Raw genomic sequence first — 87,642 nt, 5'->3', positions numbered from 1 at the left:
TGGAGGGGGAGGGTCGATCGCGCGTAGCGCGAGCGGGGTGGGGTGATCTCTCCACTCGGACACTGTTGGACGGGGAGGGGCCTTACACCCCACCCCGTCACGCAATCTCGCTTTGCTCGATCGCGTGCCGACGCTCCCCTTCAGGGGAGGGTGAAGAAAAAGCTCACACCTTCTTCGCTTCGACCGCCATCCGCACCGCGAGCCCGGCCAGCACCGTGCCCATCAGCCAGCGCTGCACCAGCATCCAGCTCGGCCGGCTCGCCAGGAACAGCGCGATCGAGCCTGCCGCGAGCGCGATCATCGCATTCACGCTGACGCTGATCGCGATCTGGATTGCCCCTAACACCACCGACTGCGCCAGCACGCTGCCGGCGGCGGGATCGATGAACTGCGGCAGCAGCGCGAGATAAAGCATCGCGATCTTCGGGTTGAGCAGGTTGGTGACGAAGCCCATCGCGAACAATTTGCGCGGGCTGTCAATCACGAGCTTTCTCACCTGGAACGGCGAACGCCCGCCCGGCTTCACCGCCTGCCAGGCGAGCCAGAGCAGGTAGCCGGCGCCGGCAAAGCGCAGCGCGTCATAGGCAAAGGGAATGGCGAGCAGGAGCGCCGTGATGCCGAACGCCGCGCACAGCATGTAGAACACGAAACCGAGCGCGACACCGCCGAGCGAGACGATGCCCGCCGCCGGCCCTTGCGTGATCGAGCGCGAGATCAGGTAGATCATGTTCGGGCCCGGCGTGAGCACGAGGCCGAGGCAGACGAGGGCGAAGCCGAGCAGGGCGGGAGTGTGGGGCATGGGTGAACCGGTGCGGGAGATGGCACGGTTCTAATATGCGGGGCGTGGTGGTGCCATGACGCAATTGCTCGGAGGACAATTGAGGTCCCCGCATCAATCAAACGAGGCGGGGTGCGAGATCCCGACGGTCGAGAAGACCTCCCATAAGTCTCGCAACGCCCGCCTTGACCCCACAATACGCGAGGCACCCAGACTTACGACCCATAGCCTGAGGGAGAAGTTTGACGCGAGATCGTCATGGGCAATCGTCGCCAAACCCGATCCTGTGGTTATGGGTCCGGCGTTCGCCGGGACGACACCGTGCTGGTGGAGAGATCAATGCGCCTCGTCCCAATTGTTGGCCGCGCGCGCGTCGACATGCAGCGGCACCGAGAGCAGCACGGCCGGGAACGGCGCGTCCTGCATCACGTGCTGCACGACGGGGAGGGTCGCATCGACCTCGGCGTCCGGCACCTCGAAGATCAGTTCGTCGTGCACCTGGAGCAGCATCTGCGCCGACAGCTTCCTTGCCGCCAGCGCATCCTCCACCCGGGCCATCGCGCGGCGGATGATGTCGGCTGCGGTGCCCTGGAGCCGGGCGTTGATCGCGGCGCGTTCATTGAAGGCGCGCACCGAGGCGTTGGAGGCCTTGATGTCGGGGTAGTGGCACTTGCGGCCGAACAGCGTGGTGACGTAGCCATGGCTGCGGCAGAAGTCGCGCGTCTCGTCCATATAGGCGCGGATGCCGGGAAAGCGCTCGAAATATTTCTTGATGTAGGCGGAAGCCTCCTCGCGCGCGATGCCGAGCTGGTTGGCGAGGCCGAACGCGGAAATGCCGTAGATGATGCCGAAATTGATCGCCTTGGCGCGGCGGCGGATTTCGCCCGGCATGCCCTTGATCGGCACGCCGAACATTTCGGATGCCGTCATGGCGTGAATGTCGAGCCCGTCGCGGAACGCCTGCTTCAGCACGGGAATGTCGGCGATCTCGGCGAGCAGCCTGAGCTCGATCTGCGAATAGTCGGCGGAGACCAGCTTGTGCCCGGGCGTCGCGATGAAGGCGCGGCGGATCTTTCGGCCATCCTCGGTGCGCACCGGAATGTTCTGAAGGTTCGGCTCGTTGGACGACAGCCGCCCTGTCGTGGTCGCCGCCAGCGCGTAGGTCGTGTGCACGCGATGGGTTTGCGGGTTGACATAGGTCGGCAGCGCGTCGGTGTAGGTCGATTTCAGCTTCGAAACCTGGCGCCACTCCAGAATCTTCTTCGGGAAGTCGTGGCCCTGTTCGGCGAGCTCGTCCAGCACCTGCGCAGTGGTCGACCACGCGCCTGTCTTGGTCTTGGTGCCGCCTGATAGTCCCATCTTGCCGAACAGGATGTCGCCGATCTGCTTCGGGCTGCCGACATTGACCGGCTCGCCCGCGATCTGCTGGATCTCGGCTTCGACGCGGGCGGCAGTCTGGGCAAAGTCGCCGGACAGCCGCGACAGCACCTGACGGTCGATCGAGATGCCGCGCCGTTCCATCCGTGCGAGCACCGCGACCAGCGGCCGCTCCAGGGTCTCGTAGACCGCGCTCATGTGTTCGGCGACGAGGCGCGGCTTCAGCACGCGCCAGACGCGCAAGGCGATGTCGGCGCCTTCCGCCGACAGTGGCGCGGCCTTGTCGATCGGCACCTGGTCGAAGGTGATCTTGCCCTTGCCGCTGCCGAGCAGCTCGCTTTCCTTCAGCATGGCATGGCCGAACCAGCGCTCGGACAGCGATTCCAGCGCATGCGAGCCACGGCCGGCGTCGAGCACGTAGGAGATCAGGAGCGCATCGTCGATGTTGCGCAGGGTGATGCCGTGCTGCGCCAGCATGACGGCGGTGAACTTGACGTCGAAGCCGATCTTCAGGATGCCGGTCGATTCCAGCACCGGCCGCAGCGCTTCGATCGCCTCGTTGTGCTTGACCTGGTCGGGCGCGAGGCCGGCGTCGAACAGGCCGGCACCACCGCCGGACTGCTTGTGCGCCAGCGGCACGTAGCATGCCTCGTTCGGCGCCAGCGCCAGCGCAATGCCGCAGAGATCGGCCTGCATCGGATCGATGGAGTTGGCTTTGATCTCGATCGCGACATGGCCGGCATCGTGGATGCGCGCGACGAAGGCGTCGAGCTCTTTCGGCGTCTTGACGGTCTGGTATTTGCTGCGATCGACCGGCAGCTTGCGCAGCGCTTCTTCGCGCGCCGCGGCGAGCGAGATCGGCGCGCCCTTCGGGCTCGCGGCCTTGTCCTCCTTGCCCGCCGACTTGTTGCGTTCGCCCGGCGCGGTTCGCGCCGGTGTGCCCGTCCCTGGTGCGGGCACGACGTCCGAGGGCGGCAGAGGCGAGAATACACTCGCGCCCTTCGCGTAGCCGGGATCGGCGTCGACGTTGGCCGGATCGATCTGTGAATATTCGGCGACGCGCCGCGTCAGCGTCGTGAATTCCATCGCCTTCAGGAAGGCGATCAGCTTGCGCGCGTCGGGCTCGTGGACGGCGAGGTCGTCCAGCGGCACCTCCAGATCGACCTTGTCGTCGAGCAGCACGAGCTGGCGCGAGATCCGCGCCTTCTCGGCATTCTCGATCAGCGCCTCGCGCCGCTTCGGCTGCTTGATCTCGGTGGCGCGGAACAGGAGCTGCTCGAGGTCGCCATATTCGACGATCAACTGCGCGGCGGTCTTGATGCCGATGCCGGGGACCCCGGGCACGTTGTCGGTGGAATCGCCGGCCAGCGCCTGCACCTCGACCACCTTCTCCGGCGGCACACCGAACTTCTCGATCACCTCGGGGATGCCGATGCGGCGGTCCTTCATGGTGTCGTACATGACGATCCTGTCGTTCACGAGCTGCATCAGGTCCTTGTCGGAGGACACGATGGTCGTGGTGGCGCCGCGCTCGCTCGCCTGCCGTGCATAGGTCGCGATGAGATCGTCGGCCTCGAAGCCGCCTTGCTCGAGGCAGGGCAGGTCGAACGCGCGCACGGCCTCGCGGATCAGCGCGAATTGCGGGATCAGATCATCCGGGGCCGGCGGCCGGTGCGCCTTGTAGTCCGGATAGATCCTGTTGCGGAAGGTGATTTCCGACTTGTCGAAGATGATCGCCAGATGTGTCGGCCGGTTGTCCTCGGGCATGTCGCGCAAGAGCTTCCACAGCATGTTGCAGAAGCCGAGCACGGCGTTGACCTGGAGGCCGTCGGATTTGCGGTTCAGCGGCGGCAGCGCGTGATAGGCGCGGAAGATGTAGGAGGAACCGTCGACCAGGAAGACGTGGTCGCCCTTGCCAGCCGCCTTCGTTGCGACCGGTTTGGCAGCAGCTGTCGCAGCAGCGGCCTTGGCAGCGGGCTTGGTGTCGGCAGCTTTCGGCGCGGCCTTGGTGTCAGCTTTGGCGGTGGTCTTCGGGGAGGTTTTGGGCATGGCCGCAATGTATGGATTTTTGCGGCCTTTGACAGCCTTTGGAGGCGGATTTTTGAGCCACTATCCCCACTGTCATTCCCCGCGAAGGCGGGGAATCCAGTACGTCGCGGCCTATCGGTCGACAACAACTGTCTCTGGAATACCGGATGCCCCGCCTTCGCGTGGCATGACGAGTCACTCCGCCGCCTGCAACACCGGCGCCGCCTTCTTCGGCGCAATCCAGAATGCATTGGGCCGCTCGAACAGGAAGTGCGCGTTGAGTCGCAGCGCTACCCGCCAGATCGCGAGCGCGCCGAGCACGCCGGCGATGGCGACCATCAGCGACATCGTTCCGATGTCGGGAATGATACCCGTGCGCAGCAGCAGCGTCCGCGTTGCCGCCATCGGCAGGAAGAAGGCGAGGTAGATCACGATCGAATGCTCGCCGCAGAAGCGGAGGAAATTCATCCACCGGGCGCGCGCGAGCAGCGTGCCCGTCGTGATGATGGCGCAGGCGCCGGCAAAGCCGAGCACGAGCGAGACGAGCTTCCATTCGCTGGCCCCATGCGCGACCAGGCGGGCATTGATCAATGCCCAGGCCGCGAGCACTGCGAGCGCCAGCGCGGGATGGTTGCGCGCGCGATCCGAAAGGGCGAACACGTAAGGCGCGAACAAATAGCCCGAATAGAAATAGACGAAGCGCGCACAGAACTCGTCGATGACGGTCCAGCCGGTCGTGATCCGCGCCGTCTCCAGGGCAGCAGCAAGGAGCCAGATTGCGAGCGGCGGGAGTTTGCGTGTCAGTTTTGTGACGACGAAGAAGATCGGCAGCAGATAGATGAACCACAGCGTGCCGAACGGCTCGATGAAGGATTCCAGGTACAGGAGCCCAACCTCGCGCCAGCTCGTCTCGGCCGCGAAGGCGGGCGCCTTGAAGCCGAACTGGATTGTCACCCAGACGACATAGAAATAGGCGAAATGCACCACCTTGCGGTCGAGATAGGTTCGCCAGTCCCGATCGATCACCAGAGACAGGAACAGGCCCGAAATCAGGAAGAAATCCGGCATCCGGAACGGCTTTGCGAAGGCCACGACGACATGCATGAAACCGGTCTGCCCAGCGGCGAGCTCGACCCCCAGCACCGAATGCATCATCACGACCATGACGATGCAGATGCCCTTGGCATAATCGACCCAGTCGACACGCGCGGCAGAAGGGGCCCTGAGAGGCCCGGCCGCCGCGATTGTGCCTGATCGTGCCATGATGTCCCCTTTCGAGGCGTGTTCCGCCCGTCCCTGTATGGGTGCGGGGCAGTTTGGAGCCCAGTGGTTTCCGACTTCTTTACCGGTTCAAATCGCGGGCCGGTTTTTGCGTGCGGACTGTTCCATGACCTCGGGAAAATGCTAAACCGCCGCGAATTGGGCTTCCGTTAACCACGCTGGAACAGGATTTTTCATGCGCATCGCGATGATCGGCACGGGTTATGTGGGACTGGTTTCCGGAGCCTGCTTTGCGGATTTCGGCCACGACGTCACCTGTGTCGACAAGGACGAGAGGAAGATCGCGGCGCTTCATCGGGGCGAGATCCCGATCTACGAGCCCGGTCTCGACGAACTGGTTGCGACCAACGTCAAGGCCAGGCGGCTGGAATTCACCACCGATTTGACCAGGCCGGTTGCCGACGCAGATGCCGTGTTCATCGCGGTCGGCACGCCCTCGCGCCGCGGCGATGGCCACGCCGATCTGTCCTACGTCTACGCCGCCGCCCGCGAGATCGCGCAAGCGCTCACCGGCTTCACCGTCGTAGTAACCAAGTCGACCGTGCCGGTCGGCACCGGCGACGAGGTCGAGCGCATCATCCGCGAAACGAACCCTGCGGCCGACGTCGTCGTCGCCTCGAACCCCGAGTTCCTGCGCGAGGGCGCGGCGATCCGCGACTTCAAGTTTCCAGACCGCATCGTGGTCGGCACCTCCGACGAGCGCGGCCGCAAGGTGATGGGCGACATCTACCGCCCGCTGTCGCTGAACCAGGCGCCGCTGATGTTCACCGCGCGCCGCACCGCCGAGATGATCAAATACGCCGCCAACGCGTTCCTCGCGACCAAGATCACCTTCATCAACGAGATCGCCGATCTCTCCGAAAAAGCCGGCGCCAACGTCCAGGAGGTCGCGCGCGGCATTGGCCTCGACAACCGCATCGGCACCAAGTTCCTGCACGCCGGGCCCGGCTTCGGCGGCTCGTGCTTCCCGAAGGACACCAAGGCGCTGATCAAGATCGCGCAGGACTACGACGTCTCCCTGCGCATTGTCGAATCCGTACTGGCGGTCAACGAGAACCGCAAGCGCGCAATGGCGCGGAAAGTGAGCCAGGCGCTCGGCGGCAATTTGCGCGGCAAGACCATCGCCGTGCTCGGCCTCACCTTCAAGCCCGACACCGACGACATGCGCGATGCGCCGTCGATCCCGCTGGTGACTGGCCTGATCGACATGGGCGCGACGGTGAAGGCGTTCGATCCCGTCGGCATGGAGCAGGCCAAGGGCGAGCTGCCCAGCATCACCTATTGCGAGGATGCCTATTCCTGCGCGCAAGGCGCCGATGCGCTCGTCATCGTCACCGAATGGGTGCAGTTCCGCGCGCTCGATCTCGACCGGCTGAAGAGCGTCATGGCGCGGCCCGTCGTCGTCGATCTCCGCAACATCTATCGCCCCGAAGACATGGAAGCCGCCGGCTTCACCTACGAGAGCGTCGGCCGGCCCCCTGTGCAGGGCTGATAGCTGCATTTCTCGTTGAAGGAAGCCGTCATGGCCGGGCTTGCCGTCTTCGCCTAAGCTTCGCCGGCCCAATACCTGTAAGCCCGGCGAAGCGTTCGCGGAGCCGGGTCCCGGCCATCCACGTCTTGTTCACTCTCGCCTGAAAGAACGTGGATACCCGGCACGAAGACCGGGCATGACGAGTGGATTGACCTTGCCTCGCAGCTTCGACACGCCCCTCCCGATCGATGCCGTGCTCGACGATTTGTCGCGCACGCTGGAGACCCATAACGCGGCCGTGCTGGTTGCGCCGCCTGGCGCCGGCAAGACCACGCGGGTGCCTCTTGCGCTGCTCGATGCGCCCTGGGCGAGGAACAGGAAGATCATCGTGCTGGAGCCGCGCCGCATCGCCGCACGCGCCAGTGCCGATCGCATGGCCAAATCGCTCGGCGAGCGCACCGGGGAGACCGTCGGCTATCGCGTCCGCTTCGGCTCGAAGATCTCGCGAGCGACGCGCATCGAGGTGGTGACCGAAGGCATCTTCACCCGCCAGATCCTCGACGATCCCGAACTCTCCGGCGTTGCCGCCATCCTGTTCGACGAATTCCACGAGCGCTCGCTCGACGCCGACATGGGCCTGGCACTGGCGCGCGATGCGCAAACCGGCCTGCGCGAGGATCTGCGCATCCTCGTGATGTCGGCCACGCTCGACGGCGCGCGCGTGGCAAGATTGCTCGGCGACGCGGCCGTCGTCGAAAGCGAGGGCCGTGCCTTTCCGGTCGAGACCCGCTATCTCGGCCGCAAGGCGGATGCGCCGGTCGAACGGCAGATGGCGGATGCGATCGCGTCCGCGCTCCGCGCCGATAGCGGCTCGGTGCTGGCGTTCCTGCCGGGCGCCGCCGAGATCCGCCGCACCCAGAATTTTCTCGGCGAGCGCGTGCACGACGCCTCTATCGAGATCGTGCCGCTGTTCGGCGCGCTCGATGCCGCCGTGCAGGACCGCGCCATCGCGCCCGCGCCGAAGGGCACGCGCAAGGTGGTGCTGGCGACCTCGATCGCCGAGACCTCGCTCACCATCGAGGGCGTGCGCATCGTCGTCGATTCCGGTCTCGCCCGCGTGCCGCGCTATGAGCCCGACATCGGCCTGACGCGGCTCGAGACCGTGCGCGCCTCGCGCGCGGCGGTGGACCAGCGGCGCGGCCGCGCCGGTCGCACCGAGCCCGGTGTCTGCTACCGGCTCTGGGACGAACCGCAGACGGCCTCGCTTGCGCCCTACACCCAGCCGGAGATCCTCAGCGCCGATCTGTCCTCGCTGGTGCTCGATCTCGCGCAATGGGGTGTCAGCGATCCCGCCGCACTGTCGTTCCTCGATCCGCCGCCCCAGCCGGCCTGGAAGGAAGCGAAGAGCCTGCTGACGGAGCTCAACGCGCTCGATGGCGACGGCCGCATCACGGCAGAGGGCAAGAGCCTGCGTTCGCTGGCGCTGCCGCCGCGGCTGGCGCGCATGATCGTGGATTCGCATCGCGCAGGCAGCGGCGAGGCCGCCGCCGAGATCGCGGCCATCATCACCGAGCGCGGGTTAGGGGGCGACGGCGTCGATCTCGAGCACCGGCGCGACCAGCTTCGCCGCGACCGCTCGCCGCGCGCGGCGGGCGCGCGCGATCTCGCGCGGCGCTGGGCCTCGCAGGTCGCCGCTTCGGAGAAGGCAGGGCAGCAGGAGGATCTCTCGACCGGTCTGATGCTCGCCTATGCCTTTCCGGACCGTGTCGCGCGCAACCGCGGCAATGGCAGTTTCGTGCTGGCCAACGGCCGTGGCGCTTCCGTCGAGCAGACTTCCTCGCTCGCCCGCGCGCCCTACATCGCGATCGGCGAGATGACGGGGACGGCGGCGAGCGGACGCATCCTGCTCGCCGCGCAAATCACCCAGGACGAGATCGAGCGGCATTTCGCCGAGCACATCGAGACCGCGGACGAGATCTCCTTCGATCGCGGCGCGATGGCGCTGCGGGCGCGGCGCAGGCGCGCGCTGCACGCGATCACGCTGTCCGAGGCGACACTTGCCGTCTCGCCCTCGGAGGACACCGCGCGCATCTTCGCGGACGGGCTGATCGCGGCCGGCCTCGACCGGCTGCCCTGGTCGAAGGCGGCCAAGCAGTGGCGCGACCGCGTGATGTTCCTGCGCAAGGCCGAGGGCGGGAGCTGGCCCGATCTGTCGGACGATGGGCTGATCGCGCGGCGCGACGACTGGCTGGTGCCGGCGCTCTACGACAAGATCGCGCTCAAGGACATCTCCCCCGGCGATCTCTCCGATGCGTTGATGGCGCTGCTGCCGTGGGAGATGCGCGCGCGGCTCGATCGCGAGGCGCCGACGCATTTCGAGGCGCCGACCGGCAGCGCGCTCGCGATCGATTACGAGGCCGAGCAGGGGCCGACCATCGCGGTGCGGCTTCAGGAATTGTTCGGCCTCGACACCCATCCCTCGATTGCCGCCGGCAAGGTGCCGCTGGTGCTGGAATTGCTCTCGCCGGCGCAGCGCCCGGTGCAGGTGACGCGCGATCTCCCCGGCTTCTGGCGCGGCAGCTACGCCGCGGTCCGCTCCGACCTGCGCGGCCGCTACCCGCGCCACCCCTGGCCGGACGATCCGGCGAACGCAGTGCCGACGCGGCGGGCGAAGCCGCGCGGGACGTGAGGTTTGTAGGCCGGCATTAACCGTCCGCTCATCCTTTTCGCCAAAATGGCGAAGCCCTGGCCGCCGCAGCGCTCGCGGGTGGAGCGGTTGCGTGGTGAAATCGGGCTTTACGGCTCGGAAGTGATGTGATGCGTAACATTATGATCTTCGCGGCCGTCATGATCGGCCTCGGCACCTTCATGGCGCAGATGGCGGACAGGATGAGTTCGGCGTCCGCCACGTCCGCGCCGCGTGCGACGGTCGCGGTTGCGACCACGGCGCCGGCCGGCGGCCGCAGCCTCGCCATTTCCCGCGATGGCCGCGGTCACTTCCAGACCGAGGGCCGGATTGACGGCCAGCGCATCGGCTTCATGGTCGATACCGGCGCCTCCGTCGTCGCGCTGAACGAGACCTCGGCTGCTCGCTTCGGCCTGCGTCCCTCGCGCAGCGAATACAACGCCACCGTCTCCACCGCCAACGGCACCATCAAGGCCGCGCGCACCCGCATTGCCATGCTGGATGTCGGCGGTCTCATCGTGCGCGACGTCGACGCCATGGTCCTGCCCGACGAGGCATTGTCGGAGAACCTGCTCGGCCTTTCCTTCCTGTCCCGCCTGAAGCGTTTCGAATACGCCAACGGTCAGATGGTGCTGGAGCAGTAGGTCCCGCTCCAATTGGCCCAGCTGGGCCTACCTCAAGACCGGACGGGGTGCTATATTCCGTCCATGAACGGACCCGACGCGATCGCCATCCTGCGACAGTCCGAGCCCGCCCTGCGCGAACGGGGCATTTTGCATGCCGCCTTGTTCGGTTCGGTCGCGAGGGGTGAAAATCATCGCGGGAGCGACGTCGATATCATGGTCGAGATCGATCCGGACGCGCGGATCACGGTCTTCGACTACGTCGAGCTCAAGGAATATATCGCCACTCTTTTTGACGGGCCGGTCGATGTCGTCAATCGCGACGCTCTGAAATCATACGTCGCGCCTGCCGCGACGGCCGATGTCGTCTATGCCTTCTGATCGCATCGACGGGACCCTGCGGGACATCTTGCATCACATCGATTTGGCGGCTGAGTTCGCCGCAGGTCTCGACCGCGAGGCATTCGCGGCGGACCTGCGGGCGGTCTATGCTGTTACGCGGTGTTTGGAGATCATTTCAGAGGCATCTCGGCGTCCGCCAGAGGAGCTGAAGGCGAGGCACCCGGCGATCGCATGGAGGCAGATGGCGGCGGGCAATGTTTATCGCCACAACTATGAGGATGTCGCTGCCCGTCTTGTATGGGAGACCGTTCAACAGGCCCTGCCACCTCTCAGGGCGGTCATCGAAGATGAGATGGCACGTCCATAGCCGATTTGGCCGGAAATGCAGGTCTCTCCCGGCGCACCATTTCCCGTTACCAAACTGCCGCAATTATCGGCCATAAGCCTTCATTCCCGCCTTCCGCCGTGGCCCGGCATTCGCTAAGGCTGCATCAATTCCTGCCTTTTCACGAGACCGTCTCAATGTTTCCGAAGCCGAAACCCGTCCTGCTGCCCAACACCTATGCCTTCGAATCCGAGCCGATGGTGAAGCCCACCGGTTTTCGGGAGTACGACGCGCGCTGGTTGTTCCAGAAGGAAATCAACCTGATGGGTGTGCAGGCGCTTGGCATGGGGCTGGGCGCGTTGATCGCCGAGCTCGGCGTCAAGCAGGAGATCGTCACCGGCCACGATTTCCGGGGCTATTCGGCCTCGATCAAATATGCGCTGATCTCCGGCCTGATGGCGGCGGGTTGCAAGGTGCACGACATCGGGCTTGCGGTGACGCCGATGGCCTATTTCGCGCAGTTCGATCTCGACGTGCCCTGCGTCGCCATGGTCACGGCCTCGCACAACGACAACGGCTGGACCGGCGTGAAGATGGGCGCCAACCGCCCGCTCACTTTCGGTCCCGACGAGATGACGCGGCTGAAGGAAATCGTGCTCAATGCCGAGTTCGGGAACAAGGCCGGCGGCTCCTACCGGTTCCACGAGAACTATCCGGCGCGATACATCGCTGATCTCACCTCTCGTCCGAAGCTGACGCGCAAGCTGAAGGTCGTCGCGGCCTGCGGCAACGGCACCGCCGGCGCGTTCGCGCCGCAGGTGCTGGAGGCGATCGGCTGCGAAGTGATCCCGCTCGACACCGAGCTCGATCATACCTTCCCGAAATACAATCCGAACCCCGAGGACATGGAGATGCTGCACGCGATCCGCGACGCCGTGCTGCATCACAAGGCCGATGTCGGTCTCGGCTTCGACGGTGACGGCGACCGCTGCGGCGTCGTCGACAACACCGGCGAGGAGATCTTCGCCGACAAGGTCGGCGTGATGCTGGCGCGCGACATGTCGGCGATTCACAAGGACGCGCATTTCATCGTCGACGTGAAGTCGACCGGTCTGTTCGTCACCGATCCCGTGCTGCAGAAGCAGGGTGCCAAGACCGCCTATTGGAAGACCGGCCATTCCTACATGAAGCGCCGCACCAATGAGACGGGCGCGCTGGCGGGCTTCGAGAAGTCCGGCCACTTCTTCTTCAACAAGCCGTATGGCCGCGGCTATGACGACGGCCTGGTCTCGGCGCTCGCGATCTGCGACATGCTCGACCGCGCCCCCGGCAAGTCGATGGCCGATCTGAAGAACGCGCTGCCGAAGACCTGGTCGTCGCCGACCATGTCGCCACATTGCGCCGACGAGGTCAAATACGGCGTCATCGACGCCGTGGTGAAGCATTTCGAAGGCCTTCAGGCGAAGGGCGCCAGGATCGGCGGCCAGGCGATCCGCGATCTCGTCACCGTCAACGGCGTGCGCGTCACGGTGGAAGATGGCAGCTGGGGCCTGGTCCGTGCCTCTTCCAACAAGCCCGAACTCGTCGTGGTGGTCGAGAGCCCGGTTTCCGAGCAGCGCATGCATGACATGTTCGAGATGGTGAATAGCGTGCTGCGCACGCATCCCGAAGTCGGCGAGTACAATCAGAAGATCTGAGCGCCTGCGTGCGCTCAACCCCCGGGCGGGCCGAACAGGGCGCGGAGTTTCGCGCCCGCGCCCCGTGCCTTCCAGGCGTCTCCCAGCATCGCAATCCATTCGCCGAGCGCGATCCGGATCGGGTTGAACGATGGTGTGCCGCCGACGAGGCCGAAGCGGAGCGGCTGGTCGGAGGGCCGTTCGGCAAAGGTCCCGAACAGGCGGTCGAACACGATCAGGATGCCGCCATAGTTCCTGTCGAGGCACGGCTCGTTGCAGGCATGATGCACGCGATGGTGGCTCGGCGTGTTGAGCACCCATTCGAGCGCGCCGAGCTTCGGCGCGAAGTCGCTGTGGATGAAGAACTGGTAGAGCAGATTGATCCCGAGCATCGCGACGATCGCAAGGGGATGGAAGCCGACCAGCGCGAGCGGCAGGAAGAACAGGAAATTGCCCGAAATGTTACCGGTCCAGCCGAGCCGGATCGCCGCAGTCAAGTTCAGTCGCGTCGTCGAGTGATGCACTGCATGCGTCGCCCACATCCAGCGAATGCGATGCGAGGCGCGATGCTGCCAATAGTACAGGAACTCGCTCCCCAGGAACAATCCGGCGAGCGCGAGCGGACCGGTCTGCGCGAAGTCGAACAGGCGGTGCTCGTACAGGAACGCGAACGGTATCGCGAGAATGCCTGCCTCGACCGCGCGCAGCAGGTTCTGTCCGAGGGCCACGCCGAAAGAGGCAACGCTCTCGCGCCAGTCGTGGGTGTCGCGATGGGCGAGCCGGCCGATGCCGTATTCGAGCAGCATCAGGCAGATCGCCGTCGCCAGGATCACGCGCCTGAGCGTCGGATCGAGCAGAAGTGAGGCGTAGCCCACGGCATCCTCCTATTTCGACGCGACGCCGGCACTGGCGGCACTGTCCCGCAGTGCCTGGGCGCGCGGCAGCGCCTTCGCGCAGGATGGCGTGAGCCGGCCGGCATGGGATTGCAGGCAGGCGAGTATGCGTCCGCCGCCCGGGCTGACATTGGTGCAAAGGCTGTCATAGTCGCTGCGGCAGGCCTGCATCACGGCTTGCGCCTCGCTGCGCATCTGCGACGTGATCTGCGTATGAGTCTGGGCGAGCGCGGATGTCGAAGCCGCAACGCCAACGGCGGCGATGGTTGCGGCCTGCGCGAACGAACTGAGGCGGAGAATCGTTTGCACGGCAATTGTCCTTTCCGTTCTGGGGCAATGAGCCGCCGCCGCCCGGGGCAAATGCGGCGACGGCCCGGCCCGCTCAGCGAGAGATGGTGCCGGTGCGGGTGTAGGTGTTGCCGGCCGGGCCGGTGCGGGTGACGTTGCGCGTGCAGCTGCCGTTGGCGCAGCTTCCCGTCGCGGTGACGTGGGAGGTGCCGCGGGGCCCGGTCGCCATCGCCGACCTCGTCCAGGCATTGGCGTCGGCCGCCGCTGCGACCGACAGGGTGCCGATGACGAGGGAGGTGAGGAAGAGCTTGGTCATGGTCGTCGTCTCCTTCTGGGGGCTGCCGTGAGCGGGAGCCGTGCGCAGGAGACTGGAGCCGCGGCGTCTGCGCCGCATTGCCGGGAGGAAACGATTGTTAGGGCCTTGTCGGCTCCATGTAACACTATGTAACAACGGCGCCGCTGCCCTTGCGCGGCACGCGCGGTCGTCCACAATGCGGGCGATGAACGCGCATTCGGCCACGATCCTCATGGTGGAGGACGATCCCGAGATCAGCCGCCTCGTTGCCGACTTCATGCGGCGCGAGGGGTTCGAGGTTGCTTGCGTCGCCGACGGCAAGGCGATGGATTCGACGCTCCAGCGCCTGCGGCCCGACCTCGTCATCCTCGACTTGATGCTGCCGGGCGAGGATGGGCTTTCGATCTGCCGTCGCTTGCGCGCCGACGACTCCCTCCCGATCCTGATGCTCACCGCCAAGAGCGACGAGATCGATCGCGTGGTCGGTCTCGAGATGGGTGCGGACGACTATCTCACTAAGCCGTTCGGGCCGCGCGAGCTGCTGGCGCGCGTTCGCGCCATCCTGCGCCGCGCCAACGGGGCTCCGGCAAAGCCGCTGGTCCGGCGTTTTGCCTTCGACCGCTTCGTAATCGATCTCGATGCCCGCAGTGTCGAGACGGTCGAGGCCAACACGCCGGTGCTGCAATTGACCAGCGCCGAGTTCGACCTGCTCGGCTGCTTCGTGCAGCGCCCGCGCCGGGTTCTGACGCGCGACCAGATCCTCGACTGGACGCGTGGTCGTTCGGCGGAGCCGTTCGACCGCACCGTGGACATGCTGATTTCGCGGCTGCGCCGCAAGCTCGACGGTGCAAGTCCCGGCTCCAACCTGATCACGACGGTGCGCAACGGCGGCTATCTGTTCACCGCGACCGTCAAGCAGGTGTCCTGATGCTGCGCGTGACGCTTGCCGCCCGGCTGGCGCTGATCGGACTGGTTGGCTTCACGGTGGTCGTCACCGTCGTCCTGGCGATCTTCTACCGGACCACGGTGCACGAGAACGAGCTCACGCGGCCATCGCCCGCGCGCCTCGATGCGCTTGCGACGCTGCTCGAGCGCACGGCCGGCGACGCGCGGCAGGCCGTCCTCGACGCGGTGTCGTCGCCCCAATTCGTTGCGCGAATCGTGCCGTCGGGCGCACCGGTCAACGGCGAGACGCCGGAGCAGCAGCGACAATTGCGCGAGACCTATGCGGCCGGCCTCGCGGGCCGCCCGGTCGAGATCGTGTCGCCGCCGAACCGTCGCGCCGGTCGATTGTTTCCCCGCCTCGCGCGGCTGATGGCCAATGCGATCGAATTCCGCATTGGCCTGCGCAGCGGCGATCTGCTGGTCATCGACGCCTATACCCGGCTGCCGGTGACCCCGTTCGGCCTGCCCGTCGGCTTCGGTGCCGGCCTGTTCGGCTCGATCGTGGCGCTACTTGCGCTGCTGGTCATGCAGCGCGAGACGCGGCCGCTGGCGCAGCTCGCCGCCGCCGTCGATCGCGTCGATCTGTCGGCCGATCCGCCGCCGCTGCCGGATGCGCGACGCAGCGCGCCGGAGATCCGCGCCGTCATCGCCGCGTTCAACCGCCTGCAGCGGCGGCTTGCCGAGATGCTGCGTGCGCGCATGACGCTGGTCGGCGGCATCGCCCATGACGTCAGGACTTTTGCGACACGGCTGCGGCTGCGCGTCGAGCACATTCCCGACGATGTCGAGCGGCAGCGGGCGGTAGCCGATATCGACGACATGATCCGGCTGCTCGATGACGCGCTGCTGTCAACGCGGGCGGGTGCCGGCGGACTGTCACAGGAGATGGTCGAGCTCGCCGAGCTGGTTGCCGTCGAGGTGCACGACCGGCACGTTCAGGGCGCAGCGGTCGATCTGGTCGCGGACGAACGTGCGCGCAACGTCGTCGTCCTCGGCGACCGGCTCGCCCTGCGACGGGTCTTCGCCAACATCATCGACAACGCGCTCGCCTATGGCCGTGCCGCGCATGTGCGCACGGCCCTGAAGGACGGTGCGGTCGTCGTGTCGATCGGCGACGAGGGGCCCGGGATTCCCGCCGATCAGCGTCAGACCGTGCTGGAGCCGTTCCACCGGCTGGAGAAGTCGCGCAATCGCGCGACCGGCGGCGCCGGCCTTGGTCTCGCCGTTGTTCGCAGCCTGGTCGAAGCCCATGGCGGGACGATCGCGATCGGCGCGGCCCCGGGCGGAGGCACGCGCGTCAGCGTCACCCTGCCGGTGTTTCAGCCGGCGTGAAGCGTTTTCGAGCGAAGTGGATACCGGTTCGCGTGAAGAAAACGCGTCAAAATGAGAATCGGCGTCAGGCCGCCACCACCGCGGGAATCGGCAGCGCGGTGACCGACTTGATCTTCTCCATCGCGAAGCGCGAGGTGACGTTCTTCAGCGGCACGGCGCTGATCAGCTTCTTGTAGAACACGTCATAGCTCTGCATGTCCGCGACCACGACGCGCAGCATGTAGTCGACGTCGCCGGCCATGCGATAGAACTCCATCACCTCCGGCATGGCGCTGACGGCGTCGGCGAACCGCTTCAGCCAGGCGTCGGAATGATCGGCGCTCTCCACCGACACGAACACGGAGATGCCGAGTCCGATCTTGTTCTGGTCGACGAGGGCCACGCGCTTGGTGATCACGCCGTCGGCCTCCAGGCGCTGGATGCGCTTCCAGCAGGGGGTCGAGGACAGGCCGACACGGTCGCCGATCTCGGCGACGGAAAGGGAAGCATCCTCCTGGAGGACCATCAGGATCTTGCGGTCGATGGCATCGAGGCGGCGGCTGGTCTCGGGAACCTGGACGGTGGAATCAGTCATTTGAAGAACTTTGTTTCATTTATGTGGCCGGTTTCCCTGATATATAGAATATCCTTCCACGGCAAGCCTATATTCTTCGCGCAGCAGTGTAGCCGCACTAGGGCCGGGTACGTAAAAGCTCTTCAACTTCAACGCGTTGCGGGGCAGCCAGGCCGCCGCCATGGCGGGTGCATTTCAGCGCTGCGGCGGCCGCGGCGAATCGCAGCGCCTCCCGCACCCCCTCGCCCTCGGCGAGTCGGAGCGTGAACGCACCATGGAAGACGTCGCCGGCGCCGAGCGTATCGACCGCCTGGACCGGGAAGGCCGGTGTCTCCTCCAGCTGATCCTTTTCGTTCAGCCAGATCGTGCCATGCGGGCCGTCTGTGGCCGCGATGAAGGCCGGCGTCAGCCCGGCCAGAAGCTTCAGTGCCTCGCCGTCGCCGTCGACGCCGGCCGTCTCCTGCAGCTGCGCACTGGCGAACAGCAGATGCGAGGCCGTCGCGAGCAGGCCATCCTGCAACGCCATCATCCGGTCGACGCCGACGACGACGGGAATGCCGCGCTGCCGCGCCTCGGCGCAGAGGGAGCGCGCGAACGCAGCGCAGCGGCTTTCGACGAGGACCGCTCGGCAATCGACGAGCAATGCGTCGGCGTCGGGCAGCTTCACGCGCCACAGGCCGGGATCGCGATAGATGGTGAGTGTCCGTTCGCCGGAGGGCTCGATCATGATCGCCGAGACCGGCGTGGTCATATCAGGCATGCGCACGACGTGCGTGATGTCGACGCCCTCCCGCGCCATCCGTTCGAGGATGAAGCCGCTCGACGTCTCGCCGGCATCGCCCATCGGCCCCGTGAAGGCGACGCGGCCGCCGAGCCGCGCGATGGCGATCGCCGCATTGAGCGCGTTGCCGCCACAGATCTCGGCGAGATCGCTGGCGTTGGCCTTGCTGCCGCGTTCGGGCACGGCGTCGACACGAAAGATCAGGTCCCGCACCGGCATGCCGATGCAGAGGACGCGCGGCGCGATCCCGGCCATCGACGGCCTCAGCTCAGGCGCTGCTCTTGTCGTGCACCCAGCGGCCGAGCAGATGATGGGCGATCGCAAACGGATGCGGGCCGGCGAGCCCGTCGGGATGCGTCCGCGTCAGCATCAGGGCTGCCTCCTCGCGCGTGAACCAGCGCGCGTCTTCCAGCTCCATGCGATCGACGACGATATCCTCGCTTACGGCCCGCGCGCTGCAGCCGATCATCAGCGATGACGGATAGGGCCAGGGCTGGGTCATGTAATACTGCACGTCGGTGCAGCGAATGCCGGATTCTTCCAGGATCTCGCGGCGCACCGCGTCCTCGATGGTCTCGGCCGCCTCGACGAAGCCGGCGAGGCACGAATACATGCCCGGCGGAAACTGCTTCTGGCGGCCGAGCAGGCACTTGTCGCCGGAGGCCACCAGCATGATCACGACCGGATCGGTGCGCGGAAAATGCTCGGCCTTGCAGGCAGGGCAGTCGCGCTTCCAGCCGCCTTCCTTCATCGCACTGCGGGTGCCGCAATTGGCGCAATAGCCGTGGCGCTGATGCCAGCTCACCATCGACTTCGCCATCGCGATTGCCGACAGCTCCTGTGGCGGAAGCGCGCCCTGCATCGCCATGCCGCGCAGCTCGGTCACGGTGTAGTCCTCGCGGCCGACCAGTTTCTCGGCAGCGGCCTGCGACAGGCCCATGCCGAACATGGCGGCCCCGTCGCGCAATCCCAAAAAGATCGTGCCGGGATTGGCGCCGCATTTCAGTGCCTCGTCGATCGAGAGCAGCGCGCGCGCCGTTTCGCCCTCGCGCTTCACCAGCAGCGAGTCGCGATAGACCACATAGGCGCGCGAGGACGGCTTCTGCTCCAGCGCGAAAAGCTTTTCGTCGTCGCGGCGCAGATGCGCGGCGCGGTCGAGAATGTTGGTGACGAAGGCCGGCTGCCCCAGCGGAAACGCGTCGAATGCTGACATGTCTTGTTCTTTCAACCCAACCAGATCTTGCGGCGGAGCGCGCTGATGAAATTCTGCACCTCAGTGGCATCGTGCGCCAATGGCGGCATCACGCCCCAGACCGGCCGTGGCCAGGCTGCGTCACCGGTGCGGCGGGCGATGATGTGGACGTGAAGCTGCGGCACGAGGTTGCCGAGCGCGGCGATGTTGAGCTTGTCGCATCTGGTGATCTCCTTCAGCGCGCGCGAGACGCGGGAGATCTCCGTCATCAGCTGCGCCTGCTGCACCTCGTCCAGGTCGATGATCTCGACCGCATCGGGGCGCCGCGGCACCAGCAGCAGCCAGGGATAATGCGCGTCCTTGATGACCAGCACCTTCGACAGCGGCAAATCGCCGATGTCGATGGTGTCCTCTTTCAGGCGGGAGTGCAGCGACCAGGCGGGTTCGGGCATGAAGACTTCTCTGGATTGATTCTTACCGTCGCAGAGACCACGCCCCCAGACAACATCCGTATGCGCCGTGGTCCGTATGCGCCGGGTTGGGCAAGCCATGCGCTTCTGTCGATTGGAAACGGGTTCTGGGACGCGAAACGGAGCGGTTCGGGCCTGAGCGGACGCAACGGCCGTGGGAACAGCCATATACCCCGCTTGCTTTCCGGCCCTTTTAGCCCCAAATAGGGACCGGGAGATTGGCGGTGGACGAGCCACTCGCCAACCGGGTCAGGTCCGGAAGGAAGCAGCCCTAACGAGGTCCGGATCGGGTCGCTCGTCAGTCTCCTACCTGTTTTTCCGAGCGAATTGCGCCGGTGGTCGTCCCGCCAGCGCGCTCCTTTCCGCAAAAGCCGGCCACGAGACATTTCATTGCGGATCGACCGATGACCGACGCTGGCGCCCCTCCCAATCCCGACAGCGCCGGCAACACGCCTTACCGGGTGCTGGCGCGTAAATACCGCCCTTCCTCTTTTGACGACCTGATCGGCCAGGAGGCCGTGGTCCGCACCGTCTCCAATGCGTTCGAGACCGGGCGCATTCCGCAGGCCTGGATCCTCACCGGCGTCCGCGGCGTCGGCAAGACCACCACCGCGCGCATCCTCGCCCGCGCGCTCAACTACGAGATGCCTGATGGTTCGGTGAAGGGCCCGACCATCCACATGCCGACCCTCGGCGTGCACTGCCAGGCGATCATGGAAAGCCGGCACATGGACGTGCTGGAGATGGACGCCGCCTCGCACACCGGCGTCGACGACGTCCGCCAGATCAATGACAGCGTGCGCTATGCCCCCGCCAGCGCCCGCTACAAGGTCTACATCATCGACGAAGTCCACATGCTGTCGACGGCAGCCTTCAACGCCTTCCTGAAGACGCTGGAGGAGCCGCCGGAGCACGCCAAGTTCGTGTTCGCGACGACGGAGATCCGCAAGGTTCCAGTCACCGTGTTGTCGCGCTGCCAGCGCTTCGACCTGCGCCGCGTCGAGGCCGACGTGCTGATGAAGCACCTCGCCAATATCGCGGCGAAGGAAAGCGTCGAGATCGAGCCCGAGGCGCTCGGCATCATCGCGCGCGCCGCCGAAGGCTCGGTGCGCGATTCGCTGTCGCTGCTCGACCAGGCGATCGCGCATGCGGCAGGCCAGGTGAAGGCCGATGCGGTCAGGCAGATGCTGGGGCTCGCCGACCGCACCCGCGTCATCGATCTCTTCGATTCGCTGGCGCGCGGCGACATCGCGGCCGCCTTCAGGGAGTTCCGCGACCAGTACGACGTCGGCGCGGACCCGATCGTCGTGCTCTCCGACCTCGCCGAGTTCGTCAATTTCGTCACCCGTGTGAAGGTCGTGCCGGCGACCGCCGACAATGTCGCCTATGGCGAGACCGAGCGGGTTCGTGCGCGGGACTTCGCGTCCAGGATTTCCATGCGCGTGCTGTCGCGGATGTGGCAGATGCTGCTCAAGGGCATCACCGAGGTGCAGGCCGCGACGCGCCCCGCGGCGGCGGCCGAGATGGTGCTGGTGCGCATTGCCTATGTCGCCGACCTGCCGACGCCGGATGAAGCCATCAGGATGCTGGAGCAGAACGGCGGCGCCTCGCCGGTCGTGAGCGGCAGCAGTGCGGCGCGGAGCGGCGCGCCGGCCGCACCGATGGCCTCGGCGGCGCCGGTTGCTTCAGCCGCACCCGTTCGTATGCCGACGTCGTCGCCGACTGCGTTCGGCGGCGCTGCCCGTCCGCAGATGGCGGCGCCCGCGCCGGATCCGCAAGGCGCGGCGCCGCAGCTGCGCATCACCAGCTTCACCCAGCTCGTCGCGCTCGCCGGGCAGAAGCGCGACCTCATGACCAAGGGTGCGCTCGAAGGCGACATGCGCCTCATTCGTTTCGAGGAGGGCCGGCTCGAGGTCGCGCTCGAGCCCAACGCCTCCAAGACCATGATCTCGGAGCTTGCGAAGAAATTCGAGCTGTGGACCGGCCGGCGCTGGACCGTGATCGTCTCCAACGAGCAGGGCCAGCCGACGCTGCGCTCGGTGAACCAGGCCGCCAAGCAGGAGCATGCGCGTACCGCCGAAGCCGACCCGCGCGTGCAGGAGGTGCTGTCGCGCTTCCCCGGTGCGAAGGTCGTCGAGGTCCGCAGGCTTGCCCCCGAGGCGCCGGAATCCAATATTAACGCGGACTATGGCAGTGACGATCCGCCCGACGGTTCCGACGGCGACGATCTCTGAGCCATTCTTTCCAAGGACAGGCACCGATGGCTGATTTTCTCGGCATGATGAAGCAGGCGGCGCAACTGCAATCCAAGATGCAGGAGATGCAGGAGCAACTCGCCAATGTGGAGGTTGAAGGCATCTCCGGCGGTGGTCTCGTCGCCGTGCGCATGACCGCCAAGATGGACGTCAAGGGCATCAAGATCGATCCCTCGCTGATGAAGCCGGAGGAGCGCGAGGTGCTGGAAGACCTGCTCGTTACCGCGCTCGCCGATGCCCGCCGCAAGGCGGAAACGGCGGTGCAGGACAAGATGCAGTCGCTCACCGGCGGGCTCGGCCTGCCGCCGGGGCTGTTCGGCCAGTAACATGGGCGCGGTTGCAGGTCCCGAGATCGAGCGGCTGGTCCAGCTTCTTGCGCGGCTGCCGGGCCTCGGTCCGCGCTCGGCGCGGCGCGCGGCCTTGCATCTGATCAAGAAGCGCGAAGCGCTGATGATGCCGCTGTCGTCCGCCTTGCAGGTCGCGCTGGACAAGGTCCAGGTCTGCAAGACCTGCGGCAACATCGACACGCAGAATCCCTGCACGGTCTGCACCGATCCGAAGCGCGATCCCTCCATCATCGTCGTCGTTGCCGACGTTGCCGATCTCTGGGCGCTGGAGCGGGCCAATGCGACCCAGGGGCGCTATCATGTGCTCGGCGCGACATTGTCGCCGCTCGATGGTGTCGGCCCGCAGGACCTCACCATCGACACGCTGGTGGCGCGCGCGCATGATCCGCAGGTGCACGAAATCATCCTGGCGCTGAATGCGACGGTCGACGGCCAGACCACGGCGCATTACATCACCGACCTGCTTCAGGATGCCAATGTGAAGGTGACGCGGCTCGCTCACGGCGTTCCCGTCGGCGGCGAGCTTGATTATCTCGATGAAGGTACGCTATCGGCTGCGATGCGGCAGCGCACCCTGTTCTAGCCATCCAGACTTTACGGAACGGACGACATGACGAAACCTTTCGCCACACGATTTGCCTTGGTCGCGATGATGACGCTGCTGGTGAGCCCGGCCATCTCCGCGCAGCAGGGCGACGAGGCACCGCCGTCCAAGCCCGGCAAGCCGATCAACACCGGCGACGTGCTCTCCGGCGAACTGAACGCGATGAAGGTCCGCGACGTCAGGAACGGCAGGCGTGTCGCGACCTACCAGATCACCTCCGAGCCGCGCCGCCTGCCGCCGCCGAACGGGCTGTGCAATCTCGAGACCGGGCCAGAGACGTTCCAGCTCGTCACCTCCACCGATGCGCAGGCTACGCAGCTGAAATCGTTCGTCGGCAAGGAGATCTCCGTGAAGGTCGACGAGATCGCCTGCGCCAGCGATGCCGGCCAGATGAGCGAGGCCGTGATCACCAAGTGGAGCCTGATCAGGAAGCAGTAGGGGGCGGGCGACGCTCTCTCCGTCGTCATTGCGAGCGAAGCGAAGCAATCCAGGAATCGTTCCGCGGAAAAAAGTCTGGATTGCTTCGTCGCAAGAGCTCCTCGCAATGACGAGGAGAGATGTGAGCGTCAAACCCTCACCGGCCCCAGCGTCTCGAAATGCCCGCGCTTTTGCAAGTACGCCAGCAGCATCAGGCTCGGGATCGCCACCAGCACGCAGATCACGAAGAACAGCGGCCAGCCCGTGCTATCCGCCACGAAGCCGGCACCGGATGAGAGATAGGTCCGCCCCACCGCCGCAAGCGCGGTGAGCAGCGCGTATTGCGTCGCCGTGTGCAGCGGGTTCTGGCACAGCGCAGAGAGATAGGCGACGAAGATCACGGTGCCGATCGCGCTGGTGAAGTTCTCGGCCGTGATGGCGAAGGCGAGCGCCCATTGGCTGGTGCCGACGATCGCCAGCCAGGAGAAGGAGAGGTTGGCGAGTGCCTGCAGAACGCCGCCGATCCACAGGCTGGTCGCGAGCGAATAGCGCCGCGCGACGAAGCCACCGGCAAAGCCGCCGATCAGCGTCGCGGCGAGTCCAACGCCCTTCACGATCGCCGCATAGTCGTTGCGGGAGAAGCCGAGGTCGATCACGAACGGCGCCGTCATCGTGCCGGAGAAGGCATCCGTGAACTTGAACAGCACCACGAAAGCGAGTGCGGCGAGCGCGTCCTTCCGCGACAGGAATTCCGAGAAGGCCCCGATCGCGGCGTGCAGCACGCGCGCAAACGCGGTCTCGGCCTGTGTCGCGGCTTCGGCCCGCACCGATTGCTCGGGCTCGGTCGCAACCATTGCCGTGATCGTCCCGATCAGCACCATCGCCGCCATCACCACGTAGCCCCACGTCCAGGCCGATTGTCGCGCAATGCCGGTGCTTTCGAAGCCCGAGACGATGAACAGCGCGCCCGCGGTCGAGACCAGCATGCCGATGCGATAGGCCGCGACGTATGACGCCATGCCGGCGGCCTGCTCGCTCTCCGGCAGGCTCTCGACACGGAACGCATCGACCACGATGTCCTGCGTCGACGATGTCGTCGCCACCAGCAGCGCGCCGAGCGCGACGTAGAACGGCGACCGCGCCGGATCTGTCATCGCCAGCAGCACGATCGCGATGATCAGCAGCAGCTGCGAGAACACCAGCCAGCCGCGCCGCCGCCCGAAGGCGCGGGTGAACAGCGGCACATGCATCGCGTCCACCAGCGGCGCCCACAGGAATTTCAGCGTGTAGGGCGTGCCGACCAGCGCAAACAGCCCGATGGTCTTGAGATCGACCCCGGCTTCCCGCATCCACACCAACAGCGTCGAGCCCGACAACGCCAGCGGCAGGCCGGAGGAGAAGCCGAGAAACAGCACGATCAGCACCCGCGGCTGCAGGTAAACGGCAAGGCTGTCGCGCCAGGAGGTCGCAGGGGCGGAGGTCGCGGCAGGGGAGGTCGCGTCGGGTGCGGTCATGGGGCGGTGTTAGCAGATTCTGGGGGCCACAAGTGAGGTGTCATCGCCCTCTCCGCTGTCATCGTCCGCGAAGGCGGACGATCCAGTAATCACCAGTGTCTCGGTTCAATTGCACCCGCCGCGGCGTGCTGGATGTCCCGCCTTTGCGGGGCACTACAGCGTGGAGGAGTATGGCGGTGTCATGGTGGGCCGGCAATCTCGTGATACAGATCATCCCAATTCGGGTTGTGCTGTTCGATCAATCGGACCTTCCAGGCCCTGTTCCACTTCTTCAGTCGCTTCTCCCGCTTGATCGCGTTATCAGGGTCGTCGAACTGCTCGAAGTAGACGAGCCTCGCGACATCGTATTTTTCCGTGAAGCTTTCGATCAGCTTTGACTTGTGCTCGGCTACCCGGCGGATGAGATCATTGGTCACGCCAATGTATAGCGTGCCGCCGATCTTGCTGGAGAGAATGTAGACGTAGTAGTGGCGTCCGCCCATCTGCCGCCTTCCCCTTCGCTGTCATCGTCCGCGAATGCGGACGATCCAGTAATCACCAGCGTCCCGGTTCAATCACCAACGCCGCGGCGTACTGGATGCCCCGCCTGCGCGGGGCATGACAGCGTGCTACAAACTCACTCCCCCGCCTGGAGTTTCCTCGGAAACAGCTCGCCCGCGGCCGTCGCCACCAGCCGCGGTGCCTCCGGCGCATCGCTCTTGCTGAAATCGAGCTCCTCGATGCGCCCTGCACGCTTCTCGATCTTGTCGGCGGAGATCAGGATCTGGCGGACGTCCTCGTTCGCATCGGAAAAATGCTTCTGCAATTTGACCACTCGGTCCCTGAGGCGGCCGAGATCGTCGCCGAGCTTGATCACTTCAGTCTGGATCTGGTCGGCGGCATCGCGCATGCGCGCGTCCTTCATGATCTGCTGCATCACCTGGATCGCGAGCATCAGGAGCGAGGGCGACACCAGCACGATTCGGGCGCGATAGGCCTTCTGGATCACGTCGTCGAAGCCATCATGGATCTCGGCATAGACCGATTCCGACGGCACGAACATCAGCGCCATCTCCTGGGTCTCGCCGGTGACGAGATATTTTTCGGCGATGTCGCTGACATGCTTCATCACGTCGCCGCGCAGCCGCTGCGTGGCAATGCGCCGCTCCTCGTCGGTACGGGCGTCGTGCAGCGCCGTCATCGCCTCAAGCGGAAATTTTGCGTCGATGCAGAGCGGGCGCTGGTCGGGCAGGAACACGACACAGTCGGGCCGCTTGCCGGTGGAGAGCGTGAACTGGAACTCGTAGGAGCCCTTCGGCAGCCCGTCCTGGACGATCGCCTCCATCCGCGCCTGCCCGAAGGCGCCGCGCGACTGCTTGTTGGCGAGCACGTCGCGCAAGGTGGTCACCTGGGTGGTGAGGTCGGTGAGGTTCTTGTGCGCGCTGTCGATGATGCCGAGCCGCTCGTGCAGGGCGCGCAGGCTCTCCATGGTGTTGCGGGTGGAATGTTCCATGGACTGGCCGACACGGTGGGTCACCGAATCCAGCCGCTCGTTGACCGCGCGCGCCATCTCGGCCTGGCGGCCGGCCAGCGCCTGGGTCATGGCGTCGACCCGGCCCGAGGCCTCGCTCTGGGCGCGCAGCACTTGGGCGAGGCGCTCCTCGAGCTCGTCGGCCCGGATCGCGTGCGCCATGGCGAGTTCCGCGCCACGCCGCCCCGAGCGCGCGATCACCACCGCAATCACCACCAGCAGGATGAGGACGAGGGCACCGAAGCCGATCAGCGCATCGATGATGCGCACCGGCCAGTCGCCGGCCATGAAAATGATCTCGTTCATGCCTGCCCTTCTACCCGATTCGCCGGAGTACGCGAACGAAGAGGGAACATCGGTGGTTGACAACCCCCTAATTTTTACGGTTAACGAAACCTGAAGTTTTATGGTTAGCGGAAGGTTAACGGCGTTCCTGGCCGCATTGACCGCATCCGGCGCGCGGCTTAAATCGCGGCCATGGCCCTACGAGAAATCATCATCCTGCCGGACAAGCAGCTGCGTCTGGTCTCCAAGCCGATCGAGAAGGTCACGCCGGAGATTCGTAAGCTTGCCGACGACATGTTCGAGACCATGTACGACGCGCCCGGCATCGGCCTCGCTGCGATCCAGGTCGCGCAGCCCTTGCGCCTGATCACCATGGATCTCGCCAAACGCGACGAGAGCGGCGAGACCAAGCGCGAGCCGCGCGTCTTCATCAACCCTGAAATCCTCGCCTCGTCCGAAGAACTTTCGGTCTACGAGGAAGGCTGCCTGTCGATCCCCGAATATTACGAGGAGGTCGAACGGCCCGCGAAGGTGCGCGTGCGCTTCACCGATCTCGACGGCAAGGTGCACGAGGAGGACGCCGAGGGCCTCTACGCCACCTGCATCCAGCACGAGATCGACCATCTCAACGGCGTCCTGTTCGTCGACTATCTGTCGAAGCTCAAGCGCGACCGCGTGATCAAGAAGTTCGAGAAGGCCGCCAAGCGCGCGGAGTAGCCAAGTCCTCCGCCGTCATGCCCGGCCTTGTGCCGGGCATCCACGTTCTTTGCCGCCGCGAGCAGGAAGAACGTGGATGGCCGGGACAAGCCCGGCCATGACGAGTACCTTGCTCGCTTCCGAGGATTGTCGCAGTCACATGCCCCTCCGCCTCATCTTCATGGGCACGCCCGATTTCGCCGTGCCGACGCTGCTCGAGCTGGTCTCCCACGGCCACGAGATCGTGGCCGTCTACAGCCGCGCGCCGAAGCCGGGCGGGCGGCGCGGCCTGCAATTGCAGCCGACCCCGGTCGAGGAAGCCGCGCGAAAACTCGGCGTGCCCGTGCTGACGCCGAAGACGCTGAAGACGTCGGAGGCGCTGGAAGAGTTTCGCGCATTTGACGCTGATGCCGCAGTCGTCGTTGCCTACGGCATGATCCTGCCGCAGGCGATCCTCGATGCGCCGAAGCTCGGCTGCTACAATCTGCACGCTTCGCTGCTGCCGCGCTGGCGCGGCGCCGCGCCCATCAACCGCGCCATCATGGAAGGCGATGCCGAGAGCGGCGTGATGGTGATGAAGATGGATGTCGGCCTCGACACCGGCGACGTCGCCATGGCCGAGCGCATCGCGATATCGGACACCATGACCGCGCTCGATCTGCACGATCGCCTGTCCCGACTGGGCGCCGACCTGATGGTGCGCGCGATGGCCGCGCTCGAACGCGGCGGGCTCCAGCTCAAAAAGCAGAGCGAGGACGGCGTCACCTATGCCGCCAAGATCGACAAGGCCGAGGCGCGCATCGACTGGACAAGGCCCGCGCGTGCCGTGCTGCGCCACATCCACGGCTTGTCGCCGTTTCCCGGCGCCTGGAGCGAGCTTGAGGATGCGCGCGTCAAGATCCTGCGCTGCGAGCTCGCGAAGGGTTCCGGCACGCCGGGCGAGGTGCTCGACGACCTCCTCACCATCGCCTGCGGCGAGGGCGCGATCCGCATCATCGAGCTCCAGCGCGAGGGCAAGGCCCGCATGCAGGCCACGGACTTCCTCCGCGGCGTGCCCGTCAAGCCGCCGACGCGGTTTGCTTGATGCCCCGCTACAAGCTCACCATCGAATATGACGGCGCGCCGTTCTTCGGCTGGCAGGTGCAGGAGACGCTGCCATCGGTGCAGGGCGCGCTGCAGGCTGCGGTGAAGGCGATGACCGGGGCGGATCTGCGCGTCCACGGCGCCGGCCGCACCGATGCCGGCGTGCATGCGCGCGGACAGGTCGCGCATGTCGACGTCGAGAAGCAGTTCCCGCCGGGGCGTTTTCGCGACGGGCTCAACGCGCATCTGCGACCGCATCCGATCGCGGTGCTCGAGGCCGAGATCGTGCCTGATACGTTCGAAGCGCGCTTCTCGGCCGTGAAGCGCCACTACCGCTACCGCGTCATCAACACCCGCGCCAATCTCGCGCTCGACCTCGGCCACGCCTGGCGCGTGCCGCGCCGCCTCGATGCCGATGCGATGCACGCGGCGGCGCAGCGCCTGCTCGGCAAGCACGATTTCACCACGTTCCGCGACACCGAATGCCAGGCCAAGTCGCCGGAGAAGACGCTCGACCAGCTCGACGTGCAGCGCGATGGCCGCGAGATCACCATTGTCAGCTCGGCGCGCTCGTTCCTGCACAGCCAGGTGCGCTCGATGGTGGGATCGCTGGTCTGGGTCGGCGAGGGGCGCTGGACCGCCGATGATCTCTCCGCCGCACTCGCAGCCCGCAACCGCGCAGCCTGCGGCATCGTCGCCCCGCCGGAGGGGCTGTATCTGATGAAGGTGGATTACTAGCGTCTGATGCTGCCACGGGCGTCATGGCCGGGCTTGTCCCGGCCATCCACGTTCTTTCTTGTCAGCGGGCGGCAAAGAACGTGGATGCCCGGGACAAGCCCGGGCATGACGGCGGTGGGTTTGGCGAGACCTAGCCCTTACCCAAAATACCGCGTCAAAATCCCGCGATACACTTGCGTCAATTTCTCCAGATCCGCCACCGGCACCCGCTCGTCGACCTGGTGCATGGTCTGGCCGACCAGGCCGAACTCGATCACGGGGCAATAGCTGGAGATGAAGCGCGCATCCGAAGTCCCGCCGCTCGTCGACAGCTCCGGCTTGCGGCCCGTCACCTCCTCGATCGCGGCCACCGCGAGATCGGTGAACGCACCCGGCTTGGTCACGAACACGTTGGAGTTGGACGGCTCCCAGACGATGCGGGCCTTGATGCGGTTGCCGCAGGCTTTTGCGAGGCGCTGTTCGATCAGCTCGCGCAGGGATGGCTGGGTGTGGTTGTCGTTGTAGCGGATGTTGAATTTTGCGCGGGCCTGGCCGGGAATGACGTTGTAGGCGCTGTTGCCGACGTCGACCGAGGTGAATTCGAGATTGGAGGCCTGGAACTGTGCGCTGCCATGATCGAGCGGCTCGTCGGAGATCGCCACGATCAGCCGCGAAATGTCAGGCACCGGATTGGACGCGCGATGCGGATAGGCGACATGACCCTGCACGCCGTCCACGTACAGTGTGCCGGATTGCGAGCCGCGGCGGCCGACCTTGATGGTGTCGCCGAGCACTTCGACGTTGGAGGGTTCGCCGAGCACGCAATGATCGAATGTCTCGCCGCGCTCGGCGGCCCATTTCAACAGCTTGATGGTGCCGTTGATCGAGACGTCTTCCTCGTCGCCCGTGATCAGAAACGAGATCGAACCTGTTCCGTCCGCACGCGGCTTGCCGCCATTGGCAGCGAGATGCCCCAGCACCGCGGCGACGGAGCAGGCGATGCCGCCCTTCATGTCGACCGCACCGCGGCCGTGCAGGACGCCGTCCTTCACTTCGCCCGAGAACGCGCCGACGCTCCAGGCACTCTCGTCGCCCGGCGGCACCACGTCGGTGTGACCGGCAAAGGTGATGTGCGGCCCTTCGGTGCCGATCCGCGCATAGAGATTGTCGACATCGGCAGTGCCGGGCTCGCTGAAGGTCACGCGGTGGCAGGTGAAGCCGGCCTCGTTCAGGGCTTTCTCAAGCACCCCGAGCGCGCCGGCATCGGTCGGGGTTACCGAGGGGCAGCGGATGAGGCCGCGGGCAATGGAGAGAGCATCGGTCATGCGCGTCGGATCAATCCCGCAGCAGCTCGTTGATGCTGGTCTTGGACCGCGTGCGTTCGTCGACGCGCTTGACGATCACGGCGCATGCGGTGCTCGGGCCGATCTGGCCGTTCTTCATCGGCTTGCCGGGCAGCGCGCCGGGCACCACCACCGAATACTCCGGCACTTCGCCCATGAAGATTTCGCCGGTCTCGCGATCGACGATCTTGGTCGAGGCGCCCAGGAACACGCCCATCGCCAGCACCGCGCCCTTGCGCACGATCACGCCTTCGGCGACCTCCGAGCGCGCGCCGATGAAGCAGTCGTCCTCGATGATGACGGGCTCGGCCTGCAGCGGCTCGAGCACGCCGCCGATGCCGGCGCCGCCGGAGATGTGCACGCGCTTGCCGATCTGCGCGCAGGATCCGACGGTAGCCCAGGTGTCGACCATCGTGCTCTCATCGACGTAAGCGCCGAGATTGACGAAGGACGGCATCAGGACGACGTTCTTGGCAATGAAGGCCGAGCGGCGGACGATGGCGCCCGGCACCGCGCGGAAGCCGGCGTCGCGAAAACGGTTCTCGCCCCAGCCCTCGAACTTCGAGGGCACCTTGTCCCACCAGGTCGCCTTGCCGGGGCCGCCGGGAATGACGCCCATGTCGTTGAGGCGGAACGAGAGCAGCACGGCCTTCTTCAGCCACTGATTGACCTTCCACTTGCCGTCAGCGCCGCGCTCGGCAACGCGCGCCTCGCCCTTGTCCAGGATCTCCAGCGACTGGTCCACGGCCTCGCGCACCTCGCCCTTGGTCGTGGTCGAGACGCCGTCGCGCGCGTCGAAGGCGCCGTTGATGGTGGATTCGAGGGCTGCAAGGGACATCGGGATTTCCTCTAGGGAGCGGGAATTTTGATGGATTGGGGCGCTTTTTCGGGATTTGGAAAGGTCAAGTCAAGCGCACATTCGTGGTTGCCGGGTTTGTCTCGGCCATCCTCCACGGTCATTCCGGGGCGATGCGGAGCATCGAACCCGGAATCTCGAGATTCTCCGGTGCGCAATCGCGCACCGTAGTTTGCCCTTCGGGCGCCCCGGAATGACGGTGGCCGCTACGGCCTCACCGCAGCGCCGCCAAGAACCGCGTCAGATCATCCGTGACGTGGTCGACATGGGCGGCGTCCCGGCCCTCCAGTTCCCAATCCTCGCGCACCACCTCTTTCGTCCCGTCAGGCACCACCAGCACCGTGGTCATGCCGAGCTGGTGCGGGACGGTGAGGTTGCGGGCGAGGTCCTCGAACATGGCGGCGCGGGTCGGATCGACCGCATGCTGGCTGAGGAATTTCCGGTAGGTCTGCGGCGCCGGCTTGGGCTCGAATTCGGCGGCGATGATGTCGAACACGCCGTCGAAATGCGAGGCGAAGCCGAGCCGCGCCAGCACGGCGTCGACATGATCGACCGAGCCGTTGGTGAGGATCAGTTTTCGCCCGGGCAGCTTTGCGATGGCGGCGCCGAGCGCCGGGTTCGGCTCCAGCGGCGAGTGGTCGATCTTGTGGACGTAGGCGAGATAGTCGTCGGCGGAGACGCCGTGCAGGGTCATCATGCCGCGCATCGTGGTGCCGAAGCGGCGGTAATAGTCCTTCTGGATCGTCCGCGCGTCCTCCGGGCCGACGTTCAGCCAGTTGCAAACGAACTCCCCGATCCGCGCATCGACCTGCTGCCACAGATTGACGTGATGCGGATAGAGCGTGTTGTCGAGGTCGAACACCCAGGTGTCGACATGGTTGAAGGTGCGGGGGGAGGTCATACCAAATCTCTATCTATCGATCGCAAGGGCTGCCCCACTCCCTGCTGTCGTCCCGGACAGGCGAAGCGCAGATCCGGGACCCATATCCCCAGGGAGGAATTTGGCGTAGAAGCGTAGCTGGCATCTCGCGCCATAACCAAAGCCTGTGGTTATGGGTCTCTGCGTTCGCATGCGTTCGCAGGGACGACAGCGGAGATTGTGGCGCATGCGCGCTCATCGAACCAACACCATCACGGCACGGCAAACCGCAGCGTCTTGCCGCCGCTCGACATGTCCACCGCGCCAAAACCCGTTGCCGAAAATCCGCGCGCGCCGCAATCGGTCTGCTGATTGGTCTCGAACTTGGTTTCGCGCGTGCAGAGCTGCCTGTCGCCGCCCCAGTTCAGCGGCCGGTCCTTCAGCTTGATGACCCGGTTGTCGGCGTCCACCGCTTCCGCGAAGCTGAAGATCTGCTTCGGCTGGCCGGTCACATCGGGGTGCAGGCAGGTCTTGGGATCGATGCGATACCAGCCGCGGCTGGTCACGGACTTGCCGTCGTCGGTCGCGATCGCCGCCATCACCTTGTGCGGCGTGTCGTTGCACCAGGTCAGGCCGGTCGCAGACGGCGTCTGCACGGCGTCGACCATGGCCTTGAAGAAGTTCGGCGAGGCCAGGATGTCCGACGATAGTCCGCGGCTTTTCAGGAAGGCGGCCAGCGCGGCCTGCGTCTTCGGCCCATCGACGCCATCGATCGGCGCTGCATCGTAGCCTGCGATCACCAGCAGCCGCTGGATGCCGGCAAGGCGCGCCTGCTCGTCGTCATATTCGGAGTCCTCGGCGAGATAGGCAATGAGGTTGCCGTCCGCCCCTTGCGTCGGAGTCACTTGCGTGAACGGGGCCTGGGTCTGGCCGCTGCGGCATTGCCGCGCCGCGGCGATGACGAAATTGTCTTGCGCGACGCACAGCATGTCGCTGCCGCTTTGCGGGATCGGGGAAGCGCCGTAGACGCCGAGTGCGCGGGCATTGAGCAGGATGCGGTCGGCGGTCAGCGTACCCTGCACCACCACGCGGCAACTGGCGGGATCGATCCTGAACCAGCCGCGCGTCGCGGTCGCCGCCTTGTCGTCGATGCCGATGGCGGCCTCCACGACATAGGACATGCGGTTGCAGATCTTGAGGTCGGCGAAAGCCGGCGCGGAGGAGAAGAAGAGCGAGACGATCGCCGCCGGCAGCGTCATGAGGAAGTGCGTCAGGAGCGAGCGGCGGTGTCCCACCCCCGTCATTCCGGGGCGATGCGAAGCATCGAACCCGGAATCTCGAGATTTCCGCCGCTCGCGTTCGCTCATCACTTGTGGATCAGCGTTCCCGTGCCCTGGTTGGTGAAGAGCTCGAGCAGCACCGCGTGCTGCATCTTGCCGTCGATGATGACGACGCCCTGCACGCCCTGCTCCAGCGCGTAGATGCAGGTCTCGACCTTCGGGATCATGCCGCCCGAAATGGTGCCGTCGGCGATCAGCTTGCGCGCGTCCTTGACCGAAAGCTGCGGGATCAGCTTCTTCGACTTGTCGAGCACGCCCGGCACGTCGGTGAGCAGCAGGAGGCGCTTGGCCTTCAGCGCGCCCGCGACGGCGCCGGCAAAGGTGTCGGCGTTGACGTTCAGCGTCTGGCCCTCCTTGGAGGTGGCGAGCGGCGCCAGCACCGGGATCAGCTCGTAGCCGATCAGCTGGTTGAGCAGCGTGAGGTCGACCTTCTCGGGATCGCCGACGAAGCCGAGATCGATCGCCTTCTCGATGTTCGAGCCCGGATCGACGATGGTGCGCGTCGTCTTCGACGCCTTCACCATGTTGCCGTCCTTGCCGGATAGCCCGACCGCCTTGCCGCCGGCCTCGTTGATATAGCCGACGATCTGCTTGTTGACGGAGCCGGCCAGCACCATCTCGACGATCTCGATGGTCGCAGCGTCGGTGATGCGCAGGCCGGCGGCGAATTCCGAGGCGATGCCGAGACGCTTGAGCATGGTCGCGATCTGCGGCCCGCCGCCGTGCACCACGACAGGATTGATCGCGGTCTGCTCGAGCAGCACGATGTCGCGGGCGAAGTTCTTCGCGGTCTCCTCGTCGCCCATGGCATGGCCGCCATATTTGATGACGATGGTTTCCTCGTCATACTGCTGCATGTGCGGCAGCGCTTCGGACAGGATGCGGGCCTGGTCGAGCGGAGAGATGTCGGTCATGTCGGATCTCGCTGGCGGGACTGTCGGTGCGCGTTCTATCCGATTGGCGGAGGCAGCGCAAAGCGCTCTTACCCTCCCCTGGAGGGGGAGGGTCGATCGCGCGCAGCGCGAGCGGGGTGGGGTGATCTCTCCACACGGGCACTGCTTCTGTGGAGAGACTGTCACCCCACGCCGCTACGCATTTCGCTTCGCTGCATGCGTAGCGACCCTCCCCCTCCAGGGGAGGGTAAGAAAGAGCCTTACTTCCTCGCCGCCACCGCGGCCACACTCACGGCCAGCCAGCTCAGAATCATCACCGTTCCACCCGTCGGCGCAGCATATGGAAACAGCGCGTGCCCGGCATATTGCCGCAAGGTGAGGTCGCCCGCGAACAGCGCGGCTCCGATCACGAAGCCGAACGCCGCCACGAGTCCAATTCCGCCGTGCAGAAGGCCGCGTGCGAGCAAGGCGACAGTCGCGAGCATGGCCGTTGCATGAAACAGCAGCATGGCGCTGGCGGAGGCAAGCCGGCTGGCGTCCGCCCCATGGGCGGAGGCGGCGGCCAGCGCGACGCCGGCGGCGCCCATCAATCCGGCAAGCCCGATCAGCACGCGACACGCCACCATTACGAGGCCCGCTCTTCAAGCAGCTTTGCCATCGCGGCACGAAGGCTCTCCATGCCGGTCGAGCTGCGTGACGAGGTCGCGAGCACGGTCGGGAACGCGGCCGGATGCTTGGCCAGCGCGGCCTCGGTCTCGGCGATGCGCGCCTGCAGCTCGGAGGCCTTCACCTGGTCGGCCTTGGTCAGCACGATCTGGTAGCTGACGGCGGAACGGTCGAGCGTCCCAAGCACTTCGAGGTCGACATCCTTGAGGCCGTGCCGCGCGTCGATCAGCACGTAGACGCGCGCCAGCGAGGCGCGGCCGAGCAGGAATTTGTGGATCAGCTCGGTCCAGGACGCGACCTGGCTCTTGGGCGCCTTGGCATAGCCGTAGCCGGGCATGTCGACGAGCCGCAGGTCGGTCTTGCCGGGCACCTCGAAGAAGATGAGCTCCTGGGTGCGGCCCGGCGTATGCGAGGTGCGCGCCAGCGCGTTGCGCCCCGTGAGCGCATTGATCAGGCTGGACTTGCCGACATTCGAGCGGCCGGCAAAGGCGATCTCCAGCCCCGCCATCGGCGGCAGCGTTTCGATCGAAGGCGAAGCCCAGATGAACTGCCAGTCACGGGCGAACAGTTTTCGTCCGGCTTCGATCAGCTTCGCATCTTTGTCGTCCGTCATGCGAAGGCTTTCGGTTGTTTGCCGCGTCATTGCGAGCGAAGCGAAGCAATCCAGAATGCCTCCGCGGAAACAGTCTGGATTGCTTCGTCGCGTCGCTCCTCGCAATGACGGGGAGTTACGTTGCTTCAGTCGTCACTTTTTTTTTGAACAAGCTGCGAATGTTGTCGAGCAGCTCCACCTTCACGCCGTTGCGGCGCATGATGTAGCTCTGCTGGACCACCGAGAGCGTGTTGTTCCACGCCCAGTAGATCACGAGGCCTGCCGGGAAGCCCGCCAGCATGAAGGTGAAGATCAGCGGCATCCAGTTGAAGATGAGCTGCTGCGTCGGATCGGGCGGCGTCGGGTTCAGCTTCATCTGGAACCACATCGTGATGCCCATGATGATCGGCCAGATGCCGAGATGCAGATAATGGCCGAACACCGGAAGCGTGGTCGGATCGACCGGGATCAAGCCGAACAGGTTGAAGAGATTGGTCGGGTCCGGCGCGGAGAGGTCCTTGATCCAGCCGAAGAAATGCGCGTGCCGCATCTCGATGGTGACGAACAGCACCTTGTAGAGCGAGAAGAACACGGGGATCTGGATCACCACGGGAAGACAGCCGGCGACCGGATTGATCTTCTCCTTGCGGTAGATCTCCATCATCTCCTGCTGCTGCTTCACCTTGTCGTCGGGGTAGCGCTCCTTCAGCGCCTGAAGCTGCGGCTGGATCGACTTCATCTTCGCCATCGAGGCATAGGACTTGTTCGCCAGCGGGAAGAACAGGAGCTTCACGATCACCGTCACGAGGAGGATCGAGATGCCGAAATTGCCGAAGAAACGGTAGAAGAAGTCGAGGCCGAGGAACATCGGCTTGGTGATGAAGTAGAACCAGCCCCAGTCGATCAAGAGATCGAAATGGTTGAGGCCGAGCGCCTTGTTGTAGCCGCCAAGGCCGGCGAACGGAAACACGCCGACGACGCCGGCTTCCTTGGCGCCCGCGAACAGCCGCGCGTTCGCGGTCGCGGTGCCGCCGATCGCGACGGTGACGGGGTCGAGCAGATAGTCGGTCTGGTAGGTGTGGACGTTGCCGACCGGGTTCGACGAGAAGCGCGCCTGGAGCGGGGCATTGGTGTCGGGCAGAAGCGCCGAGGCCCAGTACTTGTCGGTCATGCCGAGCCAGCCATTGGTGGCCTTGAAGGTGACGGACTTGGCTTCGTCGATCTTCTTGTAGGCGTATTCCTGCAAGCCATCGAGATAGCCGATCAGGCCTTCATGCAGGATGTAGTAGCCGGAGACCTGCGGCGCGCCGTGGCGCGAGATCAGCGCGAACGGATAGAGCGTGACAGGCGCGTTGCCGACATTGCTCACCTCGTCCTTGATGGTGAAGAGATAGTGGTCGTCGACAGCAATGGTGCGGCGGAAGGTGAGGCCCTCGCCATTGTCCCATTTCAGCACCACCGGCGTCGTCGGCGTCAGGCTGCCACTGCCGTCCTGCTGCCAGACAGTCTGCGCGTCCGGCAGCTTGGCCGTCACGCCCGTTGCCGGCACCCAGCCGAACTCGGCGTAGTAGGGCTCCGCCGTGCCCGAGGGCGAATAGAGGATGATCGGCGGCGACTTCGGGTCGACCGTTTCGCGGAACTGCACCAGCGCGATGTCGTCGATGCGGCCGCCTTTCAGCGAGATGCTGCCGGCAATCCGCGGTGTGTCGATCTTCACGCGCGGGCTGGCTGCGATCGCGGCATCGCGGGCGATGACCGGCTGGGCCTGCTGGCTCGCGGCCGGCGTTGCCGGCTGAGCCGCGCTGCCCGTCTGCGGCGCGGCACCGGGTGTCGCGGAGGCGGTCGGCTGCGGCGTGGTCTTCTGGAGCTCGGCCTGCACCTGCTGCTGGGCGCGCTGCTTCTCCATCTGCGGCACGTTGTAGAAATACTGCCAGGCGATCAGGACGAGGCCCGACAGAATGACGGCGAGGATGGTGTTGCGATTGTCGGTCATCTCGAATGTCTCGTCATCAATCCGGTTTGCGGCTGGCAGCGGGAGCGGGGCCGGGCCTCTGGCCGCGCGTCTTGGCCGTATGCCGCGCGGGCTTCGTGAACGCTATGCGCAGATCGTCGAGCATGGTGCCGAAGTCGCGCGAGAGCGCGCCCCTTCGCCCGACCAGGACATAATCATGATGGGGCTGCATCGACACCGGATCGAGCCGCTTCACCAATTCGCGAAGCCGGCGCCGGATGCGATTGCGTTCGGGGGCGTTGCCGTTCTTTTTGGTGACGGTGAAGCCGATCCGGATTGGGCCAGAATCATCGCGGCGGCGGCTTTGCAGGACAAACGCGGGGCTATTCACCCGCGCGCCATTGGCAACGGCGAGGAAATCCGCCCGCTGCCTCAGCCGATCCATGATGAAATCCCAAAAAGGGGGTCCGGCTCAGGCGCTCAGACGCTTGCGGCCGCGGGCGCGGCGGGCGGCGAGAACCTTGCGGCCGCCGGCAGTGGCGAGGCGGGCGCGGAAGCCGTGACGGCGCTTGCGCACCAGTTTGCTGGGTTGATAAGTCCGCTTCACGGGTTTTTCTCCGCTGACCGGGCAATTTGCCTGTAGAATTGATGGTAAAGTCCGGAAGATGCGGCCCAAAATGGGCCCTTTCCGGCCCCAAGAGAGCCGCTCCCGGTGTCTCACCGGGTCATCGCGGACAATTCGCGCGGCTTATAAGGGAGCGCCTTGTTTTCGTCAACGCCGCACAAGGGCGCGATTTTCGTGAATATCGCTGTTTGTGCGGGGTTTTTAACCCCGGAGGTGGCGACTCGCGCTATCAGCGCTTACATACCACCTCGGCAGATTAGCGATCCGTAATTTGACCGGGCCCGGGGCGGATCGCATCCTCCATCAGCCAAGGCCAACAGGGGCGAATTTCGTGGCAGCCACAGATCGCCAGCCGATCCAGGATCTGGATCAGCCGGACCAGCCGGCGATGCGGCCGCGCGGGTCGCGCGGGCTCGGGCTGTCTGGCAAGCTGCTGCTGCTCACCATTCCCCTGGTGATGATCGCCGCCGTGCTGCTCTACGTGCCGGCCATCGCCAATTTCTGGGTCAACCGGCTGAACGACCGCGTTGCGGCGGCCAACACGGCGGCGCTGGTGCTGGATGCGGCCCCGCTCGGCATGGTCCCCGATTCGCTGTCGCGCCAGATTCTCAAGAGCATCAATGCCCGTGCGGTCGCGATCAAGATGGGCCAGCAGCGCCGGCTGCTCGCCAGCGACAATCTGCCGACTGCCATCGAGCACGATATCGACCTGCGCGACATGACGGCCTGGGAGGCGATCACCGGCTCGTTCCGGATGATGCTGGAAACCGGCAACCAGGCCATCCGCATCGTCGGGCCGGGTGTCGGCAATGCCCAGTTCATGGAGATCGTCACCGACGAGTTGCCGCTGCGGCAGCAGATGTACCGCTTCTCCCGCAACCTCGTGGTGGTGGCGCTGATCATCGCGGTGCTGACCGCGGGCCTCGTCTATCTCGCGCTCCATTATCTCTTCGTGCGGCCGATGCGCCGGCTGACCGCGAGCCTGGTCGGCTTCCATGAGAACCCGGAGAGTTCGGCCGGGATCATCGTGCCGAGCCAGCGCAGCGACGAGATCGGGGTGGCCGAGCGCGAATTGTCGGACATGCAGCGCGACCTGATGTCGATGCTGCATCAGAAGAGCCGGCTCGCCGCCCTCGGCCTCGCCGTCTCCAAGATCAATCACGATCTGCGCAATCTGCTCGCCTCGGCGCAGCTCCTGTCGGACCAGCTCGCCAGCGTGCCGGATCCGCGGGTGCAGCGCTTTGCGCCCAAGCTCGTGCGCTCGCTCGAGCGCGCCATCGCGTTCTGCCAGTCGACCTTGTCCTATGGCCGCGCCCAGGAAGCCGCGCCCGACCGCCGCATGATCCTGATCGAGCCGGTCGTGCTGGAGGTGCGCGAGACCGCGGGGCTCGCCAACGACGCATCGATCGCCTGGGTCGCCGCGATCGAACGCGGGCTCGCGATCGATGCCGATCCCGACCAGCTGTTCCGCGTATTGCTCAATCTCGTCCGCAACGCCGCCCAGGCGCTCGAAAGCCATGCGTCGGGTGAGGGCCGCGTGCAGCAGATCCGGATCACCGGAAAGCGCGAAGGTGCCGTCGCCATCATCGAGGTCTCCGACACCGGCCCCGGCGTCCCCCAGAAGACCCGGGAGCACCTGTTCGAGGCGTTCCAGACCTCCGGCCGCCCCGGCGGCAGCGGCCTCGGCCTTGCCATCGCCGCCGAGCTGGTCCGCGCCCATGGTGGCGACATCCACCTGGTCGAAGGCACCATCGGCGCCACCTTCCGCATCGTCATCCCCGACCGTCCCGTGGAACTGCTCTCCATCCGCAACGAGCGGGCGAGGGCGTAGTCGGCCAAAGGCCGCGATCTCCATCACTTCCGTCATTCCGGGGCGGCGCAGAGCGCCGAACCCGGAATCCCGAGGTTTTGAGCACGAGATTCCGGGTTCTCGCTTCGCGAGCCCCGGAATGACCGGGTGGAGATCGTCGTTTCCCCGTAAAATCTCTCCATCCCGGACCTTGCCAACGCCGGCAAGAGCGGTTAGTCAAAGCGCTCTTTCGCACCCCTCCCGGCCCTCCGGGAGATGCGTCGCGGGTCATGCCCGCCATCGCTTTTGCGAAAACGCGCCCGTAGCTCAGCTGGATAGAGCATCAGACTACGAATCTGAGGGTCGGACGTTCGAATCGTTCCGGGCGCGCCATTCTTCGACGGAAGGTCAGGACAAGGCAGCATCTGGTCGCCAGACGGGCCGAGACCGGATGGCCGCGCCGTGTGAGGAGCTTGGATGAGGATATCGCAGGCGTTCAAGTTCGAGGCGGCGCATCGGCTGCCAAACGTGCCCGAGACTCACCGGTGCAGCCGGCTGCATGGCCACTCCTATCGGGTCGAGGTCCAGCTGGACGGTCCGGTGGACCCGCACACCGGCTTCGTCGCAGACTTCTTCGATATCGAAAAAAGCTTCGCCGACATCATGGGCGCGCTGGACCACCATTGCCTGAACGAGGTCGAAGGCCTCGAGAACCCGACCGCCGAGAATATCGCGGTCTGGATCTGGGACCGGTTGAAGCCGAGCCTTCGCCAGCTAGCGGCCGTCCGGGTCTATGAAACGGCGGACTGCTGGGCCGAATATCAGGGGCGGTGACGACAGCTCTTGTTTCAACGTCCCGCCAGCACCTCCTTGCACTTGGCCGCGAAGGCATTGAGGTAGGAGCCGAGTTCGCTCGCCAGCGCATCGGACCGGTCGACGTTCTGCAGGCTCATGTTGAGCGCGTAGACCGGAAGCCCGTCGAGCGCGATCGGCGTTGCAACGGCGAGAACTGCGGGCTGCCACGACACGGCGCAATAGCCGTCGCGTTCGACGGAGCTGATCGATCTCCTGACCTCCGCGAGCAGGGCCTTGGTGGCCGCAGCGCTGCGCCGCTTGAACTGCTTCAGCAACCGCTCGCGCTCGGTCTCGGCAATGCCGGCGAGGTAAGCGCGCCCCAGCGACGTCAGTTCCATCGGGACCTGCTGCCCGGCGACCACGTTGCGCAGCGCCGCGCGCGGGCTGTAGCGGATCGACTCCAGATAAACCATCATGGTTCGATCCGCGGTAGCCAACCCGACGTTCAGCCGGCGCTTCGCCGATTCCGCCCGCATCATCGGTCCGATCGCGTTGAGCACCGGTGATCCCGTCCGCATCGCGTGACCGATGCTGATGACGGACGCGGCAAGGCGGTAGCTCCGCTCGCTGCGGACCTCGTCGAGCATCCCGGAATTGACCAGCGTTCGCGTCAGCCGGCTGACCGTCGATCGCGGCAAGCCTGTTCGCTCCGCGATCTCGCCGTTGCCCAGCGTGTCGACGCCGGGCCGGAACGCCCGGAGGATCTCGATGCCCCGTTCGAGCGACCGGTTGCCGTCAACCCCGCCCGCAAATCTGCGCGCCTGCGTCACATCCAGCCTCCGCGGCATTTCCACTCAGTGGAATTAAGGGGATGTTCCGGCGGGTGCAAGCCGCTAACAGCATGGGCAAAAGAATGCCCGGCCGCGCTGGGGCTCGACGAGGAACGGCACGGCCCGAACAGGCATTCGATATCCGCAATGCGTCGCGGTGATCGATCCGACTCCAACCACGGAGCCTGCCATGTCCTATCAGCTCATCGAATTCTCCGTCGGGGCCGGCGTCGCGACGATCGCCTTCAACCGGCCGGAACGGCGCAACGCGATGAGCGATGAGATGCGCGCCGAATTCCTCGATGCGCTCGAAACCGTGGCTCGCGACAGGGCGATCAAGGCCATGGTGCTGACCGGGCGCGGCAACGCCTTCTGTGCCGGCGGCGACATCAGCGGAATGAAGCGCCGACTCGAGGCGCCGCAGGGCGAAGTCGCATTCAACGGATGGAGCCGTCAGCAGGGCGTGCACCACGTGCAGTCGCTGCTGCTGGGCCTGCCGAAGCCGACCATCGCCGCCGTCAACGGCGCCGCGGCGGGCCTCGGTGCCGACACCGCGCTGGCCTGCGACTTCGTCATGGGCACGGAACGCTCGAAATTCACATGGTCCTACATCAAGCGCGGTTTGATACCCGACGGCGGCGGCCTGTATTTCCTGCCGCGCCGGGTCGGCCTTCCCAAGGCCAAGGAGCTGATCTTCACCGGCCGCCTCGTCGAGGCTGACGAAGCGCTCGCGCTCGGCATCGTCGATCGCAAGGTGGCGGCGGCCGAGTTGCTTCCGGCCGCGCGGGCCTGGGCGGCCGAGCTGGCTCAGGGGTCTCCCACGGCGCTGGCGCTCGGCAAGAAGATCCTGAACGCGACGTTCGAGCATTCCGCGCCCGACATTTTCGATCTCGGCAGCCAGGCGCAGGCGATCTGCTACACCAGCGCGGAGCATCGCGACGCAGTGGCGGCCTTCCTCGCGCAATCCTCGTCGAAGGCTTGAGCGATGGATGCGATCGAACGCCTGATCCGGCCGCGCAGCATCGCCGTCATCGGTGCTTCCGCAGATCCGGGCAAGACCTCGGGGCGGCCGGTGTCTTATCTCCAGAAGCATGGCTTCGCGGGTGCGATCTATCCCGTCAATCCCAAGGTCGAAGAGATCGGCGGTCTGGCCTGCTACCCCGACATCGCCTCGCTGCCCGATGTGCCTGACGTCGGCCTCGTCCTGCTCGGCGCCGAGCGCGCGCACATCGCGGTGCGCGAATTGTCCGAGCGCGGGGCCACTGCTGCGATCGTTCTTGCCAGCGGCTTCACCGAAACCGGGGCCGAAGGCGCCGCGCGCCAGCTGCAGCTCATGCAAGCCGCCGGCTCGATGCGGATCCTCGGGCCGAACACGATCGGCCTCGTCAATCTCACCGACAACATCGTGTTGTCGGCGTCGGGCGCGCTGGCGATGGATGATTTCCCGGCGGGATCCATCGGATTAGTTTCGCAAAGCGGGGGCATTCTCGGCGCCGTGCTGTCACGCGCCGCGGCGCGCGGGATCGGGCTGTCCAAGCTGGTGTCGACCAGCAACGAGGCCGATCTCGAGCTCTCCGACTTCATCGACTTTCTCGCCGGAGACGCTGCGACCGGCGTCATTGCGCTTTATATCGAGGCGATCCGCAATCCGCTTCGCTTTCGCGAGTCGGTCCTTCGGGCGCGCCGTGCCGGCAAGCCCATCGTCGCCTTCAAGATCGGGCGATCGGAGGCGGGCGCACGGGCGGCCGTCTCGCATACCGGCGCGCTGGCCGGCTCCGACCGGATGTACGACGCCCTGTTCAGGCAGCTCGGCGTGATCCGCGCCAGGACGTTCGAGGACCTGCTCGACATTCCCGCAGCCCTTGGCGCGGGGCGCAAGCTTTCCGGCCGGCGTGTTGCGATCCTCACCTCGACCGGCGGCGCCGGCACGATCGTGTCCGACAGTCTCGGCGTTGCCGGCTTTGCAACGCCGGCTCCCGACACTGAGACGGCCGCGCAATTGCGCAGCCTCCAGTCCGGCTCGCACGCCAATCTCGATCGCAACCCGATCGACGTGACCCTGGCCGGTTTGCAGCCGGATCTGCTGCGCGCCGCGATCCGCATCCTGCTCGCAAGTCCCTCCTACGATGCGCTTGCCGTCATTGCCGGCTCGTCGGCCGTGGGATCGCCGGCCCTGATGGCCGATGCCATCCACGACTGCCTGCCGCTGAGCGACAAGCCCGTCATTGCCTATGTCAGTCCCCATGCGCCCGAGGTGGTGTCCGTCCTCACCCGGCGCGGTGTCCCCGCCTACACGTCCGCCGAGAGCTGTGCTGCGGCGCTCGACGGGCTTTTGCGTGCCGGAATGCCGGAACAGGTCCGGACATCCACCTCGCCCCTGACGACGGCCGATGCCAGCGACGTCGCGGCTGGAGCGCTCGACGAAGCGCAGGCCAAGGCGCTGTTCGCCCGCTTTGGGATTTCTGTCGCGGCAGAGAAGGTGGTCGCAACGGCGAGCGAAGCGGAACAGGCAGCGCGCGACCTCGGTGGCCGGGTCGTGCTCAAGATTCTCTCGCGCGAGATCGCGCACAAGAGCGATGTCGGCGGCGTCGCGGTCAACCTGACCACTGAAACGATCGGCGGCCGGCTGACGGCGATGGCAGATGAGGTCGAGGCCAGGACCGGAACGCGGCCCGACCAGTTCCTGGTTCAGGAGATGATTTCAGGCGGCGTCGAAATCATTCTCGGAATGCACCGCGATGCCCTGGGAACGGCGATCCTCCTCGGAATGGGCGGCGTCGCGGCCGAACTGTTCAAGGACACGACGATGCGCCTGCTGCCGCCGCAGGGTGGCCTCGATCTGTCGGAGGCGAAGGCGATGGCGCGCGATCTCGTCGCCTGGCCGCTGCTGGACGGCTTTCGGGGCCGGCCGAAATGCGATGTCGAAGCGCTCGCAGAAGCGGTCGTTGCGTTCTCGCGCATGGTCGCGCAGCTCGGTGATCGTCTCGCGGAGGCCGAGATCAATCCGGTGTTCGTGCTCCCGGCGGGCCAGGGCGTGAGGGCGGCAGACGGATTGGTTGTTCTCAATGTCTGAACAAAGTGGGATGGAGCTCCAGATGGCGAGTAGCGGAATCATCAATCACGACGGCACGCGCGGAAAGGATGTCGCCGTGCGGCGATGGCTCGATCTCGGCATCCTCGCCTGTGCGGTCGTCGCGGCGCTCGCAGTGACGCCGGCGCGCGCCGAATATCCGGAGAAAATCGTCAAGATCGTTGTGCCTTTCGCGGCTGGCGGCGGGACCGACATCATCGCACGAACGACCGCGCAGGAAATCCAGACGGATCTCGGCAAGTCCGTCATCATCGAGAACAAGCCGGGCGCCGGGACCATCATCGGAACCCAGACGGTGGCGACGAGCGAGCCGGACGGCTATTCGCTGCTGATGGCGACTTTCGCGCACGCGGTCAATCCGAGCCTGTACAACAAGCTGCCGTTCGATCCGCACAAGGATTTCGCGGCGGTCTCGCTGATCGCGCGATCCTTCAACATCGTCGTCGTCAACCCGGCCTCCAGGATCAACTCGATCTCCGACTTGATCACCGAAGCGAAGGCCAATCCCGGCAAGCTCAATTTCGGGACGTTCGGCACCGGTACCTCGGCCCATCTCGCGGGCGAGCTGTTCAATGCGATGGCGAAGGTCAAGATGACGGCGGTGCCCTACAAGGGCGCGGCGCCTGCGATCAGCGATCTCCTGGGCGGACAGATCGACGTGATGTTCACCACCGTGGCGAGCGCAGCCTCGCTGGTGGCCGCGGGTCAGCTCCGGGCGCTGGCCGTCACGTCTGCCGAGCGTTCGGCGGCGTTTCCGCAATTGCCCACCGTCGCTGAGGCCGGGGTGCCCGGCTATGCCGCCGAGTCCTGGTACGGCTTGTACGCTCCCGCCAGGACGCCCGCTCCGGTGATTGCGCGTCTCAATCAGGCGATCGCCAAGGCGGTTCAGTCCGGTGCTTTCAAGAAACTGGAGGCGAACGAAGGCCTCATCATGGTCGGCAGCGCTCCGGAAGAGCTCGATCGCTATGTCGGCCGGGAGGAGGAACGCTGGCGCAAGCTGATCAAGGACGCGAACATCGAGGTGCAATAAGCTTGGCGAATCCAGCAAACATCCGGGACCGCTCAGCGGCCCCGGATGCTGTCCGACTATAACGTTAGCCCGCAAGCCTGCCGGATCGCGATCTGAACCGGCGAAGGGGGTAGCGCCGGATCGAACTCACCCCTCGGCAGCAGCGGAGGCTGGGCCATGAAGCGCGGCCGTTTCCCGCGGTGAGGCTGCGCGGCATGAACCAGGAACGGGTGGCACAAATAGACGCTGCCTGCCGCGCCGGTCGCCAGTTCAACCTCGCAATCTTTCGTCGATGCCCAGTTCTCGGAAGCCAGCTCCCGGAGCGTCGCGCCTGCCTCGCCGTAGGGCAGCAGCTCCCGCGCGATTGCGGCATGCGAGCCTTTCCGGATCCGCGTGGGCGCATCGTCCGGGCCGACATCCGAGAACAGGAAGAGCATCAGCAATGCGCGTCCGCTGCTCTTCACATTGGCACGCCACTTCATGAAATCCGGATCGGGGGTGCCGAAGCTCATGTCCACGTGCCAGCCGTCATCACCAGGGGATTCCGCCGAGGGGAAGCGGATCGGAAAGGTCCCGAGGCCCCTGGGCGCAAGCCAGCGCCCTTCGCCCACGAGTTGATCGTAGGCTCTGTGCAGGGGTGGCGCATTCGCGGCTTCGATGAATGGGGGCGAAGCCTTGGACCCCACCCGGACGACGGGCTGAGTCCAGTTGTCGGGTTGGTCCGGCGACAGACCAATATCCGCCCACAGCTCGTCCCTGCATTGCTTTGCAAGCTGGGTGCTGAAGGCATTCTCGATCTTGACGAAACCGTCGTTGATGAAGTTCTGGACCTGACGGGGCGTCAGGCCAGGCTGTTCGGTCCTGGGCATTGCACATTCTCCGTTCGGCTGCCGCATCAAGCGCAGCCGGTTTGATCCGATCGGCGCATACGCGCCGGAACGACTTTCTGCCGTTCAGATCAGCGGGAAGAATGTGGGCGTGAACATCATGGTGGGAACGTATAGCGCGGCGGAGCGCGGAATCAAGACACGTCCGCCGCTCGGCGAGTGCATGCCGCAGCTTCACGCGCGCGTCATGGGCAGGGGTGGCGTAGACCGTCGTAGCCCAAATAGGTCCCTGAGCCGGGATCGTAGGATCGATAGCGCTGCGCGCAATAGGACGCCGCGTTGGCTTGAGCCTGGCTACTGGCGATTGCGCCGCCGATGATCGCGCCCGCCGCGAGGCCGCCGAGTACGGCTGCGCCAGTGCCGTAATGGCCGTGATAGTGCCTGTGGCCGTAACCATACCCATGTCGGTATCCATGTCCGTACCCATGCCGGTACTGGACCTGCTGCACGCCTGAGTCGGGACCGGGATCGCCGATCGGCAGCGGCGCCGCGAGCACCGGCGAGGCAGCCGTCGAGAGCATTGCTCCGGCGGCCGCGAGGACGACGAAAGTTTTACGCATTGTCATGTCGCGCTCCATTTTTGGTGAGGATGCAACGGCGGCCTGCCCGCTAGGTTCCGTCGACGCGGGGCCAGCAAGGTGCTCGCTGCGAATTTCGGAACACCCTGCAGAACGACGCGGCTATCTGTCCTCGTCCACTTGCATATATCTCTCATTCGGAGACGGAGAGAACGGTCAGCCCCCTGGTGCGCTTGTCGGGCGTCTCGAAATTGATCCGCTGTCCCGCCGAGAGGCCGATCAGGGCCGCTCCGACAGGCGTCAGGATCGAGATCCGACTGAGTTCGATGTTGGCTTCATGCGGATAGACCAGCACGATCTTCCGGCTCGCCCCCGTCTCGTCATCGCGATAGGTCACCTTGGAGCCCATCCTGACCACGCCGCGCAAATCGTTCTCTTTTGTGACCGTCGCGCGTTCCAGTTCACGAGCCAGAAACTGGGCGACGTGGGGAAACAGATCCATGGTCGAATTCGCCAGCGAGCTGAGACGCCGCGAGTCGTCTTCTGCAATCTTGATCGGCGGCAACGCCGGCTGTTCTGGCCGAATCTCGGCTTCGAAGTTGCGCATTTGATTTCTCCTATGCTGCAGTTGGTCCGGGATCGTCATCGAGCGGCCCGCTGCGCCGACGCGCCTGGAGGAAAGGGACGACGTTGGGACCTTGCTGGGTGACGTTCTGAACCCTGACGACGTTCAGATTGCCGGCGACGAAGTATGGCATTTGATCTCCGACCTGCAGTCCGATCAAAGCCGCTCCCAACGGCATCAGGACCGAAATGCGGGCGGGATCAGACCAACATTCCTCGGGCCAGACCAATTGCACGGTGCGAAGCGGAGCGCGCCCATTCGTGAAATAGGTGACCCATGATCCCATGGTCACGAGCGAACGGACATCGTCGCAGTCGTCCGGCAGGATGTCGGCGCGATTAATCTCACCCAGGAGGAGGATCCCGTCCACATCACCGTTTTGGGCGGCAATGCGAGCAAGCTGTTCGAGCCGCGGATAGTCCGATGCGATGAGCGTGATTTTTGGAAGAGGCAGCACGGCACACTCCTTCTGCTTCAATACGATCTCTCAGGTGGAGATCACGAAAGCTGGAAAAGAGCCCGGACGGCGCGAACACCGTCCGGCTAGCCGCCTGCTTGGAGGCGGCCGGCGTGAAGACCAAAACGCGCTGTGCGCGCATCTATGTCGACGACATATGCCATGGCACACTGACTATAGTGATTCATTCCGCCGGAAACATTGCGGCGAAACCGCACAGCTGCGAACGATGAACCGTCGCAGCAGGCCGTCGTTTGACGGCGACCTGTGCTTCAGTTTCTATAGCTCAGGCTTCACCGCAGGCCCCGTTCGTCGATCAGAATGCGGTGGATTTCGATGCGTTCCGGCAGCTCGACCAGGAATTCGGCGTCGCGCGCGAGATGATGGACCTTGGTCGGCTCGCCCTTGGTGAAAGCCGTCATGGCCTCGACGTTCGCCCAATAGGAGATGGTCGTGAACCATGTCTCCCCGTCACGGTCCTCGCGTAATTGCTGCACGCCGAGCGCGGTCTTGAGCAGCGGCGGAATACCCTCGGCTTGCAGATAGGCCTGGTAGGCGTCGGCGACGTCGCGGCGGGTACGGCCGCGCCAGATGCGGGCGATGGTCGGCTTGGTCGGCATGATGACTTCCCTTGCGGCGACGACAAATGACCTCGAGTGCGGGATCAGAACCCTCCTTGCATTCTCTGTCACTGCCGCCTACAGCCGCAGGTGGAACCCGATGCCGCTTGCCTCGACGTGTCGCAGCGTCTCCGTGCTCGGCGGCGCGTTGGTGACGGTGCCGCCGCACGGTCATTGATCTGAAACAATGATGGTCTTCCGTACGAATGCTAGGGCGAGTCGCAGTTCACGGCGCAAGGCCCCCCAGGCCGGTCAAGACAATCTCAGCGCGTGATGGAATCCGAGGGCTCGATGGGACGACTACTGAATATTGTGACGCCGCTGCATACGGCGACCAAGCGCGACTACATGGCCCGCATGAACGACGACAAGATCGGCTGCTCGCTGAAGGCGCGGGAATACGAAGCCGATTATTGGGACGGCGACCGCCGCTTCGGCTATGGCGGCTACCGCTTCATCGAAGGGCGCTGGGCGCCGGTCGCAAAGGCACTGATCGAGACCTATGGTTTGAAGGATGGGTCCAGCGTGCTCGACGTCGGCTGCGGCAAGGGCTTTCTGCTCTACGAGATGCAGAAGATCCTGCCGGGCTTGAAGGTCGTCGGCTTCGACATCTCCAGGCACGGCCTCGAACATTCGCACGAGCAGGTGAAACCGTACCTCTTCAACTATCGTGCCCAGGACGTCTATCCTTATGGCGACGACAGCTTCGATCTCGTCATCTCGCTCGGCACCCTGCACAATCTCAGGCTGTATGAGCTCGAGGCGGCGGTCAAGGAGATCGAGCGGGTCGGCAAGAACAAATACATCATGGTCGAGGGCTACCGGACCGTCGCCGAAATGCACAACCTCGAATGCTGGGCGCTGACGGCGGAGTCCATCCTGCACACATCGGAATGGATCTGGCTGTACGGCAAGCTCGGTTACACCGGCGACTACGAATTCATCTATTTCGAGTGACCGGGCGCTGCTGATGGATATCAAGACTGCCAAGGCGGCCATTCTCGTCGAATCCGGCAAGCCGCTGATCGTCGATGAGTTCACCTTGCCTGATACACTCGAACACGGGCAGGTGCTTGCCCACGTGCACACCTCGAGCATCTGCGGCGCGCAGATCAACGAGATCGACGCCGTCAAGGGGGTCGACAAGTTCCTGCCGCACCTTCTGGGGCACGAAGCGCTGGCAACCATCGTCGAGACCGGACCCGGCGTCGTCTCCTGCAAGCAGGGCGACACCGTCGTCATGCATTGGCGGCCGGGCAAGGGCATCCAGTCCAACACGCCGGTCTATTCCTGGCGCGGCAAGCGCCTCAATGCGGGCTGGGTCACCACCTTCAATGAATATGCCGTGGTGTCGGAGAACCGCGTCACGCCCGTTCCTGAAACGATCGATCGCACCAGCGCGCCGCTGCTCGGCTGCGCCGTGACGACCGCGCTCGGCGTCGTCAACAACGACGCGCAGATCGCCATCGGCGAAGCGGTCGTCGTGTTCGGCGTCGGCGGCGTCGGATTGAACATCGTGCAATTCGCCGCGATGGTCGGCGCCTGGCCGGTCATCGCGATCGACCGCCTCGACAACAAGCTCGAAATGGCCCGGCAGTTCGGGGCCACCCACACCATCAACTCCGAAGCGCTCAAGGATGTGGCCGCCGAGGTGCGGTCCATCACCGGCGCCGACGGACCCGACAAGGTCGTCGAGACCACCGGCGTCAAGAATCTGATCGAGCTCGCCTACGAGATCACGGCGAAGAAAGGCCGCTGCATCCTGGTCGGCGTCCCCCGCGAGAAGGCCGAGATCTATACGCTGCCGCTGCACTTCGAGAAGGTGCTGAAGGGCTCGGAAGGCGGGCAATGCCAGCCCGCGCGCGACATCCCGCGCCTGGTCCGCCTCAGCGATGCCGGCAAGGTGAGCTACCGCGGCATCGTGACCCACGAGTTCGCGCTCGACGACATCAACGACGCACTCGATTTGATGCGCAGCGGCACGTCGGGACGGATCCTGCTGAACATCAGCTGAGCGCGGCGCTCGCCGCGCAGACGCGGACGGTACGCTGGCGCTGGCGCCGCAGCAGCCAGGCTGCGATCGTCATGTTCGCGATATTCCAGGCGATGCCATTGATCAGCGCCGGAGCGTAGGAGCCGGTCCGGTCGTAGATCGCGCCGGCCATCCAGCTTCCCAGCGCCATGCCGGCGAGGGTGACCGAGATGGCGAGGCTGACGCGAAAGCCGGCCTCTTGTGCCGGGAACAGCTCACGGATGATCACTGCATAGCTCGGCACGATGCCACCCTGCGCCAGACCGAAAACAGCGGAAACGACATAGAGTGAGACCAGCCCGTTGAACGGCAGATAAAGCGCGAGGGCAATGGCCTGCATTGCCGAGCCCAGCAGCAAGGTCGGCAGACCGCCGATGAGGTTCAACACCCAGCCGAAGATCAGGCGGCTCGCCACGCCAAAGCCGAGCATGATCGCCAGCATCTCGGCGCCGCGCGCAGCGCCGTAGCCAAGGTCGCCGCAATAGACGACCAGGTGCACCTGCGGCATCGACATGGCGACGCAGCAGCACATCCCGGCGAGGGCGAGCAGGCCCTGGGTGGCGCCGGGAGACAGGCCTATGGCTCGCATCGTGTCACCGGGGCTCGCTGCTGCGGGCGTCGCCTTCTGCAAGATTGGCCGGCGCAGCAGAGCCAGGGAGAGCGGCAGCATCGTTGCGAGGCAGAGCAGGCCGATGCCGACATGGGTCTGCCGCCAGCCGTGTGCGGCGATGGCGTGCTGGACGATGGGCGGCCAGACCACACCGGCCAGGGAGCTGCCGGCCGTCGCCAGGGAAACGGCGAGGCCGCGGTGCCTGTCGAACCACAGTGAGGTGTCGGCCACCAGGGGCGCGAAGCTCGCTGCGCCGCCGAGGCCGATCGTGACGCCGCAGATGATCGCGAAGACGAACAGGTTCGGAGCGGAGGCGGAAAGGATGTAGCCGAGGCTCATCAGGATCGTGCCGCCGGCCAGGGGCGGCAGGATGCCGAAGCGATCCGCCAGGCGGCCGACGATGATGCCGCCGATCATGAAGCCGATGATGGCGAGCGTGTAGGGCAAGGTCGCCTCGGCGCGAGGCGCATCGAAGTCGGCCTGCACCGCCGGCAAGGCCACGACCAGTGACCACATCCCGACGCAGCCCAGTGTGCTGAGGATGATAGAGACGAAAAGACGAATCCAGGAATAGGGAGTCTCGATCGACGGCATGTCAGGTGGCACTGCGGCAGGTTTCCTCGGGCTGCATTGAGATCGGCCCCGGGGTCGCCCGCCGTCACCGGCGACAAAGCAGGATTTCTCTTTTGTCCAGCGAACGAAACTCATGCATCTTCCCGAGCGTCCCGCATCGCCTGGAGCCGGCCATGACGTATCTGCTGCCGCCACTCAATGCCCTGCGCGCCTTCGAGGCCGCCGCGCGCCATCTCAGCTTCAAGCAGGCCGCCCACGAGCTGCACGTCACGGCCGGTGCCGTCAGCCAGCAAGTCCGCCTGCTGGAGGAGCGGCTGGGCGTGCAGCTGTTCGAGCGACGGACACGGCAGGTCATTCTGACATCTGGCGGCGAAACCTATCTGGCCCGCGTGCGTCAGGCGTTTCGTTGCCTCGCCGAGGCCACTGCCGAGCTGAAGCCTGAGGGAATCACGAGCCTGCTGCATATCGGGCTTCATGCGAGCTTTGCCGTCGATGGGTTGCGGGCGCGCCTTTCATGGTTCCGCCGGGCCCAGCCACAACTCGCCATTCGCATCAGCCAGCCGGCCGGACTGCACGAGCTGCTCGAAGGCAAGGTCGATGTCGTGATCGCGGACCGGGTGCAGCGTTGCCCGGGCTACAGGTGCGAGCCTCTGGACAGCGGCTTCCTGATCGGCCCGCTGGGCACCGCCGATTGTCCGGAGATCGAGACCCTGCGGTCCTGCCTGCTTGGCCATGTCGAGCTCGAGCCTCCGGCCAAAGCCAAGGCGCCGTCGCCGCCGGCATGGCCGAGCCGCGTGCCATGATGGTTTCGCGCGGTGCGCCGTAACCGCCGGTTAACCATGGATATTTACGGTGCAGCAAGCCTCTGAGCTATGACAGTCAGTTGATTTCGAGTCCAACCCATGGCGTTCGGCAGCCGCGCATCTCCGCGAAGCATCGCCCCGACGGAGCAAGCGGCTTCGTGGGAAGCGCCGCGGGCTGCGAGAGTGAAGCCTGACGGCACCGGGCCGGCCCTGATCGGGGGATCGCTGACGGTCTCCGGTTCGCTTTCTTTCCTGCGCGAGAACGGCCGGCGCATTCTGACGCTGGCGCTGGCGCTGTTCGCCCTCGGTATCATCGCTCTGATGGTGCTGCCGGTCCGGTATGCCGCGACGGCCCTGGTCGTGCTCGATCCCCGGGAGCTGCGCGTCACCACGGAGCAGGACGTCTTGCCGGGCATCGGCCAGGACGCCGCGGCGCTGCAGAGCCAGATCGAGATCGCCAAATCCGACGGCTTTCTCCGCCCCCTGATCGAGCAGCTCAAGATCGCGGACGACGAGGACATCTCGGGCGGGTATACCGACATGACGCGCCTGCTCGAAAGATTCCGCAACCGCCTCGAGATCACCCGCCGCGGGCTCACCTACGTCATTGCGATGTCCTTCACCTCGAACCGCCCCGAGCGGGCCGCTTACTACGCCAATGCCATCGCCGAGGCGTTCGTTGCGAGCCAGGGCCGCGTTCGTACCGAGGCGACGGACGAGGCCGCCGACTGGCTCAAGGACCGGCTGAAGACGTTGAACGAGCGCCTGCGCGCGTCGGAAGACGCCGTCGCGGCCTTCCGGCTCGAGCACAAGATCCTCAATGCCGGCAAGGATTCGACCACCCAGCAATTGCGGGTGACCGATCTCAATCAGCAGGTCTCCGCCGCACGTCTTCGCACCGAGGAAGCCAAGGCGCGCTACGAGCAGGTGCAACGCGATCTCAAGGCCAATGTCGAAGGGCCGGTGAAGCAGGATCTCCTGAGCATGCTGCGCGCGCAGCGCTCGGCCCTGAACGACCAGATTGCGCAGAAGAAGGCGGTGTATGGCGACCGCCATCCCGACCTCGCGATCTCCTACAGCCAGCTGGCGGACATCAACCGGCAGATCGAGATCGAGCGGAAGAAGAACATCGACACCGCCAAGTCCGAATACGAGGCCCAGCTGGAGCAGCAGAACGCACTGGAAAAGCAGCTCAAGGCGGTCGAGACCAAGATGCTGGTCGACGGCCAGGCGCTGGTGAAGCTGCAGGAGCTGCAGCGCGATGCCGACGCCAACAGGAACATCTACGAGCAGTTCCTGTCGAGGTTCAAGACGACCAACGAGCAGCGCCAGCTGCAGGCGTCCCAGACCAAGATCGCCTCGATCGCCATTCCGCCGCTGCGCTCGACGCGTCCGCCGCTCGCCTTGCTGCTCGCGGCGCTGGCGATCGGCTCGCTGTTGACGTCGACCGCCGCCGTTGCGGTGACGACGAGCGCGTCCGCCGACAAGCCCGGGTCCGTTCAGGCGCCAGCATCTGTGAACGCGGAAGAGGCGCCCAACCGGCAAGTCCAGCCACCGCCCGCCGCCCCTCGGGCCGAGTCGATGCCCAGCCTTCCTGTCTGGGCCCGCATCCCCGAGCTTGCATCCGGAGCCGGGCCCAGCACCGTCTGGCAAAAACCGGTTGCCACCTCGGCCGAGCTCGATCTCGGCACCCATTTGCGGCCGCTGCTCGAACACATCGACGGTGTGCCGGTGCGCGGCTGCAAGGTCGCGCTGGTGCTGTCGGTCGGCAAGAGTGCCGGCGGCAACACGATTGCGCGCTCCCTCAATCGCGCCGCCGTGAATCGGGGCCTGATGAGCGTGCTGATCCGGCTCCAGCCGGAATTCGCAAGTCACCAGCCGCCGGTGACCGAATGGCGCGACGGCTCGACCACGGCGGGACTTCAGTCGATCGACGAGCTCCTCAGTGCCGGCCGAAAGGCCGATGCGAGGCCCGAGGATGATATTCGTTCGGAGTTCGATCTGATCATCGTCCACGCCGGCAATCTCGCCTTGCAGCCCGACGCCATCGCCCTGGCCGCGCATGCGGATCTGATCGTCCTGGTGGCGCGCGCCGGCGAGCTCGGTTCGGCGGCGATGCGCCGGGTGACCGCGGCGCTGTCGGCATATGCGGCCGTGCCGACCGGCCTCGTCGTCAATCATGTGCCCGCCGGTTCGGTGGCGCCTCGCCCCGAGGGGGACGCACTGGGTCTTGCGGTTTAACCGCGCCACGCCTGGGCCGTCGTCGGCCGGCCGCGCGATGTTGCTATCGGTCTCATTGGGCCCGCCAGTCGACTTGGACAATTGCGCCGGGCCTCGCACCTTCAAAGGAACTTCCATTTTTTCCCGGCGTTGAGCCAATGGTCCGCATCCAGCGGACGGCGCACACGATGAAGAACTTTTCCAACGCCGAATTTTCCCCCGAGGTGATCGACATCATGACGAGCGCCCTGGAGGCAGCGGTTGCCAGCTTGCCGGAGCCGGTGCATGCATCTCATGTCAACGTGCTCGCCGAGTCCATTCTGCGGACCGCCGGCGCGGGCGAACGCAACGTCGCGGATCTGCAACGGATCGCCCTGATGGAGCTGCAATTGGCTCCGCGCAAGTGATGAGACCGACATGAAGATACTGGTTGCCGCCATCATCGCGCTCTGCGCGACATCTTCGGCTGCCTTGGCAAGCGGCTGGAGGACCTACCGCATCCCGGACTCCGGGACTTCAGTCGACATTCCCGCCTCGATCTTTACAGAGCCCGCCGGCAAGCCCGACGGGTATGGACAGCAGTTTCGCAGCTACGACGGCAGTGCCGACCTCACTGTGCAGGCCGTCGAGAACCAGCAAGGTCTCTCGCCGGCCGAATTCCTCGCCGAGAAGAATCCACCTCAAGGAATCATTTACAAACGTGTCACGCCGACCTTCTTCGTTGTGTCGAGCACCAAGCGCGACAAGATCTGGTATAACCGCTGCAATTTCTTGCAGCGGTTCGTGCACTGCGTTCTGATCAATTATCCAGCCAGCCAAAAGCAGCGGTGGGACGCCGTCGTCACCCGGATCAGCCGCAGCCTGCATGGTGGCTGAAGCAGTCATGAGACCGAAAAGCTGCCCAGGCAGGCCGGCTATCTCGTACGACTTGTGGCGGCCTGCCTGCACGCCTCGTCCTTCGAGACGGTGCTGACGCGCCTCCTCAGGATGAGGCCAATAGCGCAGTGCCCGTTAATACTGCTGTCGCGCACTCCGCCCTCATCCTGAGGAGCCCGCCAAAGCGGGCGTCTCGAAGGATGGCATGAGGCCCTAGCGCGCCGTCGTTGTCGTCTTCGACATGGTCGGCTTCGACCCGGGCACATGCGACATCGTCTTGGTGGTCGAGCCGACCTCTTCACCGGCTTTGACCTTGGTACGCGTGTGCGAACGGCTGAACGTGCCGCCGTCATGAGCTTGCGCCCGAGCGTTGGAGTTCATGACCGGCCCGTTGCCCTTGTTCATGCTGACGCCGGTCTGTGCCTTGCCGCTGGCCGCTGCAGCGCTGCCGCCGGCCGCGATCGACGAACCGGTGCTTCCGGACGGCGAGGAGGACGTGCCACCCGTGCCGACAGTCGAAGCCGAAGTGCCGCCGGCTGCTGCCGAGCCGCCGCTGCCGCCGGTTATGTTCTTTTGCGCAAGAGCGGGTGAAGCGGCGGCGACGAGAAGCGCGACCGCCGCGGTCGTGAGCAGAGTTCTCATGTCCAATCCTCCACGAAGCTAGGGTGACGAGGTCGAAATCGTGCAGCCGTTGACGGTGATGGTGCTGGCGCTGGTGGAACCGGGCCCACCCGCCGTCGACGAGGAGCTCGATACGCTGCCGCCGCCTGCCTGCACATTCACCGATGATCCGCCAGCCGAGCTCGAGCTCGACAGGGCGCCGCTCGACGAGGTGGATCCGGTTGTGCCCGAATGCGACGAGCCGGCCGCGGTGATGCTGCCGTCTGCATGCTTCTCGACCGTGACCTTGCAGGTTTCGCCGGATGCGGTCTTGCCGGTCCTTTCCATGGTTGCTCCCTGAGCCGCGCTGCCCAGCAGGGCCAGCGCTGCGATCGCAATGATCGATCTGTTCATGCGCGTTCTCCTCCAACAAAGACGAAGGAGCGGCATCGCTGCCGCTCCTGGTCCAGGCATTAGTCCTTGCTCTTCTTCATCTCGTCCTTGTTATGGCCCTTGCCCTTCTCCATGCCTCTGTCGCTGGCATGACCGGCGGATGAGCCGGCGGCGCCGACGGTTGAGCCGCTCTTGTCGTCACCCGCCGACGAGCCGCCGGTGCCCACCGTCGACGCGGAGTTCGAGCCGGAGCCCGCCGCAGAGCCGCCGGTGCCGACGCTGGACGAGCTCTTGCCGTCGCCGGCCGAGGATCCACCGGTGCCGAGTGTCGAAGCCGAGCCGCTGCCGGATCCGCTATCCGCTGCGGAGCCTCCGGTGCCGACCGTCGAACTGCTGGTGCCGCCGCCGGCCGACGAGCCGCCGGTGCCGAGCGTCGAGGCAGAGCCTGAGCCACTGCCGCCAGCCGAGGAGCCGCCGGTGCCGACGGTCGAGTTGCTGGTGCCGCCGCCGGCCGACGAACCGCCGGTGCCGACCGTCGAGCTCGATTGCGCAACGGCGAGTGCCGTGCCGGCCAACAGCGCGGCCGCAGCCGCAGAAAGCTTCAGGATTCTCATATCGGTTTCCTCCAGTGGGTTTCCAAAAACAAAGCGCCAATCAGGCTTGGGATAAAGTGGCGATCGCGGAAACGTTCCTCTTCACCGACGTGTTGATGCGCGACTGCTGCTTCATGCAATTCCGCAACGCGCAACGCGGCGGCGCTCGTGTCGATCGTTCATTGAGCGTTCATTTGCTGCGCGCCCTGGCGGCTGCCCGCCTATGGTGTTCCGGCCATCGCCAATGCATCGCGCGCGGAACGGTGGGGCGCCTCGCCGGCGATCAGCGGCGACGCTGTCGCAGCGGCGATGCTGGTGGACGTGTCCAGGACGATCTTCTCGGGCAGGGTGCGTGCGGAGCGGATACGAATGACCGTTCGGTCGACACCTGGTCCCGCCGACGGCGTCGCAAGCGGCGGAAGAGTTCGATCGAGCGCAAACAGCAGGGCCACGGCGAACGCGCCTGCAAACACGAAATATCGAATGATGGGCATCAGAGGTTACCGCGAAGTGGACCGAAAGCCGTTGCGCAGACGGGCCGCAATGAACGGCCCGCCCTGGCATGGAGTCAGTCCACCTCTTGGACGACCATGCGGGTCTGGGGATCGACCAGCATCACGCGGTCGCCCGAATAGACATAGCGGTACTTGGTGAGCGAGGGCCCCCAGTCGCTCGGAACGGTCGCAAGCTCGACCTCGCGCGGCACGGCTGAGCCGACGACGATCTTCTCGCGCGTTTCGACCGGGCGGATCTTGCGCTCGGTGACGTAGGTCCGGATCTTGGTGCGATACTCCGGTTCGATCTGCACGGCAGCGCCGTGCCCCGCACCGGTCGTCGTGGTCACGGTGGTTTGCGCCATCGCGCTCGTCGAGACGAGCAGAGCGGCGGTTGAAATCAGCATGAGCTTCTTCATCGCATTTCCCTCGCCGCTGGATGCGGCGCTGCGATGAACTCGTCATCAGCCCGGCCGTTCCGCGGAACACGGAACGTTTGCCACTTTTTCCCGTTTTATTTCGGAGTGCTCAACTGGCGGAGCGGAAAATGCGTCCGCCGGATCAAGCCGGTTCGATGGTGTGTGATCAGGTCCTTTCTTCCTTACCGCCACCCCAGCGCCGGCGCGACGTGGATCAAAATCGCCTCGATCGCATGCGCGCAATATTCGACGCCGAGCTGGTTCGGAATCGTCAGCAGCAGCGTGTCCGCCTCCGCGATCGCCTCGTCCTGCTTGAGTTGCTCGATCAGCACGTCGGGTTCGGCGGCATAACTCCGGCCGAAGATCGCGCGCGTGCGCGGATCGATGAAGCCGATCTGGTCCTCGCCTCCGCGCTCCCCGCCGAAATAGGCACGGTCGCGATCATCGATCAGCGCAAAAATGCTGCGGCTGACGGACACGCGGGGCTCGCGGGTGTGGCCGGCTTCCTTCCACGCCGCGCGATAGCTCCGGATTTGCACGGCCTGCTGCACGTGGAAAGCTTCGCCGGTCTCGTCGTTCTTCAGCGTCGAGCTCTGCAGGTTCATGCCGAGCTGTGCGGCCCACACGGCGGTGGCGTTCGAGCCGGCGCCCCACCAGATCCGTTCGCGCAGGCCCTGCGCATGCGGCTCCAGGCGCAGCAGCCCCGGCGGGTTCGGAAACATCGGCTGCGGATTGGGCTCGGCAAAACCTTCGCCGCGCAAGAGGTCGAGGAAGACTTCGGCATGACGCCGCCCCATGTCGGCATCGCTCTGGCCCTCGGCCGGGCGATAGCCAAAATAGCGCCAGCCGTCGATCACCTGTTCCGGCGAGCCGCGGCTGATGCCGAGCTGGAGCCGGCCACCGGCGATGAGATCGGCGCTGCCTGCGTCCTCCACCATGTAGAGCGGGTTCTCGTAGCGCATGTCGATCACGGCCGTGCCGATCTCGATCGTGCTGGTCCTGGCACCGACCGCCGCGAGCAGCGGGAAGGGCGAGGCCAGCTGCCGCGCGAAATGATGCACGCGGAAATAGGCGCCGTCGGCCCCCAGCTGCTCGGCCGCAACCGCCAGCTCGATCGATTGCAGCAGCGTGTCGCGAGCAGAGCGGGTCTGCGATTGCGGCGAGGGCGTCCAGTGCCCGAAGGACAGAAATCCGATCTTCTTCATGCGGGCAACATAGGGATGATCGGAAAAATTTGCGAGACGCCGGCCAGGGGAAAGATGGCGCAAGGCGCGTGCCCGCAAGCGCAGTGCACCGCGAAGTCAGATCGTTCGACTTCGATCCGCCATGCCCAGGCGCGCCCTCAGATTTCGCAACCGGTCAAATTCAATGCCTTGAGCAAGCCGCCGAACGCCTTGAGCCGACAGGGCTCGCCCTCGCTGCCGGCCTTTGCACGCTGAACATTGGCGGCTCGCTTGACAACGGGCGCCTTTGGCTTCGGCTTGGGACGTTTGGCGGTCGCGATCGTCTTCGGATTGTGCCGAGGACGGACGATCGGCGCCGGCGCGGACGAACCGATATGGATGTCTTGCGGAGCAGCGGGGCTTTCGACCGACGCAGCCTGCATCGGCATCGCGCTGGCCGCAACGGCAACCTCGAGGCGATCGGCCTTCGGCAACGCGTCATGTGAATCGGAGATGCCGGCGTTCTGCTGGGCAAGCGGCTGGACGACCGCGATTGCGCGACGCGGTGGAGCGTTCAGTTCCATTGCCGACAGCATTCCCACACTCAACAGGATGAGGAGACCCAACAACGCCATTCTCAGCATAACGCGCCTCTAACCCAGGTTAGCGCCGCTGAAAATTCTCCGCGCCAATGAGGCAATCTGTCGGCCGGCGGCCGGCTTCCGGCCAATCATTTGCCGACAGGGTTAACGTCGGTGAGGCTCTCCGTTGACGCAGACTGCACGCCGCTCACGCGGCTTCCGAGAGCAGGCCGGGCCGGACACCACGAGAGCCATCGTCATACGTGATCATACGTGCCGCTTGAGGGAAGTCGGATACCGACAGATTGGCCGGGAGCTGCGGTTGACCCGAAGGCGACATCGATCAGACGAATGATCGATCCAGCTCGCGTGTGTCGTTATGCTATTGTACCCACGTCGAGATGAGGGAGGGAAGGATGGACATTCGATCGAAACTGACGGCGTTGTGCGAAGCGTTCAACGCGCACGATCTGGATGCCATCATGGACTTCTTTGCTGACGATTGCGTCCTGGAGATGCCGAGGGGCGCCGATCCATGGGGCTCGCGCTTCGAGGGGAAACGCAAGGTGCGAGACGGGCTCGCGACGCGCTTTGAAGGCGTGCCGGACGTTCACTACGGCGACGCCGAACACTTTGTGGACGCGCCGGCAAACACGGGCATTTCAAAGTGGACACTCACGGGCACCACCCGCGAAGGAAAGGCGATCGAGGTCCGAGGATGCGACTTTTACACCTTTCGCGCGGGCGAGGTGATCCGCAAGGACTCCTACTGGAAGATTGTCGAGGGCCCTGCCTCGGCCCATTGATGCAGAAGTCCGAATGACCCAGGCCGACATGCGCCACGGGACTCGTGCCCATGATGGCGTCCGGTATGTCAGCAGTCATGACGAGATCGGGCATGGCGGGTAACGAACGTAAATCGACGCAAACGACCCGGGGCAGAGACCTTGCAGGCTCATCTTCCGCCTGCGAGATTGATGGATACTGGATGTTTCAGTGACGGCCCGGAGTTTCAGCGATGCTGCGGCGTCATTTTTTCCTTTGCGGACTGGCGATTGTCTTCGGCTCTGGCGCAGCCCGCGCCGACAAGCCTCGCGTTTGGCGGTTGGGATATTTGGGCTCGGGCTCTGGAACGCGCAGCATCCCGGTATTGCGGAAAGCTCTGCAAGGCCTGGGATATGAAGAGGGAAAGACGCTTCTTCTCGATATTCGAGAGGCTAAAGGCGATTACTCCGTCCTGCCGGGGCTGGCCAAGGATCTCGTCGCAGGAAGACCCGACGTTGTCGTCGCAGAGGCTACACCGGCCATTGCTGCTGCGAAGGAAGCCACCGCAAGCATCCCGATCGTCATGTGTCCTGCGACCGATCCGGTTGGCTCGGGTTTCATAGAGAGCTTCGCCCATCCGGGCGGCAACATCACGGGCCTGGCCAACATGTACGGTGACTTGACGGCAAAGACCCTGGATTTCATGCATCTCGTTCTCCCGAATGCAAAGAAGATCGCGGTTCTGACGTCTGCCAATCCCACGCACCGGTCGCTGTTCGAGGTTGCGAAACAGGGCGCGAAGAGCATCGGCATCGCCGCGGAGCAGTTTGCTGCCCCGACTCCGGCGGACCTTCCCGCCGCTTTCGCTGCGATGAAGTCGGCCGGCTGCGAGGCCGTGTATGTTCTTGCCGATCCGCCCCGTCCTCTCGTGCCGCAACTGGCCCAACAGCTCGAAATGCCCGCGATATACCAGGTCGATACCTACGTTCAGCTCGGCGGATTGATGAGTTATGGGCCGGACGTCCTGGACTTGTTCGTCAAAGCCGCCTCCTATGTCGACAAGATCTTCAAGGGCACATCGCCTGCGGACATACCTGTCGAGCAGCCAAGCACGTTTCACTTCAAGATCAATCTTCGAACCGCAAGAGCACTGGGCTTGAAAGTGCCTGAGACCGTGCTGATCCAGGCGGATCAGGTCATTGAATGAGCCTTCAGCCCGTGGTCCTTGGCATCGGATATCTTTCTTGCTTTGGCGTCGGCTCCTCGGAGTCAGCCGGTCAATGTCAAACGGGATCGACGCAATCGACCCGGAGCGGACGTTGGTCTCGGTCTAGAGACGCTTCCACTCCTGAACCACGATCTGGAAGTCGTCCTCATAGACAACCTTTCCGGGGTTCTTCGATCTGAGCAGGCGCACTGCGGTTCCGTGATCCTCAAGGAGTGTCGCGATTTCCCACATCTTTTTGATCGATGGCTCGGCCGTGTCCTTAAACCAAGAAACTGCTTCCGGTCCCCAGTTGCTCGTCGAGAATGGCGGACAAGGGAGATGGTCGTTTAGCCAAGCGTAGGTATCCTCAAGCCAAGCCGTCTGATAGGGGGCGAGTTGTCCGCGGTCGCGAAGGAGCCGCGCCTCAGTGATGATACCTGTCAGCCAGCGGTGGTTCTCACCGTCAGTGCCGACGACAAACCGGACAAACATGGTAAGTCGCGCCTCGACCGGAGCAAGCGTGCCAATTAGCTCAGCCTGAGTTCAGTCCGCCCCAGAGCTGACTTTGCTCGACGTTTGTCGCTAGGAGCGCTTAGTTCGAAAATCGCCCCCGGGACCTCCGCCGGGAAACCTCTCCGGGGTGTCGTCGGGCTTAACGCTGTCGCCTTTGACGAACCCTACAAAGATGATGGTTAGCAAAGCGATCCCACAGAGAACCATTAGTCCTTGGAAGAGCGTCATCAAGCTTCCCCGATAGAAGACCCAATCCTTTTACCCTACTCAGGATTAAGGTTGTATCCGCTCAGCAATCCAAAATTTGATTGAAAAGTTGGACGGCGGCTTCTGGCCCTAAGCCTACCGACTTCGTCGCCTGCGGCTGGTCTGGTACTGAGGCAGTCCGGACTTCTCATCAGCGATCATTCGACCGCCGCTTGTGACCCATATGCGACATGGCGGGATTGGTCAGCAGGAAGTGCTGCCATTGTGTGTTATAATTAGTAGCCCGGCGGCTGATGGCCTGAATGACCGGCGAAGCACATAGATTGTTACCGTCAGGAGCTGGCGATGACATCCATTGACGAACGGCTTCTTGAAGCCAAGATGACCCAGATCGAGCAGGCCCGTGCCTGGAGCCCGCGCGTCATCTCCAAGTTCGAAACGCTGATCCGCAGCGGCGACGAGGTCAGTGTCTACCGCGCCAATCCCCTGGCCTTTGCTCGTGATCGCGGTGTAGCCGAGCCGGAGTCGATCGATCTGTTCCTCCACGCCGCTCGCGCCGGGCTGGTAGACTTGCATTGGGACATTCTATGTCCCCATTCGGGCCTGGTGCTGGAAAGCTTCGGCAAGCTCCGTGCGCTCCGAAGCCATTTCGTCTGCGGCCTATGCGATATCGACGGTCAGACGGACCTTGACGACTTTATCGAGGCTTCTTTCTCCGTCTCGCCGCAAGTCCGGCGCCTCGCGTTGCATGACGTTGACAACCTCTCGATTGAAGACCTGCACTGGAAGCTGAAATTCGCCGACACCGGGCGGCTACCCGGCGGACAAACCCGGTTTGTTGATGTTCTGCGCACCCTCGTGCGCGGCATGACATATCTGCCACCCGGCGTGACGACGACGCTGCATGCCGAGATTGGGCCCGGCGCCCTCTCGGGCGTTAACGTCCAGACCCAGGCTGGCTTCATGCTGCCGGTCGTGGAGTCAGCTGCTGCCGGGCCGGCGCCCAACACGCCGACGATCGTTCGCGTCACCTATGATGGGCAGCGTTTCACGTCCGCTCTTTCGGCCGTGCCGTCGGGGCGTGGAGTCTTTGAGATCAGCAACATCGGCCCCAAGCGCGGCTCGCTACTCCTGATCAACTGGCCGCCAGAGATCGTGACCATGCCGGAGAAGCCGACTCTTGAGTTCGATCCTTACGTGTCCGGCGGCATGCTGTTGACGCGGCAGACCTTCCGCAAGCTCTTCCGCTCCGAGCGCGTGGACGAGGAGGAAGGCCTCGGCATTCGACAGGTGACCCTCCTGTTCACCGATTTAAAGGGCTCGACCGCGCTCTACGAGCATCTCGGAGATCTTAATGCCTATGCGCTGGTACGGGAACACTTCTCGCTGCTCGACGCAGTTGCTCATAAGCATGCCGGTGCAATCGTGAAAACCATCGGTGACGCCGTAATGGCAGCGTTCTCCCGGCCGGTTGACGCCGTGGCGGCGGCGCTCCACATATTGCAGGAAATCGGCCGGTTCAACCGAGAGCACGGCCAGCCCGCGATCATCCTCAAGATGGGCGCACACTGCGGACCGTCCATTGCCGTGACCCTCAACGAGAATCTCGACTACTTCGGCCAGACGGTGAACATTGCCGCACGGGTGCAATCGTTCGCGGATGCCGGCGAAGTCTGTCTGACGGAAGCACTCTACACAGCCGCCGGTGTTCGTGGGCTGTTGGCGGGCCGGGATGTCGAGGAGTTCGAGGCGCCGCTGCGCGGCGTCGAGGGCAATGCACGAGTCTATCGCGTCGCCGGTCGATCGTAGCATCGGGCCCGCAAAACCCGGTCAACCAATCGTTCCGATCGAACTGTGCTCCAGACATTTCGTGGACCTCTACTCACTGCATCAACCATTCCTGCACGCGCGTCCGCACTTAGTGTGAACGTCCGGATTTGGCCCATTGCTGCCGCAGGTCACGGCCAAGGATATGTCGGTGGTCAGGGGTAGACCGGACCTAACTTTAAACCCGGCACGAGCGTCGCGATTGACCCATAAGAGACATGCAGTGTGCAGCTGTTGCGATGAACTCGTGGGCCCAGCAAACGGCCCTGCTTACTCTGGCAGCCCAGCTTTCCGAAGGCCATCTCTGAAATTTTTCACCCAAATAAAATAGCGCGGACTCCAAGACAGCAACGGGACACCCTCCGATCGAGATCGCAATTCAGATATCGTTCGGAAGGGAGCTTTGTCGTTCGCTAAATACCTCTGCATAGTTGCGTGCGCCTCGTCCTCTCGACCGGCGAGTGCAAGCAGCACAGACCGAACCAATCCCGCGAGTAGAAATTCGGGGGCAGAAGCTTCGGCCCGCTCAATCCACACAAGCGCCTGTTCATAGTCCTGTAACTGGCCCAATGCGATGGCCTTGGCGAAATACAGTACTGGCTCTTGTACCGGATTATGCGGACTGAGCTGCATCGCCTTGTCCACATAGGCAATGGCCTTTTCTGACTCAGCGATATACGCGTAGGCCAAGGGCAATCCATGCTGAACGGTACTTGGGGCTAACATCAGGGCTCGCCGATAAGATTCTATCGCCTCTGGATACCGCCCCGCCGCCAATAGCGCCTCGCCTTTAGCAGTGTGAGCGATGTGGTAATCCGGGTCGATCTTTACGGCTAAGGAGGCCAGTTCGTCGGCGCGGCGAACATCAGCTGAATCGGGCACCCCGAAGCGGGTCGAGCCCGTGGTGAACTTAAATGTCAGAAGCGACAGCGCGCGAACGTTGTTCGGATCGATATTGAGCGCTTGTTCGCACAAGCGAAAGGCAGAATCGCGTTCTGACGTCCAAATCGATTGCATAATTGCAGCTGTGCAGCGCCAGGCAAGGTCTTCCGCATTTGGATTGGCAGCGCGAGTTCTTGCCCTGCGGACTTTCTCCTCAGTTATCTTCAGACCAATAGCGAACCCGATGCGCATGACGATGTCATCTTGCATCTGCAGCAGCTCGGAGCGTTTCTCGTCGAACTGGTCAGCCCAAAGATGAGCATCAGTTTCGGTTTCAATAAGTTGGGCACGCACACGCAGCCGGTCGCCACTCGGCTGAACGCTGCCTTCTAACGCATAGCGCACGCCAAGATCTTTGCCTACCTGCCGCACGTTGATTGGCTTGCCCTTGTAGGTAAGCGCGGTTGACCGGGAGATGACGAAGGCATTCCGAAAACGCGAGAGCCCAGTGGTCAATTCGTCGCTGATGACGTCCGCCAGATAATCTTGGCTTGCATCGCTGGACAGGTTGGCAAAGGGCAGTACGACCAGGGAGAAGCGCTCGTTTACCTGCTTATCCGGCATCTCTGACGTGTAAGGCGCGCGGACAACACTGAAGTACCATGGTGCACCGGCAGCACCGGCAATCACTGCGACTGCGGCACCAACTGTCGTTAGGCGCGTTTTCCACCGGTGGCGACGCTGATCCGCCAACGTATCGGGCGGCTGTCCCTTTGGCTTGTGTGGCTGAATTGCCCCGTCAAGGACAGCCTGGAAAACACGTACTGGCCGCAGGATGTTCTTCAGCTGCTGTTCGCCTACATCCTCGAAGGCAACATCGAACTTCCCCTGAACCTGCCGATGCGCGTCATCGGAGATACAAATGCCGCCTGGCTTCGCCAATCCCTCCAGGCGAGCCGCGACATTCACCCCGTCTCCGAAAATGTCACCTCGGTCGATGATGACGTCGCCAACATTGATGCCGATACGAAACTCGATGCGCTTCTCGTCTGATACCCCGCCATTGCGCTCGACCATTCCTCGCTGGATATCGAGGGCGCAGCGCATCGCGTCCACTACGCTACCAAATTCCGCCAACATTCCGTCCCCGGTGTTCTTAACGACCCGACCACGGTGTTCCGCAACCTTAGGATCGACAAGAGCACGCAGATGGGCCTGGAGTTGGATGTGGGTGCCCTCTTCGTCAACCCCGGTTAGTAGGCTATAGCCAGCCACATCAGCTGCCAGTATGGCAGCAAGCCGGCGTTCGATGCGGTCCTGCCCCGACGCAGCCATGGTGCTGACCTCCAGCCTCCCTTATATACCCATTTTTGTCCGTGGATTGACCCGCCGGCACGTCCCCCGGAGAGCCAGCACTGCCAAAGGTCGGATCGCGGGAGGTCCGGTAGTGGCCCGGAGCCGTCTTTGAGGGCAGCGCAGAGAGCGTCTGCTCTGCCCCCGAAATCAGACGTCAACTTGTTCTGCTATCGCGAGGGCGTCGTCGACCTCGCTGCCGAGATATCGAACGGTGCTCTCGATTTTGGTGTGCCCCAGAAGGAGCTGTACGGCTCGCAGGTTGCCAGTTCGGCGATAAATCAAAGTCGCCTTGGTGCGGCGAAGGGAATGCGTGCCGAATAGGTGCGGGTCCAATCCTATGTCGGCGAGCCAGCGGGATAGGAGACGGGCATACTGGCGGGTCGTCATATGTCTACTCAGCCGCCGGCCAGTGAACAGGTATTCTCCGGACTTCTTACCCGTAACCCGCACGTAATCGTCGATTGCCTGCCGGGTCGATTCCGTCAGTTCAAATTTGACTGGCCGGCCGGTCTTCTTCTGTCGGACGGTCGCGCGGTCGGCCGAATATCCACCCGGCGCAAGGTCATCAACTCTCAAGGCTACGACATCGCAGCCGCGCAGCTTGCTATCGATGGCGACGTTGAACAGTGCCAGATCGCGCATTCGGCCTTCGACCTGGAGCTTGGTTCGGATTGACCAGACATGCTTTGGACGGAGCGGCGGCTTTGCACCAACGATCTTGCCCTTGTTCCAAGGGACGTGCTTTGAGACGGCGGAGACGGTATTTGAAGTAATGGTCATCTTGACCTCCTCAGCTAGTGAGGCTGGTCATTTTCAGCCTGGAGCCCTTCCAATCCCACGTCCGCTTGCGGACGATTGGAGACGTACTTGCCTCCAATTCGAGCAATGGCAGGACCGATTTTGACCCATTGGAGACATTTGCCACCTGCGCTAGGGTCTCTTCATGACTAGGTGTCCGACCAATACCATCACGACCACCTTTGATTCGTTGCCTTGGCACGATGCCGAGCTGCAAGAATTGACAATCAATCGGCGTGATCCCGGGGCGTGTGATGAGGTTCGCCTACAAGTAGTCTGGCCCGATGGTGGTCGAGCAGCATTGTTATTTCGCAACTGCTATGGCTTTACAGCGGAGATGAATTTCGGCGTCATCGCCAAAGAGCAAATTGCTGCGGCTTCAACGATCCAAGATGATCCATATCTGACTTCGCTTCGAGGCCGCTGGAAACCGCTCGGTGTGTCGCTAGATCTGCTGCGCTGTTATCGGATTGAGACCTCTTCGACAGGTAGCGTCATTCGAATCTATGCGATGGAGTTTGCGATCAAGCAGCTAAGCCAAATTGACCTCAAGTAGGCACCCCAGCCCCGCTTCCAGATGTCGCCTGTTGGCCCTTAGCTGAACCAGGTCGAACCAATCATAGTGTCTGCTATCGCAGAAGCGCGACTGCGCTGGCTTTGACCTTGTGACCCGATGCGCACATGCGCCGCGAACGAGCGAACCTAAAGCATGATCCGGAAAAGTGCGCAGCGGTTTTCCGAAAAGATGATGCTTAAACAACAACCTAAAGCGCGATGACGATTCATCCTAATCGTATCGCGCTTTAGCACTCCATAAGTCGGATATGGTGTTGATGCGAATCAGAGAAGCAAGGGCGCAATTTCCAATGAGGCATATTATTTTCTCAATGGCCGCTGTTTTTTCGTTCTCATCTGCACATGCTGAGATGGTCAAGATACCTTGGCATGCCTCGGCGCAATCCTCTCCCTGGATTCCCGGCAACGACTACATCGACGGCCGGTCGAAGAACTTCATGGATGGCACCGTCGAGGAGAAGCGCAAGGTGAAGGCCGAGGGCGAACTGCAGGCCGAGATGATGCGCCCGAAAGGCGCCAAGGGTTTGATCCCCTTCGTGATCATGCTGCACGGCTGCGACGGGTTCGGCCGGGTCGAGAAGAAATGGGGACGCGACTACGGCGGCAGATTGGTCGGAGCGGGCTACGGTGTTCTGCTGCTTGACAGCTTCGCCAGCCGGGGCTTGGGGCCTGACGGCGTCTGCGCCGACCCTAGCCAGCTGACCTGGGCGCGGCGCCGGGCCGACGATGCATACGCGGCTCTGGACTGGCTCATCGAGCAAAAAATCGCCAATCCCAAACAGGTTTACGTCCTCGGCCGGAGCAACGGCGCGACCACGTCTTTGATCATCATGAACCGTGCGATCGGCGACCTTCACGAGCACATGTTCGCGGGCGGATTCGCGATGCAGCCGTCCTGTTACTTGATGAAGAGCGTCGAGTTCTACGCTCCGGTTCACCTCTTCCTGGCAGAGAAGGACGAGGCCACCAGTCCCGTCCTCTGCGGCCAGATGGCCGAGAGCAAACGTTCGGTCCCCGTGAAGTCGGTGCTGTGGAAGGGGGCGCACCACGGCTTTGAAGACCACGAGCCGAACCGCGTATTCCATGGCTACCATCTCGCATACAATGCCGCAGCTGCGGAAGGTACGATCAAGGCCATCATCAGTGTGTTGAACGAGGCCACGAGGGCGCAGAACTGATCGCAGAGAGCTGCACAGCCAAATTGGATGCGATGACGGACGAGTGAGTGACGTCCGACGAAAAGGCTTTCCGCCTCTGGCCCTTTGCCAATTCACAGGGGCGAACTTGCCGTGTCCGGTCTTGAAGGCAAAGCCCGCCTAATTCGCGGGGACCATGTCCACACGCCGTGGCGCATCCGGCTCCGGCATGATGCCCGGCCGTGGGAATGCCTCACGCATAGGCCACCCAGCCGCGGAAGGCGAAGCCGGTGTAGAACAGGGTCGGGTCGGAGAAGCCGGCCTCGCGCAGGATCGCCTCGTCCTGCGCGGGCGCGAGGATCTCCAGATGATTGGTGACAGTGTCCCGCGCGGCCGCGGCCTGCTCGGGCTCGACGCCGGACGCAGCAAGGAAAGCAGAATACCGCGACAGCCATCGCGGGCGCTCCTCATCGCCATCGGGCGCGCTCAGATGCGCAATCACGAACGGTGCGCCCGGCTTGAGCCGGCGGCGAACCTCCGAGGCGATGCGGCGCCGCTCCGCGACATCGACGAAGTGCAGGGTCAGCAGGCAGGTGGCCCCGTCGAACGGTCCCTCCGGCGCATCGTCGATATAGCCTTCATGAAAGCGTGCACGAGGTGCGAGCTCTCCCAGGGTCTGTCCGGCCAGCGCCAGCATCGCCGCGGACGGGTCGACGCCGTCGAAGCTCCAGGCGGGGTGCGCTTGCGCAAAGGCCTTGAGCTCCAGGCCGCCGCCGGCGCCGAGGACGAGCACCCGCGCATCGCTGGGGACGCGCTCGGCCAGCAGGATCGCCGCCATGGACTGCATGGCGTCATATCCCGGGACGAACCGCCGCGGCCCCTCCGTGTATCTCGCCACGAACTGCGGATCCGAGAATGCAGCTTGAATATCGGTCATGATGTTGTCCTCCGTGAATGGCGCCATTCACGCGCGATGCGCGCTGATGTCGTGGATCCTTCGAGACCCGAGCCGCTTGCGCAGGTCCTCGCTCAGCATGGCCAGCGTCACCTCACCGAGGCGCAACAGCAGCAGCGCCTCCGCATCGTGAAAGGCCTGGTCGAGCGCGGCATTGACCGCCTGCTCGACGAGGCAGCCCGGCGACTCGGTCCGGTTGCCCATGGCCAGCAGCGACGGGCTGCCGAGCGCGGCATAGACGTCGCGCAGCGTCACCTTCGACAGGTCGCACGCCAGCCGCCAGCCGCCGCCATGCCCCTTCTCGGAGCGCACGTAGTCAAGCTCGCGCAGCCCCGCCATGACGCGCCGGATCACCACCGGGTTGGTGTCCATGGCCTTCGCCAGCGTCTCGGACGTGAACGGCCCAGGCTGCTGCGCCATGTGCAGCAGGACGTGCAGCACGCCCGATAGTCGGGAATCTCGTTTCATGTAACTTTATATGTTACATCATGCGTCGAGGTCAACGGGGCTTGCTCGTGACGCGCTGCCAGGCGCGGCGACACGCGCGAAGCGGCAGCGCGTCACGTGGGGAGGCTCTGGAACGTCAGTGCTGAGCAGCGGTGGGAAAGGACACCATCCCATTCGCCCGATGATGCCATCCTGCTCCTGTTTTGCCCGACGAAGCAACGTTTCCCTGCTCGATCGATCAACCCGTTTGCACGCGCCTTAAGCCATTGATCTCGCTAGCCCCGTCTACTGTGCATGGGGTTGTTTTCGAGATTCTTGTCTTGAGGGCGAGGCTGAGCCGGATCGCTTCCGGCTACTTCATCACCCGCAGGCCCTTGGTGGTGAAGCGCTGCGTCTTGCCGCCCGGCCGCACCGGCCGCCGCGTGCCAGCAGCCTTGCCGGTGCCGGGGGGCTGGTGCGCCGGCACGAGCTGGTGGGGCTGCGAGCCGATCAGGTCGCGGCGGCCCATCTCGATCAAGGCCTCGCGCAGCACCGGCCAATTGTCGGGGTCGTGGTAGCGCAGGAACGCCTTGTGCAGGCGGCGCTGGCGCAGGCCCCTGATCGCCTCGACCTTGTCGCTGCCGCCGTGGCGCACGCCGCGCAAGGGGTTGACGCCGGTGTGGTACATCGCGGTTGCGGTCGCCATCGGCGAGGGCAGGAAGGTCTGCACCTGGTCGGCGCGATAGCGGTTCTTCTTGAGCCACAGCGCGAGGTTCATCATGTCCTCGTCGGTCGTGCCCGGATGCGCCGCGATGAAATACGGGATCAGATAATATTTCTTGCCGGCGCGCTCGGCCGCTTCGTCGAACATCCGCTTGAACTTGTCGTAGGCGCCGATGCCCGGCTTCATCATCTTGTCGAGCGGGCCGCGCTCGGTATGTTCGGGCGCGATCTTCAGATAGCCGCCGACGTGATGGGTGACGAGCTCCTTGATGTATTCGGGGCTCTCGACCGCGAGGTCGTAGCGCACCCCGGAGGCGACCATCACCTTCTTGATGCCTTTCGTCTCGCGCACCTTGCGATAGAGCCGGATCAGGTCGTCATGCGAGGTGTTGAGGTTCGGGCAGATCTCGGGGAAGACGCAGGACGGCCGCCGGCACGCCGCCTCGACCTTCGGGTCCTTGCACGCCATCCGGTACATGTTGGCGGTGGGGCCGCCGATGTCGGAGATCACGCCGGTGAAGCCCGGCGTCTTGTCGCGGATGCGTTCGATCTCGCGCAGGATCGATCCTTCCGACCGGTTCTGGATGATGCGCCCCTCGTGCTCGGTGATCGAGCAGAAGGTGCAGCCGCCGAAACAGCCGCGCATGATCGTCACCGAGAATTTTATCATTTCCCAGGCGGGGATTCTCGCCTCGCCATAGGACGGATGCGGTGCGCGCGCATAGGGCAGATCGTAGACCGCGTCCATCTCTTCGGTGGTCAGCGGGATCGGCGGCGGATTGAGCCAGAGGTCGCGGTCGCCATGGCGCTGCACCAGCGGCCGCGCATTTCCGGGATTGCTCTCCCGGTGCAGCACGCGCGAGGCGCGGGCATAGGCTTCCCTGTCCTGCTCGACCTGCTCCAGCGCGGGCAGGCGGATCACGGTCGCGCCCTTCTGGCGCGTCGCGCCTTCGTCGGCGGAATCGAGATCGTCGGCGTGCAGCTCGGTGTAGTCAGCGGGGACCTTGCGGAACAGCGCGACGCCCCTGATGTCGTCGAGCGCGCGCGGCGCTTCGCCGGCGGCGAGGCGCTGCGCCACCTCGACGACGGCACGCTCGGCATTGCCGTAGAGCAGCAGGTCCGCCTTGGCGTCGGCCAGCACCGAGCGGCGTACCTTGTCGGACCAGTAGTCGTAATGCGCGATCCGGCGCAGCGAGGCCTCGATGCCGCCGAGCACGATCGGCACATCCTTGAACGCCTCGCGGCAGCGCTGGGCGTAGACGACGGTGCAGCGGTCCGGCCGCTTGCCGCCCTCGCCGCCGGCCGTATAGGCGTCGTCATGGCGCAGGCGGCGGTCGGCGGTGTAGCGGTTCACCATGGAGTCCATGTTGCCGCCGGTGACGCCGAAGAACACCTTTGGCTTGCCGAGCGCCTTGAACGGCTCGGCCGAATGCCAGTCCGGCTGCGCGATGATCCCGACCCGGAAACCCTGCGCCTCCAGTAGCCGGCCGATGATCGCCATGCCGAAGCTCGGATGGTCGACATAGGCATCCCCGGTCACCAGCACGATGTCGCAGGCGTCCCAGCCGAGCGCATCCATCTCGGCGCGGCTCATGGGCAGGAACGGTGCCGGCTTGCGCGGTTGCGCCCGGGCCATCAGCGGCTTTTCGGCGGTGATCATTGGGGTGTCCATGGCGCCTACGCATAGGGCTCCGGGCGGGCGAATTCAACCGATCGGTGTGCCGCCACCGCCGATGTCGGGGTTCCCTCCTCGCACGGCGCCGATCGGATATCGGCCATAGGAACCAACCGCGCCCGCGAACATTCTGGTTGAGGGGTCGACACGGGCCCGGGTCGTGCGTCTCCGTCGTTTCGGCGTTCGTGACGTCGCCTCTGGCGATGGGGGAGCTGTGAGTACGGTCATAGAGAACTTGCTGTTGCGGAAGCAGAAGCTCGTGGAACAGCTCGAGACGGCGCCGTCGGTCGAGGACCGCGACAGAATTGAGCGCCAGCTCGAGCAGGTCAACACTGCGCTGGATTTTCTGGACAGGCCGGGATCGCAGGAAGAGCGGTAGGCGCGCTCAATCCACTTGCAGCGCGCTTGCGTAGACGGTTCCGGAATTGGTGATGTGCGTCGTCATCAGGCCGTCGAAGGCGGCGAACTCGCCGCGTGCGAACAAATCGAGCAGCTTGCGATGCTCGTCGAAGGACGTGCGGGTGCGCACGTCGATCGGCGAGGTCAAATTGGTGCGGAGCGCGGCGACGCGGCCGGAGACGAGCTGATAGGATTCGGCGAGATAGCGGTTGCCGCAATGGGTGAACAGCGCCTCGTGGAAGGCGGCATCGGCGCGGCCATAGGCGATGTTGTCCTTCGCCGTGACCGCGGGCTCCATCGCCGCGATCGCGGCGCTCATGGCTGCAATCGCACCGTCGCGATCGTGGCGGAAGGCGAGCTCGGCCGCCCTGGGCTCCAGCGCGACGCGGAAGGTGCAGAGCGCGTTGATGTCCTCGGCGCTCGGTGTGAACACGAAGCTGCCGACCTGCGGCCGGATCACCACGAGGCCTTGCGCCTGCAACTGGCCCATCGCCTCGCGCACCGGGGTGCGGCTGACGCCGAAGGAATTGGCCACCATCTCCTCGGAAATGGCAGCGCCCAGCGCGAACTCGCCCTCGATGATGGCCTGGCGCAGCCGCTGCATCACCCGCTGCGCCAGCGATTTCGGCGTATCGAGCCTGAGCGATCGCATGGTGCCCTCAGATCACCTTGCCCGGATTGAGCAGGTGATCGGGATCGAGCGCCGCCTTCAGCGTCCGCATCAGCGCGATCTCGGCCTCGCTCCTGGCATGCCCCAGCCACTGCTTCTTCAGCGTGCCGATGCCGTGCTCGGCGGAGACGCTGCCGCCCATGTCGCGGACGAGACCGTAGATGATCGCGTCCATCGCCTCCTTCGGTTGCTGCGCAACCGAGAGGCTGGCGACCCAGGAGACGAGATGCAGATTGCCGTCGCCGATATGGCCGTAATAGACGCTCTCGCAGCCCTTGATGCCGGAGGCCAGCGCGGACTTGCAGCGCGCGACGAACTCGTCCATCCGGGCCACGGCAAGACCGATGTCGTAGGAGATGTGCGGCCCCAGCACCTGGCCGAATTCGGCGCAGATGTCGCGCACGCGCCAGAAGGCCTGGGTCTGCGCCAGCGATTGCGCGACGGCGGCGTCGACGAGCAGCCCGCGCTCCATCAGCTCTTCGAGCCAGCTCTGGAAACGCGGCGGGTCCAGGCTCTCGTCGGTGCCCTGCGCCTCGACCAGCACGTAGAGGCCGTGGCCGGCCGCGACCGGCGGCTTCACCCCGGCGCGGGTCGTGATCACGTCCCAATAGTCAGGCCACATCACCTCGAAGGCCGACAGCAGCGGGCCGAGCCCTGAGCGCGCTGCGTCGAGCAGCGCAATCACCGCGGCATAATCCTTCAACGCGCAGAGCGCGGCCATGGTCGAGCGCGGCTTCGGAAACAGCTTGAGCACCACGCGGGTGATGATGCCGAGCGTGCCTTCCGAGCCGATGAACAGATGCTTCAGATCATAGCCGGCGTTGTTCTTCATCAGCTTGTTGAGGCTGGTGATGATGGTGCCGTCAGGCAGCACCACTTCCAGGCCGAGCACCAGTTCGCGCGTCATGCCGTAGCGGATCACGCGGTTGCCGCCGGCGTTGGTGGAAAGATTGCCGCCGATCGCACAGGAGCCGCGCGAGCCGAGATCGAGGGGAAAGAAGAAGCCGGCTTCGTCCGCAGCCCTCTGGATCGTCTCCAGCGGCGTGCCCGCCTTCACCGTCATCGTCGCGGAGGCAGGGTCGATCTCCTCGATGCCGGTCATGCGCTCCAGCGAGATCGCGACCCAGCCGGCTTCGGGCGAAGCGCCGCGGCACAGCCCGGTCAGTCCGCCCTGCGGCACGAAGGGAAGACGCGCCTGCCGGCAGGCGAGAATCGCATCGGCAACGCCCTGCGCATCGAGCGGCCGGATCACCGCGAGCGGCGTCTGCGGCAGACTCGCGCTCCAGTCGTTGCAATTGCGGGCCGGCACGTCGCTGCCCGTCAGCACCGCGGCCGCGCCGAGCCTGTCGCGCAGGGCGCCGAGCACTTGGTCGGCTCGCCCGGTGGGGGTCGCCACGTCCATGCGAGACCTCCTCAATATTCTTCGCTGCGCTCAGGGCGCGGGGATTTGCGTCGATCTTGTATGTAAGGTACAAGATGGAAAGTAAAGCAAAAACAGGATCCCGGTGAGCGCGGAAGATCTTTGGAGATCAGCGGCTTAGTTCAGGGCGGCAACAAGGGGCGTCTGATGACGGAGGCAATTCGCGGGTTCTGGGTGGCGTCGGCGACGCCGCTGGCGGCCGATGGCAGCGTGGACCACACCCGGCTCGCCAGCCATGCCAGGCACCTCTTCAGCAAGGGAGTCGACGGCGTCGTGCTGTTCGGCACCACCGGCGAAGGCACCACATTCAATGTCGGCGAACGCGTCGCGACCATCGAAGCCATGCTCACGGCCGGCGTGGCGCCGGAGCGCATCGGAATCGGCGGCGGCTTCCCCGCCATCACCGACAGCATCGCCTTGACGCGCGCCGTGCTCGGCCTCGGCCTGCGCCACGTGCTGCTGCTGCCGCCCTATTTCGACCGCAGCGTCACGCCCGAAGGCATCGAGGATGCCTTTGCCGCGATCATCGACGGTGTCGCTGACGATCGGCTGCGCGCCTCGCTCTATCACATCCCGCAGGTGTCGGGCGTCCCGATCCCGACAACGGTCGCCGCGAACTTGCGCAAGCGCTACGGCAAGCAGGTCGCCGGCTTGAAAGACTCCAGCGGCGACTTCAAGCAGTTCCAGGCATTCCGCGCGGCCGCGCCCGAACTGGCCATCACAGTCGGCAACGAGCCCGACATCGCCCGCGCGATCGCCGCGGGCGGCGCCGGCACCATCTGCGGCATGGCCAACATCGTGCCGGAGCTGGTCAAGGGCATGGTTGACGGCAAGGATGTCGAGGCGCCGATGCAGGCAGCGGCAGATCTCGTGGTGAAGACGCCGTCGCTGGTCGCGACGTTGAAGGCCATCCTCGCGGCGCAGACGGGCGATGCAGGCTGGCTGCGCGTGCGCTCCCCGCTCCGCGCGTTGTCCGACGGCACAGCGCTCAAGCGGAAGCTCGACGCGTTGATGGCGCCCGCCATCGCGTGAGTTCGCGCAAGATCGCGACGCGCCGCCGTGAATTCGCGTGCTGCGTGCCGCGCTTGGCATGACGGCAATTGGAGATTGCCGTTCAGCGCCGACCTGTTCTTAGAACGACTCAACACTAGAGCGATTCAAGTCCGCATACGGTTCTCTTCCCGCATGACGGCTGCTAGACGCGCGAGCCTCAATGCCGTGTCTGACCTGGAAGTGAATCGAACGTGCGTGCTCATCCGGATGGCCGCTGCACCAGCGGCCATCGTCATCGTGCCGGCAAGAGCCGTGCCGGTCTTCTCATCGGAGCGGCCGTGCTGCTCGCCGAATGTCTCTCCAACACGACGACCGCGCAGGCGCAATCGGCCTTGCCGCCGGTGACGGTGGAGGCACCGGCGCAGCGACTGAGGCCGGCGCGGGCATCGGACCAGTCTTCACGCCGCACGCAAGCCGCCGTGCGCCAGCGTATTCGCAATACCGCACCCGCCGCGCCGACGCTCTCGGAGCGAGCGGCCGCGGAAGCCGCCGCACAGCAAGCCGCAAAGCTCGGCTACCGCGCGATGCCGAGCGCGACCACGCTGCGCAGCGGGGCCTCGCCGCTCGACACCGCGCAGGCCGTCAACGTCGTGCCCGAGCAGGTGCTGAAGGATCAGCTGCCGCGCAACATCGATGATGCGCTCGCCAACGTCTCAGGCATCACCCAGACCAACACGCTCGCCGGCACCCAGGACGCCGTGATCCGCCGCGGCTTCGGCGACAATCGCGACGGCTCGATCATGCGCAATGGCATGCCACTGGTGCAGGGCCGCAGCCTCAATCCCGCCGTGGAAAGCGTCGAGGTGCTGAAGGGGCCGGCCTCGCTGCTCTACGGCATCATGGACCCCGGCGGCATCGTCAACACCATCAGCAAGCGGCCCGAGCTGTATCAGCACGGTTCGGTCACGTTGCTCGGCTCGACCTACGCGAACAATCGCAGCGGCGCCGACGGCCTGCTCGACGTCACGGGCCCGATCGGCGACCAGGGTCTTGCCTATCGCTTCATCGGCTATGGCGTCAGCGAGGATTACTGGCGCAATTTCGGCCGCCATCGCGAGATGCTGGTTGCGCCGTCGCTCGCCTGGTACGGCCAGGACACCACGGTCCAGCTCAACTACGAGCACCGCGAGTTCATCACTCCGTTCGACCGCGGCACGGCGTTCATCAACGGCGTGCCGCTGGCGATCCCGCAGACTCGCCGGCTCGACGAGCCCTACAACAACATGTGGGGGACGTCCGACCTGATCCAGGCCTCGGTCGAGCATCGCATCAACCAGGACTGGAAGCTCTTTGCCGGCTACAGCTACAACACCGAGACCTTCAGCGCGAACCAGCTCCGCATCACCGGCGTCAACGTGAAGACCGGCGTCGAGACGCGCAGCAATGACGGCACGCAGGGTTCGCTGAGCAATTCGAGCTATGGGACGTCCTACATCTCGGGCGGGTTCTGGCTCGGCAACATGCGCAACGAGGTGCTGTTCGGCGGCGACGGCCAGTATCGCACGATCTATCGCGACAACCTGATCCGGCAGGCGGCCCCGTCCTTCAATGTCTACAACCCCGTCTACAGTCTGATCGGACCGGGCACGACGGTTTCGAACAGCGACAGCGCCCAGACCGACAAGCTGGGCCAGTGGTCATTGTTCTTCCAGGACACGCTGCACCTGACGGAGCGTTTCGCGCTGGTCGGCGGGGTGCGTTACATGGACTACGATCAGCTCGCCGGACGCGGCAAGCCGTTCAAAGCCAACACCGATGTCTCGGCGGATGCGATCCTTCCGCTCGGCGGCGCGATCTTCAAGCTCACCGACCAGCTTTCGCTCTATGCGAGCTACACCCAGTCGCTGAAGCCGAACTCGACCATCGCTCCGCTGAGCAATGGCGGCGGCGTCGTGCTCGGATCGAACATCGCGCCCGAGGAGGGCACGCAGTACGAGACCGGGCTCAAGTTCGACCTCGACAAGCGCCTCTCCGGCACGGTCGCGGTTTACGACATCGAAAAGCAGAACGTGCTGGTCAGCCAGCTCAATACCGCAACCGGTCTCAACGTCTACAGCGCGGCCGGCAAGGCCCGCTCGCGCGGCCTTGAGATCGACGTCACCGGCCGGCTCTCCGACAATTGGAGCATGATCGGAAGCTATGGTTACACCGATGCGCGTGTGACGGAGGATCCGACATATGCCGGCAAGCAGTTGCAGAACGTTGCGATGAACACGGCTTCGCTCTATCTGGTCTACGATTTTGGCACAGCGCTTCCCGGCCAGCTCAGGCTCGGCGGCGGCGCCCGCTATGTCGGCGACCGGCCCGGCGATGCGTTGAACACGTTCGTGCTGCCGTCCTATGTCGTCGCCGACATCTTCGCGACCTATGAGACGAAGCACCAGTCGCTGCCGGTGATCTATCAGCTCAACGTCAAGAACCTGTTCGACACCGTCTACTACACGTCCGCCGTCAACAATCTCAACGTCGCCATCGGCGACGCCCGGCGCATATCCTTGTCGGCGACGGTGAAGTTCTAGCCATGGCAGCGCGGACCGGACACACGATCAAGGCGGTCCTGTTCCAGGTCCATTCCATCGCGGGCCTGATCCTCGCGCTGCCGCTTGCCATGATCGCGCTGACCGGCGCGATCATGAGTTTCGAGGACGAGATCGTCGATCATCTCAACGCCGGCATCATGCAGGTCGCGCCGCATCGAGCGCCGATGCTGATGCCTGATGACCTGATCGCCCGGCTGAAGGTCGCGCAGGACGTCGGCAAGGTCTCGGCCATCACGCTGTCGAGCGATCCGGCGGCGGCCGCCCATGTCCGCTTCGCGCGCGACGAAGGCGGCGGCCGGCCGGCCTCGCTCTATGTCGATCCCTACGATGCGCGCGTGCTGGGTTCGCCGCGTGGCGAAGCGTTGTTCGCGACCGTGCGCAGGCTGCACCGCTGGCTGCTGATCCCCGGCGACGCCGGGGGCTGGGGGCGTCCGATCACCGGCACCGTCGCGCTCGGTCTGATCGTGATGCTGGTTTCGGGCCTCGTGCTGCGTTGGCCGCGTCGCGCCGGCAGCGTGAAGATCTGGCTGAAGCCGAATCTCGGGCTCGGCGGCCGCGGATTGCACCGGTCGCTGCACACCGTGATGGGCACCTGGGTGCTGCCGGTCTATCTGACGATGACGCTCACCGGGCTGTGGTTCTCCTTCGAGTGGTACAGGGATGGAGTCACCTGGCTGTTGTCGCGTCCGCAACTCGCGGCTGCGAAGATGCAGCCCAGGATGCCACCAAAGTCGCCGCGCGCAGCCGATCGTTCCGAGACCGCGCAGCCGATCGGATTCGATCGGGCATGGACGACGTTCCAGCGCGAAGAGGGGGACCGCTTCTCCAGGGCTCTGCTGACGCTGCCGGCCGGCCCGGGCACGGTGCTGAGGATCCGGTCGTGGGCAAAGGACATGACGCTCGAGGCCACGCGCGATGAATTCCGCATCGATGCCGTGACCGGCCAGCTGGTCTCCGCGGAGCGCTATGCCGACAAGACATTCGGCGAGGAGATCGTCGCGGCCATCTACGATATCCATCGCGGCGCGATCCTGGGATGGCCGGGCAAGCTCGCGTTCATGATTGCCGCGGCCTTGATGCCGTTGTTCGCGGTCACCGGCATCCTGCTCTATCTGTCACGCCGCAAGCTGCGACACCCGGCACAGAAGCCGCTCGGGCGGCTCGTCCCCGGCGAGTGAGCCGACAAGGCTAGCCAACGCCCGTCTAATCGGTCAAAAGCCAATGGCCTGTCCTTCTCAAGGTTCACGCCATGAAGCTTCCCGCCGTCACTCCCGCCGATGTCCGCCGTGCGCTTCTGCTGCGCGAGGAAATCGCGCTCCTCGATCTCAGATACGAGGCCGCCTTCGCCACCGGTCATCCGCTGTTCGCCGCCAACATGGCCGCCGACCGGATCGCGATCGAGGCCGAGGTGAGGCTGCCGCGCAAGGGCGTGGCCATCGTGCTTTACGACGACGGGGAGGGACTGGTCGCGGGCGGAGCCGAACGCCTCGCCGCGCTCGGCTACACCAATATCAGCGCACTCGACGGCGGGCTGAAGGCCTGGCGCGCGGCGGGCTTCGAGGTGTTCGAGGACGTCAATTCCTACTCCAAGGCGTTCGGCGAACTGGTCGAGTCGCGTCGCCACACGCCCTCGTTCAGCGCCGACGAGGTCGCAAACCTCATCGCCGACAAAGCCAACATCGCCATCCTCGACGTCCGCCGTTTCGACGAATATGCGACCATGAACATTCCGGGCTCGGTCAGCGTGCCCGGAGCGGAGCTGGTGCTGCGCGCGGGCCGCGCCGCGCCCGATCCCGACACGACGATCATCGTCAACTGCGCTGGCCGCACCCGCTCGATCATCGGCACCCAGTCGCTGATCAATGCCGGCGTGCCCAACGAGGTGCGGGCGCTGCGCAACGGCACGATCGGCTGGACGCTGGCGCGCCAGGCGCTCGATCACGGCGCTGACAGGCGAGGCGCGATTGGGCCGTTCGAGGGTGGTCCGGCCAATGCGCGCGACGTCGCCTATCGCGCCGGGGTTCGCCATATCGGAGCGAACGAGATGTCGGCGCTTGCCGCGCAGACCCATCGTACGCTCTATCGCTTCGACGTGCGCGATGCCGAGGAATACGCGGCCGGCCACCTTCCCGGTTTCCGCCATTATCCCGGCGGCCAGCTCGTCCAGGAAACCGACATGGCCGCGCCCGTGCGCGGCGCGCGCATCCTCCTGACCGACGACAGGAGCGTCCGTGCCGACATGACGGCGTCCTGGCTGGCGCAGATGGGCTGGGAAGTCTATGTGCTCGAAGGCGGCTATGATGGTGCACTCGAGGTCGGCCTGCCGCAATTCTTGCCGAAGCCGGATCCGGCACACCGCTACCGCCGGCCCTATGAAGGCACCGATGTGGCCGAAGCTGCGATGCAGGCCTATCTCGATTGGGAATATGGCCTCGTCGAGCAGCTCCGCCGCGATGGCACGCACGGGTTCTACGTGATTTGACGGAGCTGGTGGGATGCCAAGTCCACCCATCGCCTCGCCATCTTCTCCCCGTATGCAAGCCCTATTGTGCTGCGCATCGCCCGCGGTCTATGAGCTGCGGCAAAGCTGTGACTTACGGAGATTCCATGTCAGCCTCAGGCCAGGGCCCTGAGCGAAGCGCCAAGGCGCTGCTGCTCGAAGGCGTCAATGACAGTGCCGTCGACCTGTTCAGGAGCGCGGGTTTCACCAATGTCGAGCGGCTGACCAAGGCGCTTGACGGCGAGGATCTGCGCCGTGCGCTCAAGGGCGTGTCGCTGCTCGGCATCCGCTCGCGCACCCAGATCACCGATGAGGTGCTCGGGGCGGCCGACCAGCTTCTCACGGTCGGCTGCTTCAGCGTCGGTACTAACCAGGTCGATCTTTCGGCCGCGCGCAAGCGCGGCATTCCCGTCTTCAACGCGCCGTTCTCCAATACGCGCAGCGTCGCCGAGCTCGTGATCGGCGAGATCGTGATGCTGCTGCGGCGGATCTTTCCGCGCTCGGTGTCGGCCCATGCGGGGGGCTGGGACAAGTCGGCGACCGGCAGCCGCGAGGTGCGCGGCCGCACGCTCGGCATCGTCGGCTACGGCAATATCGGCTCGCAACTTTCGACCCTGGCCGAAGCCATGGGCATGCGTGTGATCTATTTCGACCGCACCGACAAGCTCCGCCACGGCAACACCGAGCCGGTCGAGAGGCTCGAAGAGCTGCTGGCGCAGAGCGACATCGTCAGCCTGCACGTGCCGGAGACGCCGGAGACCGCGGGCATGATCGGCGAGAAGGAGCTGCGGGCGATGAAGTCAGGCTCGTTCCTGATCAACAACAGTCGCGGCACCGTGGTCGATCTCGATGCGCTTGCCGGCGCGCTGCGCGACGGTCACCTCGCCGGCGCTGCGATCGATGTGTTTCCGGTCGAGCCTTCGTCGAACGCGGAACGCTTCAAGGGCCCGGTGCAGGGCCTCGAGAACGTCATTCTCACGCCGCATATCGGCGGCTCGACCGAAGAGGCGCAGGAGCGGATCGGCGGCGAGGTCGCGCGCAAGCTGGTCGACTATTTCATCACCGGCTCGACCATGGGCGCGGTGAATTTCCCCGAAGTGCAACTGCATCTTCGCCCCTCCGGCGCGCGCTTCAGCCATGTCCATCGCAACGTGCCGGGCATGCTGCGGCGGCTGAACGAGGTCTTCCTCCAGCGCGACATCAACATTGCCGCGCAATATCTGGAGACCGCCGGCGACCTCGGCTACGTCGTGCTCGACGCCGATCTCGGCGGTCAGGACTCCGGCGAGCTGCTCCGGCAGATCCGCGCCCTCGACGGCACCGTCGGCGCGCGGCTGGTGTTCGAGCACTAAAGCGTTTTCGAGCGAAGTGGACATAAAGAAAACGCGTCAACCAGAATCTAAGGCATGATCCGGAAAAGTGCGCAGCGGTTTTCCGAAAAGATCATGCCTAAACAACAACCTAAAGCGCGATGACGATTCATCCTAGTCGCATCGCGCTTTAGAGCTATTTCCGTTCCGATCGCATCGGAACGGAAATAGCTCTGGACCACCCCACGTTCCGGTTGCAACTTGTAGCAACTGCTCCCACACTGTCGTCGAATTCGGCCCGGTCAAAAATCGCGTCGAATTTGAGCTTCAGTTGCGTGAGTGTCCGCCATGGAACGGGACGCCGTACTGATTGATCTCGCGCTTCAGGGCGGCGGTTCGCACGGCGCCTTCTCCTGGGGCGTGCTCGACCGTCTCCTGGAAGAGAAATGGCTGGAGATCGCCGCAATCTCCGGAACCTCCGCAGGCGCGATGAATGCGGCGGTTCTGGCGGACGGCTGGACAGCCGGCGGCGCCGAGGGCGCGCGAGAGGCGCTCGACCGATACTGGCGCCGTGTCTCGAAGGCCGCGGCCTTCAGCCCGCTACAACGCTCTCCGCTCGACCGCATGATGGGGCGCTGGACCCTCGATACGTCGCCCTTCTACATCCTCACCGATTTGATGTCGCGTGTGCTGTCGCCCTACGACCTCAATCCGACCGGCTACAATCCGCTGCGCGCGGTGCTGGCCGAGAGTATCGATTTCGAACGCCTCGCGCGCTCGCCGATCCAGCTGTTCATCACCGCGACCCGGGTGCGCACCGGGCGCGGCCGTATCTTCCGCAACGCGGAGATCACGGCGGATGTGCTGCTGGCATCGGCCTGCCTGCCGACCATGTTCCGCGCGATCGAGATCGACGGCGAGCCCTATTGGGACGGCGGCTTTGCCGGCAACCCGACGATCACGCCGCTGGTTCGGGAGAGCGACGCGCACGACACCATTCTCGTCCAGATCAATCCGACCGAGCGGCTGGAGGAACCGCGGACGGCTGCGGAAATCCTCAACCGGCTCAACGAAATCTCGTTCAACTCGCCGCTGATGAAGGAACTGCGCATGATCGCGCTGCTGCGCCAGGCGGCTGATCCGGGCAGCGGCGAGGGCGCGCGCTGGGCGAAGATGCGCACACACCGGATCAAGAGCGACATGCTGGCGAAGTTCGGGGCTTCCTCGAAGCTCAACGCGGAGCGGGAGTTCGTCTCGATGCTGCGCGCCGAGGGACGCACGGCCGCGGACGACTTCCTCGCCGAGCACGGCGCGGAGATCGGCCGTCGTTCGACCGCCGATCTCGATGTCCTGCTGTCGGAGTGCTGAGGCATGGGTCTCCTCGGCCTCCTCGTCGGGCTCGGCCTGCTCGTCCTGTTCGCCTTCCGCGGCTGGAGCGTCCTGCTGCTCGCGCCGTTCGCCGCACTCGTTGCCGCGCTGTTCGGCGGTGAGCCGCTGCTCGCGAACCTGACCCAGGTGTTCATGGTGAACGCGGCGGGATTTCTGGCCCAGTTCTTCCCGATCTTTCTGCTTGGCGCCGTCTTCGGCAAGTTGATGGATGACAGCGGTGCGGTGACGTCGGTCGCCGGATTCATGGCGGAGCGCCTCGGCGCACGGCGCGTGATCCTGGCGGTCGTGCTCGCCGGCGCGCTGGTCACCTATGGCGGTGTCAGCCTGTTCGTTGCGTTCTTCGTCATCGTTCCCATGGCACGCTCGCTGTTTCGTGCCGCTTCGATTCCGCGGCGTCTGGTCCCGGCCGCGATCGTGCTGGGAACGTCGACCTTCACCATGTCGGCCCTGCCTGGCACGCCGTCGATCCAGAATGCGATCCCGATGCCGTTCTTCGGCACGACGCCGTTTGCCGCGCCGGGCCTCGGCATCGTCGCCTCGCTCATCATGCTCGGCATCGGATTGTGGTGGCTGCATCGCGCTGAAGCTGCGGCGCGCCGCGCCGGAGAAGGCTATGGCGACGATGCCGAGGGCGCGATCGAGCAGGCCGCTGCCGACGAGTTCGTGCGCGAGCGCGCGACGACTGCCCGCGAGTTCGATCCGGCGGAGCTACAGCACGGTCATCGCAGCGAGCGGCCATCGCCCGTGCTGAACGCGATGGCGCCGCTCGTCGTCGTCGTGACCGTCAATCTGGTGATGTCGCTGGTGGTGCTGCCGCGGCTCGATGTCAGCTATCTCGCCGAGCAACGCTTTGGTGACACGACGCTTGCGGCCGTTGCAGGCGTGTGGTCGGTCGCGGTGGCGCTGGCTGCCGCCATCGTCACGACCATCGCGCTGAACTGGGCGCGCCTGCCGGCGCTGCGCCGGACGATGGACGCCGGGGCCAATGCGTCGGTCCTGCCTGCGTTCAGCGTCGCGAGCCTCGTCGGCTTCGGCGCCGTCGTGGCCTCGCTGCCTGCGTTCACGATCGTGCGCGACTGGGTGCTGGCGATCGAAGCGGGACCGCTGGTCTCGCTCGCCGTCGCAACCAACATCCTGGCCGCCCTGACAGGGTCGGCATCGGGCGGCCTGACCATCGCCCTCGACGCCCTCGGCCCGACCTACGTCGAGCTTGCCGCGCGGACCGGCATCGACCTTGCCTTGATGCATCGCGTGGCGGTGATCGGTGCGGGTACCCTCGACATCCTGCCGCACAACGGCGCAGTGGTCAGCCTGCTCGCGATCTGCGGCCTGACACATCGTGACAGCTATTTCGACATCGTCATGGTGGGCATCGTGACCTCGCTCCTGGCGCTGGTGGCGGTGATCGCCCTGGGCACTGCGCTGGGCTCGTTCTGACGGAACGCCGGCGTCAGCGATTGACGGACGGGCGAAGGTTGCATTGAATGCAACCGACTTTCGAACGCAACAGAACAAGCCGGGTGGAAACGATGAGGCGAAACAGAACGAAGCTGTGCGCATGGCTCGTGGGCACGGCGGCCGCAATGAGCGCGAGCGGCGCGTCGGCGTTGACGCTGGCGGAAGATGCCGCGACGGTCTGCAAGGGGCTGGTCGGCGGCACTGATGCCGTGAAGATCGATGCCGCGACGTTTCAGCCGCCATCGACTCTCGCTGTTGCCGAGCGCGGCCCGACGCCGTCAGGGCGCATCACGCCCGCCAATCCTGCCTTCTGCAAGGTGCTCGGCCATATTGACCCCACCGATCCCAAGGCGCCGCCGATCAAATTCCAGGTCAACCTTCCCGTCGAATGGAACGGCCGCTCGGTGCAATATGGCGGCGGCGGCTTCAACGGCGTGCTGATCACCGGTCTTGCGCTGCCGCCGGCCTATCCCTTCGACAAGCCGTCGCCGCTCGCGCGCGGCTTCGTCACCTACGGCACGGATTCCGGCCATGAATCCAGGCCGGGCGAGCCGCCGCAGCTGTTCGCGCTGAACGACGAGGCCTTCGAGAATTTCGCCCATCGCGCCTACAAGAAGGTGCGCGAGGCGGCCGTCGCGCTGATGCAGCGCGCCTACGGCAGGAAGCCGGAGAAGATGTACTTCATGGGCTCGTCCGAAGGCGGCCGTGAGGGCCTGACCATGGCGCAGCGCTACCCCGACGATTTCGACGGCATCTTCGCCCGCGTGCCCGTCATCAATTGGGTCGGCTTGCAGCATGCCGGCACGCGCTCGGGCCTCGTCACCATGGGTGAGGGCTGGATCAATCCGGCGCGGGTGAAGCTGGTCGCCGATGCCGTGCGGGCGGCTTGCGATAAAGCCGACGGCTCCGACGATGCGCTGGTGCAGGATCCCGTCGCCTGCAAGGCGGCATTCAAGGTCGAGACGCTGCGCTGCGCGGCGGGCCAGAGCGGCGATCATTGTCTCACCGATGCGCAGATCAAGGCGATCAACACGCTGCATGCGACCTACAAGTTCCCGTTCGCGCTCGCCAACGGGCTCGACGACTATCCGGGCTGGGGCGTCTCCGGCGAGGACACGCCGGCGATCGGTCCGACCGGCGGCTGGGTCGCGTGGTGGCTCGGCACCGCGCCACCGGCGCAGCCGCCCGCGCCCAACAACGGCATCGCCTGGATCTACGGCGCCGGCGGCATTCAATATGTCTTTGCGCGTGATCCGAAGCTCGATGTCACCACTTACAAGGTAGACGACCACAAGGCGCGGCTGCTCGAGGTGTCGAAGCTGATGGATTCGACCGATCCCGATCTCGGCCGCTTTCGCGAACGCAAGGGCAAGCTGATCATCCTCGAGCACATGGCCGACTACGCGCAAAGCCCCTATGCCGGCATCCGCTATTTCGAGAGCGTCGAGCGCAAGCTCGGCAAGGCCCAGACGGCGGAATTCGCGCGGCTCTACACCGCGCCCGGTGTCGACCATGTCGGCTCCGGCGCGCCGGCCAATGTCGACATGCTGAGCGTGCTGGTCGACTGGGTCGAGAAGGGCAAGGCGCCCGGCGATCTCGAAGTCACCGAGCAGAAGCTCGAGGCGCCGTCGTTCGCGACGCTCCGCGCGCTGCCGCTGTGCCGCTGGCCGGCCTGGCCGCACTACAAGGCGGGCGCGGTGACGGAGGCGTCGAGCTTCACCTGCGCGCCGTGAGGCACGGATGGTCCCGCAGAGTCATGGCCGGGCTCGCTGCGGCCAGCGCGCTCCTGTCACGCCGCACGGCTGACCTGGATGCCGGAACAAGCCCCGGGGCACGGCGACCTCCTGCTAAAGCATGATCCGGAAAAGTGCGCAGCGGTTTTCCGAAAAGATCATGCTTAAACAACAACCTAGAGCGGTTCACGGATTTATTGAATCGGAAGGGATTCCGGATCCGGGGCGAATGTGATTCAAGATGCTGGCTGGGCTGG

The 87,642-nt window shown here is 64.9% G+C and carries 84 protein-coding genes, 1 tRNA gene and 1 other RNA gene; 42 read left to right on the top strand and 44 right to left on the bottom strand.

From position 1 onward, the window contains the following. Positions 1 to 163 precede the first annotated feature (163 nt). The 3 genes from XH87_RS09170 to XH87_RS09160 form a co-directional block, all read right to left on the bottom strand. Positions 164 to 799, bottom strand: coding sequence for a LysE family translocator (locus XH87_RS09170; RefSeq protein WP_035708943.1), 636 nt, complete (start codon positions 797 to 799; stop codon positions 164 to 166). Between the two features lie 315 nt (positions 800 to 1,114). Further along, complete coding sequence (gene polA / locus XH87_RS09165) at positions 1,115 to 4,204, bottom strand: DNA polymerase I (RefSeq protein ID WP_271586997.1); 3,090 nt, start codon at positions 4,202 to 4,204, stop codon at positions 1,115 to 1,117. Positions 4,205 to 4,378: 174 nt separating this feature from the next. Continuing rightward, the gene (locus tag XH87_RS09160) at positions 4,379 to 5,446 is read right to left on the bottom strand and encodes an acyltransferase family protein (protein WP_271586996.1); all 1,068 of its coding nucleotides are present in this window, start codon (positions 5,444 to 5,446) and stop codon (positions 4,379 to 4,381) included. Between the two features lie 193 nt (positions 5,447 to 5,639). Here XH87_RS09160 and XH87_RS09155 point away from each other — a divergent pair, with 193 nt between their 5' ends. The 6 genes from XH87_RS09155 (at position 5,640) to XH87_RS09130 (ending at position 12,608) form a co-directional block, all read left to right on the top strand. Beyond that, entirely contained in the window at positions 5,640 to 6,956 is a 1,317-nt protein-coding gene (locus tag XH87_RS09155) for a UDP-glucose dehydrogenase family protein (protein WP_035708936.1), read from the top strand. 193 nt (positions 6,957 to 7,149) lie between these two features. Further along, positions 7,150 to 9,624: an ATP-dependent helicase HrpB gene (gene hrpB, locus XH87_RS09150; protein WP_271587002.1), complete on the top strand. Its 2,475-nt coding sequence runs from the start codon at positions 7,150 to 7,152 to the stop codon at positions 9,622 to 9,624. Positions 9,625 to 9,752: 128 nt separating this feature from the next. Beyond that, positions 9,753 to 10,265 carry a TIGR02281 family clan AA aspartic protease gene (locus XH87_RS09145; protein WP_199762967.1) on the top strand — a complete coding sequence of 171 codons (513 nt, stop codon included), beginning with the start codon at positions 9,753 to 9,755 and terminating at the stop codon, positions 10,263 to 10,265. Positions 10,266 to 10,328: 63 nt separating this feature from the next. Next, the gene (locus XH87_RS09140; protein ID WP_271587001.1) at positions 10,329 to 10,625 is read left to right on the top strand and encodes a nucleotidyltransferase domain-containing protein; all 297 of its coding nucleotides are present in this window, start codon (positions 10,329 to 10,331) and stop codon (positions 10,623 to 10,625) included. After that, positions 10,615 to 10,953: a HepT-like ribonuclease domain-containing protein gene (locus XH87_RS09135; RefSeq protein ID WP_271586995.1), complete on the top strand. Its 339-nt coding sequence runs from the start codon at positions 10,615 to 10,617 to the stop codon at positions 10,951 to 10,953. Before XH87_RS09140 ends, XH87_RS09135 begins: the two co-directional genes overlap by 11 nt. 155 nt (positions 10,954 to 11,108) lie before the next feature. Then, on the top strand, positions 11,109 to 12,608 hold the full coding sequence (locus tag XH87_RS09130; protein ID WP_271586994.1) for a phosphomannomutase/phosphoglucomutase: 1,500 nt from the start codon (positions 11,109 to 11,111) through the stop codon (positions 12,606 to 12,608). Positions 12,609 to 12,622: 14 nt separating this feature from the next. On the opposite strand, the gene XH87_RS09125 is transcribed toward XH87_RS09130, so the two are convergent. The 3 genes from XH87_RS09125 to XH87_RS09115 form a co-directional block, all read right to left on the bottom strand. Beyond that, positions 12,623 to 13,462: a sterol desaturase family protein gene (locus XH87_RS09125; protein ID WP_271586993.1), complete on the bottom strand. Its 840-nt coding sequence runs from the start codon at positions 13,460 to 13,462 to the stop codon at positions 12,623 to 12,625. A gap of 9 nt (positions 13,463 to 13,471) precedes the next feature. Then, on the bottom strand, positions 13,472 to 13,789 hold the full coding sequence (locus XH87_RS09120) for a cysteine rich repeat-containing protein (RefSeq protein ID WP_271586992.1): 318 nt from the start codon (positions 13,787 to 13,789) through the stop codon (positions 13,472 to 13,474). Between the two features lie 73 nt (positions 13,790 to 13,862). Continuing rightward, positions 13,863 to 14,084: a hypothetical protein gene (locus XH87_RS09115; protein ID WP_271586991.1), complete on the bottom strand. Its 222-nt coding sequence runs from the start codon at positions 14,082 to 14,084 to the stop codon at positions 13,863 to 13,865. Positions 14,085 to 14,268: 184 nt separating this feature from the next. Here XH87_RS09115 and XH87_RS09110 point away from each other — a divergent pair, with 184 nt between their 5' ends. Both XH87_RS09110 and XH87_RS09105 read left to right on the top strand, forming a co-directional pair. Then, entirely contained in the window at positions 14,269 to 14,991 is a 723-nt protein-coding gene (locus tag XH87_RS09110; RefSeq protein WP_271586990.1) for a response regulator, read from the top strand. Further along, entirely contained in the window at positions 14,991 to 16,340 is a 1,350-nt protein-coding gene (locus XH87_RS09105; RefSeq protein ID WP_271586989.1) for a sensor histidine kinase, read from the top strand. The genes XH87_RS09110 and XH87_RS09105 overlap by 1 nt, the downstream gene beginning before the upstream one ends. Positions 16,341 to 16,404: 64 nt before the next feature. On the opposite strand, the gene XH87_RS09100 is transcribed toward XH87_RS09105, so the two are convergent. The 4 genes from XH87_RS09100 to XH87_RS09085 form a co-directional block, all read right to left on the bottom strand. Next, positions 16,405 to 16,914: an Lrp/AsnC family transcriptional regulator gene (locus XH87_RS09100; RefSeq protein WP_035708915.1), complete on the bottom strand. Its 510-nt coding sequence runs from the start codon at positions 16,912 to 16,914 to the stop codon at positions 16,405 to 16,407. 97 nt (positions 16,915 to 17,011) lie between these two features. Further along, positions 17,012 to 17,929, bottom strand: coding sequence for a sugar kinase (locus XH87_RS09095; RefSeq protein WP_271586988.1), 918 nt, complete (start codon positions 17,927 to 17,929; stop codon positions 17,012 to 17,014). 13 nt (positions 17,930 to 17,942) lie between these two features. Further along, the gene (nudC, locus tag XH87_RS09090; protein ID WP_158671977.1) at positions 17,943 to 18,887 is read right to left on the bottom strand and encodes an NAD(+) diphosphatase; all 945 of its coding nucleotides are present in this window, start codon (positions 18,885 to 18,887) and stop codon (positions 17,943 to 17,945) included. 11 nt (positions 18,888 to 18,898) lie between these two features. Next, entirely contained in the window at positions 18,899 to 19,318 is a 420-nt protein-coding gene (locus tag XH87_RS09085) for an HIT domain-containing protein (protein WP_035708905.1), read from the bottom strand. Between the two features lie 231 nt (positions 19,319 to 19,549). Here XH87_RS09085 and ffs point away from each other — a divergent pair. From ffs to XH87_RS09060, 5 genes are all read left to right on the top strand, one after another. Then, positions 19,550 to 19,646, top strand: an RNA gene (gene ffs / locus XH87_RS09080) — signal recognition particle sRNA small type. 94 nt (positions 19,647 to 19,740) lie between these two features. After that, positions 19,741 to 21,570: a DNA polymerase III subunit gamma/tau gene (locus tag XH87_RS09075; protein WP_271586987.1), complete on the top strand. Its 1,830-nt coding sequence runs from the start codon at positions 19,741 to 19,743 to the stop codon at positions 21,568 to 21,570. Between the two features lie 26 nt (positions 21,571 to 21,596). After that, the gene (locus XH87_RS09070; protein WP_035708898.1) at positions 21,597 to 21,917 is read left to right on the top strand and encodes a YbaB/EbfC family nucleoid-associated protein; all 321 of its coding nucleotides are present in this window, start codon (positions 21,597 to 21,599) and stop codon (positions 21,915 to 21,917) included. 1 nt (position 21,918) lies between these two features. Then, positions 21,919 to 22,521 carry a recombination mediator RecR gene (gene recR / locus XH87_RS09065; RefSeq protein WP_035708897.1) on the top strand — a complete coding sequence of 201 codons (603 nt, stop codon included), beginning with the start codon at positions 21,919 to 21,921 and terminating at the stop codon, positions 22,519 to 22,521. Positions 22,522 to 22,548: 27 nt separating this feature from the next. Further along, positions 22,549 to 22,980, top strand: coding sequence for a hypothetical protein (locus XH87_RS09060; protein ID WP_271586986.1), 432 nt, complete (start codon positions 22,549 to 22,551; stop codon positions 22,978 to 22,980). 128 nt (positions 22,981 to 23,108) lie between these two features. Here XH87_RS09060 and XH87_RS09055 read toward each other — a convergent pair whose 3' ends face one another. From XH87_RS09055 to XH87_RS09045, 3 genes are all read right to left on the bottom strand, one after another. Continuing rightward, the gene (locus XH87_RS09055) at positions 23,109 to 24,473 is read right to left on the bottom strand and encodes an AmpG family muropeptide MFS transporter (RefSeq protein ID WP_271586985.1); all 1,365 of its coding nucleotides are present in this window, start codon (positions 24,471 to 24,473) and stop codon (positions 23,109 to 23,111) included. Positions 24,474 to 24,652: 179 nt separating this feature from the next. Then, positions 24,653 to 24,955, bottom strand: a complete 303-nt coding sequence (locus XH87_RS09050) for a GIY-YIG nuclease family protein (RefSeq protein WP_035708889.1) — start codon at positions 24,953 to 24,955, stop codon at positions 24,653 to 24,655. A 134-nt stretch (positions 24,956 to 25,089) separates the two neighbouring features. Beyond that, positions 25,090 to 26,289: a DNA recombination protein RmuC gene (locus XH87_RS09045; RefSeq protein WP_158671564.1), complete on the bottom strand. Its 1,200-nt coding sequence runs from the start codon at positions 26,287 to 26,289 to the stop codon at positions 25,090 to 25,092. A gap of 171 nt (positions 26,290 to 26,460) precedes the next feature. Between XH87_RS09045 and def the strand changes: the two genes are divergently transcribed. From def to truA, 3 genes are all read left to right on the top strand, one after another. Next, positions 26,461 to 26,985, top strand: coding sequence for a peptide deformylase (gene def, locus XH87_RS09040; protein ID WP_271586984.1), 525 nt, complete (start codon positions 26,461 to 26,463; stop codon positions 26,983 to 26,985). Between the two features lie 139 nt (positions 26,986 to 27,124). Next, entirely contained in the window at positions 27,125 to 28,048 is a 924-nt protein-coding gene (gene fmt, locus XH87_RS09035) for a methionyl-tRNA formyltransferase (protein WP_271586983.1), read from the top strand. After that, the gene (gene truA, locus XH87_RS09030; protein WP_271586982.1) at positions 28,048 to 28,785 is read left to right on the top strand and encodes a tRNA pseudouridine(38-40) synthase TruA; all 738 of its coding nucleotides are present in this window, start codon (positions 28,048 to 28,050) and stop codon (positions 28,783 to 28,785) included. The genes fmt and truA overlap by 1 nt, the downstream gene beginning before the upstream one ends. Positions 28,786 to 28,922: 137 nt before the next feature. Here the strand turns inward: truA and dapE are convergent, their stop codons facing one another. The 10 genes from dapE to rpmH all read right to left on the bottom strand — a co-directional run bounded on the left by dapE (position 28,923) and on the right by rpmH (position 37,871). Beyond that, positions 28,923 to 30,089 carry a succinyl-diaminopimelate desuccinylase gene (gene dapE / locus XH87_RS09025; RefSeq protein ID WP_271586981.1) on the bottom strand — a complete coding sequence of 389 codons (1,167 nt, stop codon included), beginning with the start codon at positions 30,087 to 30,089 and terminating at the stop codon, positions 28,923 to 28,925. 10 nt (positions 30,090 to 30,099) lie between these two features. Then, positions 30,100 to 30,945 carry a 2,3,4,5-tetrahydropyridine-2,6-dicarboxylate N-succinyltransferase gene (dapD, locus tag XH87_RS09020; RefSeq protein WP_271524814.1) on the bottom strand — a complete coding sequence of 282 codons (846 nt, stop codon included), beginning with the start codon at positions 30,943 to 30,945 and terminating at the stop codon, positions 30,100 to 30,102. Between the two features lie 232 nt (positions 30,946 to 31,177). Continuing rightward, positions 31,178 to 31,864, bottom strand: coding sequence for a pyrimidine 5'-nucleotidase (locus tag XH87_RS09015; RefSeq protein WP_271586980.1), 687 nt, complete (start codon positions 31,862 to 31,864; stop codon positions 31,178 to 31,180). A 230-nt stretch (positions 31,865 to 32,094) separates the two neighbouring features. Next, entirely contained in the window at positions 32,095 to 33,081 is a 987-nt protein-coding gene (locus XH87_RS09010; RefSeq protein WP_333909173.1) for a DUF1036 domain-containing protein, read from the bottom strand. A 107-nt stretch (positions 33,082 to 33,188) separates the two neighbouring features. Further along, positions 33,189 to 34,076: an acetylglutamate kinase gene (gene argB / locus XH87_RS09005; protein WP_035708847.1), complete on the bottom strand. Its 888-nt coding sequence runs from the start codon at positions 34,074 to 34,076 to the stop codon at positions 33,189 to 33,191. Positions 34,077 to 34,315: 239 nt separating this feature from the next. Beyond that, the gene (locus XH87_RS09000; RefSeq protein WP_271586978.1) at positions 34,316 to 34,681 is read right to left on the bottom strand and encodes a DUF423 domain-containing protein; all 366 of its coding nucleotides are present in this window, start codon (positions 34,679 to 34,681) and stop codon (positions 34,316 to 34,318) included. Then, entirely contained in the window at positions 34,681 to 35,334 is a 654-nt protein-coding gene (gene yihA / locus XH87_RS08995) for a ribosome biogenesis GTP-binding protein YihA/YsxC (RefSeq protein ID WP_271586977.1), read from the bottom strand. The genes XH87_RS09000 and yihA overlap by 1 nt, the downstream gene beginning before the upstream one ends. Positions 35,335 to 35,449: 115 nt before the next feature. Beyond that, a complete protein-coding gene (gene yidC, locus XH87_RS08990) occupies positions 35,450 to 37,306 on the bottom strand; it encodes a membrane protein insertase YidC (RefSeq protein ID WP_271586976.1) in 1,857 nt (618 codons plus the stop codon). 16 nt (positions 37,307 to 37,322) lie between these two features. Next, a complete protein-coding gene (gene rnpA, locus XH87_RS08985; RefSeq protein ID WP_271586975.1) occupies positions 37,323 to 37,709 on the bottom strand; it encodes a ribonuclease P protein component in 387 nt (128 codons plus the stop codon). 27 nt (positions 37,710 to 37,736) lie between these two features. Beyond that, the gene (rpmH, locus tag XH87_RS08980; RefSeq protein WP_008542748.1) at positions 37,737 to 37,871 is read right to left on the bottom strand and encodes a 50S ribosomal protein L34; all 135 of its coding nucleotides are present in this window, start codon (positions 37,869 to 37,871) and stop codon (positions 37,737 to 37,739) included. 349 nt (positions 37,872 to 38,220) lie between these two features. On the opposite strand from rpmH, the gene XH87_RS08975 reads away from it, so the two are divergent. The 3 genes from XH87_RS08975 (at position 38,221) to queD (ending at position 40,512) form a co-directional block, all read left to right on the top strand. Continuing rightward, the gene (locus XH87_RS08975; RefSeq protein ID WP_442868249.1) at positions 38,221 to 39,720 is read left to right on the top strand and encodes an ATP-binding protein; all 1,500 of its coding nucleotides are present in this window, start codon (positions 38,221 to 38,223) and stop codon (positions 39,718 to 39,720) included. Positions 39,721 to 39,994: 274 nt separating this feature from the next. Continuing rightward, positions 39,995 to 40,071 (top strand) — tRNA-Arg (locus XH87_RS08970). 84 nt (positions 40,072 to 40,155) lie between these two features. After that, the gene (gene queD / locus XH87_RS08965; RefSeq protein WP_158669704.1) at positions 40,156 to 40,512 is read left to right on the top strand and encodes a 6-carboxytetrahydropterin synthase QueD; all 357 of its coding nucleotides are present in this window, start codon (positions 40,156 to 40,158) and stop codon (positions 40,510 to 40,512) included. A gap of 14 nt (positions 40,513 to 40,526) precedes the next feature. On the opposite strand, the gene XH87_RS08960 is transcribed toward queD, so the two are convergent. Beyond that, a complete protein-coding gene (locus XH87_RS08960) occupies positions 40,527 to 41,303 on the bottom strand; it encodes an IclR family transcriptional regulator (protein WP_271586974.1) in 777 nt (258 codons plus the stop codon). A gap of 190 nt (positions 41,304 to 41,493) precedes the next feature. On the opposite strand from XH87_RS08960, the gene XH87_RS08955 reads away from it, so the two are divergent. From XH87_RS08955 to XH87_RS08945, 3 genes are read left to right on the top strand one after another with little or no spacing between them, the layout of a single operon-like run. Next, positions 41,494 to 42,285 carry an enoyl-CoA hydratase/isomerase family protein gene (locus tag XH87_RS08955; RefSeq protein ID WP_271586973.1) on the top strand — a complete coding sequence of 264 codons (792 nt, stop codon included), beginning with the start codon at positions 41,494 to 41,496 and terminating at the stop codon, positions 42,283 to 42,285. 3 nt (positions 42,286 to 42,288) lie between these two features. Continuing rightward, complete coding sequence (locus XH87_RS08950) at positions 42,289 to 44,376, top strand: acetate--CoA ligase family protein (protein ID WP_271586972.1); 2,088 nt, start codon at positions 42,289 to 42,291, stop codon at positions 44,374 to 44,376. 22 nt (positions 44,377 to 44,398) lie between these two features. Then, the gene (locus tag XH87_RS08945; protein ID WP_158669707.1) at positions 44,399 to 45,424 is read left to right on the top strand and encodes a tripartite tricarboxylate transporter substrate binding protein; all 1,026 of its coding nucleotides are present in this window, start codon (positions 44,399 to 44,401) and stop codon (positions 45,422 to 45,424) included. A 56-nt stretch (positions 45,425 to 45,480) separates the two neighbouring features. Here the strand turns inward: XH87_RS08945 and XH87_RS08940 are convergent, their stop codons facing one another. From XH87_RS08940 to XH87_RS08920, 5 genes are all read right to left on the bottom strand, one after another. Further along, positions 45,481 to 46,272, bottom strand: a complete 792-nt coding sequence (locus XH87_RS08940; protein WP_271586971.1) for a phytanoyl-CoA dioxygenase family protein — start codon at positions 46,270 to 46,272, stop codon at positions 45,481 to 45,483. Between the two features lie 203 nt (positions 46,273 to 46,475). Next, positions 46,476 to 46,856 carry a BA14K family protein gene (locus XH87_RS08935; RefSeq protein WP_193374142.1) on the bottom strand — a complete coding sequence of 127 codons (381 nt, stop codon included), beginning with the start codon at positions 46,854 to 46,856 and terminating at the stop codon, positions 46,476 to 46,478. 145 nt (positions 46,857 to 47,001) lie between these two features. Next, positions 47,002 to 47,415, bottom strand: coding sequence for a nucleoside diphosphate kinase regulator (gene rnk, locus XH87_RS08930; RefSeq protein WP_271586970.1), 414 nt, complete (start codon positions 47,413 to 47,415; stop codon positions 47,002 to 47,004). A 10-nt stretch (positions 47,416 to 47,425) separates the two neighbouring features. Next, on the bottom strand, positions 47,426 to 47,911 hold the full coding sequence (locus XH87_RS08925) for a GreA/GreB family elongation factor (RefSeq protein WP_271586969.1): 486 nt from the start codon (positions 47,909 to 47,911) through the stop codon (positions 47,426 to 47,428). A 272-nt stretch (positions 47,912 to 48,183) separates the two neighbouring features. Further along, positions 48,184 to 48,510: a hypothetical protein gene (locus tag XH87_RS08920; RefSeq protein ID WP_271586968.1), complete on the bottom strand. Its 327-nt coding sequence runs from the start codon at positions 48,508 to 48,510 to the stop codon at positions 48,184 to 48,186. A 291-nt stretch (positions 48,511 to 48,801) separates the two neighbouring features. On the opposite strand from XH87_RS08920, the gene XH87_RS08915 reads away from it, so the two are divergent. Together XH87_RS08915 and XH87_RS08910 are read left to right on the top strand one after the other, a co-directional pair. After that, a complete protein-coding gene (locus XH87_RS08915) occupies positions 48,802 to 49,467 on the top strand; it encodes a class I SAM-dependent methyltransferase (RefSeq protein WP_271586967.1) in 666 nt (221 codons plus the stop codon). A gap of 13 nt (positions 49,468 to 49,480) precedes the next feature. Beyond that, positions 49,481 to 50,524, top strand: coding sequence for a zinc-binding dehydrogenase (locus XH87_RS08910; protein ID WP_271586966.1), 1,044 nt, complete (start codon positions 49,481 to 49,483; stop codon positions 50,522 to 50,524). Here the strand turns inward: XH87_RS08910 and XH87_RS08905 are convergent. Continuing rightward, positions 50,517 to 51,746, bottom strand: a complete 1,230-nt coding sequence (locus XH87_RS08905) for an MFS transporter (protein WP_271586999.1) — start codon at positions 51,744 to 51,746, stop codon at positions 50,517 to 50,519. The two genes, XH87_RS08910 and XH87_RS08905, sit on opposite strands and share 8 nt — an antisense overlap. Positions 51,747 to 51,898: 152 nt before the next feature. Here XH87_RS08905 and XH87_RS08900 point away from each other — a divergent pair, with 152 nt between their 5' ends. The 4 genes from XH87_RS08900 to XH87_RS08885 all read left to right on the top strand — a co-directional run bounded on the left by XH87_RS08900 (position 51,899) and on the right by XH87_RS08885 (position 55,624). After that, entirely contained in the window at positions 51,899 to 52,528 is a 630-nt protein-coding gene (locus XH87_RS08900; RefSeq protein WP_271586965.1) for a LysR family transcriptional regulator, read from the top strand. A gap of 99 nt (positions 52,529 to 52,627) precedes the next feature. Further along, positions 52,628 to 54,769, top strand: a complete 2,142-nt coding sequence (locus XH87_RS08895; protein ID WP_271586964.1) for a GumC family protein — start codon at positions 52,628 to 52,630, stop codon at positions 54,767 to 54,769. A gap of 167 nt (positions 54,770 to 54,936) precedes the next feature. Next, positions 54,937 to 55,155, top strand: coding sequence for a hypothetical protein (locus XH87_RS08890; RefSeq protein WP_035708826.1), 219 nt, complete (start codon positions 54,937 to 54,939; stop codon positions 55,153 to 55,155). Between the two features lie 10 nt (positions 55,156 to 55,165). Next, positions 55,166 to 55,624, top strand: a complete 459-nt coding sequence (locus XH87_RS08885; protein WP_271586963.1) for a hypothetical protein — start codon at positions 55,166 to 55,168, stop codon at positions 55,622 to 55,624. A gap of 213 nt (positions 55,625 to 55,837) precedes the next feature. Here XH87_RS08885 and XH87_RS08880 read toward each other — a convergent pair whose 3' ends face one another. Beyond that, positions 55,838 to 56,266, bottom strand: coding sequence for a hypothetical protein (locus XH87_RS08880; protein WP_035708814.1), 429 nt, complete (start codon positions 56,264 to 56,266; stop codon positions 55,838 to 55,840). A 40-nt stretch (positions 56,267 to 56,306) separates the two neighbouring features. Here XH87_RS08880 and XH87_RS08875 point away from each other — a divergent pair, with 40 nt between their 5' ends. After that, complete coding sequence (locus tag XH87_RS08875) at positions 56,307 to 56,585, top strand: hypothetical protein (protein ID WP_271586962.1); 279 nt, start codon at positions 56,307 to 56,309, stop codon at positions 56,583 to 56,585. A 112-nt stretch (positions 56,586 to 56,697) separates the two neighbouring features. Here XH87_RS08875 and XH87_RS08870 read toward each other — a convergent pair whose 3' ends face one another. The 5 genes from XH87_RS08870 to XH87_RS08850 form a co-directional block, all read right to left on the bottom strand. Beyond that, on the bottom strand, positions 56,698 to 57,231 hold the full coding sequence (locus XH87_RS08870) for a hypothetical protein (protein WP_442868248.1): 534 nt from the start codon (positions 57,229 to 57,231) through the stop codon (positions 56,698 to 56,700). Between the two features lie 200 nt (positions 57,232 to 57,431). Beyond that, entirely contained in the window at positions 57,432 to 57,704 is a 273-nt protein-coding gene (locus XH87_RS08865; protein ID WP_271586961.1) for a hypothetical protein, read from the bottom strand. A 74-nt stretch (positions 57,705 to 57,778) separates the two neighbouring features. Continuing rightward, positions 57,779 to 58,123: a DUF1236 domain-containing protein gene (locus XH87_RS08860; RefSeq protein ID WP_035708793.1), complete on the bottom strand. Its 345-nt coding sequence runs from the start codon at positions 58,121 to 58,123 to the stop codon at positions 57,779 to 57,781. A gap of 182 nt (positions 58,124 to 58,305) precedes the next feature. Further along, on the bottom strand, positions 58,306 to 59,328 hold the full coding sequence (locus XH87_RS08855) for an LLM class flavin-dependent oxidoreductase (protein ID WP_271586960.1): 1,023 nt from the start codon (positions 59,326 to 59,328) through the stop codon (positions 58,306 to 58,308). Between the two features lie 137 nt (positions 59,329 to 59,465). Next, positions 59,466 to 59,882, bottom strand: coding sequence for a hypothetical protein (locus XH87_RS08850; RefSeq protein ID WP_271586959.1), 417 nt, complete (start codon positions 59,880 to 59,882; stop codon positions 59,466 to 59,468). A 401-nt stretch (positions 59,883 to 60,283) separates the two neighbouring features. On the opposite strand from XH87_RS08850, the gene XH87_RS08845 reads away from it, so the two are divergent. Continuing rightward, positions 60,284 to 60,673: a nuclear transport factor 2 family protein gene (locus tag XH87_RS08845; RefSeq protein WP_035708785.1), complete on the top strand. Its 390-nt coding sequence runs from the start codon at positions 60,284 to 60,286 to the stop codon at positions 60,671 to 60,673. Positions 60,674 to 60,885: 212 nt separating this feature from the next. Continuing rightward, on the top strand, positions 60,886 to 61,839 hold the full coding sequence (locus XH87_RS08840) for an ABC transporter substrate-binding protein (RefSeq protein WP_271586958.1): 954 nt from the start codon (positions 60,886 to 60,888) through the stop codon (positions 61,837 to 61,839). 123 nt (positions 61,840 to 61,962) lie between these two features. On the opposite strand, the gene XH87_RS08835 is transcribed toward XH87_RS08840, so the two are convergent. Beyond that, positions 61,963 to 62,331 (bottom strand): hypothetical protein, encoded by a 369-nt coding sequence (locus tag XH87_RS08835; RefSeq protein ID WP_271586957.1) that lies wholly within the window; start codon positions 62,329 to 62,331, stop codon positions 61,963 to 61,965. 573 nt (positions 62,332 to 62,904) lie between these two features. Between XH87_RS08835 and XH87_RS08830 the strand changes: the two genes are divergently transcribed. Continuing rightward, the gene (locus tag XH87_RS08830; protein WP_271586956.1) at positions 62,905 to 64,368 is read left to right on the top strand and encodes an adenylate/guanylate cyclase domain-containing protein; all 1,464 of its coding nucleotides are present in this window, start codon (positions 62,905 to 62,907) and stop codon (positions 64,366 to 64,368) included. Positions 64,369 to 64,656: 288 nt separating this feature from the next. On the opposite strand, the gene XH87_RS08825 is transcribed toward XH87_RS08830, so the two are convergent. Both XH87_RS08825 and XH87_RS08820 read right to left on the bottom strand, forming a co-directional pair. Further along, positions 64,657 to 66,603 carry an adenylate/guanylate cyclase domain-containing protein gene (locus XH87_RS08825; RefSeq protein ID WP_271586955.1) on the bottom strand — a complete coding sequence of 649 codons (1,947 nt, stop codon included), beginning with the start codon at positions 66,601 to 66,603 and terminating at the stop codon, positions 64,657 to 64,659. Between the two features lie 168 nt (positions 66,604 to 66,771). Then, positions 66,772 to 67,404 (bottom strand): tyrosine-type recombinase/integrase, encoded by a 633-nt coding sequence (locus XH87_RS08820; protein ID WP_271586954.1) that lies wholly within the window; start codon positions 67,402 to 67,404, stop codon positions 66,772 to 66,774. A 163-nt stretch (positions 67,405 to 67,567) separates the two neighbouring features. Between XH87_RS08820 and XH87_RS08815 the strand changes: the two genes are divergently transcribed. Continuing rightward, on the top strand, positions 67,568 to 67,978 hold the full coding sequence (locus XH87_RS08815) for a hypothetical protein (RefSeq protein ID WP_271586953.1): 411 nt from the start codon (positions 67,568 to 67,570) through the stop codon (positions 67,976 to 67,978). Between the two features lie 331 nt (positions 67,979 to 68,309). Then, positions 68,310 to 69,176, top strand: coding sequence for a dienelactone hydrolase family protein (locus tag XH87_RS08810; RefSeq protein ID WP_271586952.1), 867 nt, complete (start codon positions 68,310 to 68,312; stop codon positions 69,174 to 69,176). Positions 69,177 to 69,387: 211 nt separating this feature from the next. Here the strand turns inward: XH87_RS08810 and XH87_RS08805 are convergent, their stop codons facing one another. From XH87_RS08805 to XH87_RS08785, 5 genes are all read right to left on the bottom strand, one after another. Further along, a complete protein-coding gene (locus XH87_RS08805) occupies positions 69,388 to 70,071 on the bottom strand; it encodes a class I SAM-dependent methyltransferase (RefSeq protein WP_271586951.1) in 684 nt (227 codons plus the stop codon). A 27-nt stretch (positions 70,072 to 70,098) separates the two neighbouring features. Next, the gene (locus tag XH87_RS08800; RefSeq protein ID WP_271586950.1) at positions 70,099 to 70,557 is read right to left on the bottom strand and encodes an Rrf2 family transcriptional regulator; all 459 of its coding nucleotides are present in this window, start codon (positions 70,555 to 70,557) and stop codon (positions 70,099 to 70,101) included. 331 nt (positions 70,558 to 70,888) lie between these two features. Next, a complete protein-coding gene (locus XH87_RS08795) occupies positions 70,889 to 72,910 on the bottom strand; it encodes a YgiQ family radical SAM protein (protein WP_271586949.1) in 2,022 nt (673 codons plus the stop codon). A 388-nt stretch (positions 72,911 to 73,298) separates the two neighbouring features. Then, positions 73,299 to 73,964, bottom strand: a complete 666-nt coding sequence (locus tag XH87_RS08790) for a GntR family transcriptional regulator (protein WP_271586948.1) — start codon at positions 73,962 to 73,964, stop codon at positions 73,299 to 73,301. Between the two features lie 7 nt (positions 73,965 to 73,971). Next, a complete protein-coding gene (locus tag XH87_RS08785) occupies positions 73,972 to 75,384 on the bottom strand; it encodes an FAD-binding oxidoreductase (RefSeq protein WP_271586947.1) in 1,413 nt (470 codons plus the stop codon). Positions 75,385 to 75,549: 165 nt separating this feature from the next. Here XH87_RS08785 and XH87_RS08780 point away from each other — a divergent pair, with 165 nt between their 5' ends. The 8 genes from XH87_RS08780 (at position 75,550) to XH87_RS08745 (ending at position 87,385) form a co-directional block, all read left to right on the top strand. After that, positions 75,550 to 76,434 (top strand): dihydrodipicolinate synthase family protein, encoded by an 885-nt coding sequence (locus XH87_RS08780; RefSeq protein WP_271586946.1) that lies wholly within the window; start codon positions 75,550 to 75,552, stop codon positions 76,432 to 76,434. 212 nt (positions 76,435 to 76,646) lie between these two features. After that, a complete protein-coding gene (locus tag XH87_RS08775) occupies positions 76,647 to 78,974 on the top strand; it encodes a TonB-dependent siderophore receptor (protein ID WP_271586945.1) in 2,328 nt (775 codons plus the stop codon). 2 nt (positions 78,975 to 78,976) lie between these two features. Continuing rightward, positions 78,977 to 80,173, top strand: a complete 1,197-nt coding sequence (locus tag XH87_RS08770) for a PepSY-associated TM helix domain-containing protein (RefSeq protein ID WP_271586944.1) — start codon at positions 78,977 to 78,979, stop codon at positions 80,171 to 80,173. Between the two features lie 71 nt (positions 80,174 to 80,244). Continuing rightward, positions 80,245 to 81,477 (top strand): rhodanese-like domain-containing protein, encoded by a 1,233-nt coding sequence (locus XH87_RS08765; RefSeq protein WP_271586943.1) that lies wholly within the window; start codon positions 80,245 to 80,247, stop codon positions 81,475 to 81,477. A gap of 125 nt (positions 81,478 to 81,602) precedes the next feature. After that, a complete protein-coding gene (gene serA, locus XH87_RS08760) occupies positions 81,603 to 82,847 on the top strand; it encodes a phosphoglycerate dehydrogenase (RefSeq protein WP_271586942.1) in 1,245 nt (414 codons plus the stop codon). A gap of 306 nt (positions 82,848 to 83,153) precedes the next feature. Further along, positions 83,154 to 84,173, top strand: a complete 1,020-nt coding sequence (locus tag XH87_RS08755; protein WP_035706361.1) for a patatin-like phospholipase family protein — start codon at positions 83,154 to 83,156, stop codon at positions 84,171 to 84,173. Between the two features lie 3 nt (positions 84,174 to 84,176). Further along, positions 84,177 to 85,631 (top strand): GntP family permease, encoded by a 1,455-nt coding sequence (locus tag XH87_RS08750; protein WP_271586941.1) that lies wholly within the window; start codon positions 84,177 to 84,179, stop codon positions 85,629 to 85,631. A 92-nt stretch (positions 85,632 to 85,723) separates the two neighbouring features. Next, a complete protein-coding gene (locus XH87_RS08745; protein ID WP_271586940.1) occupies positions 85,724 to 87,385 on the top strand; it encodes a tannase/feruloyl esterase family alpha/beta hydrolase in 1,662 nt (553 codons plus the stop codon). Positions 87,386 to 87,642: the final 257 nt, after the last annotated feature.

This window comes from Bradyrhizobium sp. CCBAU 53415, assembly GCF_028128735.1.
In the GTDB taxonomy this organism is placed as follows: Bacteria; Pseudomonadota; Alphaproteobacteria; order Rhizobiales; family Xanthobacteraceae; genus Bradyrhizobium.
This window is presented reverse-complemented; position numbering and strand designations above follow the sequence as displayed.

Coding starts and splice junctions, on each gene's coding strand:
- XH87_RS08810 (WP_271586952.1), top strand. CDS start 68,310: ATGGCCGCTGTTTTTTCGTTCTCATCTGCACATGCTGAGATGGTCAAG.
- rnk (WP_271586970.1), bottom strand. CDS start 47,415: ATGCGCAACTTCGAAGCCGAGATTCGGCCAGAACAGCCGGCGTTGCCG.
- queD (WP_158669704.1), top strand. CDS start 40,156: ATGAGGATATCGCAGGCGTTCAAGTTCGAGGCGGCGCATCGGCTGCCA.
- polA (WP_271586997.1), bottom strand. CDS start 4,204: ATGCCCAAAACCTCCCCGAAGACCACCGCCAAAGCTGACACCAAGGCC.
- XH87_RS09115 (WP_271586991.1), bottom strand. CDS start 14,084: ATGACCAAGCTCTTCCTCACCTCCCTCGTCATCGGCACCCTGTCGGTC.
- XH87_RS09105 (WP_271586989.1), top strand. CDS start 14,991: ATGCTGCGCGTGACGCTTGCCGCCCGGCTGGCGCTGATCGGACTGGTT.
- XH87_RS09010 (WP_333909173.1), bottom strand. CDS start 33,081: ATGACGCTGCCGGCGGCGATCGTCTCGCTCTTCTTCTCCTCCGCGCCG.
- yihA (WP_271586977.1), bottom strand. CDS start 35,334: ATGACGGACGACAAAGATGCGAAGCTGATCGAAGCCGGACGAAAACTG.
- XH87_RS08850 (WP_271586959.1), bottom strand. CDS start 59,882: ATGCTGTCGGCAATGGAACTGAACGCTCCACCGCGTCGCGCAATCGCG.
- XH87_RS09000 (WP_271586978.1), bottom strand. CDS start 34,681: ATGGTGGCGTGTCGCGTGCTGATCGGGCTTGCCGGATTGATGGGCGCC.
- XH87_RS08885 (WP_271586963.1), top strand. CDS start 55,166: ATGAAGATACTGGTTGCCGCCATCATCGCGCTCTGCGCGACATCTTCG.
- XH87_RS09085 (WP_035708905.1), bottom strand. CDS start 19,318: ATGCCCGAACCCGCCTGGTCGCTGCACTCCCGCCTGAAAGAGGACACC.
- XH87_RS08815 (WP_271586953.1), top strand. CDS start 67,568: ATGACTAGGTGTCCGACCAATACCATCACGACCACCTTTGATTCGTTG.
- fmt (WP_271586983.1), top strand. CDS start 27,125: ATGCCCCTCCGCCTCATCTTCATGGGCACGCCCGATTTCGCCGTGCCG.
- dapE (WP_271586981.1), bottom strand. CDS start 30,089: ATGACCGATGCTCTCTCCATTGCCCGCGGCCTCATCCGCTGCCCCTCG.
- XH87_RS09145 (WP_199762967.1), top strand. CDS start 9,753: ATGCGTAACATTATGATCTTCGCGGCCGTCATGATCGGCCTCGGCACC.
- XH87_RS08820 (WP_271586954.1), bottom strand. CDS start 67,404: ATGACCATTACTTCAAATACCGTCTCCGCCGTCTCAAAGCACGTCCCT.
- nudC (WP_158671977.1), bottom strand. CDS start 18,887: ATGTCAGCATTCGACGCGTTTCCGCTGGGGCAGCCGGCCTTCGTCACC.
- XH87_RS08855 (WP_271586960.1), bottom strand. CDS start 59,328: ATGAAGAAGATCGGATTTCTGTCCTTCGGGCACTGGACGCCCTCGCCG.
- XH87_RS09160 (WP_271586996.1), bottom strand. CDS start 5,446: ATGGCACGATCAGGCACAATCGCGGCGGCCGGGCCTCTCAGGGCCCCT.
- XH87_RS08870 (WP_442868248.1), bottom strand. CDS start 57,231: ATGAGAATCCTGAAGCTTTCTGCGGCTGCGGCCGCGCTGTTGGCCGGC.
- XH87_RS08895 (WP_271586964.1), top strand. CDS start 52,628: ATGGCGTTCGGCAGCCGCGCATCTCCGCGAAGCATCGCCCCGACGGAG.
- XH87_RS09155 (WP_035708936.1), top strand. CDS start 5,640: ATGCGCATCGCGATGATCGGCACGGGTTATGTGGGACTGGTTTCCGGA.
- XH87_RS08800 (WP_271586950.1), bottom strand. CDS start 70,557: ATGAAACGAGATTCCCGACTATCGGGCGTGCTGCACGTCCTGCTGCAC.
- dapD (WP_271524814.1), bottom strand. CDS start 30,945: ATGTCCCTTGCAGCCCTCGAATCCACCATCAACGGCGCCTTCGACGCG.
- recR (WP_035708897.1), top strand. CDS start 21,919: ATGGGCGCGGTTGCAGGTCCCGAGATCGAGCGGCTGGTCCAGCTTCTT.
- XH87_RS08765 (WP_271586943.1), top strand. CDS start 80,245: ATGAAGCTTCCCGCCGTCACTCCCGCCGATGTCCGCCGTGCGCTTCTG.
- XH87_RS09095 (WP_271586988.1), bottom strand. CDS start 17,929: ATGGCCGGGATCGCGCCGCGCGTCCTCTGCATCGGCATGCCGGTGCGG.
- XH87_RS09075 (WP_271586987.1), top strand. CDS start 19,741: ATGACCGACGCTGGCGCCCCTCCCAATCCCGACAGCGCCGGCAACACG.
- XH87_RS08825 (WP_271586955.1), bottom strand. CDS start 66,603: ATGGCTGCGTCGGGGCAGGACCGCATCGAACGCCGGCTTGCTGCCATA.
- XH87_RS08905 (WP_271586999.1), bottom strand. CDS start 51,746: ATGCCGTCGATCGAGACTCCCTATTCCTGGATTCGTCTTTTCGTCTCT.
- yidC (WP_271586976.1), bottom strand. CDS start 37,306: ATGACCGACAATCGCAACACCATCCTCGCCGTCATTCTGTCGGGCCTC.
- XH87_RS08900 (WP_271586965.1), top strand. CDS start 51,899: ATGACGTATCTGCTGCCGCCACTCAATGCCCTGCGCGCCTTCGAGGCC.
- XH87_RS08935 (WP_193374142.1), bottom strand. CDS start 46,856: ATGACAATGCGTAAAACTTTCGTCGTCCTCGCGGCCGCCGGAGCAATG.
- XH87_RS08890 (WP_035708826.1), top strand. CDS start 54,937: ATGAAGAACTTTTCCAACGCCGAATTTTCCCCCGAGGTGATCGACATC.
- XH87_RS09060 (WP_271586986.1), top strand. CDS start 22,549: ATGACGAAACCTTTCGCCACACGATTTGCCTTGGTCGCGATGATGACG.
- XH87_RS08950 (WP_271586972.1), top strand. CDS start 42,289: ATGGATGCGATCGAACGCCTGATCCGGCCGCGCAGCATCGCCGTCATC.
- XH87_RS08750 (WP_271586941.1), top strand. CDS start 84,177: ATGGGTCTCCTCGGCCTCCTCGTCGGGCTCGGCCTGCTCGTCCTGTTC.
- XH87_RS09045 (WP_158671564.1), bottom strand. CDS start 26,289: ATGAACGAGATCATTTTCATGGCCGGCGACTGGCCGGTGCGCATCATC.
- XH87_RS09015 (WP_271586980.1), bottom strand. CDS start 31,864: ATGACCTCCCCCCGCACCTTCAACCATGTCGACACCTGGGTGTTCGAC.
- XH87_RS08830 (WP_271586956.1), top strand. CDS start 62,905: ATGACATCCATTGACGAACGGCTTCTTGAAGCCAAGATGACCCAGATC.
- XH87_RS09135 (WP_271586995.1), top strand. CDS start 10,615: ATGCCTTCTGATCGCATCGACGGGACCCTGCGGGACATCTTGCATCAC.
- XH87_RS08955 (WP_271586973.1), top strand. CDS start 41,494: ATGTCCTATCAGCTCATCGAATTCTCCGTCGGGGCCGGCGTCGCGACG.
- XH87_RS09050 (WP_035708889.1), bottom strand. CDS start 24,955: ATGGGCGGACGCCACTACTACGTCTACATTCTCTCCAGCAAGATCGGC.
- XH87_RS08945 (WP_158669707.1), top strand. CDS start 44,399: ATGGCGAGTAGCGGAATCATCAATCACGACGGCACGCGCGGAAAGGAT.
- XH87_RS08840 (WP_271586958.1), top strand. CDS start 60,886: ATGCTGCGGCGTCATTTTTTCCTTTGCGGACTGGCGATTGTCTTCGGC.
- XH87_RS08940 (WP_271586971.1), bottom strand. CDS start 46,272: ATGCCCAGGACCGAACAGCCTGGCCTGACGCCCCGTCAGGTCCAGAAC.
- XH87_RS08860 (WP_035708793.1), bottom strand. CDS start 58,123: ATGAAGAAGCTCATGCTGATTTCAACCGCCGCTCTGCTCGTCTCGACG.
- XH87_RS08770 (WP_271586944.1), top strand. CDS start 78,977: ATGGCAGCGCGGACCGGACACACGATCAAGGCGGTCCTGTTCCAGGTC.
- XH87_RS09130 (WP_271586994.1), top strand. CDS start 11,109: ATGTTTCCGAAGCCGAAACCCGTCCTGCTGCCCAACACCTATGCCTTC.
- XH87_RS09070 (WP_035708898.1), top strand. CDS start 21,597: ATGGCTGATTTTCTCGGCATGATGAAGCAGGCGGCGCAACTGCAATCC.
- XH87_RS08880 (WP_035708814.1), bottom strand. CDS start 56,266: ATGAGAACTCTGCTCACGACCGCGGCGGTCGCGCTTCTCGTCGCCGCC.
- XH87_RS08745 (WP_271586940.1), top strand. CDS start 85,724: ATGAGGCGAAACAGAACGAAGCTGTGCGCATGGCTCGTGGGCACGGCG.
- truA (WP_271586982.1), top strand. CDS start 28,048: ATGCCCCGCTACAAGCTCACCATCGAATATGACGGCGCGCCGTTCTTC.
- XH87_RS09055 (WP_271586985.1), bottom strand. CDS start 24,473: ATGACCGCACCCGACGCGACCTCCCCTGCCGCGACCTCCGCCCCTGCG.
- serA (WP_271586942.1), top strand. CDS start 81,603: ATGTCAGCCTCAGGCCAGGGCCCTGAGCGAAGCGCCAAGGCGCTGCTG.
- XH87_RS08910 (WP_271586966.1), top strand. CDS start 49,481: ATGGATATCAAGACTGCCAAGGCGGCCATTCTCGTCGAATCCGGCAAG.
- XH87_RS08795 (WP_271586949.1), bottom strand. CDS start 72,910: ATGGACACCCCAATGATCACCGCCGAAAAGCCGCTGATGGCCCGGGCG.
- XH87_RS08790 (WP_271586948.1), bottom strand. CDS start 73,964: ATGCGATCGCTCAGGCTCGATACGCCGAAATCGCTGGCGCAGCGGGTG.
- XH87_RS09170 (WP_035708943.1), bottom strand. CDS start 799: ATGCCCCACACTCCCGCCCTGCTCGGCTTCGCCCTCGTCTGCCTCGGC.
- XH87_RS08785 (WP_271586947.1), bottom strand. CDS start 75,384: ATGGACGTGGCGACCCCCACCGGGCGAGCCGACCAAGTGCTCGGCGCC.
- XH87_RS09140 (WP_271587001.1), top strand. CDS start 10,329: ATGAACGGACCCGACGCGATCGCCATCCTGCGACAGTCCGAGCCCGCC.
- XH87_RS08920 (WP_271586968.1), bottom strand. CDS start 48,510: ATGCCGACCAAGCCGACCATCGCCCGCATCTGGCGCGGCCGTACCCGC.
- argB (WP_035708847.1), bottom strand. CDS start 34,076: ATGACCGACATCTCTCCGCTCGACCAGGCCCGCATCCTGTCCGAAGCG.
- def (WP_271586984.1), top strand. CDS start 26,461: ATGGCCCTACGAGAAATCATCATCCTGCCGGACAAGCAGCTGCGTCTG.
- rnpA (WP_271586975.1), bottom strand. CDS start 37,709: ATGGATCGGCTGAGGCAGCGGGCGGATTTCCTCGCCGTTGCCAATGGC.
- XH87_RS08915 (WP_271586967.1), top strand. CDS start 48,802: ATGGGACGACTACTGAATATTGTGACGCCGCTGCATACGGCGACCAAG.
- XH87_RS09100 (WP_035708915.1), bottom strand. CDS start 16,914: ATGACTGATTCCACCGTCCAGGTTCCCGAGACCAGCCGCCGCCTCGAT.
- XH87_RS08865 (WP_271586961.1), bottom strand. CDS start 57,704: ATGCCCATCATTCGATATTTCGTGTTTGCAGGCGCGTTCGCCGTGGCC.
- XH87_RS08755 (WP_035706361.1), top strand. CDS start 83,154: ATGGAACGGGACGCCGTACTGATTGATCTCGCGCTTCAGGGCGGCGGT.
- XH87_RS08835 (WP_271586957.1), bottom strand. CDS start 62,331: ATGTTTGTCCGGTTTGTCGTCGGCACTGACGGTGAGAACCACCGCTGG.
- XH87_RS09110 (WP_271586990.1), top strand. CDS start 14,269: ATGAACGCGCATTCGGCCACGATCCTCATGGTGGAGGACGATCCCGAG.
- XH87_RS08845 (WP_035708785.1), top strand. CDS start 60,284: ATGGACATTCGATCGAAACTGACGGCGTTGTGCGAAGCGTTCAACGCG.
- XH87_RS08780 (WP_271586946.1), top strand. CDS start 75,550: ATGACGGAGGCAATTCGCGGGTTCTGGGTGGCGTCGGCGACGCCGCTG.
- XH87_RS08805 (WP_271586951.1), bottom strand. CDS start 70,071: ATGACCGATATTCAAGCTGCATTCTCGGATCCGCAGTTCGTGGCGAGA.